The following is a 111,445-nucleotide window of genomic DNA, read 5'->3' as shown; positions in this document are numbered from 1 at the left end:
GGCGGCGCGCCACGCGGCCGCAGGTGCTCGGCATGATCGTGAGCTACGCCGGCGTGCTGCTCGTGTTCGGGCACGAGCTCTGGATCGGCGGCGGCGGCAAGGGCGGCGGGGCGGCGGCCTGGGGCACCTTCCTCGTGTTCCTGAGCGCCGTGAGCTATGCGGCCTACCTTGTCTACAGCGGCGAATTCGTCAAGCGCCTCGGTTCGCTGCGTCTCGTGGGGCTGGCCACCACCGTGGCCTGCCTGCTGTGCATCCTGCAGTTCGTGCTGATGCGGCCGATGAGCGCCGCGCTGCAGGTGGCGCCCGAGGTCATCTGGCTGTCGGTGCTCAACGCCACGCTGTGCACGGCGGTGCCTGTCCTCATGGTCATGATGGCCATCGAGCGCATCGGCCCGGCCATGGCCGCGCAAACCGGCATGATCGGGCCGCTGTCGACCATCCTCATGGGCGTGGTCATACTCGGCGAGCCGTTCACCGCGTGGATCGCGGCCGGCACGGTGCTCGTGATTGCGGGCATCTTCGTTTTCACACGCACGGGGCGCTAGTGCCCCTGCAGTTCAGGAGCAAACAACATGGATTTGGGCATTGCAGGCAAGACCGCGCTGGTGTGCGGCGCGAGCAAGGGACTCGGCTACGGCTGCGCCGAGGCGCTGGTGCGCGAGGGCGTGAACGTGGTGATCGTGGCACGCGGCGCCGAGGCGCTCGAAGCGGCGGCTGCGAAGCTGGCTGCGGCGGCAGCCGGTTCGCCGGCGCCTTTCGTCAAGCACGTGGCCGCCGACATCACCACCGAGGCCGGCCGCGCGGCGGTGTTCGCGCTCGGCCACGACTTCGACATCGTCGTCACCAACGCCGGCGGCCCGCCCCCGGGCGATTTCCGCAACTGGGACCGCGAGGCATGGATCAAGGCGGTCGACGCCAACATGCTGACGCCCATCGAGCTCATCAAGGCCACGGTCGACGGCATGGCAAAGCGCGGTTTCGGGCGCATCGTCAACATCACCTCGAGCTCGGTGAAGTCGCCCATCGACATCCTCGGCCTCTCCAACGGCGCGCGCAGCGGCCTCACGGGCTTCGTGGCCGGCGTGGCACGCACGCCCATTGCCGCACAGGGCGTGACCATCAACAATCTGTTGCCCGGTTCCTTCGACACCGACCGCCTGAAGGGCACGATGGCCGGCGCGGCGCAGAAGTCGGGGCAGGACTTCGACACCGTGTGGGAAGCCCGCAAGAAGAACATTCCGGCCAGGCGCTTCGGCACGCCCGCCGAGTTCGGCGCCATCTGCGCCTTTCTCTGCAGCATGCAGGCCGGCTACATGACGGGGCAGAACATCCTCGCCGACGGCGGCGCCTACCCCGGCACTTACTGAGCTCGCCCCAGGGTTTGCGCACTTCGTGTCGCGCGCCTATGGGCGCCGTGAGGACACCACGATCCCGCCCACGATCAGCGCAAAGGCCGCGCCGTGGTACCAGTGCGGCGGCTCGCGCAGGAAGGCCGCGGACAGCAGCGCGGCGAACAGCGGCGTGAGGTTCATGAAGAAGCTCGCGGCCTGCGGTCCCGCATGCTGCACGCCGCTGCCCCAGCAGCGGTAGGCCACCACGGCCGGGCCGATGCCGATGAATGCCAATGCCGCCAGCAGCGGCCATCCAAGTTCCATGCGGGCGTCGGTCAGCGTCCATTCCCCGGCCGCGAACAGGCCCGACCATGCGAGGCCGAACACCAGCTGCGCCATCAGGAACGCGGCCCAGTCCTGCCGCACGCCCTGCGGCTCCCGCGTGCGCGCGAGGAACCAGCTGTAGAACGCCCAGGCGATGGTGCCCAGGATCATGTAGAGATCGCCCGGCACCAGCCGCAGCGCGAGCAGCTGCCGCCATTCGCCCCGGCTCAGCACCAGCAGCACGCCCAGCATCGAGAGCAGCGAACCGCCGATCTCGCGTCCGCCGACACGCGCGCCGAAGAAAATGGCGCCCACCGCCAGCATCCACAGCGGCAGGCTGGAGCCCACCAGCGTGACGTTGATCGGCGCGGAGGTCTGCAGCGCCAGGTACTGGAATGCGTTGTAGCAACCGATGCCCAGCAGCCCCAGCACCGAATAGCGCTTCCAGTGCGCCCACATCGGACTGCCGCGGCACAGCACCGGCCATGCGAGCGGCAGCAGCAGCACGAACGCGATGATCCAGCGCACGAAGTTCAGCGTGAGCGGCGACACCAGGTCGCGCACCAGGCGGCCGACCACCGCATTGCTCGCCCACAGCAGCGGCGGCACGGTGAGCAGGAAGACGGTGGAAGGCGTGAGGCGCTGCTGGATCTGCATGGCCGCCGACTCTACCGGGCATTCCCCGCCCCCGCCGCGCAAAGGCCAAACGTGGCACCATGCGCCTCTTCTTTTCTGTGCGACTGGAGACTGCAAAGATGATGAGCAAAGCCGTCCGTATCGACCGCCATGGCGGCCCCGAGGAACTGAAGATCGTCGACGTCGAGGTGGGCGAGCCCGGCCCCGGCGAGATCCGCATCCGCCACAAGGCCGTGGGCCTGAATTTCATCGACACCTACCAGCGCAGCGGGCTCTATCCGTTCCAGATGCCGCTGCAGCTGGGCATGGAAGCCTCGGGCGTGGTCGAGGCCGTGGGCGAAGGCGTGGCGCACCTGAAGGTCGGCGACCGCGCCGCCTATGCGAGCCAGCCGCCCGGTGCCTACAGCGAGCTGCGCGTGATGCCGGCCAAGAACGTCTGCAAGCTGCCCGATGCGATCTCCTTCGAGACCGGCGCGGCCATGATGCTCAAGGGCCTCACAACGCAATACCTGCTGAAGAAGACACTGCCCGCGGAAGGCCTGCAGCCCGGCGACTTCATTCTGTTCCACGCGGCGGCCGGCGGCGTCGGCCTGATCGCCTGCCAGTGGGCCAAGGCGCTCGGCCTGCAGCTGATCGGCACGGCCGGCAGCGATGCCAAGTGCAAGCTCGCGCTCGAATACGGCGCGGCGCATGCCATCAACTACAGCACCGAGAACTTCGCGGCCCGCGTGAAGGAGATCACCGGCGGCAAGGGCGTGAAGGTGGTGTACGACTCGGTGGGCAAGGACACCTGGGAAGGCTCCATCGACTGCCTGCGACCGTTCGGCCTGTTGGCCGTGTTCGGCAACGGTTCGGGCCCGGTGCCGCCGATCGGCCTGGGCACGCTCGCGTCCAAGGGCTCGCTCTATGTGACCCGGCCGACGCTGTTCACGCACATTGCCACGCGCGAGAGCACGCAGGCCATGGCGGACGACCTGTTCGCCGTGGTGCAGAGCGGCGCGGTGAAGATCCCGATCGACCAGCGCTATGCCCTGGCCGACGTGCAGCAGGCGCACCGCGACCTGGAAGCGCGCAAGACCACCGGCTGCACCATCCTCACGCTCTGAGGCTGGGGCCGCGGCTGGCTCGCTGGAGGGCCAGCCTTGTCCTACCCGGGGTGGGGTGTCATGCCTGCGTCTTGTGCAAGGTGCATTTTGTAGCCTTCAGCAAAGCCAGTGAAGGCCAGCGCCATGGACACCGTCAGAACCTTCATCGTCGAGGACAACCCCGCCATCCGCGAGAACCTGGCCGGCACGCTGCGCGAGGTGGCGCGGGTCGATCCGGTGGGCCAGGCCGAAACCGAGAGCGAGGGCACGCGCTGGCTCGCGGGCAATCTATCGCAGTGGGACCTGGCCATCGTCGACCTGTTCCTCAAGGACGGCACCGGCTTCGGCGTGCTCGAGGCCTGCCGCAACCGCGAGCCGAATCAGAAGATGGTGGTGCTCAGCAACTACCTGACCCCGGAGATGCGCCGCAAGTGCATACAGCTGGGCGCCGACGCGGTGTTCGACAAGGCCACGGAGCTCGATGACCTGATCGATTTCTGCCAGCGCCGCCGGCAGGAGCAGTTCGTGGCCCCGCCGTTTCCTGCGGCGCACTGACCGAACCCGCGCGCGATCAGCCCTCGATCTTCCCCAGCCGCGATTCGCGCAGCCGGCTCGGCGCCAGCGCGCCCGCCGATTCGAGGATCGGATAGGCAATGGAACAGATGTGCGAGTTGATCCGCTTCAGGTCGCTGATCAGGTCGATGTGCAGCGAGCTGGTCTCCATGCTCAGCGTGGTGCGGTCGGAGAGCCGGTCGAGGTGGGTGGTGGCATAGGCCCGCTCGAGGTCGCGAAAGCGCGCCTTTTCCTCCAGCAGCCGCTGCGCATCGCGCACGTTGCCGTTCAGGAAGACGCTCATGCTCAGCCGCAGGTTGGCGACCAGCCGTCCGTGCAGCTCCACGATTTCCGCCATGCCCGCCTCGGAGAAATTGCGCTGCGGCTTGATCTTCTTGTCTTCGATGTCGATGATCACGCGCTCGATGATGTCGCCGATCTGCTCCATGTTGATGGTGAAGCTGATGATGTCGGTCCAGCGCCGGCTTTCTTCCTCGCCAAGGGCCTCGCGCGAGATGCGCGTCATGTAGTACTTGATGGCCGAGTAGAGCTCGTCCACCGTGTCGTCGAGCTGCCGCAGTTCCTGCGCCAGGCGCAGGTCGTTGTGGCGGATCACGTCGAGCGTGCCGATGAGCATGGTCTCCACCACGTCGGCCTGGTGCAGCGCCTCGCGCGCCGCGTTGGAAATGGCGAGCGAGGGCGTCGAGAGCGCGGAGGGGTCGAGGTGATGCGGCCGCGTGGAGGAGGCCGGCAGCGGCGGCACCGGCAGCATCTTCGTGACCAGCGTGGCGACCCGCTGCGTGAGGCCGATGAAGCCCACGCTGATGATCACGTTGAACGCCAGGTGGAACAGCACCACGCCGTGGGTCGCGTTCGGCACGTGCGGCTGCACATGGCGCAGCCAGAGCCCGACGAAAGGCGCGAGGATGGCCACGCCCAGCGCCTTGAACAGCAGGTTGCCCATCGTGACCTGCCGCACCGGCACGGCGGACTTGGCCGTGGTCAGCACCGCCAGCAGGCCGCTGCCGAGGTTGGCGCCCAGCACCAGCCCGAGCGCTACATCCAGCGGAACCACGTTGGAGCTGGCCATGGCCGCCACCAGAAGCACGACGGCCAGGCTCGAATAGGCCACGATCGCCAGCACCGCGCCGATGGTGATCTCGAGCAGCACGTCGCTGTTGAGCGAGGCCAGCAGCACCCGGACGGCCGGCGCTGAAAAGAGAGGTTCGGTCGCTTCCACCACCAGCTGCAGCGCCAGCAGCATCAGCCCCAGGCCGATGAGCACCCGGCCCACGCGGCCCGCCATGCTGGCCGAGCGCGAAATGAACAGCACCACCCCCACGAAGATGAACATCGGCGACAGCCACGAGAGGTCGGCCGAGAACAGCACCGAAATGAGCGCCGTGCCCACGTCCGCCCCGCGCATCACCGCCAGCGCCGCCGGCAGCGTGACCAGGCCTTGCCCCACGAAGGAGGAGGTCATCAGCGAGGTGGCGGTGCTCGACTGCACCAGGGCCGTGACGCCGATGCCCGACAGCGCGGCCGTGAAGCGGTTGCGCATGCTCTGCACCAGGATCTTGCGCAGGTTGGCGCCGAACACGCGCAGCACGCCCGTGCGCACGAGGTGCGTGCCCCACACCAGCAGGGCGACGGCGGCGAGCAGGTTCAGGAGGTGCTTCATGGATGCCGGTTTCTATCCTTTTCGTTTTTGTTCGTTTGCGGCCCCATTTTCCACATGTATGGCTCAGTCGATCAACGCTCCGTTGTCATGGAAGGGAAAAGGCCCTTCGAAGGTGCCGGAAGCCGCCAGATGGGTCACGAGCCGGCCGTCCCGGGCGGACCAGGCATGGACCCTGAAGCCCGGCGGCTCCAGCGTCCAGGCCGACGGTGCATCGGGCGACAGATCCAGGCAGACCTGGTGCGCCGGCGCCGGTGAAGTCGATGCGATGGTGCCGCCGAAGCGCACGTCGATGGCGCGGTGCAGGTGGCCGCAGATCACGCGCTCCACGTTGCGGTGCCGCGCGACCAGCGCCTCGAGCGCCTCGGCACCCTGCAACAGGCCGATCTCGTCCATGTGGCCGATCAGCGTGCGAAAAGGCGGGTGGTGCATGGCAATCACCACCGGCTCGCCGCGGCATGCATCGAGCTGCTCCTCGAGCCAGGCCAGCCGTTCGCCGCACAGTTCGCCGTGGCTTGCGCCCGGCACGCAGGTGTCCAGCGTGAGCAGGCGCAGCGCGCCAACGCGCACCGAATACTGCACGAAGCCGGCCGAGCCGACGCCCGCCGCCAGGTAGGCATGGCCGGGAAAACTGCGGCGCAGCTGGTCGCGCTCGTCATGGTTGCCCGGCATCAGGTAAACAGGCATGGTGAGCGGCGCCAGCAGGCGCGCCAGATGCTCGTATTCGGCCGCGCGGCCGAAGTCGCTGAGGTCGCCCGTGATCACGACGGCGTCGGGCTGCTGCGGCAGCCGCAGCACCGACTGCACTGCGCGCTCCAGGTAGGGCGCGGTGTCGATGCGGCCATAGGCCAGGCGTCCCGGCTCGCGGATGTGCAGGTCGGTCAGCTGGACCAGGAAAGTGGTGTCTTCTGTCGTCGTCATGCGATGGTCTCCTGCGACGTCATCAGGCGATCGGGCTGGATGCGCAGGCCCACAGGATCGCCGGGGCCGAAAGGCGTGTCGCGGCCCACGTCGGCCACGAGCAGGGGCTGGTCCTGCACGCGCAATTGCAGCTGCACGCGGTCGCCGAGGAAGGTGCGGCGTTCGACCGTGGCGGCGCCCCAGTCGGGCCGCGGCGCGCTCACTTCGACGTCTTCGGGGCGCACCAGCAGCATCGCATGGCTGCGCCAGGCGGGTGGGCAAGGCAGGGTGCTTCCGCCGAGTCGGACAACGCCTTGCGCAACGGCGTCGGCTTCGCGCGCGAGACGGTTGACGCGGCCCAGGAACTCCGCAACGAAGGGATGCGCCGGCGCGCGGTACAGCTCTTCGCCGCGGCCGATCTGCACGATGCGCCCGGCGCTCATCACCGCCAGGCGGTCGGCAATGGCCAGGGCCTCCTGCTGGTCGTGCGTGACGTGGATGGCCGTGATGTGCAGCCGGCGCAGCAGCTCGGCGAGTTCGTCGCGCAGCGACTCCTTGAGCTTGGCGTCGAGCGCTGCCAGCGGCTCGTCGAGCAGCAGCACGCGCGGGCGCACGGCCACGGCACGCGCCAGCGCCACGCGCTGCCGCTGGCCGCCCGAGAGCTCGGCGGGGCGCTTGTTCTCCAGGCCGCGCAGGCGCGTCAGGTCGACCAGCTCGCCCACCGCGCGCCTTTCCTCTTCCGGCGCCACGCCGCGGATGCGCAGCCCATAGCCGATGTTGGCCGCCACCGTCATCTGCGGAAAAAGCGCATAGCTCTGGAACACCATGCCCACGCCGCGATGCTCCACCGGCCGATCGGTGACGTCCTGCCCGCCGAACACGATGCGGCTGCCCTCGTCGGGTGCTTCGAGCCCCGCGATCAGCCGCAAGAGCGTGGTCTTGCCGCAGCCCGAGGGCCCGAGCAGCGCAAGCACCTCGCCGGCCTCCACGTGCAGGTGGGTGGGCAGCAGGCCGCGCGTGCCGTCGGCGTAGGTTTTCGCGCAGTTCGCGATGTCGATGGGAATGCGTTCAAGTTCCATGGCGTTTCTGCATCAGGTTGGCAAGGTACTGCAGGCCCCACAGCACCGGAAGAATGACCGCGAAGAAGACCAGCGTATAGGCCGATCCGATCTCGATGCGCATCGAGGCATAGCTGTCGGCCAGGCCCACGGGCAGGGTGCGCGTGAGCGGCGTGTGCAGCATCCACGTGAGGTTGAACTCGCCCACCGAGAGCGTGAACACCATCAGGCTGCCGGCGACGATGGCGGGGAACACGGCCGGCACGAGGATGCCCATGAAGCGCTGGCGGAAGTTCGCGCCCAGCGAGCGGGCCGCTTCCTCGAGCGCGAGCAGGTCGTCGCGCTGGAAGGCCGAACTCACAGTGCGCACCATGAACGGCAGCGTGAACACCATGTGACCGACGAGAATGAAGGCGAAGCTCTGGCGGAAGGCCGTGAGCTGGCCGTAGGCGAGGATCAGCGCCAGCGCCGTGGCCAGTCCCGGCACCGCCACCGGCAGCGTGAGCAGCTCCTCGAAGATGTGCGCGGCGCGTGAGCGGCTGCGTGCCAGCGCATAGGCGCAGGGCACGCCCAGCAGCACGGTGCCGGCCACGCAGGCCAGCGCCAGCGCGAGCGACCAGCCGACGGTGCCGCCGTAGTTCTCCCACACCTCGCCGAGCCAGCGCAGCGTGAGGCCGCTCTTCAGGCCCGCGCTGTAGTTGTTGACGAGGCCCGCCATCACCGACAGCAGCATCGGCGCGATCATGAAGAGGCTCACGAGCACGGTGATGGCCAGCAGGAAGGGCGCGCGGGGTTGCGTGTTCTTGCGCATGAAGGAGTTCCTTGATTCAGCGCGCGACCGGGTTGGCGCCGAAGCGCCGCGCGGCGAACAGCACCAGCCAGGTCACGAGGCCCAGCGCAATCGACAGCGACGCGGCGAGCGCGAAGTTGGCGTAGTTGGTGAACTCGTTGTAGATGGTGATGGGGATCACTTCGAACTTGCTGGCCAGCGTGAAGGCGGTGCCGAAGGCGCCCATCGAGGTGGCGAACAGGATTGCGCCGCATGCGAGCGTGGTGGGCGCGAGCTCGGGCAGCCACACGTCGCGCGCCACGCAGAGGCGCGAGGCGCCGAGCGAGCGCGCGGCTTCTTCGAGCTGCATGTTCATGGCCTCGGCCGCGGCGGCATAGGTGGCAATGGCGCGCGGCAACGAGAAGTAGAGGTACGCGAGGAACAATCCGAGCAGGCCGTAGGCGAAGGTGATGCGTTCGCCGAACAGGCTGTCGCCGATGTCGGCCACCAGCCCTTGCCGCCCGCCGAGCAGGATCACGAAGAAGCCGATGATCACGCCCGGAAAGGACAGCGGCAGCGTGAGCAGCGACAGCAGCATGCGCTTGCCCGCGAAGGCGTGCCGCGCAAGATAGATGCCGACGGCGGCGCCGAGCACCAGTGTTGCCAGTGTCACTGCCACCGACAGCGCCACCGTGTTGGCCATGCTCTGCAGGTAGCGCGAGTCGGTCAGCACTGCGAAATAGGTGGACCAGCCCTTGCCCGCCGGCAGCGTGAGCAGGCGCACCACGGGCAGCAGCCAGAAGGCCGCGAAGAACACCGCGGCGGGTGCTGCGCAGGCCAGCAGGCGCCAGCGGGGGTTCCAGGCATTGGCCGGCGATGACTTCATGGCACGGGCTTCTTCAGCGCACTTCCTTCAGATAGCGGTCGGAGAACGCACGCTGCGCCTCGGCCATGCGGGCGTAGTCGACGCTCTTCGCGCGGGCGTATTCGCTGGCAGGCAGGAACTGCGCCTCGATGTCCTTGGGCATTGCGCTCGCGCGCACCGGCCGCAGGTAGGCCTTGGCCCAGATCGCCTGGCCCTCGTCGGACAGCACGAAGTCGAGCACCTTCTTGCCCTCGGCCGCATGCGGCGCCTTGGCGACCAGGCTCATCACGTAGGGCACGGCCAGCGTGCCTTCGCTCGGAATGACGAAGGCGACGTTGGCCTTGTCCTTGTACTTGGCGCGGTAGGCGTTGAAGTCGTAGTCGAGCAGGATCGCGATCTCGCCCGACAGCACGCGTGCATAGGACGTCTGCTTGGGCACGATGGGCTCGTTCTTCTGCAGCGCCTTGAAGTAGTCGATCGCCGGCGCGAAGTTGTCAAGCGTGCCGCCGCGCGCCTCGTTCACCGCCACCGCGCCGACATAGCCCACGAAGGCCGAGGCCGGATCGAGGTACCCGATCAGGCCCTTGTATTCGGGCTTGAGCAGGTCGGCCCACGACTTCGGAATCGGCTTGCCCTTGAGCGCATCGACATTGACCATGAAGCCGAGCGTGCCCGAGTGGATGGTGAACCAGTTGCCGGCCGGGTCCTTCAGGCCATCGGGAATGTCTTTCCACGCGGCCGGCTTGTAGGGCTCGACCACGCCGTCCTTCTGGGCCTGCACCGCGAAGGTCACGCCCAGGTAGGTGACGTCGGCCACGGGGCTGGCCTTCTCGGCCACCAGCTGTGCGAGCGACTGGCCCGAGTTCTTGTTGTCGGCCGGCACGGTGATGCCGGTCTTGGCCTTGATGGCCTTGAGCTGCGAGCCCCAGTCGGCCCATTCGGTGGGGCAGTTGTAGCAAATGGCGGTCTGGGCCATGGCCGCGGTGCTGCCGGCGGCAATCGCGGCGGCGAGCAGGCCCAGGCGGGCCATGCGGGAGAAACGGAAAGACAACATGAAAGAGCTCCTTGGATGGTGAGGGGCGGTGGTAGCGGGGTGATCGATCAGCGGGTGGCGGTGGTGTCGCGCGCGGCCGCGCACGACTCGCCGTCCCGGAAGAAGTACGGCAGCAGCAGGCTCGCATCGGCCTGCAGCGTGGTGCCGCCGGCCATCGCCTGGATCAGCAGTTCGACGCTGCGGCGGCCGATGTCGTCGTTGGGCTGTGCGATGGTGGTGAGCGCCGGCGTCAGGTCTTCGCCGAGCGCGATGCCGTCGAAGCCGATGACACTGAGGTCGTCCGGCACGCCGAGGCCGCCCAGGTGCGCGGCGCGGATGCTGCGGATGGCGAGCAGGTCGTTCGAGCAAATCAATGCGGTGGGTCGGCCGGGCGCCTGCAGCACGCCGGCGAGCGCATCGACCGCGCTTTCGACAAACGGCACCTCGATCAGCGGCGGCGCCTTGAGCCCGGCATCGGCCATGCCCTTGCGGTAGCCGCGATAGCGCTGCTGCGCGCGGTCGGAGGCGGCGAGCGTGCCGCTGACCATCGCGATGCGGCGATGCCCGTGCAGCACCAGCCGCGCTACCGCATCGGCCACGGCCGCTTCGCCGTCGACGGTCACGCAGGGATGGTCGGGGTGCCTGTTGTAGGCCAGCACGTAGGGCGTGGCGGTGCTGCGCAGCCGGGCCAGCGCGGCCGACGTGGAAGGATTGGAGACCACGAGGATCAGCCCGTCGACATTGCCGGCCAGAAGCAGGTGGACCGCACGCTCTTCCTCGTCGAGCTGGTAGCCCGTGGTGACCGGAATGATCGCGTAGCCGCCGGCGATGGCCGCGCGCGCGATGCCCTGCAGGCATTCGGCAAAGGTCGGATTCAGCAGCGTCGGCAGCACCACGCCCAGCGCACGGCTGCGCTGGGTGCGCAAGGTGCGCGCGCTGGCATTCGGCACGTAGTCGAGTTCACGCGCGACGCGCTCTACCAGCTCCCGCGTGGAGCGGGTCACCTTGTCGGGGAAATTGAAGGCCCGCGACACGGTGGCCACGGAAACTCCGGCTTTGGCTGCAACGGCTTGGATGCTCATCGTGCGGTGTCATGTAATCGATTACATTTCACCGCGGCAGTATGACCCCGCTATGACAGCCGATGAAGTGGGGAGAAACCCTCGCGTGCGTCGAGGCCCGTCTTGCTCCCGCTCCCTCCGGGAGAGGGCCGGGGTGAGGGCAGCGGCAGCAACGTCACGACCAGTGCCCGGCAGGCGGTACGGTGGGGCCGACCGCGCCGCCTGCCGGGCGCGCTCCCAAAAGCCGCCCGCGCGCGCCTAGATAAAGGCGCTACTTCCCCCGCCGAACCCGCCGTATCTCATCCAGGACCAGGCAAATCGCCCCCAGCGTGATCGCACTGTCCGCCGCATTGAACGCCGGGAAGTACCAGTCGCCGGCGTGGAAGCTCAGAAAGTCCACCACGTAGCCGTGCATCATCCGGTCGATCACATTGCCGATCGCCCCGCCCAGGATGCAGGCCATCGAGAACGAAAACAGCTTCTGCCCCGCGTGCGACTTGAGCATCCACACGATGAAGATCGCAGCCGCCACGCCAATGGCCGTGAAGAACCAGCGCTGCCAGCCCGAGTGGTCGGCCAGGAACGAGAACGCGGCGCCCGTGTTGTGCGCCCGCACCACGTTGAAGAAGCTCGTCACGTAGGTTGCGTCTCCGAGCTTGTAGTAGCCCAGGATCAGCGTCTTGGTGAACTGGTCGATGATCAGGATGATCGCCGCCAGCCCGAGCCATGGCCAGATGCTGCCGCTGCGCGAGCGCGATGCCGACATGGTGCGTGCGGCCGCCATCAGGCAAAGCTCCGCGGCTCGCCGGCGCCGAACAGGTTGCTCGTGCAACGGCCGCAGATCGTCGGATGCGCCGGGTCGTGGCCCACGTCGTCGCGGTAGTGCCAGCAGCGCTCGCACTTCTGCGCGCTGCTCGGCGTCACCACCGAAGACAGCGCATCGCCCGCCGCCAATTCGATGGCGGAGGTGATGAAGACGAACTTCAGGTCGTTGCCCAGCGACTCCAGCAGCGCGAAGTCGTCGGCCGCTGCGCTGAGCTGCAGCTTGGCCTGCAGCGACGAGCCGACCTTGCCTTCGGCGCGCACGGCTTCGATGTCCTTGTTGACCACGTCGCGGATCTCGCGGATGCGGCTCCACTTGGCGAGCAAGGCCTCGTCGGGCGCGGCGAACTTGCTGTAGGTCTGCGCAAAGATCGACTCGCCCGGCTTGCCGGTGCCCACGATCTTCCAGGCCTCTTCGGCCGTGAAGCTCAGGAACGGCGCCATCCAGCGCAGCATGGCTTGCGAGATGTGCCACAGCGCCGTCTGCGCACTGCGGCGCGCGAGCGAGCCCGGGGCCGTCGTGTAGAGGCGGTCTTTCAGGATGTCGAGGTAGAAGCCGCCCAAGTCTTCCGAGCAGTAGATCTGCAGCTTGGCCACCACCGGATGGAACTCGTACACCTTGTAGTGCGCGAGGATCTCGGCCTGGAACTGCGCCGCGCGCGCGAGCGCATAGCGGTCGATCTCGAACAGCTGGTCGAGCGGCACCGCGTCCTTGGCGATGTCGAAGTCGCTGGTGTTCGCCAGCAGGAAGCGCAGCGTGTTGCGGATGCGGCGATAGGCATCGACCACGCGCGCGAGGATCTTGTCGTCGCCCGCGATGTCGCCCGAATAGTCGCTCGCGGCCACCCACAGGCGGATGATTTCCGAGCCCAGCTTGTTGCTGATTTCCTGCGGGTCGATGCCGTTCTTGAGCGACTTGCTCATCTTGATGCCCTTGGCATCCACCGTGAAGCCGTGCGTGAGCAGGCCCTTGTACGGCGCGCGGTCTTCCAGCGCGCACGCGATCAGCAGCGACGAATGGAACCAGCCGCGGTGCTGGTCGTGGCCTTCCAGGTACAGGTCGGCTTCGGGGCCGCTCTCGTGGTGCACGTTGGGGTGCGTGCCGCGCAGCACGTGATAGAAGGTCGAGCCCGAGTCGAACCACACCTCGAGGATGTCGGTGCTCTTGGTGTAGTGCGGCGCGTCTTCGGCGCCCAGGATCTCCAGGGCCGTGACGCGGCTCCAGGCCTCGATGCCGCCCTTCTCGACGATGTCGGCGGCCTGGTCGAGGATTTCCATCGTGCGCGGATGCAGTTCGCCCGAATCCTTGTGCAGGAAGAACGGGATCGGCACCCCCCAGCTGCGCTGGCGGCTGATGCACCAGTCGGGCCGCCCGGCGATCATGTCGTGCAGGCGGGCCTTGCCGTTCTCCGGATAGAAGCTGGTCTGTTCGATTGCGTCGAGCGCGGTCTGGCGCAGCGTCTTGGGCGCCTTGTCCTTGGTGAACACGCCTTCGCCCTCGTCCATGCGGATGAACCACTGCGCCGCGGCGCGGTAGATCACCGGCGTCTTGTGGCGCCAGCAGTGCGGGTAGCTGTGGGTGATGGTCTCGGTGGTGAGCAGCCGGTTGGCGTCGCGCAGCGCGGCAATGATGACCGGCACGGCCTTCCAGATGTTCTGCCCGCCGAAGAGCGGGAAGTCGGGCGCGTAGCTGCCGTTGCCCTGCACCGGGTTCAGGATGTCGTCGTAGGCCACGCCGTGGGCGATGCAGGAGTTGAAGTCGTCCACGCCGTAGGCGGGCGAGGAGTGGACCAGGCCGGTGCCGTCGGTGGCGGTGGCGTAGTCGGCCAGGTACACCGGCGACAGGCGCTGGTAGCCGGCGTCCACGTCGTACAGCGGATGCTCGAATTCGAGCCCGCCGAGTTTCTCGCCCTTGACCGTGGCCAGCACCTTGCCGTCGAGCGCATAGCGCGTCATGCACATCTCGACCAGCGAGTTGGCGAGGATCAGCAGGCCGCGCTCGGTGTCGACCAGCGAGTATTCGATCTCCGGGTTCAGGTTGATCGCCTGGTTGGCCGGGATGGTCCACGCGGTGGTGGTCCAGATCACGGCAAAGATGTCGCCGAGGATCGTGTGGTCGGTCTCGAAGGCCTTGAGCACCTTCTCGCGCTCGTGCGCCTTGAAGGCCACGTCGAGGGTCTGGCTCTTCTTGTCGGCGTATTCGATTTCGAACTCGGCCAGCGACGAGCCGCAGTCGAAGCACCAGTAAACCGGCTTGAGGCCGCGGTAGACGAAGCCGCGCTCGATCACGCGCTTGAACGCGCGCAGTTCGCCGGCTTCGTTCGCGAAATCCATCGTCTTGTAGGGATGGTCCCATTCGCCCAGCACGCCCAGGCGCTGGAAGTCGGCCATCTGCTGCGCGATCTGCTCCGTGGCGTAGGCGCGGCTCTTGGCCTGCATCTCGTCGCGGCTCAGGTTGCGGCCGTACTGCTTTTCGATGGCGTTCTCGATCGGCAGTCCGTGGCAGTCCCAGCCGGGCACATAGAGCGCGTCGTAGCCTTCGAGCTGGCGCGCCTTGGTGATCATGTCCTTCAGGATCTTGTTCACCGCGTGGCCCATGTGGATCTGGCCGTTGGCGTAGGGCGGGCCGTCGTGCAGGATGAACTTGGGCGCGCCGTGGCGGGCGTCGCGCAGGCGGTGGTAGCGGCCTTCGTCGTTCCATTCCTTGACCCAGCCCGGCTCGCGCTTGGGCAGGTCGCCGCGCATCGGGAAGGGGGTGTCGGGCAGGTTCAGCGTGGAACGGTAGTCGGTGGGGGAAGCGGCGTCAGACATGTTGGGGTGCGAAACAGAGGGGCTTCGACAGGCTCAGCCCGAACTGCATTGAGCGGTCGGTGCGGAAGAAAAGCCGTTCGCCCTGAGCTTGTCGAAGGGCGGCAGCACGGTGCGTGCAGGGCTAAATTCGATCGCGCGTGGTCTGGCGGTGGGTTTCGGCGTGGGTCGACGCAAAGAACGCGCGCGCGTCGCGCCCATCCTTCGCGATGCCCGCAGTCAGGGCCTCGAGGCTGGTGTAGCGCAATTCGTCGTGCAGTTTGTGCAGGAGTTCCACGCGGACGATTTTACCGTAGGCCCCTTCGGCTCCCAGATGCGAGGGCCACTCCAGGCAATGCGTCTCCAGCAGCACGCGGCCCGCGTTGACGTCGTTGGCATCGAGCGAGGGGCGCACGCCGAGGTTCGCCACGCCCGGCAGCGGCTGGTCGGCCAGCCCGTGCACCAGCACCGCGAAGATGCCGCTGGCCGCCGGTTTCCAGTGCTTGAAGCGCAGGTTGAGGGTGCGGAAACCGTCGTCCTTGCCCGGTGCCGAGGCGCCCAGCGCGCGGCCGAGCTTGCGGCCATGGACCACGTGGCCCGAGATCGTGTAGGGCCGGCCGAGCAGATGCTGGGCGTCGGCCATGCGGCCCTCGGCCAGCGCCTCGCGCACGGCCGAGCTGGAAACGCGCAGGCCATGGACCTCGTAGCTGTTCATGCGCGCCACATCGAAGCCGTGCGCATCGCCGGCCGCGTCGAGCATGGCGTAGTCGCCGGCCCGCCTGGCGCCAAAGCGGAAGTCGTCGCCCACCAGCACGTAGCGCGCGCCCAGGCCGTCGATCAGCACGTTCTGGATGAATTGCTCGGGCGATTGGGACGCCAGCCGGCCGTCGAAGGGCAGCACGATCGTCTGCGCGACGCCGCAGGCCGCGAGCTCGGTCAGCTTGTCGCGCAGCGTGCCGATGCGCGCCGGTGCCAGGTCGGGTTTCTTGGTGACGGCGGCGAAATAGTCGCGCGGATGCGGCTCGAAGGTGAGCACGCAACTGGGCAGCCCGCGATGGCGCGCCTCGGTCTGCAACAGCGCCAGCATGGCCTGGTGGCCACGGTGCACGCCGTCGAAATTGCCGATGGTGAGGGCGCAGGCCGGAGCCACGCCCGGGTGCCGGAAGCCGCGGAAAACCTGCATGGGTGGGTATCTTTTTGATAGCGCCTTTTGCCCGTCGAATGGGCACATCAGGCCGTTTTGTCACAAAGCCGGTATATTGTGACTCAGTGCGTCGCTTGAAGTGGTCTCCGGCGCGCTCCGTGTCCCTGGTCTTTCCGTGATTCTTCCCTTTTTGAGGAGGCGTGTGGTGAAGGTCTTGAAGCTGTCGGCCCAAGGGCTGCCCCAGTCATGGATATCGCTCGAACAGGCGGTCATCCACTATGCAGCGGACGAAGTCCGCTGGGAGGTGGGCGCGCAGGTGGCCGTGTTCCGTGGCGGCCACAATGCCATCACCGGACAGCAGTCGCAGATCGCGATCAACAGCATCATCGGCACCAAGGGCGTGCCGCGCATCAACCCCTTCACCCAGCGCCCGGGGCTCACCAACAGCAAGCTGTTCTCGCGCGACCGCAACATTTGTGCTTACTGCGGCGGGCATTTCCACGAAGACGAGCTCACGCGCGAGCACATCATTCCGTTCGCGCAAAAGGGCATCGACACCTGGATGAACGTGGTCACGGCCTGCAGGCCCTGCAACCACCGCAAGAGCAGCCGCACGCCCGAGCAGGCCAACATGCCGCTGCTGTATGCACCCTACGTGCCCAGCCTCTGGGAAGATTTCATTTTGCGAAACCGCCGCATCCTGGCGGACCAGATGGAGTTCCTGATGGCGCACCTGCCGCAGAGTTCGCGGCTGCACGACACCTAGCGCTTCCAGTCGGGCGGGCGCTTCTCGATGAAGGCCTGAACGCCTTCGAGCGCGCTCTCGTCCATCATGTTGCAGGCCATGGTCTGGCTGGCATCGGCCAGCGCGGCCTCGATGCCGGTTTCAAGCTGGCGGTAGAACAGCGCCTTGCCGAGCGCGAGCGCCTGGCGCGGCTTGGCGACGATGCTCGCCACCAGCGCCTCCACCGCGGCGTCGAGTTTGCCGGATCGCGCCACCCGGTTGACCAGGCCCTTCTCGCGGGCTTCCTCCGCGCCGATGAATTCGCCGGTCACCAGCATCTCGAAGGCCTCCTTGCGGCCGAGGTTGCGCGACAGCGTGACACTGGGCGTGGCGCAGAACAGACCCACGTTCACGCCGCTGACCGCGAAGCGCGCCTCGCTCGAGGCCACCGCCAGGTCGCACACCGCGACCAGCTGGCAGCCCGCGGCTGTCGCGATGCCGTGCACGCGCGCGATCACCGGCACGGGCAGGCGCTGGATCGACAGCATCATGGCGCCGCAGCGCTCGAACAGCCGCTGGTAGTAGCCGAGCGAGGGTTCGGCGCGCATTTCCTTCAGGTCGTGGCCCGCGCAGAAGGCCTTGCCCGCTGCCGCGATGACGACGGCGCGCACGGTGTCGTCGGCCGCAATATCAGCGAGCGCCTGTTCGAGCGCGCCGAGCATGCCCTCGGAGAGGGCGTTGAACGAGGCCGGGCGGTTCAGCGTCAGCGTGGCCACGCCGCGCGCATCGCGTGTCGCCAGCACGAAGGGAGAAGTCGTGTCGTTCATGTCCTTGGCCCTCGTCGATCCATCAATACGTCAATTCGAGCACCGTCACGTGCTGCTGCGCCGCAGGCCAGGCCAGGCCGGTGATGCGCTCCGCGTTGAACTCACCGGTCACGGCGCGCTGCGGTTGCGCGGCGGCCAGGCGCAGCCGCGAGCTCGACACGCCGGAGCCCCTGGGCGGCACGCCGGGCGGCGGGCTCTGGCCGTCGAAGCGCATGCTGTCGCGCTGCGCATCGAAGTAGCCGCGCGGCCGCGTGAAGACGACCACCGCCTGGGCGCTGCCATCGGCCGGCGTGAGGCGTTCGGGCCGCAGGTTCACGACGCGGCTGCTGCGCGGAAACGGGCTGCGGTAGATGTGCGTGATGCCGTAGCCGGGTGCGCTGAGCACGAACTCGTAGGCCGTGTCCCCGCGCGCATTGAACGGACCCCAGCGGCCATCGGCGCCGATGCTTTTGCTGTGCACCGCATCGCCGCGTCGTGCGCCCGTGGCCGGATCCACGGCGTACACGGTGACCTGCCCGCCATTGAGCGAAAGGTTCTCCGCACCCACCGCCCGGCCGTCGAGCACGACCTTCGCTTCGGGCGCCACCGCCGTGCTGCGCGGCGCTTCGCCGGTCAGGAACTGCCAGGTCGCCGCGAACGCCGCGGGCGAGAACGAAGTTTCCCGGTGGTCCACGCGCGGCAGCACCACGTTGGTCGCGCCCTTGAGCGCGGGGCCGTCGAAGCCGATGTTTGTCGGCTGGCCCGGCACCCCGATCCACACGCCGTCGGGCTGGGCGTACTTGTCGTTGTTGTCCGAGCGCAGCGTGAGCCACTTCACGCCCGGCGTGACCTCGTCGCCGTTCGGCCCCTTCGGTGCGTTGAGCTGCTGCATGAAGCCCGAGAGCCCCGAGAACTCGTTGTTCTCGCGGAAGCCCTTCACGGCCCAGATGCCGTGCGCCGGATTGCCGCCCAGCACCACATGGCTCACGACGGCCGCGCCGCCGCCGTTCTGCACGTAGTTGCGGATCGTGTTGCCGCCGCGCGAATTGCCGATCAGCACCACCTTGCCGGCGCCCGTGGCCTTCAGCACCTTGTCGACCTCGGCCTTCAGGAAGAGGGCCGAATCGGAGGTCGAGCTGCGGCCCGGCTGGGCCACGGCATCGTCGTCGCGCGCCAGCGGGTAGGGCTGGTCGAGCGCGAAGAGCCGGTCGCGCGGCCAGCCGTTCGATTCGAAGCGCCAGATCGTGGCCAGCCAGAGCGCGGCCGAATCGCCGTTGCCGTGCATGAAGACGATCGGCGGGCGTTCGGTGTACGAAGGCGAGGGGGCGGTGGCGCAGGCGGTCAGCATGGCGGTCGATGCGAGCCCGAGGGCCAGCAGGGTGCGGCGTGATGGCATGTGATGTGTGTTCCTGGCAGGGTTCCAGTAAGAACGCCCGCCGGCGTGAGGCGGGCGGGCGTTGGATGCTATGGGAAAAACAGCGTCAGGCGAAGACGCCGGCCGTGTCCTGCATGCGCGCAGACACTTCGCCCAGGTGGTGCAGCGTGTCGCCGAAGGTCATTTCGAGCTGCGTGAGCTTGCGGAAATAGTGGCTGCCGATGTACTCGTCGGTCACGCCGATGCCGCCATGCAACTGTACCGAGTTCGCGGCGACAAAACGCATCGATATGCCGAGCTGGTACTTGGCGCGCGCGAGCGCCTGGCGCCGCTCCTCGGCGGGCGCATTGAGCTTGAGCGTCGCGTAGTAGCTCATCGAGCGCGCGAGCTCGAGCTGCATCTTCATGTCGGCCACGCGATGGCGTAGCGCCTGGAAGGTGGAGATGGTCACGCCGAACTGCTTGCGCTGGTTCATGTAGTCGACGGTGAGGGCCACGGTCTTGTCCATCACGCCGACCGCTTCGGCGCAGGTGGCTGCAATGCCGACGTCCACCGCATATTCGAGCGCGGCCAGGCCGTCGGCCGTGACCAGCATGGCGTCGGCCTTGTCGAACACCACCTCGGCCGCGCGCCCGCCGTCCTGCGTGCCGTAGCCGCGGGCCTCGACGCCGCTTGCGCTGCGTTCGACCAGGAAGAGGGCGATCCTGCCGTCGACCTTGGCCGGCACCAGGTAGGCGTCGGCCTCGTCGCCCACCGGCACCACGCTCTTGGCGCCGGTCAGCGACCAGCCGTCGCCGGCCTTGGCCGCATGGGCCTCGCACACGTCGAGGCGATAGCGCGACTTGCGCTCCTGATGAGCCAGCACCACGATGGCCTGGCCGCCGGCGATGCGCGGCAGCCAGCCGTCCTTGGTGTCGGCGTTGGCATAGCCGCTGAGCACGGCACCGGCAATCAGCGTCTGTGCAAAGGGCTCCAGCACGATGCCGCGGCCCAGCTCTTCCATCACCACCATGCCGGCCACCGGGCCCATGCCCAGGCCGCCATCGTCTTCGGCGATGTAGAGGCCGCCCAGGCCGAGCTCGGCCAGTTCGTCCCATGCTTCGCGCGAGAAGCCGCCCTTGGCCTCGATGCCGCGGCGGCGTTCGAAGTCGTAGCCCTTGTCGACCCACTTGCGAACGGCATCGCGCAGCTGTTCCTGGTCGTCGGAGAAATTGAAGTCCATTTTTCGTTCCTAGCGAAGCTCTTACTGGAGCCCCCTCATGGAGGGGGTGTGGGGGAGCAGTCCTGTCGCGCGACGCGCGGACCGTTCTACGGCGTCAGCCGAGAACGGTCTGCGCGACGATGTTGCGTTGCACTTCGTTCGAGCCGCCGTAGATGGTGGTCTTGCGCATGTTGAAGAAGGTCGATGCGAGCGGCGCGAGCGCCGGGTTGCTGCCCGGGAAGTCGCCCTGCCAGCCGGCTTCCATCGCTTCGCGGATGAGCGGCAGCGAATAGGCGCCGCCGGCCAGCATCATCAGTTCGCTGTAGCGCTGCTGGATCTCGCTGCCGCGGATCTTGAGCAGGCCCGCGACGTCGAGCGAGTTCTTGCCCGAGGTGGCGGCCGAGAGCACGCGCAGCACCATCATCTCGAGCGCGACGATGTCGACCTCGAGCTTGGCGATCTCGTCGCGGAAGCGCTGGTCGTCGTACACGCCTTCGCTCTTGGCGATGCGCTTGAGGCGCTCGAGCTCTCGCTTGGCGCGGTTCACGTCGGCGATGTTGGTGCGCTCGTGCGAGAGCAGGTGCTTGGCGTAGGTCCAGCCCTTGTTCTCCTCGCCGATCAGGTTCTCGGCCGGCACCTCGACGTTGTCGAAGAACACCTCGTTCACTTCATGGCTGCCGTCCAGCAGCTTGATCGGCCGCACCGTGACGCCGGGCGACTTCATGTCGAGCAGCAAAAAGCTGATGCCGGTCTGGGGCTTGCCCTCGTTGCTGGTGCGCACGAGATTGAACATCCAGTCGCCGTGCTGGCCGAGCGTGGTCCAGGTCTTCTGGCCGTTGACGATGTACTTGTCGCCCTTGCGCTCGGCCTTGGTCTTGACCGAAGCCAGGTCGGAGCCCGAGCCGGGCTCGCTGTAGCCCTGGCTCCACCAGACCTCGCCGCTCGCGATGCCGGGGAGGAAGCGCTTTTGCTGCTCGGCATTGCCGAAGGCCATGATCACCGGGGCGACCATCACGGGGCCGAACGGGACGATGCGCGGCGCGCCGGCCAGCGCGGTTTCTTCCTCGAACAGGTGGCGCTGGATGGCGGTCCAGCCGGGGCCGCCGAATTCCTTCGGCCAGCCATAGCCGAGCCAGCCCTTCTTGCCGAGGATCCTGGCCCAGCCCTGCAAATCATCGCGCGTCAGCTCGAGCGCGTTGTGCACCTTGTGCGAAATCTCTTGGGGAAGGTTTTCTCTGACCCAGGCGCGAATTTCTTCGCGGAACTTCTGTTCTTCGGGCGTGAAGCTCAAATCCATGCGTGCCTCGCTGTGTTGATCGGTCCGCCGCCGTCGCGGCTGCGGCGGCGTGTCTCCGGAACTCCGAGTTTTAGCACGGTCGTGCTGTGAATCGGTGTCCGCGCGGCGACAAGCTGCGCGGAGCACAGATAATTCCGGCCTCCCATGAAGAACATCGTGATCCTGATCTCCGGCGGCGGCTCCAACATGGCGGCCATCGTGCATGCCGCCGAGCGCGACCGCTGGCCCGAGCGTTTCGGCGCCCGCGTTGCCGCGGTCCTCAGCAACAAGGCCGAAGCAGGGGGGCTTGCGATCGCCAGGACCCACGGCATCGAAACCGCCGTGGTCCCGCACAAGGAGTTTGCGACGCGCGAGGCCTTCGACGAGGCGCTGGCGAAGGCAGTCGATGCCCATTCGCCGGCGCTGGTGGTGCTGGCGGGCTTCATGCGCATCCTGACGCCAGGCTTCGTCGGGCGCTATGCCGGCCGCCTGGTCAACATCCACCCTTCCTTGCTGCCGGCGTTTCCGGGGCTGCACACGCACCAGCGGGCGATCGACGCCGGCTGCAAGGTGGCGGGCGTCACGGTGCACCAGGTCACCACGGAACTCGACCATGGCCCGATCCTCGCGCAGGCGGTGGTGCCGGTGCTGCCGGACGATACGGCCGCCACGCTGGCCGGCCGGGTGCTCGCGCAGGAGCATCAGTTGTATCCACGCGCCATTGCCGAATGGCTTGAAGATACATCAAGTCACACGTCTTAAATTTGTTTATATTCGCGGGTTTTCGGGAGCACGAATTGAAAACCCAATCGCTACTGTCCGCGGTCGCCGGCGCTGTCCTGTTGTCGGCCTGCGCCGCGCCAGCCCCCGCACCAGCCCCCGCATCCGCTGCCCCGCCCGAGCCGGTGTTCCAGTGCAATGCGGACGGCGCGCGCTTCGCTGTCGGGCAGCCGCTGTCGCCTCAGCTCGAGGCCGCAGCCCGCGTGCGCGCCGGTGCGGGCACGGTGCGCGCACTGAAGCCCGGCGAGGCGGTGACGATGGAACTCAATGGCGGGCGCCTGAACCTCGATGTGGATGCGCGCGGCCGCGTGACGGACGTTCGCTGCGGCTGAGGCGCGTTGGGGCTGGCGCTATGGAATACGTAGCGTTCTAGGCCGGCGCGAAGCGTCGTTGGGGGACGCCATCGATCTCCACGGTGCCCTCGAACATCGCGGCCGGGCGGACCCACAGCCCCTTCGCGCCATAGAGCGCGCGGTACAGCGTCATCGGTTCCAGCGTTTCGCTGTGGCGCACGGTGCCCAGCACCTCGTACTCGCCGCCCTTGTAGTGCCGATAGCGGCCGGGAGGCGTCTCTATCAGGGGTGGCAGGTCGTTGTTGTTGTCGTTCATGTTCTTGCTGGCCTTTCAATGTGAGGCTGGTGGAGGAAAGTCGGATGGATCGCGCTGATTTTGTTCACCTCGTCAGGCTGAGCGAGCATGCCAGCGCGGACGACAGCGCGCGCTACCGGCGCGGCGTCGCGGCCTTTGCCGCGCTCGGCTATCTCTGGGTGCTGGCCTGCCTCGCGCTTTCCGTCGGCATCATCGCCTGGGTCGCGCTGGCTGCCGGACGCGGGCGTTTCAGCTTCACGCGCGGCTGGCTGCTGCTGTTCGCCCTGGGCCTGCTGTGGGCCACGCTGCGCGCGCTGTGGGTTCGGTTCGACGAACCTGAAGGGCGCGAGCTTTCGCGCGCGGATGCGCCGGCGCTGTTCGAGGCGCTCGAGCGCATCCGCAAGAAGATCAAGGGGCCGCCGGTCCACCGCGTCTATCTCGACGACGAGTTCAACGCCAGCATCCGGCAGGTGCCGCGCTTCGGGCTGTTCGGCGGGGCGGTCAATTCCCTGAGCATCGGGCTGCCGCTGCTCATGATGCTGGACCGGCGGCGGCTGCTGTCGGTGCTCGCGCATGAATATGGGCATTTGCGCGGCAACCACGGCCAGCTCAGTGCCTGGATCTACCGCACGCGGCTCTCGTGGCTGAAGCTGGACGCCAGCCTGCAGCGCGACGAAGGCATGATGGCGCTGGTGTCGCAGGCCTTTTTTCGCTGGTACTTTCCGCGCTTCGCGGCCCGCACCTTCGCGCTGGCGCGGCAGGACGAATACGAAGCCGACCGCATCTCCGGCCGCCTGCTGGGCACGCCCGTTGCCGCGGCCGCCTTGACCGAAATCGCCATCAAGGGCAGCTGGTATGCCGACGAGTTCTGGGCCTCGCACTGGGCGCGCGCCGAACGGGAGCCACAGCCGCCCGGTCCCTTCGAGGCCCTGAGGGCGCGCGCCGCCACGCCGCCGGATGCCGAATTCGCGCGCCAGGCCCTGCGCGAAGCCATGCGGCGCGTGAGCGACCTGGAAGACACCCATCCGGTGCTGCGGGACCGGCTCGAGGCGCTCGGCCAGAAGGCCGTGGTGCCGCCCTGGTCGACCGAACCCGCGCTGGGCATGCTGGCCGACAGCGCCAAGTGGATCGCGCATTTCGACAACCAATGGCGCCGCGCCCACGCCGGCGACTGGACGCAGCACCACGCGCATCGCTCGCGCATCCGCGAACGCGTCGACCTGCTTGCGGCTCGGGGCGAGCGCAACACACCCGACGAACTGGTGGAGTGGGCGGATTCCGAACGGCGGCTCGATCCGGCCGCCCCGGTGCGTGCCCGCTATGAACGCGCGCTCCAGATCGCGCCCGAGCACTCCGGCGCGCTGCGCGGACTGGCCCAGATGCTGCCTCTGCGCGACCGCGCGGCGCGCCTGGCCGTGCTCGAGCGCCTGTACGGCTCCAGCGCGGCCAGCCGGTGGTGGGCCGCGAAAAGTGCAGTGGGCGCGCTCGAGGATCCCGATGCAGGAATCCATGACGAGGAAGCGCTCAAGCTTTGGCGCGGCCGACTCAAGGAGGCCGAGGAAGCCGAGGCCCGCGCCTGGGAGGAGATCACCGAGACGCCTTTCTTCAGCCAGATCGCCCGGCATGACCTGAACGACCACGAACTGGGCGAACTGCAGGCCGACCTCGCGCGCTGCCTGCCCATTTCGCGGGCCTGGGTGGTTCGCAAGATCCTGCGCGAATTCCCGTGGCGCCGGGCCTACGTCGTGTTCATCGAACTGCCGGGGCTGGACGACGACGACCGCTGGCAGCTTTGCCGCCAGCTCGAGCAGACGCTGAGCCTGCCGGGCGCCGCGCTGGTGCTCTGGGCCGGCCATTCGCCCACCCTGGCCGAAATCGAGCGGCAGGCTTTCGGGGCGATCTGGACGCGCACGGCGTAGCAGGCCGCCCGGCTGAGACAATCGGGGCATGCACCCCAAAGCCCTGTTGGAGGCCACCGCCGATCTGGTCGGCCTTGTCCTGAAATTCGATCACCCGGCCGACCAGGTCGTTTCGCGCTTTTTCCGCGACCACCGCGAGTTCGGCCCGCGCGAGCGCGCCACGCTCGCCGAGACCGTCTACACCGTGCTGCGCAAGAAGCTCCTGTTCGACCACCTCTCGCCCTCGGGCAGCGGTTCGAAGGAGCGCCGCATGGCGATCCTGGGCTTTCATGGCCCGCGCGACTTCCTGAAGAGCGCCCTCAACGACACCGAAAAGCGCTGGCTCGACAATTGCGACGCCGTCAAGCCGGACGATCTGCTCGAACGCCATCGCCACAACCTGCCCGAATGGCTGGCGGGGCCGCTCAAGGCCCAGTTGGGCGACGGTTTCTGGGCCCTGGTCGAAAGCCTGCAGCAGCCCGCGCCGCTCGATCTTCGCGTCAATGCTCTGACCGACAAGCGGGCGGAGGTCAAGGCCGAGCTTGCGAAGGCTGCTATCAAATCGGAAGCAACACCGTTCTCGCCCTGGGGCCTGCGCATCGACGGCAAGCCCGCGCTGACCAAGCTGGACGCCTTCGCCCGCGGCGCCGTCGAGGTGCAGGACGAGGGTTCCCAACTGCTCGCGCTGCTGCTGGACGCCAAGCGGGGCGAGATGGTGGTCGATTTTTGTGCGGGCGCCGGCGGCAAGACGCTGGCCATCGGCGCGACCATGCGCAACACCGGCCGGCTCTATGCCTTCGACACCTCGGCCCACCGGCTCGATGCGCTCAAGCCGCGGCTCGCGCGCAGCAAGCTGTCGAACGTGCATCCGGCCGCCATTGCGCATGAGCGGGACGACCGCATCAAGCGCCTGGCCGGCAAGATCGACCGCGTGCTGGTGGACGCGCCCTGCTCGGGCCTGGGCACGCTGCGCCGCAATCCGGACCTGAAATGGCGCCAGTCGCCCAAATCGGTCGAGGAATTGACGGTCAAGCAGGCCGCCATCCTGCAAAGCGCGGCACGCCTGCTGAAATCGGGTGGCCGGCTGGTCTATGCCACCTGCAGCGTGCTGCCCGAGGAAAACGAGGCCATTGCCGAGGCTTTCAGCGCCGCCAACCCCGATTTCGTGCCCCAGGACGCCGCGGAGCTGCTGCAGGGCCTCAAGGTGGAGGGGGCCGAGGCGCTCTGCGCAGGCGGAGCGGACGGCCGCCGCTATCTGCGGCTGTGGACTCACCGCCACGCAACAGACGGTTTCTTTGCAGCGGTGTGGAACCGCAAATAGGCACGGCACTCCAAACTAGGGTAAATCTGCGCATTTGTGAAAGGACAAAAGGCCTCTTTTTGGCCCTGCCACCTTAAAATCGCGGGTTAACTGAAAGGCTGCACCTTCGCGTGGCCATGGAGCACTTAATTCAATGTTGATTCCTGACTCTGCCGTTTTGAGCGCGGCCATCGACTGGCTCGGACACGGCTTGTGGGACCTCACATGGTGGCAAGTCGTGCTGTACACGCTCGTCACCACGCACATCACGATCGCTGCGGTCACGATCTTCCTGCACCGCACGCAGACGCACCGGGCCATGGATCTGGGCCCGATCCCCTCGCATTTCTTCCGCTTCTGGCTGTGGCTCGGCACCGGCATGGTGACCAAGGAATGGGTGGCCATCCACCGCAAGCACCACGCCAAGTGCGAAACCGAAGAAGACCCGCACAGCCCGCAGGTCAAGGGCATCGACGAAGTCCTGTGGCGCGGCGCCGAGCTGTATCGCGCCGAGTCGAAGAACAAGGAAACGATGGACCGCTACGGTCACGGCACGCCCGACGACTGGCTCGAACGCAACCTGTACACCCGCTACAGCTGGCAAGGCGTGGGCCTCATGCTGGTCATCAACCTGGCGCTGTTCGGCGTGCTCGGCCTCACGGTCTGGGCCGTCCAGATGCTGTGGATCCCGATCACGGCGGCCGGCATCATCAACGGCATCGGCCACTACTGGGGCTACCGCAACTTCGAGGCGCCGGACGCCAGCCGCAATGTCTCGCCCTGGGGCTTGATCATCGGTGGCGAAGAGCTGCACAACAACCACCACACGTATCCCACCTCGGCCAAGTTCTCGGTCAAGAAGTACGAATTCGACATCGGCTGGGTCTACATCCAGATGATGCAGAAGATCGGCTGGGCCAAGGTCAAGAAGGTGCCGCCGAAGATGCTGATGGGCGACATCCAGCCCGTGGCCAACGAGAAGACGCTCGAGGCCGTGATTGCCAACCGCTATGAGGTCATGGCCGGCTATGCCCGCGAGATGCGCCGCGTCACCAAGGCCGAACTGGCTGCGCTCAAGACCAAGGGCGGCGACATCTCGGTGCTCAAGGCGGCCAAGAACTGGCTGCATCGCGACGACGACAAGGTGCCGGCATCGGCCCGCACGCACCTCGTGCAGGCGCGCGCCGCCCACCCGGTGATCGACAAGATGGTCACCATGCGCGAAGAGCTGCGCCAGCTCTGGCTCAACACCTCGCAGTCGCGCGAGCAGCTGGCGGCCGATCTGGCGGCCTGGTGCCACCGCGCTGAGGCCAGCGGCATCGCCGGCCTGCGTGAGTTCTCGACCCGCCTGCGCGCCGCACGCGCCTGATCAGGCAGGCCTCTGCGCCTATCAAAAAGCCGGCTCTTGGGCCGGCTTTTTTGCGCCTGTCGCATTGCGCTCTGCTTGGCCGGGCAGGGAGCTGCCCATGGCCATTCGACAGGCAACAAAAAACCCGCTGGAATGAGCAGCGGGTTTTTTGCGGGGGAAACCGGGCCGAATTACTTCAGCTTGATTTCCTTGTATTCGACGTGCTTGCGTGCCTTGGGGTCGAACTTCATGATCGACATCTTTTCAGGCATCGTCTTCTTGTTCTTGCTGGTCGTGTAGAAGTGGCCGGTACCCGCGGTGGATTCCAGCTTGATCTTTTCGCGTCCGCCTTTGCTCGTTGCCATGATTCAGCTCCTTAAGCTTGGCCGCGTGCACGCAGGTCTGCGAGCACGGCGTCGATGCCGTTCTTGTCGATCAGGCGCAGTGCGGCGCTCGAAACACGCAGGCGAACCCAGCGGTTTTCAGTCTCGACCCAGAAACGGCGGTATTGCAGGTTCGGCAGGAACCGGCGCTTGGTTTTGTTGTTGGCGTGGGAAACGTTGTTTCCGACCATCGGGCCTTTGCCCGTTACGTCGCATACGCGTGCCATGAGGACACTCTTTCTTGAACAGCTGGCACCGGCGCAATCGTGGCGATTGCAGGTGTTTTGCAGCTTGACCTCGCCAGAAAACGGGTGGCGGTACCCCGGCTTTGCCTGGATTCTCGGCCCCTCGTGAAAAGGGGCTATTTCGGCAAAGCCTCGGATTATAGCCCTTTTGGGGCCGCTCGCTTAAAGCGTGCCGTCCTGCTCGAGGAAGCGCTGGGCGTCCAGCGCGGCCATGCAGCCGGTGCCGGCGCTCGTGATGGCCTGGCGGTACACGTTGTCCTGCACGTCGCCGGCGGCAAAGACGCCCGGAATGCTGGTCATCGTGGCAAAGCCCTGCAGGCCCGAGCGGGTCAGGATGTAGTTGTCCTTCATCTCCAGCTGGCCCTGGAAGATGTCGGTGTTGGGGTGGTGCCCGATGGCGATGAAGCAGCCCTTGAGGTCGATCTGCTCGGTGGCGCCGGTCTGCGTGTTCTTGACCCGGATACCCGTCACGCCCGTGTCGTCGCCCAGCACCTGGTCGAGTTCGTTGTGCAGCTTCAGGACGATCTTGCCCTCGGCGACCTTCTCCATGAGCTTGTCGATCAGGATGGGCTCGGCGCGGAACTTGTCGCGGCGATGCACCAGCGTGACCTTGTTCGCGATGTTGGCCAGGTACAGGGCTTCCTCCACGGCGGTGTTGCCGCCGCCGATCACGCACACTTCCTGTTCGCGGTAGAAGAAGCCGTCGCAGGTGGCGCAGGCCGAGACGCCGCGGCCCATGAACTTCTGCTCCGAGTCGAGCCCCAGGTACTTGGCGGAAGCGCCGGTGGCGATGATCAGCGAATCGCAGGTGTAGGTGCCGCTGTCGCCGGTCAGCGTGAACGGGCGCTTGCCGAGGTCGACCTTGTTGATGTGGTCGAAGACGATCTGCGTCTTGAAGCGCTCCGCATGCTCGAGAAAGCGCTGCATCAGGTCAGGGCCCTGCACGCCGTGCACGTCCGCCGGCCAGTTGTCGACCTCGGTGGTCGTCATCAATTGGCCGCCCTGGGCGATGCCCGTGATGAGCAGGGGCTGGAGGTTTGCGCGTGCTGCATAGACGGCGGCGGTGTAGCCGGCCGGGCCGGAGCCCAGAATCAGGACCTTGGCGTGTTGGGGAGCGGACATGAGTGGAAAACCTAGGATTTGCGCTGCTTCAGCGTGTACATTTTCAGGGTGGTAGCGATATATGTGGAGTATCACCGCTCGGTTCAACACCGGGTGCACGGTGTTTTCAATGCGCGCGATTGTAGTAATCCATCGGGCCGACGATGGACGAGCTTGCGCACGCCGTATCAGGGATTGATAAATGTCGATGCTGTCCAATCTTGAGTTGCTGCGGCGCGTTCCGCTGTTTGCCTCGCTCACGTCCTCGCAGTCTGCAAGCATTGCGGATGCGATCATCAAGAAGCGCTTCAAGCGGGCCGAAGTCGTTGTCGAGCAGGGCAAGAAGTCGGACGCGCTCTACATCATCCTGACCGGACGCGCGCGTGTGACGAGCGCCGACAACCGCGGTCGCGAGGTGATCCTTGCCACCCTGCATCCCGGCGACTACATCGGCGAGATGAGCCTGATCGACGACGAGCCCCATTCGGCCACGGTGCGCACCGAGATCCAGTGCGACGTCCTCATGCTGGACCGGGACGCGTTCGCGCGCTGCTTGCCCGAGAACTCCTCGATGGCCTACAACATCATGCGCGGCCTGGTGCAGCGCCTGCGCCATGCCGACCGCAAGATCGAATCGCTCGCGCTGATGGACGTCTATGGGCGCGTGGCGCGCTCGCTGCTCGAGTTCGCGATCGACGATGGGGCTGGCAACCTGAAGGTGCGCGACAAGATCTCGCGCCAGGATCTCGCGAAAATGGTGGGCGCCTCGCGCGAAATGGTGAGCCGCGTGATGAAGGATCTCGAGGAGCGCGGATTTGTCCAGACCCAGGACGACGGCTCCATGATCGTCAAGGACCGGCTCTTGTCCCTGGCTTGAGCCGCCGGGTCCGGCGTTTCAGGCGGCCGCGCCCTTTTGTTGTAGTGTTCAGGCGCCCAGCCGCCGTTTCGAAGGATTGGGTGCCGCGTTTTTCATGACCTATTCGCTCAATACACTTCAATCTTCTTCTGCCGCCGAGGGGCAGCCGGTGCGCATGCGCGCCATGCGCTTCGCCCACGAGATCACGCTGGTGGCGGGCTTTGCGGGGCTCCTGTTCTGGCTGCTGGCCATGCTGAGCTTCACGCCCTCCGATGCGGCCTGGTCGACCTCCGGCACCGGCGGCGAGATCAAGAACTGGGGCGGCCGCATCGGCGCCTGGCTGGCCGACGGCAGCTATTTTTTGGTGGGCTATTCGGTGTGGTGGTGCCTCGCGGCGGGCCTGCGGGCATGGCTCTCGTCGCTGGCCAACTGGCTGCGCGGCGGCGAGGCTGCGCCGGCCGAGCAGCCAGTGCGCGGGCGCTTCAACCGCAGCCGCCTGGCGTTCTGGTTCGGGCTGGTGCTGCTGCTGTGCGCGAGCGCGGTGCTCGAGTGGTCGCGCCTCTACCGGCTCGAGTCCCACCTGCCGGGTTCGGGCGGCGGCGCGCTGGGCTACCTGGTGGGGCCCGCAAGCGTGCGCTGGATGGGCTTTACCGGATCGGCGCTGGTGGCCATTGCGGCCGGCGTGATCGGCTCGGCGCTGGTGTTTCGTTTCTCCTGGAGCCAGATCGCCGAACGCATTGGCGCACGGGCCTATTCGCTGTTCGAGTCGCGCCGCGAAAAGCGCGAGATGGCGGCCGACATCGCCATGGGCAAGCAGGCCGCCCGCGAGCGTGCCGAGGCCGAAGACCTGCCGTTCTCGCGCTCGGCGGCCGGCGGCGAGCCGATGGATGCCGACGGCGACGAAGAACTGCGCATCGAGCCGCGTCCGAAGCGCCGCGCGGCGTCGCCGCCGGTGCAGATCGAGCCCGCGATGACCGAGGTGCCCCGCAGCGACCGCGTCGTCAAGGAGCGCCAGAAGCCGCTCTTCAAGGAACTGCCCGACAGCAAGCTGCCGCAGGTCGACCTGCTCGACGCCGCACAGGCGCGCCAGGAAACGGTCTCGGCCGACACGCTCGAGATGACCTCGCGCATGATCGAGAAAAAGCTCAAGGACTTCGGCGTGGAGGTGCACGTGGTGCTGGCTTCGCCGGGGCCGGTGATCACGCGCTACGAGATCGAGCCGGCCACCGGCGTCAAGGGCTCGCAGATCGTCGGCCTGGCCAAGGACCTGGCGCGCTCGCTCTCGCTGGTGTCGATCCGCGTGGTGGAAACCATTCCGGGCAAGAACTACATGGCGCTCGAGCTGCCGAACGCCAAGCGCCAGTCGATCAAGCTCAGCGAGATCCTCGGCTCGCAGGTCTACAACGAAGGCAAGTCCTTCCTGACGATGGGCCTGGGCAAGGACATCATCGGCAACCCCGTGGTGGCCGACCTTGCAAAGATGCCGCACGTGCTGGTGGCCGGTACCACCGGTTCGGGCAAGTCGGTGGGCATCAACGCGATGATCCTTTCGCTGCTCTACAAGGCCGAGGCACGCGACGTCCGCCTGCTCATGATCGACCCGAAGATGCTCGAAATGTCGGTCTATGAAGGCATTCCGCACCTGCTGGCGCCGGTGGTCACCGACATGCGCCAGGCCGCGCACGGCCTGAACTGGTGCGTGGCCGAGATGGAGCGACGCTACAAGCTCATGAGCAAGCTGGGCGTGCGCAACCTGGCCGGCTACAACACCAAGATCGACGAAGCCAAGGCGCGCGAGGAGTTCATCTACAACCCCTTCAGTCTCACGCCCGACGATCCCGAGCCGCTCAAGCGCGAGCCGCACATCGTGGTGGTGATCGACGAGCTGGCCGACCTGATGATGGTGGTCGGCAAGAAGATCGAAGAACTCATCGCCCGCCTTGCGCAGAAGGCGCGCGCCGCCGGCATCCACCTGATTCTTGCCACGCAGCGGCCCAGCGTCGACGTGATCACCGGTCTCATCAAGGCCAACATTCCCACGCGCATCGCGTTCCAGGTGTCGAGCAAGATCGACAGCCGCACCATCCTCGACCAGATGGGCGCCGAGGCGCTGCTGGGCATGGGCGACATGCTCTACATGCCCAGCGGCACGGGCCTTCCGATTCGCGTGCACGGCGCATTCGTGAGCGACGAGGAAGTGCACCGCGTGGTGGCCTACCTCAAGAGCCAGGGCGAGCCCGACTACATCGAAGGCGTGCTCGAAGGCGGCACGGTCGACGGCGACGGCGACATGCTGGGCGAGGGCGGCGATGCCGAGAAGGACCCGATGTACGACCAGGCGGTCGAGGTGGTGCTGAAGAACCGCAAGGCCAGCATCTCGCTGGTGCAGCGCCACCTGAAGATCGGCTACAACCGCGCGGCGCGGCTGGTGGAAGACATGGAGAAGGCGGGCCTCGTCAGCGCCATGAGCGGCAGCGGCCAGCGCGAGATCCTGGTGCCGGCGCGCGCCGAATAGCCGGCAAATGCCTGCGGACCGCGGCGTTACGCACTGACAGCCACTTTGCAAAAGCTGCAATAACGTTGCAAAACTTCATGAAGCCCCGCACATGGCGCAGCGCGCAGCGGGGTATGGTCATGTCAACGTCATCGCTTTCCGAGGAACTCCAATTGAAAATTCGCCATTGGCTGTTGATCGGCCTCCTGTGTTCCGCCAACGCCTGGGCCGGCGGCCTTGAAAGCCTCGAGACCTTCGTGAAGACGGTCAAGTCGGGCCGTGCCGAGTTCACGCAGACCGTGACGGCGCCGCCGCGCGAAGGGCAGCCCGGCCGCACCAAGACCTCCACCGGCACCTTCGAGTTCCAGCGGCCCGGCAAATTCAAGTTCGACTACCAGAAGCCCTTCGCCCAGAGCATCGTGGCCGACGGCAAGACGCTGTGGCTCTACGACGCCGACCTGAACCAGGTCACGCAGCGCGCCCAGTCGCAGGCGCTGGGCTCGACGCCCGCCGCGCTGATTGCCGCGGCACCCGACCTGCGGGCGCTGCAGGCCGACTTCACGCTCGAGGCCGCGCCCGAGCGCGACGGCCTGCAGTGGGTCAAGGCCACGCCCAAGAACAAGGACGGCCAGCTGCAGAATGTGCAGGTCGGCTTCCAGGGCGACGCTCTGGCCGCGCTCGAGATCCTCGACAGCTTCGGGCAGCGTTCGGTGCTCAAGTTCAGCAAGGTCGAAGTGAATCCGGCACTCCCCGCCAGCGCGTTCGAGTTCAAGGCGCCTGCCGGCGCCGACGTCATCAAGCAATAGCCACCAGACGCACAGCAGGTTTGGCCACCAGTTCGCATCAACCCCTTGCCGAGCGCCTGCGTCCGAAGACGCTCGGCGAGGTCATCGGCCAGCAGCACCTGCTGGGGCCGGGCATGCCGCTGCGCATTGCCTTCGAATCGGGCCAGCCGCATTCCTGCATCCTCTGGGGGCCGCCCGGCACCGGCAAGACGACCATTGCGCGGCTGATGGCCGATGCCTTCGATGCGCAGTTCCTCAGCATCAGCGCCGTGCTTGGCGGGGTCAAGGACATCCGCGAGGCGGTCGAGCGCGCCACCGCGGAGCGCGACGGCCTGGAGCAGCGGCGCACGATCGTCTTCGTCGACGAGGTGCACCGGTTCAACAAGAGCCAGCAGGACGCGTTCCTGCCGCATGTGGAATCGGGTCTGTTCACTTTTATCGGCGCCACCACCGAGAACCCGTCGTTCGAGGTCAACTCGGCGCTGCTTTCGCGCGCGGCCGTGTACGTGCTGCAACCGCTCACCGAGGCCGACCTCAAGCAGATCGTGGCCAAGGCGCAGGCCATCCAGGCGGTGCCGGGCATCGAGGACGCGGCCATCGACCGGCTCGTCGCCTATGCCGACGGCGATGCGCGGCGCCTGCTCAACACGCTCGAGACGCTGGCCGTCGCGGCCCGCGCCGAGAAGCTCGGCCACATCACCGACGAATGGCTGCTGCGCGTGCTCGGCGAACGCATGCGGCGCTACGACAAGGGCGGCGAGCAGTTCTACGACACCATCAGCGCCCTGCACAAATCGGTGCGCGGCAGCGACCCCGACGCCTCGCTCTACTGGTTCGTGCGCATGCTCGACGGCGGTGCCGATCCGCGCTACATGGCGCGCCGGCTGGTGCGCATGGCCAGCGAGGACATCGGACTGGCCGATCCGCGCGCGCTGCGGCTCGCGCTCGACGCCGCCGAGGTGTATGAGCGCCTGGGCACGCCCGAGGGCGAACTCGCGCTGGCCGAGTGCGTGGTCTACCTGGCGATGGCGCCCAAGTCGAACGCCGTCTACGCCGCCTACAACGCCGTGCGCGCGCTCATCAAGAAGGACAGCACGCGTCCCGTGCCGATGCACTTGCGCAACGCACCCACCAAGCTCATGAAGGATCTTGACTATGGCAAGGGGTACCGGTACGCGCACGACGAGGAGGGCGGCTTTGCCGCGGGCGAGCGCTACCTGCCCGATGGCCTGGAGGGCCAGGTTTTCTACCAGCCCGTCGAACGCGGGCTCGAGATCCGCATCGCGGAAAAACTGCGCGAACTGCGCCGCCTGAACGGCCAGCGCGAGGAGTGATACGCCTTTTCACCATGCGCGTACGCCATGCATGACTTCACTCGCATACAGCATGGCGTGAGCGGGTAAACCCCGGGCAAGGCGCACCAAATCGGCGCTGGTGGGTGCTTACAATCCCGCCCACAAATCAGCCAGCGGCACATGTTGGCTGGTTTTTTGCTTATCAAGCCAAGGTGCCAAACCGGTGCCAAGGTGGGTGAACGGCACCCCGCAACGGTGCAACAAATAGGGAACGCGTTATGGAAATATTGCTGCAGCAGATCATCAACGGTCTGGTCCTGGGCAGCATGTATGCCTTGATAGCCTTGGGCTACACCATGGTGTACGGCATCATCAATCTGATCAATTTTGCGCACGGCGAAGTGCTGATGGTGGGGGCGCTCACGAGCTGGACCATCATCGGACTCATGAAGGAATCCATGCCCGGCACGCCCGGCTGGCTGATCCTCATCATCGCGCTGATCATCGCCTGCATCGTTGCAGCCACGCTCAACTTCGTGATCGAGAAGGTCGCCTACCGACCGCTTCGCAACAGCCCCAAGCTCGCACCGCTCATCACGGCCATCGGCATGTCGATCCTGCTGCAGACGCTGGCCATGATCATCTGGAAGCCCACCAACAAGGCCTATCCCAACCTGCTGTCGACCACGCCCATCGAGGTGGGCGGCGCGGTGATCTCGCCCACGCAGGTCATGATCCTGAGCGTCACGGCGTTCTCGCTCGTGGTGCTGATGTGGCTGGTCAACTACACCAAGCTCGGCCGCGCGATGCGCGCCACCGCCGAGAACCCGCGCGTCGCGGCGCTGATGGGCATCCGGCCCGACATGGTCATCTCGGCCACCTTCATCATCGGTGCCGTGCTCGCGGCCATCGCGGGCGTCATGTACGCCTCCAACTACGGCATCGCGCAGCACGCGATGGGCTTCCTGCCCGGCCTCAAGGCCTTCACCGCGGCAGTGTTCGGCGGCATCGGCAACCTGGCCGGCGCGGTGGTCGGCGGCATCCTGCTCGGGCTGATCGAGGCCATCGGCTCCGGCTACATCGGTTCGATCACGGGCGGCGTGCTCGGCAGCAACTACAGCGACATCTTCGCTTTCATCGTGTTGATCGTCATGCTCACGCTGCGGCCTTCGGGCCTGCTCGGCGAGCGCGTGGCGGATCGGGCCTGAGGAGCAGCACACCATGAAAAACAGCAAGAACCTCGCTCTCTACGTTCTCGGGGTCGTCGCCGTGCTCGCGCTGCCGATCTTCCTGCAGAGCCAGGGCAACGCCTGGGTGCGCATCGCCGACATCGCATTGCTCTACGTGATGCTCTCGCTCGGCCTGAACATCGTCGTCGGCTACGCCGGCCTGCTCGACCTGGGCTATGTCGCCTTCTTTGCCGTGGGGGCCTACCTCTTCGCGCTGATGGGCTCGTCGCACCTGTCCGACACCTTCCCGTGGTTCAAGGCCATGTTCCCGAACGGGCTGCACACCTCGCTGCTCATCGTGATACCGCTGGCGCTGGTGGTGGCAGGGGTGCTGGGCGTGATGCTCGGGGCGCCCACGCTCAAGCTGCGCGGCGACTACCTGGCCATCGTGACGCTCGGCTTCGGCGAGATCATCCGGGTGTTCCTGAACAACCTCGACCAGCCGATCAACATCACCAACGGGCCGAAGGGCATCACCGCCATCGACTCCATCAAGTTCTGGGGGCTCGACCTCGGCAAGGCGTGGAAGTTCGACGGCTTCACGATCTCGTCGGTCACGCTCTACTACTACCTGTTCCTTGCGCTGGTCGTCGCCACGATCATCATTTCGCACCGCCTGCAGATGTCGCGCATCGGGCGCGCCTGGATGGCCATCCGCGAAGACGAGATCGCCGCCAAGGCCATGGGCATCAACACCCGCAACATGAAGCTGCTGGCCTTCGGCATGGGCGCGAGCTTCGGCGGCGTGTCGGGCGCCATGTTCGCGGCCTTCCAGGGCTTCGTCTCGCCCGAGTCGTTCAGCCTCATGGAGTCGGTGATGATCGTCGCCATGGTGGTGCTGGGCGGCATCGGCCACCTGCCGGGCGTGATCCTGGGCGCCGTGCTGCTGGCCGCGCTGCCCGAGGTGCTGCGCTACGTGGCTGGTCCGCTGCAGGCCATGACCGACGGCCGTCTCGACGCGTCCATCCTGCGCCAGCTCTTCATCGCGCTGGCCATGATCGTGATCATGCTGGTGCGTCCGCGCGGCCTCTGGCCTTCGCCCGAGCATGGCAAGACATTGCAGCGCAAGGGCGGAGTCGCCCCCGACGCGCCGGTGGCGCCAGGCTCGCTGCAGACCCACGCGCCGGGCATCGAGACGCCCGCCGACGAGCTGCCGGGTGCGGCCTCGCGTCCCATGTCGATCAATCCGTGAGCCGAAGGAAGCCATCAACATGACGACAGACACCATCCTCGACGTCCGCGGAATCTCCAAGCGCTTCGGCGGCCTGCAGGCGCTTTCCGACGTCGGCATCACCATCAAGCGCGGCCAGGTCTATGGCCTCATCGGCCCCAACGGCGCCGGCAAGACCACGTTCTTCAATGTGATCACCGGGCTCTACACGCCCGACAGCGGCAGCTTCGAGCTCGCCGGCAAGCCCTACCAGCCCACGGCCGTGCACGAAGTGGCCAAGGCCGGCATTGCGCGCACCTTCCAGAACATCCGCCTGTTCTCAGAAATGACGGCGCTGGAGAACGTCATGGTGGGGCGCCACATCCGCACCCATTCGGGCGTGTTCGGCGCCATGCTGCGCACCCGTTCGTTCAAGGCCGAGGAAAAGGCCATTGCCGACCGCGCGCAGGAACTGCTCGACTACGTGGGCATTGGCAAGTTCGCCGACTACAAGGCGCGCACGCTGTCGTACGGCGACCAGCGCCGGCTCGAGATTGCGCGCGCGCTGGCCACCGACCCGCAGCTCATCGCGCTCGACGAGCCCGCCGCCGGCATGAACTCGACCGAGAAGGTGCTGCTGCGCGAGCTGATCGACCGCATCCGCAAGGACGACCGGACCATCCTCATCATCGAACACGACGTCAAGCTCATCATGGGCCTGTGCGACCGCGTCACCGTGCTCGACTACGGCAAGCAGATCGCCGAAGGCACGCCCTACGACGTGCAGAAGAACGAGAAGGTGATCGAGGCCTACCTCGGCACCGGAGGACACTGAAATGGCGACGACGACAATGACGAGCGCAGAAGAAACAACGACAGCAACGGCAACTGCAACCCCGCCGAAGACCGCGGCCAATGCCCCCGGCAAGACGCTGCTCAAGGTCAGCGGCCTCAAGGTCGGCTACGGCGGCATCCAGGCGGTGAAAGGCGTGGACTTCGAGGTTCACGAAGGCGAACTGGTGTCGCTGATCGGCTCCAACGGCGCCGGCAAGACGACCACCATGAAGGCAATCACCGGCACGCTGCCGGCGGGTGCCGGCACCATCGAATTCCTGGGCCGCAACATCAAGGGCCGCGGTGCCTGGGACCTGGTGGGCGAGGGCCTCGTGATGGTGCCCGAAGGCCGCGGCGTGTTCACGCGCATGACGATCACCGAGAACCTGCAGATCGGTGCCTACATCCGCAACGACAAGGCCGAGATCGCCAGCGACATGGAGCGCGTGTTCGTGACCTTCCCGCGCCTGCGCGAGCGCAAGGACCAGCTCGCGGGCACCATGTCGGGCGGCGAGCAGCAGATGCTGGCCATGGGCCGTGCGCTCATGGCGCGCCCCAAGGTGCTGCTGCTCGACGAGCCCACCATGGGCCTGTCGCCGATCATGTGCGACAAGATCTTCGAGGTGGTGCAGACCGTGGCCGCGCAAGGCGTGACCATCCTGCTGGTGGAGCAGAACGCCAACCGCGCGCTGCAGCTGGCCGACCGCGGCTACGTGATGGAGTCGGGCCTCATCACGATGACGGGCGACGCCAAGGATCTGCTGAGCGACCCGCGCGTGCGGGCCGCGTACCTGGGCGAATAATCCCCTGGGTCAGTCGACCCTGGCGCCGGTTGCCTTCACGACGGCTTCGTACTTGGAGAGCTCGCTCTTCATGAACGCGCCGAACTGCTCGGGCGAACTGGCGACCGGCTCGGCCAGCAGCGTGGCGAAACGGGTCTTCGTTTCCGGTGCATTCAGCGCCGCCACGAAGGCCTGATTGAGCTTCACGACCACGTCGTGCGGCGTACCGGCCGGTGCCACCAGGCCCCACCAGGTGTCGATCGAGAAGCCCTTGAGCGTGTCGGCCACTGGCGGCAGCTCGGGCATGGCGCTGCTGCGCTGCAAGGTCGTGACCGCAATGGCCTTGAGCTTGCCCGAGCGGATGTTCGGTGCCGCCGTGGCAAGGTTGTCGAAGTTGAAGTCGACCTGGCCCGAGAGCAGCGCCAGCTGCGCCGGATTGCCGCCGTTGTACGGAATGTGCAGCGCGAAGATGCCGGCCTGCTTCTTGAACAGCTCGCCTGCCAGATGGCCGGCACTGCCGTTGCCGCCGCTGCCGTAGTTGAGCTTGGCGGGGTTGGCCTTGGCGTAGCGGATCAGGTCGGGCACGGTGTTGATCTTCAGGCGCTGCGCCGTTTCCGCATTCATCACCAGCACGTTCGGCACGCGCACCATCTGCGTGATGGGCGCGAAGTCGGTCGCCGCGCTGAACGGGATCTTGCTGTAGAGCCACGGATTCACCGCATGGGTGGCGGTGGCCGCAATGCCGATGGTGAGGCCGTCGGGCGCCGCCTTGGCCACGATGTCGGCGCCGATGTTGCCGCCCGCACCCGGCTTGTTGTCGATGATGACAGTGCCCAGGGTGTCCTTCACGCGTTCGGCCAGCATGCGGGCAGTGACGTCGATGGGGCCGCCCGCGGCGTAGGGCACCACGAGGCGGATCGGGCGCTGCTGCTGCGCCGCCGCCTGGCCGGTGGCCAGCAGCGTGACGCTGGCGAGCAGCGCGAGGAGGAAGTGTCTCGTCTTCATTCTTTGATGTCTCGTCTCGGGGGAAGGGGAATCGGGGTCAGGGAAGCGCCTTGTCGGCCTCGGTGGTGAACGCGTCGGCGAAGAATTCTTCGTCGGGCAGGCCGGCCAGCGCCACGTAGTCGTGCCGGGCCGAGTCGACCACGATCGGCGCGCCGCAGGCATACACCTGGTGGCCTGAAAGGTCGGCAAAGTCTTCCAGCACCGCGCGATGCACGAAGCCCGTGCGGCCGGTCCAGTTGTCTTCCGGCGTGGCGTTGGAGATGACCGGCACATAGCGCAGGTTCGGCATCTCCTTCAGCTGCTCGCGCACCCAGGCGTCCATGTAGAGGTCTTCGGGTCGGCGGCCGCCCCAGTAGAGCGTGGCGGCCCGCTCGATGCCCTTGAACTTCATGTGCTCGAGCAGCGCCTTGATGGGCGCAAAGCCGGTGCCCGAGGCCAGCAGGATCATCGGCTTGGCCGAATCCTCGCGCAGGAAGAAGCTGCCGTAGGGGCCTTCGATGCGAAGGATTTCCTTTTCCTTCATGGCGCCGAACACGTGGTCGGTGAACTTGCCGCCCGGCAGATGCCGCAGGTGCAGCTCGATGCCCGTGCCCGGCTCGGCCAGCGTGTGCGGCGCATTGGCCATCGAGTAGCTGCGGCGCGCGCCGTCGCGCAGGATGAATTCCACATACTGGCCTGCATGGAACTGCAGCGGCTCACCGGCCGGCAACTGCAGGCGCACTTTCATCACGTCGTGCGACAGCCGCGTGAGCGCCAGCACCCGCACCGGCATCTTGCGGATCGGCAGGGCGCCGGCCTCGGTGACCTGGCGCGACTCGAGCACCACGTCGCTCTTGGCATGGGCGCAGCAGGTCAGCACGAAGCCCGCCAGCTGCTCTTCGGCGCTCAGCGCCTTGCTCTGGTGCGGACCGAGCTCGACCTCGCCCGAGAGCTTCCTGCACTTGCACGAGCCGCAGGCGCCGTCCTTGCAGCCATAGGGAAGGCCGATGCCCTGGCGGATGCCGGCCGCGAGAATGGTTTCGTCGCCATGCACCACGAAATGACGCCCGCTGGGCTCGACGGTGATGGAAAAGCCCGCTTCATGCGGCGCTGCAACAGTCATCGGTATTCTTCGGCTTGTTTCAGCCTGGGTCTGAAAAGGGAAAGGAACTCGGATTTTGCCTTCAATCAATAGCCCTTCCGGCGCGCTGCCGGCGCGCTTTCGCCGCGAACGCCTGCTGATCGTGGGCTGCGGGGACGTCGGCCAGCGCGTGGCGCGCAGCCTGCGCGGCCGCGTGCAGCTGGTGGCGCTCACTTCATCGAGCGAACGGGTGCCGGCCCTGCGGGCGGCGGGCATCCGCCCGCTCGCGGGCAATCTGGACGATCCGGCCACGCTGCGCCGCCTGGCCGGCGTGGCCACCCGCGTGTTGCATCTGGCGCCACCGGCGCGCGAAGGTGGCGCCGCCTGGTGGCGCGACCAGCGCACCACCGCGCTGGCGCGTGCGCTGCGGCTGCGTTCCGTGCCGCTGGCGTTCGTCTATGGCTCCACCAGCGGCGTCTATGGCGACTGCGGCGGCGCGCGGGTGAGCGAAACGCGCCCCGTGCGGCCCGACACGCCGCGCGCCCACCGCCGCGTGGACGCCGAGCGCGCGGTGCGCTGGCTCGGCCGCAGCGCGGGCGTGCGCGCCAGCATCCTGCGCATCCCGGGCATCTACGCGCCCGACCGCGAAGGCGGCACGCCGCGCCAGCGGCTCGCGCGCGGCACGCCGGTGCTGCGGCGCGAAGACGATGTGTTCACCAGCCACATCCATGCCGACGATCTCGCGCGGGCCTGCGTGGCGGCGCTGTTCAGGGGCCGACCGCAGCGCATCGTGCATGCCTCGGACGACACCGAGCTGCGCATGGGCGACTACATCGATCTGGCGGCCGACCTGTACGGCATGCCGCGCCCCCCGCGCGTGGCGCGCGAGGAAGCCCAGCGCCAGCTGCCGTTGCAGCTGCTGAGCTTCATGGGCGAATCGCGCCGGCTCGACAACACGCGGCTCAAGCGCGAACTGCGCGTGCGGCTCGCGCACCCGACGGTGCACACCGGTTTGCGCGAAGAAGCCGCAGCCTGAAGCCGTGCCGAACCTGCCCGCGAAGGCTTTTCATTTCGTCGACGCCGCCAACTGGCCGGCGGTGCAGCAGCAAGGGCTGTGCAGCACCGAGGAGTTGCTGCGGCGCGGCGCCTTCGGCACCGAAATCGAAGCCGTGGTGCGCGCGCACGCCCCGAGGGCATCACGCTGCCCGACGGCCGCTACATCCGCGACCAGCGTCCCATGCCGCCCTGCGCGGCCGGCCGCAGGTGCTGCTGACTTTCGATGCGCGCGCGCTGGCTGCAGCCCATCAGGCTGTCGCGCACGTTACGCCGTTCAACATCGGAAGTGCCCTGCGCAAGGCCGCACCGCGCGGGCTGCGAACGCTGGTGCCCCTTGCGCAATGGCAGGCGAAGGGATGGGCGTCGGAGGCGCTGCCACAGCAGGCGGTGCGGGCTGCGAGCCATCGGCCGGCCGAGCTGGTGCTGCGTGAGGACAGGCAAGAAAAAAGGGGGAGGGGTGGTGCCCGGGGCCGGAATCGAACCGGCACACCTTTCGGTGGGGGATTTTGAGTCCCCTGCGTCTACCAATTTCACCACCCGGGCACATCCGGAAGGAAGCCCAAAATTATGGCACAGTGGGAAGATGACTTGCCCCCACGCTCATTACCTATGAATTATCCGACGATCGAAGACGCCATCGGCAGGACCCCCCTGGTGGCACTGCAACGCATCGATGCGGCCGAAAACGCCAGGCGCGGCAACGTCATTCTCGGCAAGCTGGAAGGCAACAATCCCGCGGGCTCGGTGAAGGATCGTCCCGCGCTTTCGATGATCAAGCGCGCCGAGGAGCGCGGCGAAATCAAGCCTGGCGACACGCTGATCGAAGCCACCTCGGGCAACACCGGCATCGCGCTGGCCATGGCCGCGGCCATCAAGGGCTACCGCATGGTGCTGATCATGCCCGAGGACCTGTCCGTCGAGCGCGCGCAGACCATGAAGGCCTTCGGCGCCGAGCTGGTGCTCACGCCCAAGAGCGGCGGCATGGAATACGCGCGCGACCTGGCCGAGCAGATGGTGGCGCAGGGCAAGGGCCGGGTGCTCGACCAGTTCGCCAACGCCGACAACCCGCGCATCCACTACGAGACCACCGGCCCCGAGATCTGGGCCGATACCAAGGGCAAGATCACGCATTTCGTGAGCGCCATGGGCACTACCGGCACCATCACCGGCGTCTCGCGCTTCCTGAAGGAAAAGAACCCCGCGGTGCGCATCATCGGCGCGCAGCCGGCCGAAGGCTCGCGCATCCCGGGCATCCGCAAGTGGCCGGCCGAATACCTGCCCAAGATCTACGACCCGAGCCGGGTCGACGAAGAAATCAGCGTGAGCCAGGACAACGCCGAGGAGATGTGCCGGCGCCTTGCGCGCGAAGAAGGCATCTTCGGCGGCATCTCCGCGGCCGGCGCGCTCTGGGTGGCGCTCGAGGTTGCCAAGACCGTCGAGAACGCGACCATCGTGTTCGTGGTGTGCGACCGCGGCGATCGGTATCTCTCGACCGGCGTGTTTCCCGCCTGACAGAAGCCATGGCCCACCCCAAGTTCTGCCAGGCCTGCGCCACGCCGCTCGAATGGATCGCGCTGATGGAAGACGGCGGTCCCAAGGAGCGCCTGCGCTGCCCGTCCTGCGGCCATACGCACTGGAACAACCCCACGCCCGTGCTCGCGGCCATCGTCGAGTACCGCGGGCAGGTGCTGCTGGCGCGAAACGCCGCCTGGCCGGTGAAGATGTACGCGCTGATCACCGGCTTCATGGAAGCCGGCGAAACGCCCGAGGAAGGCATTGCGCGCGAGGTCAAGGAAGAAACCAACCTCGACGTGAGCGCGGCCAAGCTCGTCGGCGCGTACGACTTCCAGCGCATGAACCAGATCATCATCGCCTACCACGTGGTGGCCGATGGCGAGATCAAGCTTTCGCCCGAGCTGCTGGACTACCGCCTCTACGACCTGCCTGACCTCAAGTGCTGGCCCGCGGGCACCGGCTATGCGCTGGCCGACTGGCTGCGCACCCGGGGGCACGAGCCGGTGTTCTTTACCGCGGCTGAGAACGAGGAGCGTCGGCGCGGCTTGAACCTGCCACCCGAGGAGCCGAAGAATGCAGGTTGATCGCGAACTCGACACGCGGGGCCTGAACTGCCCGCTGCCCATTCTCAAGGCAAAGAAATCGCTCAACGACATGGCGAGCGGCCAGCTGCTGAAGGTGGTGTCGACCGACCCGGGTTCGCTGCGCGACTTCCAGGCCTTTGCGCGGCAGACCGGCAACGAACTGGTCGAGCAGCAGACGATCGGCAGCGACTTCGTCCATGTGCTGAAGAGGCGCTGAGCGCCAGAAAAGAGAAAGGCCCCGTCGGGGCCCTTTTTCTTCAGAGCTCCAGGCTCTTGAGGTATTCGCGGAACTGCGCACCGACTTCGGGGTGCGCCAGCGCAAGTTCCACCGTCGCTTGCAGGAAGCCTTCCTTGCTGCCGCAGTCGTAGCGCGTGCCCTTGTAGGCATAGGCGTAGACCGATTCCTTCTTCATCAGCGCCGCGATGCCGTCGGTGAGCTGGATCTCGCCGCCCGCGCCCTTGGGCTGGTTGCGGATCTCGTCGAACACGCCGGGCGTGAGGATGTAGCGGCCCGCCACGCCAAGGCGCGAGGGTGCGACTTCGGGCTTGGGCTTTTCGACCATGCGATCGACCTTCACGAGATCGTCGCCGATGGATTCGCCCGCCACGATGCCGTAGCGCTTGACGTGTTCGAGCGGCACTTCCTGCACCGCGAGCACTGAAGCACCGAGCTTGCCGAAGGCGGCCGTCATCTGCGCGAGCACAGGTGCACCGCCAACGGGGCCGACCATCAGGTCGTCGGCCAGGAGCACGGCGAAGGGTTCGTTGCCCACCAGGTGTTCGGCGCACAGCACCGCATGGCCGAGCCCCAGCATGCGCGGCTGGCGCACATAGGAACAGGTCATGTCGTCGGGCATGACCGAGCGCGCGATGTTGAGCAGTTCGAGCTTGCCGCTGGCCTCGAGCTGGCTCTCGAGTTCGTAGGCGGTGTCGTAGTGGTCTTCGATGGCACGTTTGTTTCGGCCAGTTACGAAAATCATGTCGCGAATGCCCGCCGCGTAGGCTTCCTCAACCGCGTACTGGATGAGTGGCTTGTCGACAACCGGCAGCATTTCCTTGGGCTGCGCCTTGGTGGCGGGCAGAAAGCGGGTGCCGAAACCTGCAACAGGAAATACGGCCTTGCGGATGCGTGTCGAGGGAGTGGGCATGGACAATTTGGGCGTCTGTTCGTTCAGTTGAAGAAGAAGGTTCGATGGATCAACGGCGGCACGGAAATGCCGTCGTTGCCATGCTAAACCTTGCCCAGGCCGGCGTGTGTCAGCCGAGACGCACAAGCTGGTCGCGAAGACGCTCCAGCGTGGTGCTGAAATCGGCCAGGCGCTTGCGCTCCTGTTCGATCACGGCCGGCGGTGCCTTAGCCACAAAGGCTTCATTTCCGAGCTTGCCATTCACCTTGAGGATCTCGCCCTCGATGCGGGCAATTTCCTTGCCGATGCGCGCGCGTTCGGCGGCCTTGTCGATCTCCATGTGCAGGCACAGGCGCGCCGTACCGACCACGGCCACGGGCGCCGCTTCGGCCGCCGCCGACCACGAAGCCTCGTCGTCGAAGACCTTCACTTCCTTCAGCTTGGCCAGTGCCTGCAGCACCGGCGCCGCATCGCGCAGGAAGGCCGCGCCTTCGGCATCGTCGGCCACTGCATAGAGCGGCAGGCGCACCGCGGGCGACACGTTCATTTCGCCGCGCAGCGTGCGGCAGGCATCGACCAGCGCCTTCAGGCGCGCCACATGCGCTTCGGCCGCTTCGTCGATCTTCTCGGGCTGGCTCTTCGGGTAGGCCGCGACCATGATCGATTCGCCCTCGCGTCCGGCGACGGGCGCCACCTTCTGCCAGAGCTCCTCGGTGATGAACGGAATCACCGGATGCGCGAGGCGCAGCAACGCCTCGAGCGTGCGGATCAGCGTGCGGCGCGTGGCGCGCTTCTGTGCATCGTCGCCGGTCTGGATCTGCACCTTGGCGATCTCCAGGTACCAGTCGCAGAACTCGTCCCAGGCGAACTGGTAGATGGCGTTGGCCACGTTGTCGAGCCGGTACTCCTCGAAGCCCTTGGCCACTTCGGCCTCGGCGCGCTGCAGCCGCGATGCGATCCAGAAATCGGCGCGGCTGAACTTCAGGTAGCCGTGCGCCGGGCCGCCGACCTTGCACTCTTCCTTCGTGTGCTCGCGCAGGCCGCAGTCCTGCCCTTCGCAGTTCATCAGCACGAAGCGCGTGGCGTTCCAGAGCTTGTTGCAGAAGTTGCGATAGCCCTCGCAGCGCTTGCTGTCGAAGTTGATGCTGCGGCCGAGCGAGGCGAGCGACGCGAAGGTGAAGCGCAGCGCATCGGCGCCGAAGGCCGGAATGCCTTCGGGAAATTCCTTCTGCGTGTTCTTGCGCACCGCGGGCGCGGTCTCGGGCTTGCGCAGGCCCTGGGTGCGCTTGTCGAGCAGCTCGGGCAGCGCGATGCCGTCGATCAGGTCGACCGGGTCGAGCACGTTGCCTTCGGACTTGCTCATCTTCTTGCCTTGCGCATCGCGCACCAGGCCATGGATGTAGACGTCCTTGAACGGCACCTTGCCGGTGAAGTGCTTGGTCATCATGATCATCCGGGCGACCCAGAAGAAGATGATGTCGTAGCCCGTCACGAGCACGCTCGAGGGCAGGTACAGCTCGAGTTCCTTGGTCTTCTCGGGCCAGCCGAGCGAAGAGAAGGGCACCAGCGCGGACGAATACCAGGTGTCGAGCACGTCTTCGTCGCGGCGAAGCGTCTTGCCCGGCGCCTTGGCCTGTGCCTCGGCCTCGTCGTGCGCCACGTACACCTTGCCGTCTTCGTCGTACCAGGCCGGGATCTGGTGGCCCCACCAGAGCTGGCGCGAGATGGTCCAGTCCTGGATGTTCTCCATCCAGTGGTTGTAGGTGTTGACCCAGTTCTCGGGCACGAAGCGCACCTCGCCCGACTTCACCACGTCGATGGCCTTCTGCGCGATCGACTGGCCGTCGGCGCCGGGCCGTGACATGGCCACGTACCACTGGTCGGTGAGCATCGGCTCGACGATGGCGCCCGAGCGCGCGCAGCGCGGCACCATGAGCTTGTGCTTCTTCACCTCGACCAAAAGGCCGAGCGCATCGAGGTCGGCCACGATGGCCTTGCGCGCCACGAAGCGGTCCATGCCGCGGTACTTCTCGGGCGCGTTGTCGTTGATGGTGGCGTCGAGCGCCAGGATGCCGATCAGCTCGAGCTTGTGGCGCTGGCCGACCGCATAGTCGTTGTAGTCGTGCGCGGGCGTGACCTTGACCACGCCGGTGCCGAATTCCTTGTCGACGTAGTCGTCGGCAATGATGGGAATCAGCCGGTCCACGAGCGGCAGCCGCACCTGCTTGCCGATCAGCTGCCGGTAGCGCTCGTCCTCGGGGTGGACCATCACGGCCGTGTCGCCGAGCATGGTCTCGGGCCGCGTGGTGGCCACCGTGAGCGTGCCGCTGCCGTCTGCCAGCGGGTAGGCGATGTGCCAGAGCGAGCCGTCTTCCTCTTCGCTTTCCACTTCGAGATCGCTCACCGAGGTCTTGAGCACCGGGTCCCAGTTGCCCAGGCGCTTGCCGCGGTAGATCAGGCCTTCCTCGTAGAGCGAGACGAAGGTCTGCGTGACCACCTTCGACAGGTCGTCGTCCATCGTGAAGTATTCGCGGCTCCAGTCGACCGTGTCGCCCATGCGGCGCATCTGGCTGGTGATGGTGTTGCCCGACTTTTCCTTCCATTCCCACACGCGTGCCACGAAGTTCTTGCGGCCCAGGTCATGGCGGCTGATCTTCTGCTCCTGCAGCTGCCGCTCCACCACGATCTGCGTCGCGATGCCCGCATGGTCGGTGCCCGGCACCCAGAGCGTGTTGTCGCCCTTCATGCGGTGGTAGCGCGCGAGGCTGTCCATGATGGTCTGGTTGAACGCATGGCCCATGTGCAGCGTGCCCGTCACATTGGGCGGCGGCAGCTGGATGGCGAACGAATCGGCGCCTTCCTTGGGCTGCTGCGTGCCGCGGAAGCCGGCCTTGGCGTAGCCGCGCTTCTCCCACTCGGGGCCCCAGTGCGCCTCGATGGCGGCGGGTTCGAACGACTTGGAGAGGCTCTCCAGTCCAGGCTGGGCGGAAGGGGTGGTGGGTTCGCTCATGGGAAATGCAGAAGCGGCGCCTTCGGGGGTGCCGTGGGGACAAGATGGGATGGCCGGCGATTTTACCGGGGCCGCCCCGGGGCAGCCCCACCCCACATAATTCCGGGATGCTCTTCCTGCTCTCCCCTGCGAAATCGCTCGACTACGACACCCCCGTTCCTACCGAAATCCCCGCCACCCAACCCTATTTCGAAGCCCCCCGCGGCCCCTCGGCCGAACTGATCAAGCTGCTGCGCGAGAAGTCGCCGCAGCAGATCTCCGAGCTCATGCACCTGTCGGACAAGCTCTCCGCGCTCAACGTGGCGCGCTACCAGGCCTGGTCCGGCAAGAGCACGCCGAAGAACGCCCGCCAGGCCGCCTTCGCGTTCGACGGCGACGTCTACGGCGGGCTCGATGCGCGCTCGCTCACGCCCGCGCAGCTGGACTGGGCGCAGGATCACGTGTGCATCCTGAGCGGCCTCTACGGCCTGCTGCGTCCGCTCGACCTGTTGCAGCCCTACCGGCTGGAGATGGGCACGCCGCTTGCCAATCGGCATGGCAAGGACCTGTATGCCTTCTGGGGCTCGCGCATCGCGGAGCACCTGAACCAGCGGCTGGCGGCGGACCGCACGCCCGTGGTGGTCAATGTGGCCTCGCAGGAGTACTTCCGCTCGGTGGACCGGAAGGCGCTCAAGGCGCGCGTGGTCGAATGCGTGTTCGAGGAATGGAAGGGCGACAAGTACAAGATCGTGAGCTTCTACGCCAAGCGCGCCCGCGGCCTGCTGGCGCGCTGGGCGGTGCTGCACAAGGCGGCCACGCCCAAGGCGCTGGAAAAATTCGATCTCGAAGGTTATGGTTTCGATGCCACGGTGTCGACGGCCGAAAGGCTGGTGTTCAGAAGGAAACTAGGATGACCCCCAGTCTTCGCGCACTTCGTGTCGCTGCGCCAACCCCCTTCCAGGGGGCAACACCGGCGGCCCGGCAAAGCCGGATCCGCGGTGTTCCTGGAAGGGGCCGTGGCGGTTTCATGCCTTGCGGGGCCCGCTTCAGCATGGAGGAGTACTGAAGAAATGTCTCAACCGATCAGTCCGGAGCTCCGGGAATGGCTGGTGTCGCAGCTTGCGGCAGGGCATTCGGTGCCCGCGCTGCGCGCCTCGATGCGCGCGGCCGGGTGGCAGGATGCGGCCACCGACCTTGCGCTGGCGCAGCTCGAGGCCGGCTTTCCCCACGTGGAAGTGGCCAGGCCGCGGCGCACCGAGATGCCCGGCCCCGACCTCGAAGGCGCGCCGCTCTACATCGACGCGGGCGACCGCCGCGTGCAGGTGCTGCAGACCATGCGGCATCCGCGCGTCGTCGTGTTCGGCAACCTGGTGTCGCCGGATGAGTGCGAAGGGCTGATCGCCGCGGCGCGGGTGCGGCTGGCGCGCTCGCTCACGGTCGAGACGCGCACCGGCGGCGAGGTGCTCAACGTCGACCGCACCAGCGAAGGCATGTTCTTCGAGCGCGGCGAGAACGACATCGTCGCGCGCCTCGAGCAACGCATTGCCGCGCTGCTGCGCTGGCCGGTGGAGTTTGGCGAAGGCCTGCAGATCCTGCGCTATGCGCCCGGCGCCCAGTACCGTCCGCACTACGACTACTTCGATCCCGGCGAGCCCGGCACGCCCACCATCCTCAAGCGCGGCGGCCAGCGCGTGGCCACGCTCGTGATGTACCTGCAGGAGCCCGGGCAGGGCGGCGCCACCACCTTCCCCGACGTGGGCCTGGAAGTGGCGCCCGTGCGCGGCACCGGCGTGTTCTTCAGCTACGAGGAACCCGACCCCGCCACCCGCACGCTGCATGGCGGCGCACCCGTGCTCGCAGGCGAGAAGTGGGTGGCCACCAAGTGGCTGCGCGAACGCGAATTCAAATAAACAAACAGACAGGAGCGCCATGAAGCTGCTGGCCAACGGATTGCAGATCGAGGTCGACGACACCGGCGGCGAAGGCCGCCCGGTGGCCCTGCTCATCATGGGCCTGGGCATGCAGCTGGTGGGCTGGCCGCAGGACTTCGTGCAGGCGCTGGTCGATGCGGGCTTTCGCGTGGTGCGCCACGACAACCGCGACATCGGCCTGAGCCAGGGCTTCGACCATGCGGGCACCGGCAACATCGTGTGGGAGAGCATCCGCCAGCGCCTAGGCCTGCAGGTGCGCTCGGCCTACACCTTGCAGGACATGGCGCGCGATTCGCTGGGCGTGCTCGACGCATTGGGCATCAAGCAGGCGCACGTCATCGGCGCCTCGATGGGCGGCATGATCGCGCAGCACCTGGCCGCCGAAGCGCCCGATCGCGTGGCCAGCCTCGTGAGCATCATGAGCTCCAGCGGCGCACGCGGCCTGCCCGGACCGCGCAGCGACGTGGCCGCCATGCTGCTGCGCCGGCCGCTGGGCGGCGGCGAGGCCGAGCTGGTGGCGCACAGCATCCGGCTGCTCAGGATCATCCAGAGCCCTGCCTATCCGCAGAGCACCGAGGCGCTGGCCGAGCGCCTCCGCTTCAGCATGCGCCGCGCCTACCGCCCGGCCGGCATGTTCCGCCAGATGCTCGCCATTGGCGCCGACGCGCGCCGCCCCGAGGTGCTGCCGCGCATCAAGTGCCCGACGCTGGTGCTGCACGGTGAAGCCGATGCGCTGGTGCCGATGGCCTGCGGGCTGGACACCGCCAAGCGCATTCCGGGCGCGAAGTTCGTCAGCATTCCCGGCATGGGCCACGATTTGCCGCCCGAGATCTGCGCCATCCTCGCCCACCACATCGCGCCGTTCCTGCACGCGGCCGAAGAACATCACAAGCCATGAGCCTGGACAACATTCCCCCCACCAACCCCAACACGCCCGAGCAGTCGCAGCTGGGCCGCGCCTCGGCCTATGCCGACCGGTACGACCCGACCCTGCTCTTTCCGATTGCGCGCAGCACCCAGCGCGAAGCCATGGGCATCGCCGCCGGCGCGCTGCCCTTCTTCGGCGCCGATCTCTGGACCGCCTTCGAGGTGAGCTGGCTCAACCTGCGCGGCAAGCCGCAACTGGCCATCGCGCACTTCACCATCCCCTGCGAAACGCCCAACATCATCGAGAGCAAGTCGTTCAAGCTGTACCTCAACAGCTTCAACAGCAGCGCCTTCGCGAGCGCCGAGGCCGTGCGCGACCGCCTGCGCACCGACCTGTCCGAGGCGCTCTGGCGCGGCAGCGACCAATCGGCCGGCATCGGCGTGAAGCTGCTGGCACCCGACATGTTCGACCGCGAGCCGGTGCACGAGCTCGACGGCCTGGACCTCGACCGGCTCGACATCGAGTGCACCCACTACCAGCCCGCGCCCGAGCTGCTGTCGAGCGACAGCACCCAGCCGCCGGTGAACGAAACGCTCACCAGCCGCCTGCTCAAGAGCAACTGCCTCGTCACCGGCCAGCCCGACTGGGGCAGCGTGCAGATCCGCTACAGCGGCCCGGCCATCGACCAGGCCGGCCTGCTCGCGTACATCGTGAGTTTTCGCAACCACAACGAGTTCCACGAACCCTGCGTGGAGCGCATGTTCACCGACATCTGGCGCCGCTGCCAGCCCCACAAGCTCGCGGTGTATGCGCGCTACACGCGGCGCGGCGGACTCGACATCAATCCGTTCCGCACCAGCTGGCCGCAGGCGCTGCCGCCGAACGTCCGCACCGCGCGGCAATAAGGGAAGAGGGCGCCGCCGAAGCCCCTCTTCGGAAATCCGGAACCCGCAGCCCGGGCCCTGTGGCATTCTGGAACTGCCCGCGACACTGCGGGCGGCTATCCGGAGCAGACACACATGGTTGAAGGAAAAGTAGTCGTCGTCACCGGCGCGGGCGGCGGCATCGGGCGCGACATCGCGCTGGCCATGGCGAGCCATGGCGCGAAGGTGGTGGTGAACGACATCGGTGCGGCCCTTGATGGTGCGGGCGGCAGCGCCGGCCCCGCGCAGCAGGTGGTCGACGAGATCCGCGCCGCGGGCGGACAGGCCGTGCCCAATACCGACAGCGTGGCCGATGCGGCCAGCGCGGCGCGCATCGTCGAATGCGCGGTCGAGAGCTTCGGGCGCATCGATGCGGTGGTCAACAACGCCGGCATCCTGCGCGACCGGTTCTTCCACAAGATGTCGGTCGACGAGTGGGACGCCGTGCTCAAGGTGCACCTGTACGGCGCCTACTACGTGAGCCGCGCGGCCGCCACGCACTTCAAGGAGCAGAACTCGGGCGCGATGGTGCACATGACCTCGACCTCCGGCCTCATCGGCAACTACGGCCAGGCCAACTACGCAGCGGCCAAGCTCGGCATCGTGGCGCTGTCGAAGTCGATCGCGCTCGACATGCTCAAGTTCAACGTGCGCTCCAACTGCATTGCGCCCTTCGCGTGGAGCCGCATGATCGGCGCCATTCCCACCGACACCGACGAGCAGCGCGCCCGTGTCGACAAGATCAAGCAGATGACGCCGGCCAAGGTGGCGCCGCTCGCGGTGTACCTGGCGAGCGATGCGGCCGGCGCGGTCAACGGCCAGATCTTCTCGGTGCGCAACAACGAGATCTCGCTCATCAGCCAGCCGCGGCCGGTGCGCTCCATCCACCGCTCCGAAGGCTGGACCCCGCAGAGCATTGCCGAGCACGCGATGCCCGCCATGCACGCGAGCTTCCATCCGCTGGACCGCTCGGCCGACGTGTTCAGCTGGGACCCGGTCTGAGCGGGCCCGCTCCTGAGGTCAAACCCTGAGGCCGGCGCGCGCAGCGCCATTCGCCGGACAATGCACGCTTCTTTCCCTTCTGGCGCGCTTGTCCGGTGAACCTGCATTTCGACCTGTTCGACCTGAAACTGTTCGTCTACGTGGCGGACGCGCGCAGCCTCACGCGCGGCGCCGAGAAGGCCTGCATCTCGCTGGCAGCCGCGTCCACCCGCATCAAGCAGATGGAAGAGGCCGTGGGCGGCAAGCTCTTGCACCGCAGCGCGCAGGGCGTGAGCCTCACGGCGGCCGGGCAGGCGGTGCTCTACCACGCCAAGCGCGTGATGCAGCAGATGGAGCACCTGCGCTGCGACATGCAGGACTTCGGCAAGGGCATCAAGGGCCATGTGCGCGTGTTCGCCAACACCACCTCCATCACCGAATACCTGCCGCAGAAGCTGGCCGGCTTTCTCACCCAGCATCCCGCGGTGCAGGTGGACCTGCGCGAATACCTGAGCGAGGAGATCGTGCGCGCCGTGGCCGATGGCGAGGCCGACATCGGCATCCTGGCTGGCGACGTGCACACCGGCGAGCTCGACGCGCGCCCCTTCGGCCGCAACCAGCTGGTGCTGGTGGTGCCTGCCGCGCACCACCTGGCGGGTGCGCCCTCGGTGGCCTTTGCCGACACGCTCGACGAGCAGCACGTGGGCCTGCACCATGGCAGCGCCATCCACCGCTTTCTGCAGCGCCGCGCCGAGCTGGCCGGCCGCGGCTTCAACCCGCGCATCCAGGTCAGCAGCTTCGAGGCGATCTGCCTGATGATCGAGGCGGGCGTGGGGGTGGGCGTGCTGCCGGCCTCGTCGGCGCAGCGGCTGTCGATGGCGATGCGCATCGCGACCGTGGCGCTCAGCGATGCCTGGGCCGAGCGCGAGCTCAAGCTCATCGCGCGCAGCCGCGAGCAGCTGCCGGCCTCGGCGCGCGAGCTGTTCGACCACCTCGTTGCGCCCTGAAGAGGGCGCGCAGGCCATGTCCGCCGACCTGAAGTCGCTGCGCCTGTTCGTGGCCGTGGCCGACCACGGCAGCATCAGCGAAGGCGCCAAGCGCTGCCACATCGCGCTCGCGGCCGCGAGCAAGCGCATCTCCGATCTGGAAGCCCGCGCGCGACTGCCGCTGCTGGTGCGCCATGCGCGCGGCGTGACGCTCACTTCGGCGGGCCACGGCCTGCTGCTGCATGCACGCGCCGTGCTCTCCGCCATGGACCGGCTGGGCGCCGAGCTCGACGACTTCCAGAACGGCGTGGCGGGCGTGGTCAGCATCACGGCCAACGCGTCCACCATCGCGCAGTTCCTGCCCGCGCAGATCGGCTCCTTCCTGCGGCTGCATCCCGTGCTCAAGATCGACCTGCAGGAGCGCGCCAGCACCGAGGTGGTGAAGGCCGTGCAGGCCGGCCTGGCCGACATCGGCGTGATCGAGGGCAACACGCCGGCCGAAATGCTCGAATGCCTGCCCTACCGCAGCGACGAACTGGCCGTGGTGGTGGCGCGCGTCCATCCGCTGGCCAGGCGCAAGCGCATCGGCGTGGACGAGGTGCTGCGGCACGACCATATCGTGGTGCGCGAAGGCACGGCGCTGCACCGCGTACTTCTGAATGCGGCGCTGGAGGCGCAGCTGCCGCTCAAGGTGCGCATGCAGGTGGGCAGCTTCGACATGGTGTGCCGCATGGTGGAGCAGGGCGTGGGCATCGGCGTGCTGCCTTATGCGGCCATCCTGCCGCAGCTGCAGATACTGAAGCTGCGCTGCCTGAAGCTCGATGCGCCGTGGGCGGTGCGCCGCCACCTGCTGTGCGTGCGGCGGCAGCAGGACCTCACCGCGGCCGCGCGCTCGGTGCTGGAGCACCTCGGCCGGCCGGACTGAGCCCCGAGGCTTCGCGCGGCGCGAAGCCTCGCGCCCGCCAAAAACGAATTGTTCTCCACGGACTGCGCACCAAGAATCGTGCAGCCGAAGCAAGGCAAAAGGAGACATTCTTGAAGATCATCCGCGTCAGCGCCACGCCGCTGAACATTCCCGTCACCATCGATGTGCTGGGGCTCAACCAGCAGACCTCGCTCTCGCTCTGCCTGACCGAGATCGAGACCGACACCGGCCTCGTCGGCCATGGCATGACGGCCATCACCGAAGAAGAGATCATTGCCGCCGCCGTGCGCGAGGTGGCCGGCCCGGCATTGATCGGCGAAGACCCGATGGCCACCGAGCGCCTGTGGGAGAAGCTCTACTGGCTGCTCTCGCCGCGCGGCCAGACCGGCTATGCGAGCCACACCATCGCCGCGCTCGACATCGCGCTGTGGGACCTGAAGGCCAGGGCGCTCGGCCAGCCGCTGTGGCGCCTGCTGGGCGGTGCGCGCTCCAGGGTGCCGGTCTATGCGACCTTCGGCTTCGGCTTCTTCGAGCGCGACCAGCTCGCCGCCGCCGCCAGGCTCTGGGTCTCGCAGGGCTTCCGGCGCCTGAAGATGACCGTCGGCGGCCATGCGCTCGCGCGGCGCGACGAGCCGCGGCCCATCGACGAGGTCATTGCCGAGGATGTGCGCCGCGTGGCCGCCGTGCGCGAGGCGGTCGGGCCCGACGTGAAGCTGTACGTCGATGCCAACTGCGGCCTCGACCTGTTCCACGCCACCGAGCTCGCGCGCCGCATCGAGCCCTACGGCATCAGCTTCTTCGAGGAGCCGCTCACGCAGAACGACGTGCGGCAGATGGCCCAGCTGCGCGCGCGCACCAGCATCCCGCTGGCCTGCGGACAGAACGAAGGGCTGGCCTTCCGCTTCCGTGACCTGCTGGTGAACCAGGCGGCCGACGTGCTGCAGCCCAATGTGACCATCTCGGGCGGCTATTCGCAGTGCCTCAAGATCGCGGGCATGGCCGCAGCCTTCAACGTGCCGATCGACAACGGCGGCGCCTGGCCCTTCCACAACATGCACCTGCATGCGGGCGTGTCGAACGGCGGCATGGCCGAATACCACTACGTGGCCGTGCAGATGCTCAAGCAGGTCTTCGACGGCCTGCCGGTGCCGCAGGACGGCTGGCTGCAGCTGCCGGAGACACCGGGCCTGGGCTTCGTGCCCAACGCGGATCGCGTGCGCGAGCTCGCGAAATTGCCCACTTCGCGCGGCAAGGGCAAAGCATAAAGATGGACGCCCCCCGAAGCGCCTTTGGCGCTTCCCCCCACTGGGGGGCGCACCCGGCGGCCCGGCAAAGCCGGTTCCGCGGGTGCACTTGAAGGAGCCGCGCAGACGGCGACCGACCGATGACATTTGGAGACACGATGAAAAAAGCTGCAGATCTTGTTCACCCCGCGCGCCGGCAGGCCATGCGCGCGGCCATGGCCCTGGGCCTCGCGGGCCTGTTCGCCGCGCCCGCCGCCTGGGCCCAGAAGTACCCCGACAAGCCGATCCGCCTCGTGGTCGGCTATTCGGCCGGCGGCGGCGTCGATGCGGTCGCGCGCCTGCTCGGCACGCGGCTTTCGGCGGTGCTCGGCCAGCAGGTGATGGTCGACAACCGGACCGGTGCCACCGGCATGATCGCTGCCGAGTACGTCGCCAAGTCGGCGCCCGACGGCTACACGCTGATGATGGGCGACAGCGCGCTGCTGGCCGCCAGGCTGCTGCAGCCGAAGGCGCCGGTCGATCCGCTTACCAGCTTCAGGCCCGTCGCGGGCGCCTTCGTCTCGCCGCTGATGATCGTCACAGGCAACGACTTCCCGGCCAGGACGCCGGCCGAATTCGTGAAGGAGATCAAGGCCCGGCCGGGACACTATTCCTACGCCACCTCGGGCGTGGGCACGGTGCACCACCTGGGCTTCGAGATGCTCAAGCAGACCAGCGGCAGCAAGGTGGTGCACGTGCCCTACCGCGGCGCCGCGCAGATCGTGCCCGACGTGGTCGGCGGGCAGGTGCCCATCGGCGTGGTCAGCGCCACGGCCGGCATGGCGCAGGCCAAGGCCGGCAAGCTGCGCGCCATCGCGCTGATGAACACCGCGCGGCTCGAAGGCGCGGAAAGCGTACCGCCGCTGGCCGATGCGCTGCCGGGCTTCGACGTGGCGCCGCGCATCTTCGTGCTCGCACCCGCCGGCACGCCCGACGAGATCGTCGACAAGCTCTCGGCTGCGGTGAAGACGGTGCTCGACACGCCCGAGGCCGGCGCTGCGGCGGCCGCGCAAGGCACGCTGCGCGCCTACGCCACGCCGGCGCAGCTCGGCAAGGACATGGCCGAGGAGACGAAGCGCTGGCAACGCATCATCGCCGAGCAGAACATCGTGGCGGAGGGCAAGTAGATGGCGCTGCCGCACCTGGGCCTGATCGTGCCGCCGGCCGCCGGCGCGGTGCCGGTGGACGGCCCGCTGCTGTATGGCGAGCGCATCCGCTTCAGCGCGCTGGGCCTCGGCCTGGGCGAGATTTCCACGCGTGGGTACACGGAGGTGATCGACTCGGTGGTCGAGAAGGCGGTGGCGCTCAAGGCGCGGGGCGCTGTCGCGGTCTCGCTCATGGGCACCTCGCTGAGCTTCTTTCGCGGCGCCGCGTTCAACCGGCAGCTCGAAGTCGAGATGGCGCGCGCCACCGGCCTGCCCTGCACGACCATGAGCAACGCCATCGTCGGCGCGCTGCGCCAGCTGGGCGTACGCCGCGTGGCGGTGGCCACGGCCTACATCGACGAGGTCAACGCACATCTGCGGCGCTACCTCGAACAGAGCGACTTCGAGCCGCTGGCGCTCGAGGGGCTGGCCATCTCCGACGTGCAGGCCGTGGGCAGGGTGCCCACGCAGGTGCTGATCGAGCTGTGCCTGCGGGTGTTCGATGCGCAGCCCGGAGCGGACGGCATCCTCATTTCATGCGGCGGTCTGGTCACGCTCGATGCCGTGCGCGAAGTGGAAGCACGGCTGCAGCTGCCCGTGGTGTCGAGTTCGCCCGCGGGTTTCTGGGACCTCGTGCGCACTGCGGGCCTCGATGCGCGCTCGCCGGGGCAGGGGCGGCTGTTCGCCGAGGCCTGAGCGCCAAAGATACGAGGCGGCCCCTCAGCCGAGCCAGCGGCCCACGCGCGGCGTCGCCCCGAGCTGCCAGATGCGCTGGCACAGCGCCTTCGCCTCGTCGGCCGTGGCGCCCTCGCCGTAGTGCGCGAGGCGCTGCATCTTGTCCTCGATCTCGGCACGGCTCAGGCTGTTGCCCGGGTCGCCCTTGGGCTCATCGGCGCGGCCGGCCAGCGTGCGGCCGTCGCGGGTCTGCACGCTGACCTTGCCGATCCAGCGCGCGGGGTAGGCGGTGTCGACCTCGGCGTCGAGCTCCATCGCCACCTTGTCGCGGAACGCGGCCACCTCGGGCGCGAGAAAGTCGCGGTCGAACTCGCCCAGGCCGGCGCGCCCGTGCACCGCGATCAGGCCGAGAACCGTACCCATCGAGAACTTGCCCTGGTGCACGGTGGCCGGCACCGTGACGCGGCCCAGCACGTCGATGGCGCCCTGGTGCACGTGCGCGGTCACGCGGGCCACGTCGCCGTGCGCGAGCTGGTGCTCGCTCATCACCTGCAGCAGCGCGTCGGCCGCGGGATGCGTGTGGCGGCAGGAGGCGTGGTACTTGAACGAGGTCTCGGCCAGTGCCCAGCGTGTGCCGAGGCGGTCGGTGAGCCGTGCCGGATCGGCATCGCTCGACATGCCCACGCCGAGCCCCTGCGCGCCTTCGAGCACCTTCGCCGCGCCCGTGAAACCGTCCTGCGCCAGGTAGGCCGACATCAGTCCGCTCGCGGCCGCATGCGCGCAGTGCAGCTGCTTCGAGTCGGCCGCATCGCGCAGGAACTCCCAGACGCCGGCCGACTGCGTGCCGGCCGAGCCGAAGGCATGCAGCATCTGCTGCGGCGTGAGTTCGAGCAGTCGGCCCACGGCGGCGGCAGCCGCGAGCGTGCCCGCCGTCGCGGTGGTATGGAAGGTCTTGTAGTGCGAGCGTCCGAGGAACTCGCCCACGCGGATGCCGACCTCGTAGCCCGCCACCACCGCCGTCAGCAGCTGCGCACCGCTGGCCCCGATGCTCTGCGCCACGGCCAACGCGGGCGCGATGACCACGGCCGCGGGATGAAACACCGAGCCGTTGTGCACGTCGTCCTGCTCCACGTAGTGCGAGGCCGCGGCGTTGACGAGCGCGGCGAACACTGGCGAGGTGGTGCGGCGCGAGGTGAGCATCTCGCTCGGCCCGCCGGCCGGCCCCATCATCTGCGCGAAGCGCTCGATGCTGCGCACCGGCCGCGCCGTGCGCGCCGCGAGCACCGAGCCCAGCCAGTCGAGCATCAGGTCCTCGGTGCGGCGCAGCACGGGGGCGGGAATGTCTGAAAACTTCAGTTCGGTGGCGAAGGTGGCGAGGTCCCGGCTGGGATGATGCGATGAGGTCATGGCGCGCCTTCAGAACGAGCGTGGGAGGCCGAGCATGTGCTCCGCCACATAGCTGAGGATGAGGTTGGTCGAGATCGGCGCCACCTGGTAGAGCCGCGTCTCGCGGAACTTGCGCTCGATGTCGTATTCGCAGGCAAAGCCGAAGCCGCCATGGAACTGCAGGCAGGCATTGGCGGCCTCCCAGCTCGCCTTGGCCGCCAGGTACTTCGCCATGTTGGCCTGCGCGCCGCAGGGCTCGCGCGCATCGAACAGGCGGCAGGCTTCATAGCGCATGAGGTTGGCGGCTTCGATCTCGATGAAGGCCTCGGCAATCGGAAACTGCACGCCCTGGTTCTGCCCGATGGGCCGGCCGAACACCACGCGCTCCTTGGCGTAGGCCGTGACCTTGTCGATGAACCAGTAGCCGTCGCCGATGCATTCGGCCGCGATCAGCGTGCGCTCGGCATTGAGGCCGTCGAGGATGTACTTGAAGCCCTGGCCCTCTTCGCCGATCAGGTTCTCGGCAGGGATCTCGAGGTTCTCGAAGAACAGCTCGTTGGTCTCGTGGTTCACCATGTTCAGGATGGGCCGCACCGTCATGCCTTTGCCGATGGCCTCGCGCAGGTCGACGATGAAGATCGACATGCCTTCGGACTTCTTCTTGACCTCTGCAAGCGGCGTGGTGCGCGCCAGCAGGATCATCAGGTCCGAATGCTGGATGCGCGAGATCCACACCTTCTGGCCGTTGACGACGTAGCGGTCGCCCTTCCTCACGGCCGTGGTCTTGATCCTGGTGGTGTCGGTGCCGGTGCTGGGCTCGGTCACGCCCATCGACTGCAGGCGCAGCTCGCCGGTGGCGATGCGTGGCAGGTACCCGCGCTTCTGCGCCTCGCTGCCGTGGCGCAGCAGCGTGCCCATGTTGTACATCTGGCCGTGGCACGCGCCCGAGTTGCCGCCCGAGCGGTTGATCTCTTCCATGATCACCGAGGCTTCGGTGAGCCCGAGGCCGGAGCCGCCGTATTCCTGCGGAATGAGCGCGGCCATCCAGCCGGCCCTGGTGAGCGCGTCGACGAACTCGGCGGGGTAGCCGCGTGCCTCGTCGATCTTGCGGAAGTACTCATTGGGAAACTGCGCGCACAGGTCGCGCACGGCATCGCGGATGTCGGCAAAGCGGGTATCGTCGCTGTTGTTCATCTCGTTCAATCCTGGCGCTGGCCGCCGGCTTCCTTTTCTACGCGCTGCCAGATCTCGATGGCCATCGGGTCGTCGATCTCCTCGAGGAGGTGGCCCACGAGCCCGATGGCGCGCGCCATCACGCCGAGGCCGCGGATGATCTTCCACGGAAAGCCGAACTCCGCCGCAATCGCGCCGATCGCGCCCGTCGCATTGATGGGCAGCGACTTGCCCGAGACGCGCTCGGCCTCCTGCTGCACCGCCTGCATCAGCGCCACGTAGTGGCCCGAGAGGCCGTTCTCCTCGGCGATCTGGAACAGGCGCGGCGTGCGCGGGTCGATCGGCTTGTGCAGCGGATGCCCCAGGCCCGGCACGATCTGCTTGCGCGCGCGGTGGTCGGCCACGATGTCCCGCGCCATGTCGGCCAGCGGCCGGGCCGGCTTCTCGCCGAAGGGAATGGCCTCGTAGAGCATCTTCGCCGCGCCTTCGGTACTGCCGACGAACACCGTGCCCAGCCCGCACAGGCCCGCGGCCACGGCGGCCTGCAGCGCCTCGGGCGCGCCCGCATAGGTGAGGCGCGCAGCCAGCGCGCTGGGCGTGATGCCGTGCTCGACCAGCGTGACGACGATGGCGTTGAAGGTGACCGACTCCTGCGGCGTCGGGATGCGGCCCGTGAGCTCCAGGAAGGCCATGTCGCCGAGGTTCAGGTGGCCGAGGATCTCGGAGGGCAGGTCGCGCCCTCGCACGGTGATCCGGTCGGGCGTGCTGTGGCCGAGCTCGGTGTGCAGGGATTTCTTGATCTTTGTGGTGGTCATGCGCCGAATCTATGCCGCCCTCGCGCGAGGCGGGTCTGTGAATGCGAAACCCTCCCTTCGGCAAATGCAAATGCCGCGCGGCGGGCCGTTCTGTCACGCTGCGGCGATGGACACCGAATCACTTTCCGCCGTGCGCGAAGCCGCGCTCGACTACTTCGTTCGCAGCCGCTCCGTCCAGCGGCGGCGCGAGCGCATGGATCGGCCCGATGCCGACGAGGCGCAGGGCTGGGGCGCCATTGCCGAGCTGGGCTGGGCCGGCATGCTGGCACCCGAATCCGCGGGCGGCCTGGGGCTCGGGCTCGCGGGCGCGGCGCAGATCCTGCGGGCCGCTGGCGAGCATGTGGCGCCCGAGCCGCTGCTGGCGGTGGCGGGCTTGAGCGCCATGCTGCTCGCGCGGCTCGAGGCTCCGGCCGCGCAGTCGCTGCTGGCGGAGCTGGTCGCGGGCCGCAGCTTGCCTGCGCTGGCCTGGCAGGAGAGCGCTGGCGACCTGAGCGCCGTGCCGCTGGCCTGCGGCTGCGAGCCGCGCGCGGGCCATGCGGGCGGCGTGCTGCTGCAGGGCGAGAAGCTCATGGTGCTGCCCGGCGCGGCCGCCAGCGGCTGGCTGGTGTCGGCGCGCGGCAGCGACGACGCGGTGCTGCTGTGGGTGCCGCGCGGCACGGCCGGCGTGAGCGAAGCCCTGGTGCCGCTCGTGGACGGCAGCCAGGCCGCGAGCCTGCGCTTCGAGCAGGTGGCGCTGCCGGCGGACGCGGTGCTGGCCGAAGGCCCCACCGCGCAGGACGCGCTGCGCCATGCGCTCGCGGCCGGCCAGGTCTTGCAGGCGGCCGAGCTGCTGGGCGTGGGCCAGGCGATGCTCGCGCAGACGCTGGCCTACCTGCGCACCCGTTCGCAGTTCGGCAAGCCGATCGGCAGCTTCCAGGCGCTGCAGCACCGCTGCGTGGACATGTTCATTCATCTCGAAGTGGCGCAGGCCGCGCTCGCCGAGGTGCTGGCACTGGCAGACCAGGGGCTCCCGGCCGAACGGCTCGAGGCCGAAGCCAGCCGCGTGAATGCCCGCTGCACCGCCGCGGCGCTGCAGGCCTCCCGCACCGCGGTGCAACTGCATGGCGCCATCGGCTACACGCAGGAGTGCGACCTGAGCCTCTACTACAAGCGCACGCTGTGCCTTTCGGCGTGGCTGGGCAACGTGGCCGCGCACCAGCGCCGCCATGCCGCGCTGGCCGACGGCGGCGAAGCACGGGCGGGCGCCGCCGCATGGGAAGGCGAGTTTCCGCGCAGCGCCGACTGGCATGCGATGCCCGAGGCCGAGTTCCGTCGCATGGTGCGCGCCTTCCTGCAGCAGCGTTATCCGCAGCAGCTGCGCTACCTGTCGCACCGCGCGCGCTGGAGCGAGATCCGCGAGTGGTACCTCACGCTCTCGGCGCAGGGCTGGATCGCGCCGGCGTGGCCACAGGCGCATGGCGGCATGGGGCTGCCGGCCGGCAAGCTCATTGCATGGATCGAGGAACTCGAGCAGCACGGCGTGGCGCGTGCGCCGGACCAGGGCATCGTGATGATCGGCCCGCTGCTGATCCAGCATGGCACGCCGGAGCAGCAGCAGCGCTTCCTGCCGCGCATCCTGAGCGGCGAGCATGTGTGGTGCCAGGGCTATTCGGAGCCCAACGCCGGCTCCGACCTGGCGGGCCTTCGCACCGAGGCGGTGGCGGGGCGCGATGCCGAGGGCGATCACTTCATCGTCAACGGCCAGAAGATCTGGACCACGCTCGCGCAGGACGCCAACCACATCTTCATGCTGGTGCGCACCGACAAGGCCGCGCGCAAGCAGGAGGGCATCAGCTTCCTCTTGTGCGACCTGCGCACGCCGGGCATCACGGTGCGGCCGATCCACACGCTCTCGGGCGAGCCCGAGTTCTGCGAAGTGTTCTTCGACGGCGTGCGCGTGCCGGCCGAAAACCTCGTGGGCCGACTGCATGGCGGCTGGACGATTGCCAAGGCGCTGCTGGGCTTCGAGCGCATCTTCCTCGGCAGCCCCAAGCAGTCGCAGTACGCGCTGGGCCAGCTTGCGCGGTTGGCGCAGGCGCGGCGCCTTTTTGCCGACCCGGTGTTCGCGCAGCGCTTCGCTGCATTGCGGCTCGACGTGCTCGACCTGTCGGCCGCGTACACCGGTTTTGCCGACATCGTGCGCGCGGGCCAGCCGCTGCCTGCGTCGGTGTCCTTGCTCAAGATATGGGCCAGCGAAACCTACCACCGCATCGGCGCGCTGCTGGTCGAGGCCGGCGAAGAGCAGGGCGCCGTGGCCGGCGACCAGCTGCTCGACGGGCAGAGCTTCAACGTGCTGTCGCCGCTCATCGGTTCCACCGCCGCCATGATCTATGGCGGCACCAACGAGATACAGCGCAACATCCTTGCGCGGCAGGTGCTCGACCTGCCGGCCTGAGCGATGCGAGCCGCCGAAGAAATACACAACAGGAGACAACGCCCATGCAATCGATCGACACCGCACGGCGCCATGCCGTGGCCGCGCTGGCAGGCAGCGCGCTGCTGGCCGCACTGCCTTCGCGCGCCTTGGCGCAGCAGCAACAGCTGCCGCCGCTCGTCAAGCTGGTGGTCGGCTATTCGGCCGGCGGCCCGGTGGACGGCGCGGCGCGCCTGCTCGCGCCCGCGCTGAGCCAGGAGCTCGGCACGCAGGTCATCGTCGACAACCGCCCCGGCGCCAGCGGCTCGGTGGGCGGCGATGCGGTGGCCAAGGCCGCGCCCGACGGCGCGCTGCTGTTCTTCGGCGCGAGTCCGACCATCACCATCAATCCGAACATCCAGCGCAGGATGCCCTTCGATCCGATGAAGGACCTGACGCCCATCGCGCCGCTGGTCGACTACACCAACGTGCTCGTGGTCAACAAGGACCTGCCGGTGCACAGCGTGGCCGAGCTGCTGGCCTATGCGAAGGCGCGGCCGGGCAAGGTGTTCTACGGCTCGGCCGGCATCGGCGCGTCGAACCACCTGAGTGGCGCGCTGCTCGAGAAAATGACCGCTGTGCAGCTCACGCATGTGCCGTACAAGGGCAGCGCACCCGCATTGGCCGACGTGATGGGCGGCACCGTGACCATGATGTTCGACATCATCGCCACCTCGCGGCCCTTCATCCAGTCGGGAAAGATCCGCGCGCTGGCCGTCACCTCGCGCCAGCGCAACCGCATGCTGCCCGAGGTGCCGACCATGATCGAGTCGGGCGTGGCCGGCTACGACGTGGGCGGCTGGTTCGGCCTCTACGGCCCGGCGCGCATGGACCCGGTGCTGGTCGCGCGCCTGAATGCCGCCGCGCACAAGGCGCTCGCGCGCGAGGACATCGCCCATCGGCTGCGCGAGCAGGGCTACGAGGTCTGGAGCGGCGGCGCGGAGCTGCTCGCGGCCAAGGGCCAGGCCGACCGCAGGCTCTGGGCCACGGCGGCCCAGGGCATCGAGGCGGAATGAGCGAAATGCCGGCACCCACGCGGATCCACGAACTGCTCGAAGCGCGCGCATTGCAGTCGCCGGGCGCGGCGTTTCTCTTCGAGCCATCGGGCACCATGTCGTACGGCGCGCTGCAGGCCATGGCCGAGGCGGCCGCGCAGGACCTGCTGGCCGCCGGCGTGCGGCCGACCGACCGTGTGCTGCTGGTGGCCGAGAACTGCGCCGCGCACATCGCGCTGCTCATGGCGTGCAGCCGCATCGGTGCATGGTCGTGCGGAGTCAACGCACGCATGTCGCCTGGCGAGATCGCGGCCATTGCCGGGCGCGCCGATGCGCGGCTGTGCTGCTTCACGAGCGATGCCTCGGACGCCGCGCGCCAGCATGCGCAGCGTTCCGGCGCGGTGCCGTCGGCGCTGCCCGGCGTGATGCGCTCGGCCGTGCGCGCAGGGGCCCGGCCGGAGGCCGATCCTGCGCTGGCGGACACGGCGGCCATCATCTTCACTTCAGGGACCTCGGGCACGCCGAAGGGCGTGATGGTGTCGCACCGCGGCCTGCTGCATTTCGGCCGCGTGTCGGCCAGCGTGCGATCGCTGGGCGACCGCGACCGGGTCTACGCCTTCCTGCCGATGACGCACATCTTCGGCATCGGCACGGTGCTCATGGCCGCGCTCACTGGCGGCGCGGCGCTGGTGCTGCGCGCGAGCTTCTCTCCGGCCGACATGCTGCATGCGCTGGCGCATGAACAGGTGTCGAACCTGCTCGGGCCGCCCACGATGTACGCGCGCCTGCTGGCCCACATCGAGGCCGAGCACGGCGCGCCTCGCTTTCCGGCGCTTCGCTATGTCTACACCGGCTCGGCGCCGCTCGACCTCGGGCTCAAGCAGCGCGTCGAGGCACTGTTCGACCAGCCGCTGCACTATGGCTATGGCCTGTCGGAGTACGCGGGCTCGGTGTTCCTCACGCGCGTCGAGGCGCCGCGCGCGGACACGGCCGCGGGCCATGTGGTCGAGGGCGGCGAGGCGCGCATCGTCGGGTCCGATGGCCAGGACCTGGCGCCGGGCGAGGCGGGCGAGATCTGGCTGCGCGGGCCCGGCCTCATGCTGGGCTACTTCCGCGACGCGGCGGCCACGGCGCAGGTCATGCGACCGGGTGGCTGGTATGCGAGCGGCGACCTCGGGCGCTTCGATACGGACGGCGCGCTGTTCGTGGTCGGCCGGCTCAAGGAAATGATCATCCGCTCGGGCTTCAACGTGTATCCGGCTGAGATCGAGGCGGTGATCGGCCGCTTCGGCGGCGTGCACCTCTGTGCGGTGGTGGGCGTGCCCGAGGCCGAGGGCAACGAGCGGATCGTCGCCTTCGTCGAGATGAAGCCCGGCGCCATGCTCGATGAACCGGCGCTGCGCGCCTACCTGGCGGAGCACCTGTCGCCCTACAAGCGGCCCGCTCGCATCGAGACCATCGACGCCATGCCGACCACGGCCAACGGCAAGGTGCTCAAGCGCGAGCTGCAGGCGCGCGCCGCCAGGTCCGCCGGCTAGCTGCCAAGGCCGCGGGCGCGGCGCCCGCACGCCGGTTTCGGACATTTCCTGCAAGGAGCCGCGCCGCCGTCCGCCAGTGCCGCGCAGCAAGGGCGCGCATCGTCTTTTGCATCGACACACCCAACACAGGAAGCACGCCATGGCAGACGACCCGAACAAGCGCGGCCCGCAGGACCGGACCCGCATCAATGTCAACGAGGCGCACGAGGTGCGCTACTGGACCCAGACGCTGGGCGTGACCGAGGCGCAGCTGCGTTCGGCCGTGGCCGCCGCAGGCGTCGAGGTGAAGGACGTGCGGGTCTACCTCGGCAAACCCTAGCCGAAAGCGTAGGCACGCTCCTACACCCGCCACGGGGGGCGGGGCCGATACTTTGGCTTTCCTTCGCTTCAGGACGCGCAAAGTGAACGAGCCGATCGCCGAACCCCGCATCAGCAGCAGCCTGCAGGCCTGCCACCCCCTCACCGAGGCGAAGCCTTCGGCTCCCCGCGCGCAATGAAGGCCTCGCCCGGAGCCCGAAGCTGGATTGCCGCCGGCGTACGCCACGAACTGCTCACCCGCGCCTTGCCGGCATTGCGCCACGACATGGTGGCGCCGGTATCGGTGATCCGCATGGCGCTGCTCATGCTCAAGCGCCAGATCGGCGCACCTGTCATCGACGCACCGGTCTGCGAGGAGCGCGTGGCGCTGATCGACAACCAGGTGTCCGAACTCGTGGAAGGCATCCGCTCGCTGCGCGACTGGGAACTGGCCACGACGGATGACGGCATCACGCGCAGCGCGCTGGTGGCGCAATGCGTGGGCCTGATGCGCGCGGCCTTCGACATGCATGGCGTCGAGCTGGCTGTCGACGTCGCACTCGAGCCGCAGGCGGACGAAACGCGCTGGCCCCAGGGTGCGGCGCTGCGCTACCTGGTGCTTGGCGGCCTCGGGTACCTGCACGACGGCGCGCCCGAAGCCGGCACGATCCGCATCGAGGCCGACGGCGGCAACGCGCTTCGCCTCAGCGCCTTGCCGCGCGAATCCGCCGGTGCCAGCCCGGTGCTCGACGCGCACCGCGCACCGCGTGCGCTGGCCATCGACGCGATTGCACTCCAGAGCCTGGCGGAGGACCTGGGCTACACCGTGGCGCTCGAACGCGACAGCGTGCGCTTTTCGCTCGCGCCGGGCTGAGGCCTTCGTTCTTCTTCGGCCTTGCGCCTGCCGTTGGCCCTGCGCGCTTCGCGCTGCTGGCGCGCCTGGCCTTGCCGATGCATCCGCAGGAAGGCGAGCAACCGCTGTTCGGCGGCGTGGAGCCCGCGCGTCTTGCGGGCGGCGGTGCGGGCCGACATCTTTCGCAGCAGTTCGGCCGCGGGGTCTTCCTCGTTGCCCGCGAGCGCGCTGCCCAGCGCCAGCACGGCCGGGTGCACGTAGGCCTTCTTGCAGACGGCGGGCGTGTTGCCCAGGTGCTTCGCCACGGCGGCCAGTATTTCCTTGGCGCTGTAGCGCGTGCCGTCGGCGGCCGTACGGCCCGGTTCGCAGGCCAGCCGCGTGAGCTCCAGCGCCTGCACCGTGCCGTGCCAGGTCCGGAAGTCCTTCGCGGTGAAGCGTTCGCCGGGCGAGGCTTCGGCGATGTAGCCGTTGACGTCGGTGGACGACACGCTGCGCAGTTCGCCGTCTTCGTCCTGGTACTGGAACAGCGCCTGGCCGGGCAGCTGCTGGCATTGCCGCACCACCTTGGCCACGCGCGGATCGTCGAGCCGGGCTTCGTGCAACACGCCGCTCTTGCCCTTGAAGCGCAGTTGCAGCGCCGCACCCCGCACGGCCGCATGCCGGTTGCGCAGCGTAGTGAGGCCGAAGGAGCCGTTGCTGCTGGCGTATTCCTCATTGCCCACGCGCAGCAGCGTGGTGTCGAGCAGCCGCACCAGGGCCGCCAGCACTCGCTGGCGCCCGGGCGCCTTGGCCGTTGCCGCGCCTTCCTGCAGGTCGCGTGCGACGCGGGCGCGGATGCGCGGCAGCGCGAGCCCGAAGGCTTCGAGGCGCTCGAACTTGGTCTCGTCCTTGAAAAGCCGCCAGTCGGGGTGGTAGCGGTACTGCTTGCGCCCGCGGGCATCGATGCCGGTGGCCTGGAGGTGGCCCTTGGGCAGCGGGCAGATCCACACCTGCGTGTAGGCCGGCGGAATCGCGAGCATGCGGATGCGCGAGAGCTCGTCCGCATCGCGCACCCAGCGGCCCTGTGCATCGCGGTAGCGAAAGTGCCCGCCGTGCTTCAGGCGCTGGATGCCCGGCATGTCGGGGTTCACGTAGACCAGGCCGTTGGCAATGGGCGCGGCCGTCGGCGAGGGCCTGGAGGGCGGTGCGGTCGATCTGGAGCGGGCCGGCATGGGGTTTGCGTGGTGACGGTACCCAGCGCTTGTGCCTGCACCGACAATCGCCGCCTGTAGGACGCCGCAATCGCCGCTGGTGCGATGGAGGCGCTTTGTTCTTTCCTGGAGTCCCAAAGAAATGATGTTCTTCCCTCGGCCGTTCCCGTCTTCCTGCGTGCGCTGGCTCTCGGCCTGCGGCGCGGCGCTGCTTGTCGCGGCCTGCGCCTCGCCGACTTCGCCGGTATCGGCTGCGCGCCCTGCCGCCGCCGCTGCTGCCGCGCCCGTCAAGGTGAAGGTCTTCGTCGCGGCCATGTTCGAGATCGGCCAGAACACCGGCGACCGGGCCGGCGAGTTCCAGCACTGGTACGAGCGCTACTGGAAGGGCGCCGCGCCGATGGCCGTGCCCGGCGCATTGCAGCCGGTGTACTGCAATGCCGACGGCGTGTGCGGCGCGGTGCTCGGCATGGGCAAGGTCAACTCGTCGTCGTCGATGCAGGCCATCCTGCTGAACCCGCAGTTCGATTTCTCGCAGGCCTACTACGTGATTTCCGGCGTGGCCGGCACGCCGCCTGCGCGCGGCACCATCGGCGAAGTGAGCTGGGCCACCTGGCTCGTGGACTACGACCTCGGCCACCGCTGGGCGCCCGAGGAGAACAAGCCCGGAGAACCCACCTTCATGCCGCGCAAGGGCTACGAGGAATACCGCCGCTTCAAGCTCAACCCCGACCTCGTGGGCTGGGCCATGAAGCTCTCGTCCGACACGCCGCTCAAGGATTCGGACAGTGCGCGCAAGTACCGCCTGCGCTACCCCGATGCGGCGGCGCGGCGCGCGCCCTTCGTGGGCACCGGCACCCACATGACGGGCGACACCTTCTTCCATGGCCCCGGCATGTCGAAGCAGGCGCAGTACATCGCCAGGCTCTACGGCGCCGACGACTACGTGATCACCGAAATGGAAGCCGCCGCCATCACGCTCGTGATCAAGCGCACCCATGGCACCGACCGCGTGACGAGCCTGCGCGGCGCCGTCAACTTCGACCAGGGCAACCCGAAGGAAAGCACGCTGCAGCACCTGGACCCGGCCCCGGGCGAGACAGCGGGCGGCTTTGCCGAGACGGTGGAGAACATCGCGCTGGTGGGCACGCGCGTGGTGGACCACATCGTGGCCAACTGGCCGCAGTGGCAGGCCGGCGTGCCCAAGCCCTGAGCGGGGTCAGGGCCGCACCGGCTGCAGGTGCCACGTCACGTTGAAATCGAAGGGCGTCCACCGGCTCACCGTGACGCCCGCCTGCCGCAGGCCGCGGCCGGTCCAGGTGTTGCAGGTCTCGAAGAGGTGATAGCCGCCTTCGGCTTCGTAGAAGGCGTCGTCGTTGCCGTAGTGGGCGTCGGCAACGGGTGTCGCGCGGCCCGAGGCGAGCGTCGCCTGCACGTAACCTGCGAGCTGCGCGTACTGTGCCTGCGAGAGCGGCAGGTGGAAGGCGTTCCTGCGCAATGAGGCGCGCGTGAGATAGGTCACGTGCAGCAGCGCGCGGTTGCCGCCGAGCAGGGCGCCCAGGGCGCGCGAGGCCGTGAGGTCGGCCCAGGTGGGCGTGTGCAGGTAGAACTCGCGGTCGCCCCAGCCGATGGCGATGAACTCGGCGTCGGGCGGCACGGCCCTGAAGTGCGCGAACGGAAAGAGTTGCTGCCAGTCGATGGTGGCCGAGCGGATCGGAAACACCAGGTCGGTGTGGATGCCATTGCTCAGCACCCAGGCCTCGAGGGCGGGCGGCTGCGCGGGCGCCCCTGCTTTGGCCGGCCAGAGCATCAGCGCGCAGGCCGCGCCCACATACAGCCCTACCGCCAGCGTGAACCCCAGCAGCGTGAATGCGATGCGCCGGAGCCAGCGTTTGATCACGGCTTCGGACGCTTCAGAAGAGCGACGCGGTGGCCGAGACCGCCTCCGCGGAGGCGCGCGTGGCCGGGCCGCCCGCGGCCGGCGCCGTGGCCTCGGGGCTGCCGGCCTTCGCAAGCGCGCCGACGCGCACGCCCAGGAGGCGAAGCGGCCGCTCCAGCGGCACGCGCTTCAGGCACAGCCCGCCGACCTGGCGGATGGTCTTGCCGTCGGCGGTGTGGCGCTCGATGGTCTGGTCGCGCGTGGCGATCCTGAAATCGTCATAGCGCAGCTTGATGCCGATGGTCTTGCCCACGTAGCCCTTGCGCTGCAGGTCTTCGGCCACTTTCTCGCACAGGTGGGTGAAGATCGCGCCCAGCTCGGCGCGGTCGCGCACCGCATGCAGGTCGCGGTCGAAGGTGGTCTCGCGGCTCATCGACACGGGCTCGCTCTCGGTCACCACCGGCCGGTTGTCGCGCCCCCAGGCCACCTCGTGCATCCAGGCGCCCGTGGACTTGCCGAAATTCTGGATCAGCCAGTCGCGCTCGCGCGCCGCGAGCTGGCCCACCGTCTCGATGCCGAAGCGCTTGAGCTTCTCGTCGGCCTTGGGCCCGATGCCGTTCACCTTGCGGCAGGGCAGCGGCCAGATGCGCGTCTGCAGGTCGTCTTCGTAGACCACCGAGATGCCATTGGGCTTGTTGAACTCGCTCGCCATCTTGGCGATGAGCTTGTTGGGCGCCACGCCGATGGAGCAGGTGAGGCCGGTCGCGTCGAAGATGGCTTTCTGGATCAACCGGGCCAGCGAACGGCCGCCGTCGCGCTGGCCGCCCGGCACATCGGTGAAGTCGATGTACACCTCGTCCACGCCGCGGTCTTCCATCAGCGGCGCGACCTCCCTGATGACCTGCTTGAAGGTGCGCGAGTACCTGCGTATCTCGTCGAAGTCCACCGGCAGGATGATGGCCTGCGGGCACAGCTTGGCGGCCTTCATGAGCCCCATGGCCGAGCCCACGCCGAACTGCCGCGCCGGGTAGGTGGCAGTGGTGATCACGCCGCGGCCCACGTAGTCCTTCAGCCGGGGAAAGGCGTCGACTGGAATGTCGGCCAGCGTGCCGCCCTCGGGCACGTGGCGGATCGCCTCGTCCGCGCTGCGCCGCCCGCCGCCGATCACCACCGGCAGGCCCTTGAGCTGCGGATAGCGCAGCAGCTCGACCGACGCGTAGAAGGCGTCCATGTCGAGGTGGGCGATGCGGCGGATCGGGGGTGCTGGAACGGTCGGGGAGCTCACGGCACTGATTGTCTCGCGGCCGGGCGATGTTCGCCTGCCGGGCGGCTGCATGCAAGAATGCGGCCGGTTTGCAGGCTGGCCCTCCGATGGCATGGAAAGGGAAATGGCATGGATGACGAAGTCGAAGGCTTGAGCATTGCGCTGACGCCGGTGCAGATGGCAGCGGTGCTGGGCGGGCAGGACGTGCCCGAATCCGCGAGCCTGAGCAACCGGCTCTGGGGCACCCTGGGGCTGGTGGGTGGCGTGGTGGAACTGGTGGGTGCCGGCGTGCTGTGCCTGGCGCCCGAGCCCACGATGGTGACCAAGGCCGGGTGCGTGGTGCTCGGCGTTCATGGCAGCGACACGGTTTCCGCCTCCGCGCGCCAGATGTGGACCGGGCAACTGCAGCGCACCGCCACGGCCATCACGGCGGACGCCGCGGCGCAGTCGCTGGGCGCATCGCCCGAAACCGGCGCGCAGATCGGCTTGGCTGTCGACGTGGCGGTGCCGCTGTTCGTGGCTTCCGGGCTGGTCGCCGCGCGAGTGATCGCGGTGCGTGCCGGCAGGTTTCGCCTGGAGCCGGTCGACCTGTTGCGGCATGAAGGGCCGCTGAACACCAAGATCGGCGGCCACACGATCCGCGAGCATGTCGGCAAGACCGAGGTGGAGCTTTTCGAGCGGTTGGTGAACAAGCCGTCGCTGCCCAAGGCGTCGTCGTTCCACAACCTCGACATCGCGGAGCGCGCCATCAGCGCCACTGTTCGTGCCAACGCCAGAGCCATCAAGGCATGGTCGCGCTCGGCCGCCGTGGGCTCCAAGCCCATGGCGTTCGAGCACAACGCCGGCAGCGTGGTGGGCATCGGCGTTCAGCGGGGCAGCACCGCCGTCAGCCAGCTGAGCAACGTACGCCTGATCCTGAACATGAAGAGCTACAACGGCATGCCGTACTACATACTGACGGCGCACCCCTTCTGAAACCAGCAGCCGAATCACCATGAAGCGCTACGAACTCATCGAGAACCTCACCGAGGTCTACTTCGGCCAGGATTACGATTATTTCGGCGAGACCGGCGCCGAAATCATGGCGGAATACCGGAAGGCGTGTACGCCCGCCGAACTCGAGGCGCTGCGCGTCGAGATCGTCGATTTCATGCGCTCGCACCCGGATCTGGAAACCGACTTTCCGCGCCGGTTCGAGCGCCCCGCCCAGCCGGAAGACTTCGGATCCACCATCCGCGAATTCCTGGAGAGCGTGCTCGCCGCGCTGAAATAGCGGCGGGCGCCCCATCCGATTACCTTGGTGCGCGGCGCTGGCAATTTTCAGCGCAGATCGAGTGCCCCGGCCGGTTGCACCTCGCCGCCAAGCCACGCATCCGGTCCAAGTTCTTTCGCCAGATAGGCCACGAGCTTGGCGGTGCGCTCGCGCAACGGGGCAATGCAGGCCTGCAGGCCGGCCCTGGGCAGTGCAACGGCCTGGCCGGGTTCATCATCGAAATCGGGGTTGCTTTCGCGGATGTAGAGCGTGCCGTTGTGGGCCCAGGCCTGCACCGCCCAGCCCTGGTCCTGGTCGTCGTAGACCAGGCCCTCGCCGTGCCCTGCCACGGCGGCAAGGAAGTGGTCCATGGGAGAGAAAGTGTCGTACCAGGGGAAGGACAGGTGAATGCCCGCCTCCTCGTTGTCGAGCCGCAGCGCCATCCAGAAGTACTGGCGCACCTGGTGGAGTTTCAGCGCGTGCTGCCGGGCCAGTGCGGCTACCTGGCCGTAGTACGCCGCAAGCTCTGCCTCGTGCCCGAGGGCCTCCGAGGTGCGCGCCAGCAAGCGCGAGGCGCGAGGGAATTCCGGCAGGGCGAGCGGCTCGGGCGGATGGTCCGGTGCCGCATGGAATTCGTCCCGCAAATGAAATGCGATCTCGGGCTCGAGCGAGTCGATCGGCCGGGCATCGGCGAACCAGGATTCCACTTGCGTGCTCCTTCGAGTGGTGCCCCGCGGCGGAGGCGAATCTTCTTCACGATGCGGGGCATTGTGACAAGGCTTGCCTGTTGCGCCCGCTGGGGCCATCATCCGCGCCATGCAAACCGTCGCTTCCATCCTGTGGCGCAGGCTCGATGCACCGGGCCATGACGCTTGCCGGCTCGAGCGCAACGCAACCGCGTGGCAGCTCGACGGCGCCGCCGTGTTCCGCCTGGAGGACGGCCGCATCGGCCAGCTGCACTACCGCGTGCGCTGCGACCTGCACTGGCACACGCAGTGGGGCACGGTGCGCGGCTGGCTCGGCGGCAGCGCCATCGACCTGGCCATTGCCCGCGATGCGCGCGGCCACTGGAAACTCAACGACGAGGCGGTGCCCGACCTGTCGCATTGCACCGACCTCGACCTGGGCTTCACGCCCGCCACCAACCTGCTGCAATTGCGCCGGCTCAACCTGGCAAAGGGCGAGGGCGCCGACGCGCCGGCCGCCTGGGTCGACCTGGACGGCGGCGGCGTGCTCAGCGAGCTGATGCAGCGCTACGAGCGAACCGCGGACGACGCCTATGCCTACGAGGCCAAGCGCTTCGACTACGCGGCAACCCTGCGCGTCACGCAGGACGGCTTCGTGCGCGACTACCCGGGCCTCTGGAGCGCCGACGCGTAGCGCATCAGTCGAACTGCGAACGGTCCCCCGCCACCAGTTCGCGGTTGCGCCGCCGGTCGATGGCGATCTCGCGCGCAAAGTCTTCGCTGGGGCCGCCGGCCGGAATGTTGTGCGCGTCGCGCAGCCGGGTGTGCAGCGGCTCGGCGCGCAGCAGGCGGTTGATCTCCGCATTGAGGCGCTGAACCACGGCCGTTGGCGTACGCGCCGGCGCGAAGATGCCGAACAGCGAATCGCGGTTGGCCTTCTCGAAGCCCAGTTCCGCGAGCGTGGGTACCGAAGGCAGCGCCTCGATGCGCGCCGGCGCGCCCACGGCCAGCGCGCGCAGGCGGCCGCTTTCGATGTACTGCAGCTGCTGCGCCGCGACGTTGGTCGAGAGCACCTCGAACTGCCCGCTGAGCGCGTCGTTGAGCTGCGGACCGCCGCCCTGATACGGGATGTGCGTGATGTCGGTGCGGCTTTGCATGCGCACCTGCGCCAGCACCAGGTGCCCGATGGTGGCCACGCCCGAGCTGGCCCAGCGCAGCGCGCCCGGCCGGCTGCGCGCCATGGCGATCAGGTCGCCGAAGCTGCGGCCCGCGAAGGCCGGCGTGCCGACCACCAGCACCGGCGTTCGCATCACGCCGGCCACGGGCGCGAAGCCGCGCAGCGGGTCGTAGGCCACGCGCGCGAGCAGCGGCTGCAGCGTGAGCGGGCTGATGGCCGAGAAGGCCAGCGTGCAGCCGTCGGGCGCGGCGCGCGCGAGCGCATCCATGCCCACGCTCCCGCCGGCGCCCGCGCGGTTCTCGACCAGCACCGGCACGCCCAGCGCCTGCGCGAGCGGCTCGGCCAGCGCGCGCGCCATGCCGTCGCTCACGCCGCCGGGCGGATACACCACGATCAGCCGCACCGGCCGCTGCGGCCAGGGCGGCGCGGCGGCGTGCAGCAGGCGCGGCATCGCGCACGAGGCCGCGAGCAGCGTGCCCATGCGGCGCACGAAGCGGCGGCGCTGCAACAGCATGCTCATGACCCCGGGTGCTCGCTCGCGAGCCGGCGCAGCAGCGCGGCAAAGTGCTGCGCGGGCAGGTTGTCTTCCTCGGCGCGCAGCACCAGCGTGAGCGGCGCGTCGAGCTGTCCGCCATCGGCCAGCCGCACATAGGCGATGGCATGCGCATGCACGCCGCTCATCGAGGCCGGCACCACCGAGAGGCCGACCCCCGCCGCCACGAGGTTCAGGTTGGTCATCATGCGATCGACTTCGGCCACCACGCGCGGGCGCAGGCCCTTGGCGTGGCACAGCGCGAGCAGCTCGGCATAGAGGCCGGGCGCGCCGGGGCGCCGCACCAGGATGATGCCCTCCTCGCACAGCCTGGCGAGCGGCAGTGCACGCGAGGCCTTGCTGCGCGCGAGGGCAAGTCGATGGTCGATGGGCATGGCCACCAGCACCGGCTCGCGCAGCAGCGTTTCGAACACCAGGCCCTCGGGCCGCGCCACCGGCACGCGCAGCAGGCCGCAGTGCAGGCGGCCGGCGGCCAGCGCCTCGGTGAGCTCGGCGGCGTTGTCCTCGCGCAGCTGCAGTTCCACGTCCGGATGCGCGCGGCGAAAGGCGCGCAGGGCCTCGGGCATGAAGCGGTGCGCCGCGGCGGAACTCGTGAAGCCGACCGCCAGCGTGCCGGCCTGTCCCTTGGCGACACGGGCCATGCGCTGCTTCATGGCCTCCATGTCCTGCAGCATGCGCAGCGCCTCGGCCTGGAACAGCCGGCCCGCATCGGTGAGCGCCACGCCGCGCGGATGGCGCCTGAACAGCAGCACGCCGAGCTCGCGCTCCAGTGCCTTGATCTGCTGGCTCAGTGGCGGCTGCTGGATGCCCAACTGCTCGGCGGCACGCGTCATGTGGCCGGTGCCGGCCACGGCCGTGAAGTAGCGCAGCGCTCTGATGTCCATATGTTTTTTGTATTGAAAGTGCCTTGTTATTTTATTTGACCCCAGGTCACCCGTGCACCTATCGTCCGGCCGCCTGTTCAAAAAAAGCGGTCCTTCGAGGCCGCACGCCGGAGACAAATCCATGCGCGCACCGCGCCCCTCATCGATGTTTCGCGCCGCTTTCCGCGCCTGCCGTCCGCTCGGCACCGCGATCGGCTTTTCCCTGGTCCTGGCCGCATGCGGCGGTGGTGGTGGAGGAGGAGGCGGCGGCTTCTCCTTCCCGACGCAGCCTGCAGGCACCAGCCCGCCCGATGCCGACCCGCCGGACAACGCGCCGCCGCCGCCCGTGGTGCCGGTGCTCTCGTGCGCCGAGCTTGCCGGCAAGAGCCTGCCCGCCTCGGCGATCGGCCTGCCCACGCAGGGCGCCACCGTCACCAGCGCCACGCCCGTGGCGGCGGGCGACGCCAGCAACCCGATGGGCGACTACTGCCGCGTGCGCGGCACCATCCAGCCGGTCGATCCCGCTTCGCAGGCGATCAACTTCGCGCTCAACCTGCCCGAGAAGTGGAACCAGAAGACCATCCACTTCGGCGGCGGCGGTTTCGATGGCGTGCTCATCGACGGCACCGAGACCATCCGCTTCGGCCCCGCCGGCAAGCCCGCGCCGCTGGCGCTCGGCTATGCCACCTACGGCGACGATTCGGGCCACCAGGCGAGCAGCATCACCGACGGCCGCTTTGCGGCCAACGACGAGCAGCTGGCCAACTACGGCGGCCTGTCGCTCAAGAAGACCCGCGACGTGGCGCAGGCGCTGGTGCTCGCACGCTACGGCGTCAAGCCGAAGAAGGCGTACTTCCTCGGCACCTCCACCGGCGGGCGCGATGCGCTCGGCTACGTGCAGCGCTGGCCGCTCGACTACGACGGCATCATCGCCAACGAGCCCGCGCTCAACTACACCGGTACGCGGCTGTCGAACGTGGCGGTAGGACGCGCGCTCTACAGCAACGGCGGCGCCGGCTGGATGAACGTGGCCAAGACGCTGCGGGTGCAGAAGGCCGCGATGCAGGCCTGCGACAAGCTCGACGGCGCGGCCGACAACATCGTGAGCAACGTGGAAAGCTGCCGCCAGCTCAATGAGCCCATCCTTGCATCGCTGCGCTGCAGCGGCGGGCTGGACACCGGCGACACCTGTCTGTCGGACGCGCAGATCGCCACCGTGCGCACCATCGAGTCGCCGCTCGAATTCACCCGCTATGCGCTCGCCAACGGCGTGCGCCGCGCGGGCGGCTACAACCTGCTCGAGGGCGCATTGGTGGCCGGGCCGTACACCACGCGTGACCTCGGCACGCGCAGGGTGCCGGCCAATCCGGCCACCTCGGCCGATGCCAACATGTACGTCACGGGCGACCAGTGGGTGAAGTACTTCGTCACGCGCATCGACAGCTTCGACACGCTCGGCTTCGATCCGCTGGACCCGGCCGGCTACACGGCGCGCGTTGCGGAGGTGTCGAGGCTCACCGATGCCACCAACCCCGACCTCGCGCCCTTCTTCGCGCACGGCGGGCGCATCATCATGCTGCACGGCCTGGCCGACGAAGTGATCAGCCCCAACTCCACCATCGACTACTACCGGCAGCTCGTCGCCACGCTGGGCCAGGCCGCGGTGGACGAGAGCGTGCGCTTCTACACCGTGCCCGGCATGGGCCATGGCACGGGAGTGTTCATTCCCAACTGGGATTCGCTCGCGGCGCTCGAAGGCTGGGTCGAGGAGGGCCTCGCGCCCGCCACCGGCGTGGCGGTGGACGCCGTGGCCGGCACCTACGGCCGCACGCGTCCGCTGTGCCGCTTTCCGTCATGGCCCAAGTACCGCGGCAGCGGCAGCCTCGACGCGGCGGTCAACTACAGCTGCGTGACCGAGGTGGGCGATCCGCTCGTCTGCCCGAACCTGCCCGCGGCCGCCACGGCCTACAAGGGCGGCAACGGATTCGGTGAAGAGCTCAGCGTGCAAATCGACCCTGCCACCATGGCCTACACCGTGACCATCGATGCCAGCCTGCAGCGCGCCACCGGCGCGCAGCGCAGCGGCACGCTGGTGGCGCAGGGCCAGTGCAGCTACGCCAGCGCGGAGAGCGGCGCGGTCTTCAGCTTCGCGCCCGGCGGCGTGCTGCTCGGCGGCGTGAACGCGCCGGCCGGCGGCGGCTTCACGCCGCTGCTGGCCTTCCAGGCCACCTTCGAGAATGCGGCCACGCCCACGGTGTTCAACCCGGTGGCGAACATCTTCAATGCGGTGGGCGTGCAGCAGGGCAGCGGCGCCGCGGTGGCGCATGCCTCGTCGGTGCGGCTGCGCAACGCGGGCACCTTCCAGTACTGCCGCGACGCGATCACTGGCAGCTTCATGGCCTACGACCCGAGCTGCACGCAGACCGAGAAGGGCTACATCAGCTACAACGCCGCACGCAGCGCCTTCGACCTGCGCACCACCTCGCCGACGGGCGGTGCTGCCACCACGGGCGGCACGCTCACCGGCTCGATGGTGATCGGCCTGGTCAACGGCAGCGCGGTGCCGCTGCACCTGGTGCGCGAATCGGCCGCCAACACCGGCCTTCGGCTGCTGGCGCCGCAGCAGAGCCTGATGGCGGGCGCGGCCGACGGCAGCTACGCCATGGCCAGCGTGCAAGGCGAAAGCCGCGAGGCCACGGTGGCGGGCAGCGCCTTCAACCTGGGCGGCGCCGCCGCGGCGCTGAGCTACGACACGCCGGTGCCCGGCGTGGTGCAGGCCGACGCGGGCCGGCCCGGCAATTTCATCTTCACCCACGGCGTTCTCGGCTTCGTCTCCACATCGGGGACGGCCGCGGCGCTGGAACTCGGAGCACGGCATTGATGAACAACAACGGCAAACCACTTCTTCGCACCTTCGCTCTCGCGCTGCTTGGCACCATGGCCGCGCTGGCGGCCGAGGCCGCCGCCTGGGGCCCCAAGCCCGCGGCCTGCCCGGCGCCGGTGCCCGCGCAAACGCGCTGCTACACCGGCGACGATGGCGCCGGCGCGCTCTACTGGATCGCCATACCGCAGGCGTGGAACCGCGTGCTCGTGATGCATGCCCATGGCGGACCCGAGACCGGCCCGCCCCGGCTCGAGCGCAGCGAGGCAGACCTGAAGCGCTGGGCCGTCACCGTGAAGGCCGGCTACGCGTGGGCCGGCTCCACCTACCGCCGCGGCGGCTACGGCGTGACCATGGCAGCGGAAGACACCGAGCGCCTGCGCCGCATCTTCGTGCAGCGCTTCGGCCCGCCGCGACGCACGCTGCTGCATGGCCAGAGCTACGGCGCGGGCGTGGCCGCGAAGGCGGCCGAGCTCTATGCGCCGGCCGGCGATGCGAAGAGCCCGTACGACGGCCTGCTGCTGACCAGCGGCGTGCTCGGCGGCGGCAACAGCGCCTACGATTTCCGGCTCGACCTGCGCGTGGTCTACCAATACGTGTGCCGCAACCATCCGAAGCCCGACGAGCCGCAATACCCGCTGTGGCAGGGCCTGCCGATGGAGTCGAAGCTCACGCGCGCCGAGCTGGCCGCACGCGTCAAGGAATGCACCGGCGTCGGAATGCCCGCGGCGCAGCGCACGCCCGAGCAGGCCGCGCGGCTCAAGACCATCCTGTCGGTCGTGAAGATCCAGGAGCGCTCGCTGCTGGGGCACCTGAACTGGGCCACCTGGCTGTTCCAGGACCTGGTGCAGCAGCGCCTGGGCGGACGCAACCCGTTCGGCAACGTCGGCGTGGCCTACCAGGGCTCGGCCGACGATGCGGCGCTGAATGCCGGCGTGGCGCGCTATGCGGCCGACCCGCAGGCCAAGGGCGCGCTTGCCGCCGACAGCCAGCCCACCGGCCGCACCGCGCTGCCCACCGTGGCCCTGCATGCCATCGACGATCCCACGGCTTTCGTCGAGCTCGAAAACGCCTACCGGCGCATCCGCGATGCCGCGGGCACCGGCGGCACGCTGGTGCAGAGCTTCAGCGCCGAGCGCGAGCACAGCTACCTGAGCGATTCGGAGTACCCGGCGCTCTTCGCGGCGCTTGTCGACTGGATCGACAAGGGCGAGAAGCCCACGCCCGCGAGCCTGGCGCAGCGCTGTGCGGCGCTGATGCCGAGCTACGACACCGACGGCAAGAACGGCTGCCACATCAAGCCCGAATGGCAAGCGCCGGCGCTCGAAACCCGCGTGCCTGCGCGGGCGCCCTGATTTTCTTAACTCGATGGAGACCCCATGAAAAAACTGTTCGCCCTTGCGGCGATCGTCCTGGCCGCCGGTGCGCATGCGCAGGAGTTCCCCGCAGGCAAGCCCGTGACCATCGTCGTGCCCTTTGCCGCCGGCGGCCCGACCGACCGCGTGGCGCGCGACCTGGCCGAGGCATTGCGCAAACCCCTGGGCGGCGCGAGCGTGATCATCGACAACGTGCCCGGCGCCGGCAGCTCGATCGGCGCAGCCAAGGTGGCGCGCGCCGCGCCCGATGGCTACACGCTGCTCCTGAACCACATCGCGATGGCCACCGTGCCCACGCTGGTGCGCAACCTGCCGTTCAAGGTCGAGAGCGACTTCGAGTACCTCGGCATCGTCAACGACGTGCCGATGACGCTGATCGCCAAGCCCAGCCTTCCGGCCGGCAACTACGCGGAGCTTGCCGGCTGGATTGCCGCCAACAAGGGCAGGATCAACATCGGCAACGCGGGCATCGGCTCGGCCTCGCACCTGTGCGGGCTGCTCTTCCAGAGCGCGACGAAGACCGAGATGACGCCCGTGCCCTACAAGGGCACCGCACCGGCGATCACCGACCTGATCGGCGGGCAGATCGACCTCCTGTGCGACCAGACCACCAACACCTCGCCGCAGATCGAGGCGAAGAAGGTCAAGGCCTATGCGGTCACCACGCCCAGGCGCCTCGCGATGCCGCTGCTGAAAGACTTGCCCACGCTCGACGAAGCCGGGCTGAAGAACTTCCAGGTCACCATCTGGCACGGCCTGTATGCGCCCAAGGGCACGCCGGCTCCGGTGTTAAAGAGGCTCAACGATGCACTGAAGGTGGCGTTGAAGGACCCCGACTTCATCAAGCGCGAAGAAGCGCTCGGTGCCGTGGTGGCCACCGACGGCCGCATCGAGCCCGAGGGCCACAGGAAGTTCGTGGCGGCCGAGATCGCCAAGTGGAGCCCGGTCATCAAGGCCGCGGGGGTCTACGCGGATTGATGAGTTCGAGAAGCCCTAGAAGCTACCCGGCAGCAGGATCCCCGAATCCACGTTCTCGATATTCGTGTGCCCGCAAAAGGCCATGGTGATGTCGAGCTCCTTGTGGATGATCTGCAGCGCGCGCGTCACGCCCTCCTGCCCGTAGGCGCCAAGGCCATAGAGAAAGCTGCGGCCGATCAGCGTGCCGCGGGCGCCGAGCGCGCGCGCCTTGAGCACGTCCTGGCCGCTGCGGATGCCGCCGTCCATCCACACCTCGATCTCGCGTCCAACGGCATCGACGATGGCGGGCAGCGCCGCGATGGAAGAGGGCGCGCCGTCGAGCTGGCGCCCGCCGTGGTTGGAGACGATGAGGGCGTCGGCGCCGCTTGCGGCGGCCAGGCGCGCGTCTTCGACGTCCATGATGCCCTTGAGGATCAGCTTGCCGCCCCAGCGCTTCTTGATCCACTCCACGTCGGCCCAGCTGAGCGCCGGGTCGAACTGCTCGGCCGTCCATGACGACAGCGACGACAGGTCCTTCACGCCCTTGGCATGGCCCGCGATGTTGCCGAAGGTGCGGCGCTTCGTGCCGAGCATGCCCAGGCACCAGTGCGGCTTGGTCGCCAGGTTGATCATGTTGGCGATGGTCGGCTTGGGCGGCGTCGACAGGCCGTTCTTGATGTCCTTGTGGCGCTGGCCGAGGATCTGCAGGTCGAGCGTGAGCTGCAGCGCCGACACGTTCGCGGCGCGGGCGCGCTCGATCAGGCGCTCGATGAAGTCGCGGTCCTTCATCACGTAGAGCTGGAACCAGAACGGGTGCCGGCCGGTGTGCTCGGCAATGTCCTCGAGCGAGCAGATGCTCATGGTCGAGAGCGTGAACGGAATGCCGAAGGCCTTGGCCGCGCGCGCGCCCAGGATCTCGCCGTCGGCATGCTGCATGCCGGTGAGGCCGGTGGGCGCAATGGCCACCGGCATCGCAACGTCCTGCCCGATCATGGTGGAGCGCGTGGAGCGGCCCTCCATGTTCACGGCCACGCGCTGGCGCAGCTTGATCTTCTGGAAGTCGCTCTCGTTGGCGCGGTAGGTGCTTTCGGTCCACGCGCCGGAATCGGCGTAGTCGTAGAACATCTTCGGCACACGCCGCTTGGCGATCACCCTCAGGTCTTCGATGCAGGTGATCTTGGAAAGGTCGGGCACGGGGAGTCTCCTGGGTAGTCTCTGTTGTTCGATCGCGCGAGCGGGGATTATGGGCAAGCTCCGCCGCGGGCCGAGTGTGGCGTCCGAGACGGACCCCGATCTGAAAAATACCCAGGCCGGACCTGAAAAGAATTCAGTCAGTCCCGCAGCGCCCGCCGCAACCACTCGACGAAGGTCGCGCACTCCCAGCGCTCCATCGCCCCCGGCCGCCAGCACAGGAAGTAGGCGTTGGGCGAGGGCACGCTCTGCGCCGAAAGCCGCACGAGGCGCCCGTTCTCCAGCCAGGCGCTGCCGAGCTTCAGGTGCATCAGCACCACGCCGAAGTCTTCGGCCGCTGCATCGAGCGCCAGGCCCAGGTCGTTGAACTGGTGGCCCGTGGCCGGCTCCGGCAGGCCGATGCCGCGGGCCTTGAACCAGGTGCGCCACGACTCGAGCGGCGTGCGCAGCAGCTGCACGCGCGAGACCTCGGCATCGGTCGCAAAGCCGTCGAACGGCCCGTGGCGCTCCAGGTATGCCGGGCTGCAGGCGGGCGCCACGTCGTCGGCCAGCAATTGGCAGAACTCGCGGTCGTGAAAAGGCCCGGTGCCGAAGCGCAGTTCCAGGTCGGCCTCTTCGGCCGTCATGTTGCGCACCGGCATGGTCACCTGCAGCATCAGCTCGATGTTCGGATAGGCATCGCGAAACCGCGCGAGCCGGGGCAGCAGCATCTGGCGGGAGAACGTGGGCGTCACTGCCACCCGCAGCCGCCGCACCTGCGATGCGGACCCGCGGCCGGGCACCTGCTGCAGCGCCGCAATGGCCTCGCGCACGCGGGCCAGGTAGGCCACGCCGTCGGCGCTCAGGCCGAAGTCGTTGCCTGTGAAAAGCTTGAGTTCGAGCAGCGTCTCGAGCTGCCGGATGCGGTGGCTCACCGCGCTGGGCGTGACGCTGAGCTCTTCCGCCGCGAGGTTCACGCTGCGCAGGCGCGCCACGGCCTCGAAGGCCTGCAGGCCCTGCGTGGAGGGAAGTCGCGTCGAAGCCATGTGTTGTTGGATCTTATCGGGCCGCTGCGGAGCGCGACGTGGCGGCCAACGCCTCGAGCAGGCGCCGCAGATCGTCCACCGCTTCGCGCGCCAGTGCCGCGTCGCCCATCTGCGCCTTGACGATGGCGCCGTCCATGCCGAGCGCCGCGGCCTGGGCGAGCGCCACGCGTGCGGGCAAGGCCGCGGGAAGCAGGCCGGCGATGACCTCCACCATCTCGCGCTTGTGTTCGCGCGCGCGCCCGGCGGCGCCCTCCACGCTGCCGCCCACCTCGGCCACCGCGTTGATGAAGGCGCAGCCGCGAAAAGCCGGATCGGCGAACCATTCGGCGATCACGTCGGCAAGCAGCAGCAGGGCACCGGCATCGCCGGCGCGTTCGTGCGCGCCGCGGCGCCCCAGTGCATCGACGAACCACGCCATCCATCGCGCATGCCGGTGATCGAGAAAGGCGCGCACCAGGTCGTCCTTCGACGGGAAGTGCCGGTAGAAGGTGACCTTGGTGACGCCCGATGCGGCAATGACGCGGTCGATGCCGGTGGCGCGGATGCCATCGGCATAGAAGAGGTCGTGCGCCGTGAGCAGGATGCGTTCGCGCGCGGGCAGTGCGGAGATGTCCATGGCGCCATTGTAGGCATGTAGACAGGTCTGTCTACATGTGGCACATTGCGGGCCTTCGCCATTTCCTCCCTTCACCTTCACCTTCTACGAAAGACCGCCATGGAATCCCGCCCCCCGCTGCCTCCCTTCACCCTGGAAACCGCGACGAAGAAGGTGCAGGCCGCCGAAGACGCCTGGAACACGCGCGACCCGGTTCGCGTGAGCCTGGCCTACACGCCCGACACCGAATGGCGCAACCGCGCCGACTTCGTCAACGGCCGCGAGCAGGTGGTGCAATTCCTCACCCGCAAGTGGGAGCGCGAGCACGACTACCGCCTGAAGAAGTCGCTCTGGGCCTTTATGGACAACCGCATCGCGGTGCGCTTCGAGTACGAATGGCACGACGCGGCGGGGCAGTGGTTCCGCAGCCACGGCAACGAGAACTGGGAGTTCGCCGAGAACGGCCTGATGCAGCGGCGCTACGCGAGCATCAACGACCAGCCCATTGCCGAGTCGGAGCGCAAGTTCCGCTGGGAGCGCTGACCGGTCTCCGGGCACGGGTGTTGCTTGCTTTTGGTGCATGGAAACGCCCGTACTGAACCCCACCGCCAGCCATCCGCTCTGGCAGCACCAATTGGGGTTGCTGCTCGAGTCGACCGGCGAAGGCATCTTCGGCATCGACCTCGACGGCCATTGCATGTTCATCAACCGGGCCGGCGCGCAGATGCTGGGCCACGAGGCGCGCGACGTGATCGGCAGCAACATGCACGAGCTCACGCACCATTCGCACCCCGACGGCTCGCACTACGCCGACACGGACTGCCCCATCTTCAACGCCTTTCGCCGTGGGCTGCCGTGCCGCATCGACACCGAGGTCTTCTGGCGCCGCGACGGCAGTGCCTTCGCGGTGGAGTATTCGAGCCATCCCATCATGGATGGCGCGCAGGTGCGCGGCGCCGTCATCACCTTTGTCGACATCACCGAGCGCCGCCGCCAGGCCGAGGCGCTGCAGCAGGCCAAGGACGAACTCGGCCTGCGCGTGCAGGAGCGCACGCGCGAGCTGAGCGACGCGCTGGTGCAGCTGCGCGAACTCTCGGCCTGGCTCGACAAGGTGCGCGAAGACGAACGCACGCGCATCGCACGCGAGGTGCACGACGAGCTCGGCAGCCTGCTGGTGGCGCTCAAGATGGACGTCAACTGGATCGGCAAGCGCCTGGGCGAGCAGCAGGAGCGCACGCCCGATGCGGCAGAGGCCATGCGTGGCCAGATGCGCAGCAAGTGCAGCAACATGAGCCAGCTGATCGAGCGCGCGGTCGACAACGTGGGCCGCATCATCACCGACCTGCGCCCCAGCATCCTCGACCACCAGGGCCTGTGGGCGGCGCTCGAATGGCAGGCGCACGAGTTCGTGCAGTCGGCCGAACTGGCGCTGCAATGGCATTTCGACGTGCCCGCGGGCGTGGAGCTGCCCGAGCCCGCGGCCATTGCGGTGTTCCGGATCTTCCAGGAGATGCTCAGCAACGTGGGCCGCCACGCGAAGGCGCGCAGCCTCGACATCCGCATCGGCGTCGAAGACACGCAACTGAGCATCAGCGTGCGCGACGACGGCGTGGGCGCGCCGATGCAGGCCTTCGAGGCCGCCACCTCCTATGGGGTGCTCGGCATGCGGGAGCGTGCGCGCCACTTCGGCGGGCGCATCGATATCGACAGCCGCGTGGGCGAGGGCAGCATCTTTTGCCTGCATCTGCCGCTGTTGGTGGATGCATGAGCTTTCTTTGCGTCGCTTTGTGTTTGAGGCTATTTGTTCAGGGCGCGCTCCCGCCGCCGGGGGACATTCGCGGAGGGGAGTACCCGGTGGCCTGTGCACGCGCCCTGAACAAAAAGCGCCAAGAACACAGACAATCCGCCACCCACCCCTCATCGCGTCATTGAAATGAACGACGACATCCGCGTGCTCATCGCCGACGACCACCGAATCGTGCGCGAAGGCCTGAAGCAGATGCTCGGCGACCTCTCCAACGGCCTGCCCTCGATGACCGTGCGCGCCGAAGCCCAGACCGGCCCCGAGGTGCTCGCCGCTGTACAGGAGCTCGGCGGCCCCGATGGTCTCGACGTGGTGCTGCTCGACATCGCGCTGCCGGGACGCGACGGGCTCGACGTCTTGCAGGCGTTGCGAAAGGACTGGCCCACGCTCCCGGTGCTGATGCTCAGCACCTACCCCGAGAAGCAGTACGCCGTGCGCTGCATCAAGCTCGGCGCCTCGGGCTACCTCAACAAGAGCGCCGATGCCGACGACATGGTGGGTGCCGTGCGCAAGGTGGCCGCCGGCGGTCTCTATGTGTCGGCGGCCACGGCCGAAGCGCTGGCCGCCGCCGTGGGCCGAAACGTGGGACAGGGCCCCGAGCAGCTCTCGCATCGCGAGCACCAGGTGTACCGCCTGCTCAGTACCGGGCACAGCGTGAGCGAAATTGGTGCGCAGCTCGGCCTCGCATCCAACACCGTGAGCACTTATCGCGCGCGCATCCTCGAAAAGACCGGCACCAAGAACGACGTCGAGCTTGCGCTGTATGCCGAGCGCCACGGCAAGGCCGCCCCCGCGGCCTGAAAACTCAGGCGGTGGGCACCGCCTTGTAGTGCCAGCCCTACAAGGCCTCGACAAGCGCGGCACGATCTGCGGCCCCCGGGCCTTTGGGCCTCGCTTCCGGCCCGGGGCTTGCATCGTGGCAGGCATCTTTTCACCGAGGTGCATCCACCATGTCCAGCCCATCCGATTCGACCGCCTGCGATCTCTACGACGCCGACCGGCCACTGAACATGCGCTGCGCCTGCGGCCGCAACCATGGCCGTGGGGCAGAGATCGAAGTCAGCCCCGACGACAAGCTCGAAGCCAGCCTCATGAAAGCGCTGTTCCCGGTCGACAGCGTGCGCCGCGGCTTCCTGCGCGCCGTGGGCGCCAACACCGCGCGCGCCGCCATTGCCTCGGTGCTGCCACTGGGCACGTTGCAGGCCATGGCGCAGGACAAGGCCCCGCTCGAAAAGACCAATCTCAAGATCGGCTTCATTCCGATCACCTGCGCCACGCCGCTCATCATGGCGCACCCGCTGGGCTTCTATCAGAAGCAGGGGCTCAACGTCGAGGTGGTCAAGACTGCGGGATGGGCGCTCATCCGCGACAAGATGCTCAACAAGGAATACGACGCCACGCATTTCCTGTCGCCCATGCCGCTCGCCATTTCGATGGGCGCGGGCTCCAACCAGGTGGCGATGAACGTTGCCACCATCCAGAACACCAACGGCCAGGCCATCACGCTGGCCAACAAGCACAAGGACAAGCGCGACCCGAAGATGTGGAAGGGCATGAAGTTTGCCGTTCCCTTCGAGTACAGCATGCACAACTTCCTGCTGCGCTATTACGTGGCCGAGGCTGGCCTGAACCCCGACACCGACATCCAGATCCGCGTGGTGCCGCCGCCCGAGATGGTGGCCAACCTGCGCGCAGGCAACATCGACGGCTACCTGGGCCCCGACCCCTTCAACCAGCGCGCCGTGTTCGAGGAAATCGGCTTCCTGCACCTGCTGACGCGCGACCTGTGGAACGGCCATCCCTGCTGTGCGTTCGGCACCTCGGCCGAATTCATCGAGAAGAATCCCAACACCTTTGCCGCGCTGGTGCGCTCGGTGCTCACCGCATCGGCCATGGCGCGCGACCCGAAGAACCGCGAACTCGTCGCCAAGGTGATTGCGCCTGCACAGTACCTGAACCAGCCCGAGACCGTGATCAGCCAGGTGCTCACAGGCAAGTTTGCCGATGGCCTCGGCAACATCCGCACCGTGCCCGACCGCGCCGACTTCGATCCGATCCCGTGGCAGTCGATGGCCGTGTGGATGCTCACGCAGATGAAGCGCTGGGGCTATGTGAAGGGCGACGTCAACTACAGGCAGATTGCCGAGAAGGTGTTCCTGCTGACCGATGCGAAGAAGCGGATGAAGGAGCTTGGGCAGGCCGCGCCCGAAGGTGCATACCCCAAGTTCACCATCATGGGCAAGGTGTTCGACCCCGCGAAGCCCGACGACTACGTCAAGAGCTTTGCCATCAGCAAGATGGCCTGAACCATGCGCGGCAAGAAAACCGCCCTTTCACTGAAAGCGGCGCTGGTGTCGCTATTCGTGTTCCTGCTGCTGCTCGGCGCGTGGCAGCTGGCCACCCTGCCCACCGCGGGCACTGGTGCCGCCGCGGGGATGACCGCGGAGCAGATCGAATACCAGAAGATGCTCGGCAAGGATCCGGGCGGGCAGGTCAAGAGCTCGGGCTTTCCCACGCCGGCGGAAATGGCCGTGACGGCCTGGAAGCATCTCTCGAACCCTTTCTACGACAACGGGCCCAACGACAAGGGCATTGCCATCCAGCTGGCGTATTCGCTCGCCCGCGTGGGGTTGGGCTTTCTGCTGGCCTGCGTGGTGGCGGTGCCGCTCGGCTTCGTGATCGGCATGTCGCCGCTGCTGCAAAAGGCCTTCGATCCGTTCATCCAGGTGCTCAAGCCCATTTCTCCGCTGGCGTGGATGCCGCTTGCGCTCTACACCATCAAGGATTCGTCGGTCAGCGGCATCTTCGTGATCTTCATCTGCTCGGTGTGGCCGATGCTGCTGAACACCGCCTTTGGCGTGGCCTCGGTCAAGCGCGAATGGCTCAACGTGGCCAGCACGCTCGAAGTGAAGCCGCTGCGCCGCGCGTTCCGCGTGGTCCTGCCGGCAGCCGCGCCCACCATTCTCACGGGCATGCGCATCAGCATGAGCATCGCGTGGCTGGTCATCGTGGCGGCCGAGATGCTGGTGGGCGGCACGGGCATCGGCTACTTCGTCTGGAACGAATGGAACAACCTCTCGCTCACCAACGTGATCTTCGCGATCCTGGTGATCGGCATCGTCGGCATGCTGCTCGACCAGGCCTTCGCGGGCCTGCAGCGGAAGGTGACCTATGTGGAGTGATCGATCGGCACGAGGCGCCCCCATGACAACTGCTCCCGCCCCGCGGACCGCCACCAGCGGCTTCCTGCGCATCGAGGGCCTGGCCAAGGCCTTCGTGCCGGCGCGGCCGGTGTTCGCGGACGTGTCGTTCACGCTCGACCGCGGCGAGTTCGTCTGCATCATCGGCCACTCGGGCTGCGGCAAGACCACCATTCTCAACGTGCTGGCGGGCCTGGACCAGGCGAGCGCCGGCCATGTGTTCATGGACGGCCGCGAAGTGGCCGGCCCGAGCCTGGAGCGCGGCGTGGTGTTCCAGAGCCATGCGTTGATGCCATGGCTCACGGTGCGCAGGAACATCGCCTTCGCGGTGGCCTCGCGCTGGCCCGACTGGCCGGCCACGCAGGTCAACACGCAGGTGGAGCGCTTCGTGGCCATGGTGGGCCTCGAGGCCGCCATCGACAAGAAGCCCGCGCAGCTCTCGGGCGGCATGAAGCAGCGCGTGGGCATTGCGCGCGCCTTTGCCATCCAGCCCAAGATGCTGCTGCTCGACGAGCCCTTCGGCGCGCTTGATGCGCTCACGCGCGGCACCATCCAGGACGAGCTCATGGCCATCGTGCGCCAGACGCAGCAGACCGTCTTCATGATCACGCACGACGTGGACGAGGCGATTCTGCTGGCCGACCGCATCCTGCTGATGACCAACGGCACCGACCAGCCTGGTGGAAGCTGGCGCCCCGGCAATATCGTCGAGACCGTGGTCAACCCGCTGCCGCGCGAACGCACGCGCGCCTCGCTGCACCACCAGGGTGGCTACTACGCGCTGCGCAACCACATCGTCGATTTCCTCGTCACGCGCGCCAAGGCGTCGTGACTCTTTCTTCATTTTTCTTCTTCATCATCATTTCAATCAGGAGCAAACCCGCATGAACCGCAACGACGTCACCGAGAAGATCATCACCGTGAAGGTGTCCAAGGGCATCCAATGGGCCGACGTGGCGAAGAAGGTCGGCCTCTCGAAGGAGTGGACGACCGCTGCCTGTCTTGGCCAGATGACGCTCGACGACAAGCAGGCCAAGGTCATCGGAAAGATCTTCGGCCTGACCGTGGAAGAGCAGAAGTGGCTCCAGGTGGTGCCCTACAAGGGCTCGCTGCCCACGCCTGTGCCGACCGATCCGCTCATCTACCGCTGGTACGAGGTGGTGAGCGTGTACGGCACCACCATCAAGGAACTGATCCACGAAGAGTTCGGCGACGGCATCATGAGCGCCATCGACTTCAGCATGGACATCCAGCGCCAGGCCGACCCCAAGGGCGACCGTGTCAACGTGGTGCTCTCGGGCAAGTTCCTGCCCTACAAGACCTACTGACGCTGCGCCTCAGAACGCCGCGTGCTCGGCCGGTCTCGGCCGCCGTGCCGGGCGCCGCGGGGCCGAGATGCTGCCGCCCTCGATGGCGCCCGCAATCGAGCGGGCCACGGCTTCCGCGGGCACCACGATGCGCCGCCGCGTGACCATGCGCTCGAAGCTGCTGCAGGCTGCGATGCGATCGGCCAGCGTGCGGTCTGCCTCGCTCACGTCGGGGCGCACCACCGTCACGCGCACCTTGCCCGCATGCTCCTGCCGCAGGCCTTCGGAGATGGCGTCCACCGCGTACTGCGTGCCGCAATACACGGCCGAGTTCGGCGAAACGCCCTGCGCGGGCACCGGCGCCACGTTGACGATGTGGCCCCAGCCCTGTTCCTGCATCGTCGGCAGCACCGCCGCAATGCCCAGCAGCACGCCGCGCAGGTTGACGTCGAGCATCAGCTCCCATTCGTCGACCTTGCGTGCCCACAGCGGCGACAGCGGCATCACGCCCGCTGCGTTCACCAGCACGTCGATGCGGTCGTGCGTTTCGAGTGCGAATTCGGCAAATGCTTCCACGTCGGGCCGGTAGGTGACGTCGAGCCGCTGGAAGCTCGCGCTGCCGCCCGCGGCGGTGATTTCTTCGGCCAGCGCTTCGAGCCGGTCGGTGCGGCGCGCGCCGAGCACCACCTTGGCGCCGCGCCGCGCCAGGAGCCGCGCGGCCGCCGCGCCGATGCCACCACTTGCGCCCGTGATGAGGACGACTTTTTCCTGGATTGCGCTCATGAGACTCTCCTCGTGCGATGGGTGTGGACCATGGCGCAACGCTGCGCCGGGCATGGAGGCAAGTCTCTCGCGGATGGGGCTCCGGGCGTTATCCGGATCGAACAAGCTTCTTGCCTGATCCTGCAAGACCTGCGCCCCGGCCCGCCATGGCGCCGAGCGTGCGCAGGCCCTTCTCGATGCGCGCGTCCCAGCCGTGGCCACCGCTCAGGCGCAGGCAGTGGGCGTACTTGCCGCTGGCCGAGAACACAACGCCGGGCGCAAAGCAGATGCCTTTTTCGAGCGCCTGCGAAAACAGGAGCCGCGTGTCCGCAGGCTCGGGCAGCTCGACCCACAGCACGAAGTTGCCCGCCGGCCTCGACACCTTGGTGCCCGGCGGGAACGCCTGCTCGATCACGTGCGTCATGCGGGCCAGCGTGTCGGCGAACTCGCGCCGGACGCGGCGCAGGTGGCGGTCGTAGTCGCCGTTCGACAGGAAGGTGGCGAGCGCCACCTGCGTCAGCACCGGCGTCGCAAGGCTGGTGGCGAACTTGGTTTCGAGCACCCGGGCCATGTGGCGGCGCGTCGCGATCCAGCCGATGCGGTAGCCGGGCGCGAGCGTCTTGGAGAAGGAGCCGCAATAGATGACGTTGTCGTGCGTGTCGAGCGCGCTGAAGGGCGGGGGCCGCTCCTCGCCGAAATGGACGTCGCCGTACACGTCGTCCTCGATCAGCGGCACGCCGTGTTCGGCCAGCAGGCGCAGCACGGCGCGCTTGTTTTCTTCGGGCATGGTGCAGCCGAGCGGATTGCTGAAGCTCGACGCCAGCACGCAGGCGCGCACCTTGCCCGAGGCCACGACCTCGCGCAGCGCATCGACGGCGACGCCGGTGTCGGCATCGGTCGGCAGTTCGACCACCTTCAGCCTTTTTGCGCGCAGCACCTGCAGCAGTCCGAAGTAGGTCGGCGACTCGATGGCGACCGTGTCGCCCGGCTCCGTGACCGCGTCGAGCGCGAGCGCCAGCGCCTCGGTGCAGCCGCAGGTGATAGCGATGTCGTCCGGCGCCAGCACCTGCCCGAAGCGCAGCGCGCGGCGCGCGATCTCCAGCCGCAGCGGCATCTCGCCGTGCGGCGGCGAGTAGGTGTTGCACTGGCTGCCCTTCACGCGGGCCGTGCGGGCCAGCACGAGGTCGAGCCTGGAGGAAGACAGCAGGCGCTGGTTGGGAATGGCGCAGCCGAGCGGCACGAAGGCTTCGTCCGACGCGTGCTTCAGCAGGTCGAGCATGAGGCCCGACAGTTCCACCTTGGCGGGCCGGATCGAATGGCGCGCGGTCGTGGGCACGGGCAGGGCGGGCGGGGCCTTGGCAACGTAGTAGCCGGACTGCGGCCGCACTTCGAGAATGCCGCGGTCTTCGAGCAGGCGGTAGGCCTGCACCGCGGTGCTCAGACTGGTGCGCTGCAGCGTGCTGATCTCGCGCAGCGACGGCGCCCGGGCGCCCGGCTTCAGGGTGCCGCGGCCGGCCAGCGCGGCAACGAAATCGGCGACTTCTTCATAGCGGAACCGGGGAGATTGCGACACGGATCACTCCTGATTGCATGGATGGCACTGCATGCAACTGTACTGCACCTAATTTCAGGAAAGTGTGGCTGTTATCGTCGGTCATGAAACTGCAACATCGGTGTTATCGACAGCAACGAACCAAGCGGCAGTTCATGGCACGGTTTCCCGACAACGAAATCATTTCCCTCGTCAGCAAGGCGCCGCGCTTCGACCTTGCCGAAAGCGTGGGGCCGAGCGTGCGGCTGTCGGAGCTGGTCGACATGGCCTTCGGCGAGGATGCCGATTTTTCGCTGGACTACGGCACGGCGGCCGGCAGCCCCGCCCTGCGCCAGGAAATCGCGAACGAACATGGCGTCGATGCCGACGACGTGGTGGTCACGGTCGGCGGTGCCCACGCGCTGTTCCTGATCGCCTTCACGCTATGCCAGGCGGGCGACGAAGCCGTCGTGGCCGAGCCGGTGTTCCCGTTGGCGCGCAACGCGCTGGCCGCCGTCGGCGCCACCACGCGCGCGCTGCCGCTCGGTTTCGACACCGGCTACCGCATCGACCTGGATGCGCTGCGCAAGCTGCTCTCCCCGAAGACCAAGGTGCTGAGCCTGGCCTCGCCGCAGAATCCGTCGGGCGTCGCGATTCCGGCGCAGACCTTGCGCGAGATCGTGGCAATGCTGGCCGAACATGCGCCGAACGCCTGGCTCGTGATCGACGAGACTTACCGCGAGGCGGCCTACGGCGACGACGCCGCGGCGCCGGGCGCCGCCGGGCTGGGCGACAGGGTGATCTCGGTGTCCTCGCTGTCCAAGTGCCACGGTTCGGCGGGCCTGCGCATAGGCTGGGCCATCACGCGCGACGCGGCGCTGCGCCAGGCGCTGGTCACGGCGAAGTTCAGCACGGTGATCTCCTGCTCGCCGGTCGACGAGGCACTTGCGCTGGCGGTGTTCAGGCAGCGAGACCGGATCATCGGCGAGCGGCGAAAGCTCCTCGCGCAAAACCTGCAGCTCACAGAGAACTGGGTGTCGCGCCACGCCGGCCACATCGAGTGGGTGCGCCCGGATGCCGGGGCGCTGTGCTGCATGCGGCTCAGGCGCGAGCTCTTCGACGCCCCGGCCGTCGAGCGCTTCTATGCCGCGCTGGCCAGGTACAGCACCCGCGTCGCGCCCGGCCCGTGGTTCGGAGACGATCCGCTGGTGTTCCGGCTGGGATTCGGCTTGCCGACGCTCACGCAGCTGGCGATCGCGCTGGAGTGCGTGTCGGTGGCGCTGATGGAGGCTGCGAAGGCCACCGACGCTTTGCTCATTCGCTGACGCCGTCCGCCAGCCAGCGAATCGCTGCATGCGGGGCAGGCAAGGCTTCGCGCGCGAGATCCTCCATCAGGCGCAGCCCGGTGTTGCTGTTGGTGAAAAGAACGACGCCGGACTCCTGCTCGGCGCTGCCCATCACGAATGCCCGGATGCCGGTCATCTTTCCCCACTGAAAGAAGGTGCCGCGGCTGGGCTCGACGCCCCAACCCAGCCCCCAGCCTATGTCTGGCTCGGTGGCTGCGGGTTCGCGGTCCAGGTGAACGATGGCGCCATCCGGCACCATGATGCTCGCGGTGAGCCACTGCTTCCAGGTCGATGGCCTCAACCCCTCGCCCCTGAACACGGCTGCGACAAAGGCGCCGTAGTCGCCAGCCGTGGTCTGGAGCGAGTAGGAGGCGTTCGCGGTCGGTGGCCGATGCGTCTCGAGCCGCTCCTGAGCTTCATGCGGAAAGGCCACGTTGTCGCTGAACCGATCCTGCCACTCGAGGCTCGATGAACGCATCCCGAGCGGCTCGAACACCAGGCGCCGCATCGTCGTCTCCAGTGTTTCGCCAGTTCTTGCTTCGACGGCAGACTGGAGAAAAGTGAATCCCACGCTCGAGTAGCTGAACCGCGAACCAGGATGAAAGTGCATCCGCAGCGGATTCTTGTCGCGCAGGTTCTGCAGGCCGCAGGTATGCGTGAGCACATGGCGAAAGGTGATGAGAGCCGAGGTCGCGTCTCCCGGCACGATCGACCGTTCCGGGGCAAAAAGCGGTTCATCAAGATCGAGCACACCGGCGTCGGCAAGCTGCAGCACAGCGTACGAAACGATCGGTTTGGTGAGGGACGCCGCGCCGAACACGGTCTCGGCATCGACCGGCTCGGCGGCTTCCTTGTCGCGCAGGCCGGCCGCCGCCAGCTCTATCGAGTTCTTCCGCACGTGCGCCATCGAGGCGCCGGTGACGGATCGATCGGCCAACAGGCCTTCAAGCCGCCTTTCCAGCGATGGGTTCGTACGTCGCATGTTCTTTGCTCACTCCGATTCAAGTCAATACGGCGGCGCCTTGCGCGCCCGCTGCGCGCGCGCCGCCTCGGTCCACCAGGACAGGTCGTCGGCGAACCGTCCGAAGGAGCGATCGAGCGATTCGCCTGCGCTGCCGGTGGGCTTGCCGCCGGCATCGAGCGTCTGCGAGATGGGGCCGACCGCCAATGTGCTCGACACGACGACCATGCCCATCTCCGACAGGATCGAATGCCACACGGTGCCGGAGCGAACGCCGGAGAACCGGCCGGCCGAATAGCTCGCGATGGCGGCGGGGCGCCAGAACCATTCCTCGAGGAAGTGGTCGGTCAGGTTCTTCAGGCCGGGCTGCGGGCCCCAGTTGTATTCGCCGGTCACGAAGACGAAGGCATCCGCGCCGCGTATCTTCTGCGCCAGCGCTTCCATGGCCGGGGGCGCGGTGCCTTCGGGGTATTCCTTGTACATGCGGTCGAGGATCGGCAGGCCGACGGCCTTGGCGTCGATCAGCTCGGCCTCGGCACCTCGCGCATTGAGGCCCGCCACCAGGTAGTCCGCCAGCCGAATGCCCATGCGGTCCGACCGGTACGAGCCATAGAACACCAGGATCCTGTCAGCCATCTTTGCTCCGTTCGAGGCCGGGATGGCCGTGGGGCGAAGGCTACAACATCGGCCCGCCCGCGCCGCAATTGGTTGCAGAAACTTCCGTGCGGGCTGGCTACCATGCCGGTCCATGAACCCGCTGCCCATTCTTCGCGCCGCCGCCTCGATGCTCGTCCTGCTGCTCGCCGGGCATGTGGCTGCCGCGCCGTCGGCGCAGCTCTTCGATGCGGTGAAGAAGCCGGAAGCGCTGGATGCGGACTGGCGCGCGCGCTTGTGTGCGCTGTTGCCGCAGCCCTGCGATCCGCAGGCGCTGGGCCTGTACCGGCCGCGCGGCGCCGTGCCGGGCGACTATGCGGTGTTCTCGAGCGAGCCGCTGGCCATGGCGCGCATCAGGCGCGTCGCCGCCACTGGCACCTGGCAGCTGAACCGCTTGCATGACTTCAGCGGCTATGCGGCCGCATCGATGAAGAAGGCGGCGGCCACCGGCATGGCGGGCTCGCGCATTTCCCTCGCGCCGGCGCTCTATCCGCTGGCCGAAGGGCGGTGGGCCGCGGCTGTGCTCCAGACGGTGTCGGAGATGTACTCGGGCGGCGGCGCTTCGTTCAGCAAGGCCGACTTCGTGCCGCTCGAGGACGCGAGCCGGGCCGTGTACGAAGGCATTCCTTTTTCGTGCTCGAAGATGATCCGTGCCTGCTTCAGCGAAAAGGAATACAAGCAATCGAAGCACTGCCACGACGAGAGCAGCGGCAGCCTTCGCATCAGCTACGGCGAAGCTGCGAGTCCGGGTGAAGCCTACAGCTGGCAGTACACCTGGCTGCAGAGCGAATGGCCGCAGAACACGCCCGCCAGCGACATCACCACCACGCGCCTTCACTTCACCGCCAGGACCACCGAAAGGGCGAGCTTCTGCGGCGGGCCGCAGTAGCGCAAGCATTCGAGTGGCACGCATTCTGCTTGGAAGAATGCATCCAGGAGAAATGCCGGCTCGATGCTTCGAGTTAGTGCATTACCGAAGGCGACAGCCCATAACGCTCAGGTCCCAAGACTGGATATCTCGATCAACGCTGGAGAGCGCTGCCCGGAGCCCTGAATAAAAAAGGACTCCGAGGGCAGCCGCCGAAGGGGCAAGCCATGCGCGATGAGCGTGCATGGTGAATCTCTCAGGCCAAAGGACAGCAGGGGCATCTCGCGCAATGCGCGGGGTGGCCTTTGCGCGCTTCCGGAGCCTTCTTCTTCATGACTTCTGTTCGAGCGCACCGCGCGATTTTTCTTCTCCTTCTTCCATCGGAGCTTCCGATGGCGGCCGCGCCGGCACGCCTGATCCGAAGTCCCGTTCCTCACGATTTTTTCAACCGGAGAACCGAAGATGCTGTCGAAAAGAAACCTGAAAGCCGTTGTTGCGGGTGCCATGCTGGCCGCCGCCCTCGCAACAACCAGCGCGTTCGCGCAGGATGCGGGCAAGGTGCTGCGCCTGGTGCCGCAGTCCGACCTCAAGATCCTCGACCCGATCTGGACCACCGCGTTCGTCACGCGCAACCACGGCTATGCCGTGTACGACACGCTCTTCGGCGTGGACGAGCAGGGCAAGGTCAAGCCGCAGATGGTCGACAAGTACGCCACCAGCGCCGATGGCAAGACATGGACCTTCACGCTGCGCAAGAGCCTCGAATTCCATGACGGCAAGCCGGTCACTTCCGACGACGTGCTGGCGTCGCTCAAGCGCTGGGGCCAGCGCGACGGGCTGGGCCAGAAAATGTACGCCGCGCTCGACAAGGCCGAGGCGGTCGACGCCAACAGCTTCAGGCTGGTGTTCAAGGACGGCTTCGGCATGGTGCTCGATGCACTGAGCAAGCCTTCGTCGAATCCGCCGTTCATCATGCCGGCGCGCGTGGCCGCCACGCCGTCCGACAAGCAGATCGACGACGCCACCGGTTCGGGCCCCTACATCTTCAAGAAAGAGGAGTACCGCCCTGGCGAGAAGGTGGTCTACCTGAAGAACACCAGGTACGTGCCGCGCGCCGAGGCGCCTTCGGGCACCGCGGGCGGCAAGAACGTGTACGTCGACCGGATGGAATGGATCATCCTGAAAGACGCGCAGACACAGGCCAATGCGCTCGCGAATGGCGAGGTCGACATGATCGAATGGCTGCCGCCGGAGCAGTACACGGCGCTCAAGAACAACGCCGCCATCACCGTCGACAACCCGATCCCGAAGGGCTCGTTCGCACTGCACCTGAACCACGTCATTCCTCCCTTCGACAACCCGAAGATCGCGCAGGCCGCCATCATGGCCATCAACCAGGAGGCGCTGATGCGCGCCCAGATGGTGCACAAGGAGCTCTACAACAGCTGCGCCTCGGTCTACCCGTGCGGCACGGCGTTCTCCAACGACAAGACCAGCTACTTCACCGGCAAGCCGCAGTTCGAGAAAGCCAAGGCGCTGCTCAAGGAAGCGGGCTATGACGGCAAGCCGGTCGTGCTCATGTATCCGGCCGACTTTGCGCTGCTCAACAAGTTTCCGCCGGTGATGTCGCAGCTGCTGAAGCAGGCCGGCTTCAACGTCGACATGCAGTCGATGGACTGGCCCACGCTGGTCACGCGCCGCGCCAGGAAGGATCCCGTCGACAAGGGCGGCTGGAACCTCTTCATCACCGGCTGGGGCATTGCCGACAACATGAACCCGATGTTCTACGCGCCGCTCACGGGCAACGGCGAGAAGGGCTGGTTCGGCTGGGCCACCGATGACAAGCTCGAGCAGCTGAAGTCCGAATTCCTCGCGAGCGCGGACGAGCCCAAGCGCAAGGACCTGGCCACGGCCATCCAGCAACGCGTGTACGACACCGGCATCTACGCGCCGATCGGCGAATACAAGCCGCTCACGGCCTACCGCAAGGGCGTGGTGAGCGGCGTGGTGCGCTCGCCGGTCAACGTGTTCTGGAACATCAAGAAGAGCTGAGCGCGCTCCTTCGCAAAATCCATGCTGATCTTTCTTGCGCGCCGCATCCTGACGACCGTGCCGGTGCTCGTCATCGTCGCGTTGATCGTGTTCCTGATGCTCCGGCTGGCGCCCGGCGATCCGGCCGCCGCCATCGTGGGCGACAGCGGCACCAGCGAGAACATCGCCAAGGTGCGGGGCCAGCTGGGGCTGAACGATTCGCTGCCCACGCAGTTCCTGCGCTGGAGCGGGCAGTTGCTGCAGGGCAACCTGGGCGAGTCCTACTTCATGAAGAAGACGGTGGTGGAACTCATCGGGCAGCGCATCGAGCCGACGGTTTCGCTGGCGGCAGTGACGCTGGTGGTCACCATCCTCATCGCGGTGCCGCTGGGTGTGGTGGCCGCCTGGCGCCATGGCGGCTGGCTCGACCGCATGCTCATGGGCTTCTCGGTCATGGGTTTTTCGATACCGGCCTTCGTGATCGGCTACGTGCTCATCTGGATCTTCGCGCTGCACCTGCAGCTGCTGCCGGTGCAGGGCTACTCGCGGCTCGGCCAGGGGCCGTGGCTCTGGATCAAGCACCTGATCCTGCCGTCGATCACGCTGTCGATCATCTACGTGGCGCTGATTGCACGCGTCACGCGCGCGGCCGTGGCCGAGGCCATGACCGAAGACTACATCCGCACCGCGCGCGCCAAGGGCATGTCGGAGAAGCGGGTGCTGATGCGGCATGCGCTGGCCAATGCGGCGATTCCGATCGTCACGGTGATCGGCATCGGCATTGCGCTGCTGATCGGCGGTGTGGTCGTCACAGAAACCGTGTTCGCGATTCCGGGCCTCGGGCAGCTCACGGTCGATGCGGTGCTGTCGCGCGACTTTCCGCTGATACAGGGCATCACGCTGTTCTTTTCCGTCGTCTACGTGCTCATCAACCTGCTGATCGACCTGAGCTACCTGGTGTTCGATCCCCGCATCCGCTATTGAGGCGCAAGAAGAAAGAAGAAAACACGATGACCGATTCGCTCGCCCCGGCGATGATTCCTGTCGAAGCCATCGCCGAGCCGCTGCCGCCGCCCCGGCGGCGCTCGCTGCTCAAGCGCATCCTGGCCGACTGGTCGGTGCGCGCGGGCGGCGGCGTGCTGCTGCTGCTGGTGTTCGTGTCGCTGGCGGCGCCATGGCTCGGCACCATCGACCCCACGGCCATCGACCCCGGCAGCGGCAACCTCATGCCGGGCACGCGCGGCGAGTTCAACAGCCTCGCGGGCGACACCTTCGAGCACCTGTTCGTCATGGGCACCGACAGCCTGGGACGCGACATCTGGAGCCGTACGCTCTACGGCGCGCGCGTTTCGCTGACCGTGGGCGTGGCGGTGGCCGCGCTGGCGGTGGTGTTCGGCATGCTCGTCGGCCTCCTGGGCGGCTACTTCCGCCGGCTCGACAGCGCCATCATGCGGCTGATGGACGGCGTGATGGCCATCCCCGGCATCCTGTTCGCGATCAGCCTGGTGGCGCTGTTCGGCGGCAAGCTGCTCACCGTGGTGGTGGCCATTGCGGTGCCGGAGATCCCGCGCGTGGCGCGCCTCGTGCGCTCGGTGGTGCTCACGGTGCGCGAGGAGCCTTATGTGGAAGCCGCCATTGCGCTCGACACGCCGACATGGAAGATCCTCGTGCGCCACATCCTGCCGAATGCGATTGCGCCGCTGATCATCCAGGCGACCTACGTGTGCGCCTCGGCCATCCTGGTGGAGGCCATCCTGTCGTTCCTCGGCGTGGGGCTGCCGGCCGACATGGCGACCTGGGGCAACATCATGGCCGAGGGCAGGGCGCAGTTCAACCAGTTCCCGCACAACGTGCTGTTCCCCGGCATCTTCCTGGCGCTGACGGTGCTCGCAGTGAACATCCTCGGCGACGGGCTGCGCGACACGCTCGATCCCAAGTTCAACAAGCGCGGGGGCTGAACATGGCGCAGGCACCTGTTCTTTCCGTTCGCGACCTGGCCATTGCGCTGCCGCGCGGCGGCGACCGGCCGCATGCGGTCGACAAGATCTCCTTCGACGTGCCGCCCGGCAGGATCGTCTGCCTGCTCGGCGAGTCGGGTTCGGGCAAGTCGGTCATCGCCAATGCGGTGATGGGGCTGCTGCCTTCGGGCCTCGTGCCGGTGCGCGGCGCCATCGAACTGCAGGGCGAGAACCTGCTGGCCGCAACGCCTTCCCGCCTGCGCCAGCTGCGCGGGCCATCGATGGCCATGGTGTTCCAGGAACCGATGACCGCGCTCAACCCCGTGATGACCTGCGGCGCGCAGGTCGACGAAATGCTGGCCCAGCATGTGCAGATGGGCGCGGCCGAGCGGCGCGCAAAGATCATCGCCATCATGGAACGCGTGCGGCTGCCCGAGCCCGAGCGCATCTACGCTTCCTATCCGCACCAGCTGTCGGGTGGGCAGCGCCAGCGCATCGTGATTGCGATGGCGCTCATCCTGAAGCCCGTGCTGCTGATCTGCGACGAGCCGACCACCGCGCTCGACGTGACCACGCAGGCCGAGATACTGCGGCTCATCCTCGAGCTGCAGACCGAGAACGGCACGGCCGTGCTCTTCATCACGCACGACTTCGGCGTGGTGGCCGAGATCGCCGACGAAGTGGTGGTGCTGGAGCTGGGCGCCATGATCGAGAAGGGCGGCAAGATGGCGGTGCTCACGGCGCCGCGCGAGCCCTACACCAGGATGCTGCTCGACGCGGTGCCCGAGCTTTCGCCGCCCCGGCGCCCGCCGGTGCCCGACGCCTATCCGCTGCTCAATGCGGTGAACATCTGCAAGACCTACATCACGGGCAGCTGGCCCGGCAAGCGCCGCACGGTGGATGCGGCGCGCAATGTGTCGCTCGAAGTGCGGCCCGGTGAAACCGTGGGCATCGTCGGCGAGTCGGGTTCGGGCAAGTCGACGGTGGCGCGCTGCATCGCGCGGTTGATCGACCCGAGCTCGGGCGACATCTTTGCCGACGGCCGTTCGGTGGCGCATGCGAGGGGTCGCGCTCTCTCGCCGTTCCGGCGCACGGTGCAGGTGATTTTCCAGGACCCGTACCGCTCGCTGAATCCGCGCCAGACGGTGGGCGCCTCGATCATCGAGGGCCCGGTCAACTTCGGCATGCCGCACGACCAGGCCTGGGCGCGCGCCGAAGAACTGATGCGGCTGGTGCGCCTGTCGCCCGATGCGCTGCGCCGCTACCCCAGCGAGTTCTCGGGCGGGCAGCGCCAGCGCATCTCGATTGCGCGCGCGCTGGCCTGCGATCCCAAGGTGCTGATTGCCGACGAGGCCGTGTCTGCGCTCGACGTCTCGGTGCAGGCGCAGATCCTTCGCCTGCTCGACGAAATCCAGCAGCGGCTGAAGATCGGCATTCTCTTCATCACGCACGACCTGCGCGTGGCCAGCCAGATCTGCGACAGCGTGCTGGTCATGAGCCAGGGCGAGATCGTGGAGCGCGGTTCGGTGCGCGATGTGTTCTTCGCCCCCCGCCACGACTACACGCGCAAACTGCTGGCTGCGGCGCCCGGGCGCGACTTTGCCTTTGCGCGCAGCTGAAAGCTCTTCGTTCCCGCGTTCAAGAGAAAAGAAAAGGATTCCATGAAAGTCTTCATCGCCGGTTTCCAGCACGAGACCAACACCTTCGCGCCGAGCAAGGCGGACTGGGCCGCGTTCAATGCGGGTTCGACCTTCCCGCCGTACCGGCGCGGCGCCGCGATCGTCGAGGCCTACGCGGGCAGGAACATTCCCGTGGGCGGCTTCATCGACGCGGCGCGCGAGAAGGGCTGGTCGCTCGTGCCGTCGGCCTGGGCCGGCGCCACGCCCTCGGCCCATGTGACCGAGGACGCGTTCGAGCGCATCTCGGCCGCCATCACCGAAGACCTGGCTGCCGCGCTGGCCGAGGGCGGCATCGACGCGGTCTATCTCGACCTGCACGGCGCAGCCGTGACCGAGCACCTCGAAGACCCCGAAGGCGAACTGATCGCGCGCATCCGCATGCTCGTGGGGCCGGACGTGCCGATCGTCGCGAGCCTGGACCTGCACGGCAACATCACGGGCCGGATGCTGGCCGAGGCCGATGCGCTGGCCACCTACCGCACCTATCCGCACGTCGACATGGCCGACACGGGCCGGCTCGCCGCCAGGCTGCTGGAACGCCGCATCGCGCGCGGCTCGCGCGAGCCGCTGCATGCGCGGCGGCTCGGCTTCCTGCTGCCGCTCAACGTGCAGTCGACCATGATCGAGCCGGCCGCATCCGTGTACCGGCTGCTCGGCGAACTCGACGCCAGGCACGATGCGGTGCTGAGCTTTGCCACCGGCTTCCCGGCCGCCGACATCGCCGAGTGCGGCCCGGTCGTGTGGGGCTATGGCGACGATGCCGGCGCGGCCGTGGCCACGCTGTACGAGCGCATCGACCAGCCGCGCGCGCAATGGCGGCTCGACGTGCTGGAGCCGCGCGCGGCGGTTGCGCAGGCCATGGCGCTGGCCGCGGACGCGAGCAAGCCGGTGGTCATCGCCGACACGCAGGACAACCCCGGCGCGGGCGCCGACAGCAACACCACCGGCATGCTGCATGCGCTGCTGGCCGAGGGCGCGGGCAAGCGCTACCCGGGTCAGGTCGCGCTGGGGCTGATGTTCGATCCTGGCGCGGCCGCGGCGGCGCACGAGGCCGGCGTGGGCGCGCAGATCCGCATCGCGCTCGGCACCTCGGTGCCGACGTGGGGCGGCCGGTTCAGCGATGCGCCCGTGCAAGGCCTTTTCACCGTGCGCGCGCTCAGCGACGGGCAGGTCCACGGCAAGGGGCCGATGTCGCGCGGCGGCGTGGTGTCGCTCGGCCAGAGCGCCTGTCTGGAGATCGACGGCGTGCGCATTGCCGTGGCCAGCGGCAAGAGCCAGATGCTCGACCGCGAGTTCTTCCGCTACCTGGGCATCGAGCCCGAGGCGATGAAGCTGCTGGTCAACAAGAGCTCGGTGCACTTTCGCGCCGACTTCGCACCCATTGCGAGCCACATCCTCGTGGCCAAGGCGCCCGGTCCGATGGCCGCCGACCCGGCCGACCTGCCGTGGACCCGCTTGCCTGCCACCATGGCGCTGCAGCCCTGAGCGAACCGATTCCTCCTCATCCTCATTCATCCATCCGGAACACGAGACCACGATGCCGCAAAGCGCCCAGCACTACCTCGAGTACATGAGAAGGCACGCCGCCGAATTCGTCACGGTGCGCCAGCAGATCCACCAGAACCCCGAGCTCGGCTTCGAGGAATTCGGCACCAGCGACCTGGTGGCCGAGCGCCTCGCCGCCTGGGGCTACGAGGTGGAGCGCGGCCTGGGCGTGACCGGCCTCGTGGGCCGGCTCAGGCGCGGCAGCGGAACGCGCGCCATCGGCATCCGCGCCGACATGGACGCGCTGCCCATCGAGGAGAAGACAGGCCTTGCCTACCGCAGCGGCCGGCCCGGGATCATGCACGCCTGCGGCCATGACGGCCACACCGCGATGCTGCTCGGCGCGGCCAAGTACCTGGCGCAGCACGGCGAGTTCTCGGGCACGCTGAACCTCATCTTCCAGCCAGCCGAAGAGGGCATGGGCGGCGCCGTGAAGATGATGGAGGACGGCCTGTTCGAAAGATTCCCCTGCGATGCGGTCTACGCCATGCACAACTCGCCGGGCCGCCGGCAGGGCACCCTGATGTTCCGCGAAGGCGCGGCCATGGCTTCGTCGGACTACGCCACCGTGACGCTCACCGGCGTGGGCGGCCACGGCGCCATGCCGCACCGCACGGCCGATCCGATCGTTGCCGCGTCCAGCATCGTGATGGCGCTGCAGACCATCGTCTCGCGCAACGCCGATCCGCAGGAGATGTCGATCGTCACCGTGGGCGCCATCCACTCGGGCAAGGCCAACAACGTGATCCCCGAGACCGCGGTGCTGGAGATCAGCGTGCGCTCGCTCGACCGCGAGGTGCGCGCGCTGCTCGAAAAGCGCCTGAAGGCCATCGTCACGGCGCAGGCCGAGAGCTTCGGCGTGAAGGCGCACATCGACTACCGCAAGGGCTACGCCGTGCTGGTGAACACGACCGAGGAAACCGAGTTTGCGCGCCGCATCGGCTATGAACTGGTGGGCGCCGCGCATGTCGAGCCGCAGGGCCCGGCCGTGACCGGCAGCGAAGATTTCGCGTTCATGCTCGAGAAGAAGCCCGGCTGCTACCTGTTCATCGGCAACGGCGCGCACGGCGAACACGGCGGCTGCATGGTGCACAACCCGGGCTACGACTTCAACGACGGCAACCTGCCGATCGGCGCGGCCTATTGGGCGCTGCTGGCCGAGAGCTACCTGCAGTAGCAGGCAGGCAGTTGGGCCCGTTCCCTCAGCGCCGGGGAACCGTCACCGCGCCCACGTGCATCGAGCGTCCCGCACCGAGGCCCGCCATCACCAGCGCAATGCCCAGCCCGATGAAAAGCCATGACGACGCGCGGAAGCTGCCGGTCCAGCCGTGCAGCAGGCCCGCCATCAGCGGCCCGCAGGCGGCCACGAGGTAGCCCACGCCCTGCGCCATGCCCGAGAGGTGCGCCGCCACGTGCGAATCGGGCGAGCGCAGAACCATGAACGTGAGCGCCAGGGCAAAGGTGCCGCCCTGCGCAATGCCCAGCAGCACGGCCCACAGCCACACGCCGCCGAGCGGCGCGAACAGCATCGCCAGCATGGCGGCCACGGTGACGATGGCCAGCACCACCGCCAGCCCGCGCTGGTTGCGCAGCCTCACGGCCACCGCGGGAACGACCAGGCAGGTCACCACCTGCGTCATGACCGCCAGCGACACCACGTAGCCGGCCGTTTCGCCGCCGAGCCCGCGTTCGCGCAGGATGGGCGCGAGCCAGCCCATCACGGTGTAGGCCAGTGCCGATTGCAGGCCCATGAAGAAAGTGACCTGCCAGGCCAGCCGGTCGCGCCACAGCCCGCGCACGGTGAAGCCCGATTCGCTGGCCACCGGCTTCAGCGGCAGGGCCTGCGGCGCCCAGATCAGCGTGACCAGCAGGGCCGGGACCGCCCACATCGCGAGCGCATAGGTCCAGCCGCCGCCCAGCGCATGCTCGAGCGGCACCGTGAGGCCCGCGGCACTGGCCGCGCCGCCGCACACCGCCATGGTGTAGAGGCCCATCATCAGCGCCGCCTGCTTGGCGAAGTCGCGCTTCACGAGGCCCGAGAGCAGCACGTTCGACACCGCGATGCCGCTGCCCGCGATGGCCGAGGCCACGAACAGCAGCGGGATGCTGCCGGTGCCGCGCAGCAGCGTGCCCAGCAGGATGAGCACCATGCAGGCAAGCAGCGTGCGCTCGGTGCCGAAGCGCCGGCCCAGTCCCGGTGCCAGCGGCGCGAACAGGCCCAGGCAGACGATGGGCAGCGTGGTCAGCAGGCTCGCGGCGGTGGCCGAGAGTCCGGTGGCCGCGATGATCTCCGGCAGCACCACCGACAGGCTGGCGAACACCGGGCGCAGGTTGAAGGCAATCAGCACCACGCTCGCGCCCAGCAGGATGCGGCGGCCCAGGCTGCCCGCGGGCGTGGGGCGCGGCGCGGGCGTGCTGTCGGCCTCGGGGTCGATCAGCAGCTCGTCGGCGGCGCGGGCCGCCCGGAACGCCACCGCGCTCATAAGGCGACCTCCGTGCTGCGCACTGCGATATTCGCCGCGGGAGCGGCCCGGCGGCTCATCGGACAAGCTCTGCGTCTTGCGCCAGCGCATCGATCATGGGCGACATGAAGGCGCGCACCGCCTCCGCGGCGCGGTCGGGGTCGCGGCTTGCAATGGCCTCGACGATGGTGACGTGCGCGGCCGTGTCGGGTTCCGGCAGGCTGGAGCCCATCGTGCTCGCGATGGTTTCCTTGATGTAGCCTGCGATGAAGCGGCAGGTTTCGGCCAGCGCCAGGTTGCCCGAGATGTCGACGATGGCCAGGTGAAAGGCCAGGTCGCGTTCGATGAAGCTCGCGCCGCCGTCGCTCGGGTCGGGCACGCCGCGTTTCTCGAGCAGGGTCTTCAGGTTGCGCAGGTCCTTGGCGGTGTGGCGCACGGCAGCCAGCCGCGCGGCCTCGACCTCGAGCGCGCGGCGCACCTCGAACTGGTCGCGCAAACTTGCGCGCCGCATCTTCTGCAGGCTGGCCGAAGGGTCGAAGCCCGAACGCACATAGGTGCCCGAACCTTGCCGCACCTCGAGCAGGCCGCGCGAGACCAGCGTCTTCACGGCTTCGCGCACCGTGCCGCGGCTGACGCCGAGCAACTGCGCGAGCTGAGGCTCGATGGGAATGCGCGATCCCACGGCCCAGCGGCCCGCCGCGATTTCGGCACGGATGCTGTCGGCTGCACTGTCGGCCAGGGAGGTTCGGGGGGCTTGGAGGAGCATATGAATAAGAAAGGCCTAATTCATTGAATCATTGGATGAATTCTCGCTCGGCTTCAATGCCGCAGTCGAAGGCAGGGGGATTGGGGGGGCTTCCCGGCCGGCGCAGCCGCCGGCAGCCGCGTTCATCGGCGCGCGCTTTTCGCGACCACGCCCGCGCCGCGCACTTCGAGCTTGCGCTGGTCGACCACCTTGCCGGTGGCGTCGACGAGTTCGATCACGTGGCGCCCCGGCCACGGCAGCCACTGTGCGCTGTTGCCGCGCGCAAAGTGCTTGCCGTCGATGCGCCATTGCACGCCGCGGCCTTCGGCCTCGAAGCGCACGCGCTGGTGCAGCGGCGGAATGTCGGGGTCCAGCGCGATGATGGTGCCATCGGCCGGCGCGGTGATGCGCGGCGCGGCGCCGGCGCCTGCCGGCGTGCCGGCGCCGGCGTTGTCGAGCGCGAAGAGCGGCTGCTCCGTGCCCTGCAGGAACCATTCGCTGCGCGCCGCCTCGAGCGGATTGCCGTCGGCGCCGGGGCCGAACGTCACTTGCGCCTCGACCAGGCCGGCTGGCGGCCGGGGTGCGCGGCTCGGCTCGCGCGCGTGCAGAAAGCGCATCACCTCGGCCCACACCGGGGCCGCGCCGCTGGTGCCGCTCACGTCCCACATCGATGCCCCGCTTGCGTTGCCGACCCATACGCCGACCGTGTAGCGCTGCGACCAGCCCACGGCCCAGTTGTCGCGCATGTCCTTGCTGGTGCCGGTCTTCACTGCGGTCCAGAAGCGCGTGGAAAGAATGCTGTCGAGACCGAAGGTGCGCGTGCGGGCGTTCGCGTCGGACAGGATGTCGCCGACGATGAAGGCGGCGCGCGGGTCGAGGATGGTGGCGGCCTTGTCACTGGCCTTGTCCTTGGCAGCTGGAGCCGGCGCAGCGGCCAGCATGGGCGGCCCGTAGCGCCCGCCGTTGGCCAGCGTGCGATAGGCGTTGGTGAGCGACAGCAGCGACACCTCGGCGCTGCCCAGCGCAAGGCTGTAGCCGTAGTAGTCGCCGCTTTCGCGCAGCGGCAGGCCGGCCGCGCGCAGCTGGCGCGCGAACGATTCGGGCGACACCATCACCAGCGTGCGCACGGCCGGCACGTTGAGCGAGGCGGCCAGCGCGGTGCGCGCCGACACCGCTCCCTTGAACTGGCGGTCGTAGTTCTGCGGAATGTAGAGACCGCTCGCGGTGCTGATCTGCGCCGACGAATCGTCGATCAGCGAGGCAGCGGTGAGCCGCCGCTCGGCGATGGCCTGCGCATAGAGCAGCGGCTTGAGCGTGGAGCCGGGCTGGCGCAGCGCGGTGACCGCATCGACCTCGGCGGCCTGGCTCAGCGGCCCCGACGAACCGACCCACGCGAGCACCTCGCCGCTCGCGTTGTCGAGCACCACGAGCGCGCCATCCTCCACGTGGCGGCCGCGCAGTTCCTTCAGGTGGCGCTGCAGCGTGGCCAGCGCAAAGCGCTGCAGCGGTGCGCGCAGCGTGGTCCGCACGGCGGCCTGCCTGCCGGCGGCCTGGCGGGCAGGCGGCGCGGCCGTTTCGCCGGCCTCGCGCAGTTCCTTCAGCACACGCCGCGCCGCGTGCGGTGCAATGCCTTCGGTCGCATCGAAGGCCCGCCGCTGCAATGCCGCGCTCGTGAACATGTCGAGCGCATCGCAATCGATCTTCTGCCCTGGCTCCATCGCGCGCATCACCTCGCAGGCGCGCTGCGCCACCAGTGCGGGCCTGGCATTGGGCGCGCGCACCAGCGCCGCGGCCACGCTGGCCTCGCGCGCGTCGAGGCCGCTGGGCGCCTTGCCGAACAGCGTGCGCGAGAGCGCATCGATGCCCACGATCTCGCCGCGGAAGGGCACGGTGTTGAGGTAGGCCTCCAGGATCTGGTCCTTGCGCCAGCTGCGCTCCAGCTGCGTGGCCGCGACGGTCTGGCCGATCTTCTGCGTGAAGGTGCGCCCGCTGTTGGCGCGGCGCAGGTCTTCGTCGAGCAGGCCCGACAGCTGCATCGTGATGGTCGATGCGCCGCGCGTGCGGGTGTTCCACAGGTTGCCCCAGGCGGCGGACGACACCGCGCGCCAGTCGATGCCGCTGTGTTCGTAGAAGCGCCGGTCTTCGCTCAGCACCATGGTCATGCGCAGCGCGGGTGAGACATCGGACAGCGCCACCCACTGGCCGCGCCGCACGCTGGCATCGGTGCGCACGCGCTGCAGCAGCTCGCCGTTGCGGTCGAGCACCGCGGTGTCGGAAGGGCGGAACTCGCGCTTCACCTCATCGAAGCTCACGGCGCCGGCCAGCGCCGGCAGCGCGCAGGCGATGGCCGCCAGCACTGCGGCAAGGCAGCTGCGGCAGGCGGGGAAGGGCAGGCGGGACATGGCGGTGGGAAGCGGGAATTGGCGGCGTGGCGGCGCCATTCTCGGCGAAGCGGCCACGGGAACTGCACCTACTTGCGGACGGGTGCGCCGCCGCCTGTGGCCGCAGGAACTTGGCGCCAAAGTCTGCAGCACGTTCCACATCCTGTAACGAACTTCACCTTCCGGCCTCATGACGGATACGCAGCCGAGACGGAGGTGGCCTTCAATGCAGGTGCCGGCTTGCGCAGGCAAGCCGTCTTTCCAGAACTCCAAGGAGAAACCGAATGATGATGAAGACATTGGCCGTTCTGCTTGCCGCATCGGCCGCGCTGGCCGGCTGCGTCGTGGCACCTTACGACCGTCCGGCGCCGCGACCGAACTATGGCTACGGAGACCGCGACCGCGACGGCGTGCCCAACCGCTATGACCGCGATCGCGACGGCGACGGCGTGCCGAACCGCTACGACCGCAACCCGAACAACCGGTACTACCGCTGAGGGCGGCGGGCGCGCGCCTCAGGCAGGCCGGCGCGCGAGCAGCGCCCATACGCCCGCTGCGCTCAGCAGCGAGCCGCCCGCAAGATTGAAGCGCCGCTGCGCGCGCGGCGAGGAAAGCAGCTTGCGGGCCGATCCGGCGAACACGGCGTAGAGCGTGGCATTGAGCGCCGCCATCGCCACGAAGGTGGCCGCCAGCACCCAGAGCTGGCGCGTCACGTCGGCCGCGGGGCTCAGGAACTGCGGCAGGAACGCCACGAAGAACACGATGCCCTTGGGGTTCAGCGCCGTCACCAGGTAGGTGTTGGCGAACAGCCGCCAGCGCGAATCGGGCGCGGCGGGCGCGGCGATTTCGGCGCCGCCGATGCCCGCGCGCAGCAGCTTGATGCCGAGGTAGAGCAGATACAGCCCCCCCGCCCACTTCACCACCGTGAACCAGAACGCCGATGCGGCCAGCAGCGCGCCGAGGCCGAGCAGCGACACCACCAGCGCGGTGGAATCGCCGAGCGCCACCGCGGCCACCAGCGGCAGGTTGGCGCGCCGGCCGTGCGACATGGAATAGCTGATCACCGTGAGGATGGTCGGTCCGGGAATGACCAGCAGCACGGACGATGCGGCGACGAAGGCGAGCCAGAGTTCGAGGGGCATGGGTTCTCCAGAAGATGACGGATTTGCTGTCAGGTGCCGAAGCGCGCGGCGGACCTGGCCTTCGCGCGTGCGGCCTCGATGGCGCGGTCGCGCGGCTCGGCGGTGGTGACCAGCGAGCCGATCAGCCGTGCGGCGCTCGCGGCCACCTCGTCGACCGCACGCTCAAAGGCTTCCTGGTTGGCCTTGGACGGCACGCTGAAGCCGCTGAGCTTGCGCACGAACTGCAGCGAGGCGGCGCGGATCTCCTGCTCGGTGGCGGGAGGCTCGAAGTTGTAGAGGGTCTTGATGCTTCTGCACATGGCAACTCCTTCTGCCAGGGAATGCGCCAGTCTAGCGAAGCAGCGCCATCGCGTGGGCATCGTGGTAGATGCCGTCGACGAGGCTGGCGCGGCGCAGGAGGCCTTCGTGCTCGAAGCCGAATCGCTCGTACAGCGCCTTCGCATTCAGGTTGTCCGCGCGAACGGAAAGCTCGATGCGGGTCAGTCCGCGCTCCCATGACTTGCCGATGGCCGCCTGCAGCAGCTGCGCGCCGAGTCCGCGCCCGCGTGCCTCGGGCAGCAATGCGATGCCAAGCACGCCGATGTGGGCCCTCGAGTGGCCGAAGACCGGCGATACGTCGCACCAGCCCGCGACCTTGCCGCTGCCATCGCACGCCACGAAATGGGGAAAGCCCGCCGCCAGCACGCTGCGGTAGAAGGCCAGCGATTGTTCCCAGGGCGGCGCCTGCGTCAGCGCGAGGTACTTCTGTTCGCGCGCCACCGTGTCGAGCGCCTTGTGCAGGCTTTCGAAGTGATGCTCTTCGGTGGAGACGACGAAGTGCTTCATGCGCGCGGGACGTGGCGCGTGCTCATTCGATCAGCCCGCGCTCGAAGGCCTGCGGCTGGTTCTCGAAGATCGCCATCGCGGTCTTCATGCGCCTGAAGCCGAGCTTCTCGTAGAAGGGCTCCTTGCCGGCCACCGCATAGAGAATGATCTTGCGATGCCCGTGCGAGAGTTCCACCAGCCGCGAGACGATCTGCTTGCCAAGGCCGATGCCCTGGTGGCTGGGATGCACCGCCACGTCGCAGATGTAGGAGCAGTCGAGCCCATCGGCCATGGCGCGGCCCGCGCCGACGAGGCGGCCCGC

At 68.0% G+C, this 111,445-nt stretch carries 106 protein-coding genes, 1 tRNA gene, 2 pseudogenes and 1 riboswitch (2 of these 110 running past the window's edge); of the genes and pseudogenes, 62 read left to right on the top strand and 47 right to left on the bottom strand.

All coding sequences use genetic code 11. The annotated features are described in order from the left end of the window. Both EJO66_RS02435 and EJO66_RS02430 read left to right on the top strand, forming a co-directional pair. Window positions 1–545, top strand: the 3' portion of a protein-coding gene (locus EJO66_RS02435) for a DMT family transporter (protein WP_124957334.1). 406 nt of this gene lie to the left of the window's left edge; 545 of the gene's 951 nt are visible here — the last part of the coding sequence; its start codon lies off the left edge, out of view; it ends in the stop codon at window positions 543–545. A 27-nt stretch (window positions 546–572) separates the two neighbouring features. After that, complete coding sequence (locus EJO66_RS02430) at window positions 573–1,367, top strand: SDR family oxidoreductase (protein ID WP_124957333.1); 795 nt, start codon at window positions 573–575, stop codon at window positions 1,365–1,367. 36 nt (window positions 1,368–1,403) lie between these two features. Here EJO66_RS02430 and EJO66_RS02425 read toward each other — a convergent pair whose 3' ends face one another. Further along, window positions 1,404–2,312 (bottom strand): DMT family transporter, encoded by a 909-nt coding sequence (locus EJO66_RS02425; RefSeq protein WP_125964561.1) that lies wholly within the window; start codon window positions 2,310–2,312, stop codon window positions 1,404–1,406. Between the two features lie 101 nt (window positions 2,313–2,413). On the opposite strand from EJO66_RS02425, the gene EJO66_RS02420 reads away from it, so the two are divergent. Both EJO66_RS02420 and EJO66_RS02415 read left to right on the top strand, forming a co-directional pair. Beyond that, the gene (locus tag EJO66_RS02420; protein WP_124957499.1) at window positions 2,414–3,397 is read left to right on the top strand and encodes a quinone oxidoreductase family protein; all 984 of its coding nucleotides are present in this window, start codon (window positions 2,414–2,416) and stop codon (window positions 3,395–3,397) included. A 123-nt stretch (window positions 3,398–3,520) separates the two neighbouring features. Further along, the gene (locus EJO66_RS02415) at window positions 3,521–3,931 is read left to right on the top strand and encodes a response regulator (protein WP_125964560.1); all 411 of its coding nucleotides are present in this window, start codon (window positions 3,521–3,523) and stop codon (window positions 3,929–3,931) included. Between the two features lie 16 nt (window positions 3,932–3,947). Here EJO66_RS02415 and EJO66_RS02410 read toward each other — a convergent pair whose 3' ends face one another. The 10 genes from EJO66_RS02410 to EJO66_RS02365 all read right to left on the bottom strand — a co-directional run bounded on the left by EJO66_RS02410 (window position 3,948) and on the right by EJO66_RS02365 (window position 16,084). Next, window positions 3,948–5,609, bottom strand: a complete 1,662-nt coding sequence (locus EJO66_RS02410; RefSeq protein WP_125964559.1) for a Na/Pi cotransporter family protein — start codon at window positions 5,607–5,609, stop codon at window positions 3,948–3,950. 63 nt (window positions 5,610–5,672) lie between these two features. After that, window positions 5,673–6,527, bottom strand: a complete 855-nt coding sequence (locus EJO66_RS02405) for a phosphodiesterase (protein WP_124957329.1) — start codon at window positions 6,525–6,527, stop codon at window positions 5,673–5,675. Continuing rightward, window positions 6,524–7,585 carry an ABC transporter ATP-binding protein gene (locus tag EJO66_RS02400; RefSeq protein ID WP_124957328.1) on the bottom strand — a complete coding sequence of 354 codons (1,062 nt, stop codon included), beginning with the start codon at window positions 7,583–7,585 and terminating at the stop codon, window positions 6,524–6,526. The genes EJO66_RS02405 and EJO66_RS02400 overlap by 4 nt, the downstream gene beginning before the upstream one ends. After that, window positions 7,575–8,375 carry an ABC transporter permease gene (locus EJO66_RS02395; protein ID WP_124957327.1) on the bottom strand — a complete coding sequence of 267 codons (801 nt, stop codon included), beginning with the start codon at window positions 8,373–8,375 and terminating at the stop codon, window positions 7,575–7,577. Before EJO66_RS02395 ends, EJO66_RS02400 begins: the two co-directional genes overlap by 11 nt. Window positions 8,376–8,391: 16 nt before the next feature. Beyond that, the gene (locus EJO66_RS02390) at window positions 8,392–9,219 is read right to left on the bottom strand and encodes an ABC transporter permease (RefSeq protein ID WP_124957326.1); all 828 of its coding nucleotides are present in this window, start codon (window positions 9,217–9,219) and stop codon (window positions 8,392–8,394) included. Between the two features lie 13 nt (window positions 9,220–9,232). Next, a complete protein-coding gene (locus EJO66_RS02385) occupies window positions 9,233–10,252 on the bottom strand; it encodes an ABC transporter substrate-binding protein (RefSeq protein WP_420856667.1) in 1,020 nt (339 codons plus the stop codon). A gap of 47 nt (window positions 10,253–10,299) precedes the next feature. After that, entirely contained in the window at window positions 10,300–11,313 is a 1,014-nt protein-coding gene (locus EJO66_RS02380) for a LacI family DNA-binding transcriptional regulator (RefSeq protein ID WP_124957325.1), read from the bottom strand. Window positions 11,314–11,563: 250 nt separating this feature from the next. Then, a complete protein-coding gene (gene lspA, locus EJO66_RS02375) occupies window positions 11,564–12,076 on the bottom strand; it encodes a signal peptidase II (protein WP_124957324.1) in 513 nt (170 codons plus the stop codon). Continuing rightward, a complete protein-coding gene (gene ileS / locus EJO66_RS02370) occupies window positions 12,076–14,925 on the bottom strand; it encodes an isoleucine--tRNA ligase (RefSeq protein ID WP_124957323.1) in 2,850 nt (949 codons plus the stop codon). The genes lspA and ileS overlap by 1 nt, the downstream gene beginning before the upstream one ends. 121 nt (window positions 14,926–15,046) lie before the next feature. After that, the gene (locus EJO66_RS02365) at window positions 15,047–16,084 is read right to left on the bottom strand and encodes a bifunctional riboflavin kinase/FAD synthetase (RefSeq protein WP_124957322.1); all 1,038 of its coding nucleotides are present in this window, start codon (window positions 16,082–16,084) and stop codon (window positions 15,047–15,049) included. 166 nt (window positions 16,085–16,250) lie between these two features. On the opposite strand from EJO66_RS02365, the gene EJO66_RS02360 reads away from it, so the two are divergent. Further along, window positions 16,251–16,811, top strand: a complete 561-nt coding sequence (locus EJO66_RS02360) for an HNH endonuclease (RefSeq protein ID WP_124957321.1) — start codon at window positions 16,251–16,253, stop codon at window positions 16,809–16,811. Here EJO66_RS02360 and EJO66_RS02355 read toward each other — a convergent pair. The 4 genes from EJO66_RS02355 to EJO66_RS02340 form a co-directional block, all read right to left on the bottom strand. Next, a complete protein-coding gene (locus EJO66_RS02355) occupies window positions 16,808–17,596 on the bottom strand; it encodes an enoyl-CoA hydratase (protein WP_124957320.1) in 789 nt (262 codons plus the stop codon). The genes EJO66_RS02360 and EJO66_RS02355 overlap by 4 nt on opposite strands. Window positions 17,597–17,618: 22 nt before the next feature. Continuing rightward, the gene (locus EJO66_RS02350) at window positions 17,619–18,971 is read right to left on the bottom strand and encodes an alpha/beta fold hydrolase (protein ID WP_125964558.1); all 1,353 of its coding nucleotides are present in this window, start codon (window positions 18,969–18,971) and stop codon (window positions 17,619–17,621) included. An 85-nt stretch (window positions 18,972–19,056) separates the two neighbouring features. Further along, complete coding sequence (locus EJO66_RS02345) at window positions 19,057–20,172, bottom strand: acyl-CoA dehydrogenase family protein (RefSeq protein WP_125964557.1); 1,116 nt, start codon at window positions 20,170–20,172, stop codon at window positions 19,057–19,059. Window positions 20,173–20,266: 94 nt separating this feature from the next. Further along, entirely contained in the window at window positions 20,267–21,448 is a 1,182-nt protein-coding gene (locus EJO66_RS02340; RefSeq protein ID WP_125964556.1) for an acyl-CoA dehydrogenase family protein, read from the bottom strand. 144 nt (window positions 21,449–21,592) lie between these two features. On the opposite strand from EJO66_RS02340, the gene purN reads away from it, so the two are divergent. Beyond that, complete coding sequence (purN, locus tag EJO66_RS02335) at window positions 21,593–22,189, top strand: phosphoribosylglycinamide formyltransferase (protein WP_124957316.1); 597 nt, start codon at window positions 21,593–21,595, stop codon at window positions 22,187–22,189. 35 nt (window positions 22,190–22,224) lie between these two features. Next, window positions 22,225–22,539, top strand: coding sequence for an I78 family peptidase inhibitor (locus EJO66_RS02330; RefSeq protein ID WP_124957315.1), 315 nt, complete (start codon window positions 22,225–22,227; stop codon window positions 22,537–22,539). 37 nt (window positions 22,540–22,576) lie between these two features. On the opposite strand, the gene EJO66_RS02325 is transcribed toward EJO66_RS02330, so the two are convergent. After that, on the bottom strand, window positions 22,577–22,816 hold the full coding sequence (locus tag EJO66_RS02325; RefSeq protein ID WP_124957314.1) for a DUF1653 domain-containing protein: 240 nt from the start codon (window positions 22,814–22,816) through the stop codon (window positions 22,577–22,579). 44 nt (window positions 22,817–22,860) lie between these two features. Between EJO66_RS02325 and EJO66_RS02320 the strand changes: the two genes are divergently transcribed. From EJO66_RS02320 to EJO66_RS02310, 3 genes are all read left to right on the top strand, one after another. Beyond that, a complete protein-coding gene (locus EJO66_RS02320) occupies window positions 22,861–24,714 on the top strand; it encodes a M48 family metalloprotease (protein ID WP_125964555.1) in 1,854 nt (617 codons plus the stop codon). 28 nt (window positions 24,715–24,742) lie between these two features. Next, window positions 24,743–26,014 carry an RsmB/NOP family class I SAM-dependent RNA methyltransferase gene (locus EJO66_RS02315; protein WP_124957312.1) on the top strand — a complete coding sequence of 424 codons (1,272 nt, stop codon included), beginning with the start codon at window positions 24,743–24,745 and terminating at the stop codon, window positions 26,012–26,014. Window positions 26,015–26,147: 133 nt separating this feature from the next. Beyond that, complete coding sequence (locus tag EJO66_RS02310; RefSeq protein ID WP_124957311.1) at window positions 26,148–27,362, top strand: DesA family fatty acid desaturase; 1,215 nt, start codon at window positions 26,148–26,150, stop codon at window positions 27,360–27,362. A 170-nt stretch (window positions 27,363–27,532) separates the two neighbouring features. Here the strand turns inward: EJO66_RS02310 and rpmG are convergent, their stop codons facing one another. The 3 genes from rpmG to trxB form a co-directional block, all read right to left on the bottom strand. After that, window positions 27,533–27,706, bottom strand: a complete 174-nt coding sequence (rpmG, locus tag EJO66_RS02305) for a 50S ribosomal protein L33 (protein WP_007830291.1) — start codon at window positions 27,704–27,706, stop codon at window positions 27,533–27,535. A gap of 11 nt (window positions 27,707–27,717) precedes the next feature. Continuing rightward, on the bottom strand, window positions 27,718–27,951 hold the full coding sequence (gene rpmB / locus EJO66_RS02300) for a 50S ribosomal protein L28 (protein WP_007830293.1): 234 nt from the start codon (window positions 27,949–27,951) through the stop codon (window positions 27,718–27,720). Between the two features lie 180 nt (window positions 27,952–28,131). Next, the gene (gene trxB / locus EJO66_RS02295) at window positions 28,132–29,091 is read right to left on the bottom strand and encodes a thioredoxin-disulfide reductase (RefSeq protein ID WP_124957310.1); all 960 of its coding nucleotides are present in this window, start codon (window positions 29,089–29,091) and stop codon (window positions 28,132–28,134) included. Between the two features lie 181 nt (window positions 29,092–29,272). On the opposite strand from trxB, the gene EJO66_RS02290 reads away from it, so the two are divergent. The 8 genes from EJO66_RS02290 to EJO66_RS02255 all read left to right on the top strand — a co-directional run bounded on the left by EJO66_RS02290 (window position 29,273) and on the right by EJO66_RS02255 (window position 38,516). Further along, window positions 29,273–29,947 carry a Crp/Fnr family transcriptional regulator gene (locus tag EJO66_RS02290; RefSeq protein WP_018903175.1) on the top strand — a complete coding sequence of 225 codons (675 nt, stop codon included), beginning with the start codon at window positions 29,273–29,275 and terminating at the stop codon, window positions 29,945–29,947. 94 nt (window positions 29,948–30,041) lie between these two features. Next, a complete protein-coding gene (locus EJO66_RS02285; protein ID WP_124957309.1) occupies window positions 30,042–32,441 on the top strand; it encodes a DNA translocase FtsK in 2,400 nt (799 codons plus the stop codon). A gap of 152 nt (window positions 32,442–32,593) precedes the next feature. Further along, window positions 32,594–33,226, top strand: a complete 633-nt coding sequence (lolA, locus tag EJO66_RS02280) for an outer membrane lipoprotein periplasmic chaperone LolA (protein WP_125964554.1) — start codon at window positions 32,594–32,596, stop codon at window positions 33,224–33,226. A 20-nt stretch (window positions 33,227–33,246) separates the two neighbouring features. After that, a complete protein-coding gene (locus EJO66_RS02275) occupies window positions 33,247–34,539 on the top strand; it encodes a replication-associated recombination protein A (RefSeq protein WP_124957307.1) in 1,293 nt (430 codons plus the stop codon). Window positions 34,540–34,778: 239 nt separating this feature from the next. Beyond that, the gene (locus tag EJO66_RS02270; RefSeq protein ID WP_124957306.1) at window positions 34,779–35,708 is read left to right on the top strand and encodes a branched-chain amino acid ABC transporter permease; all 930 of its coding nucleotides are present in this window, start codon (window positions 34,779–34,781) and stop codon (window positions 35,706–35,708) included. Window positions 35,709–35,721: 13 nt separating this feature from the next. Continuing rightward, window positions 35,722–36,921 (top strand): ABC transporter permease subunit, encoded by a 1,200-nt coding sequence (locus EJO66_RS02265; RefSeq protein ID WP_124957305.1) that lies wholly within the window; start codon window positions 35,722–35,724, stop codon window positions 36,919–36,921. A gap of 19 nt (window positions 36,922–36,940) precedes the next feature. Then, window positions 36,941–37,714, top strand: a complete 774-nt coding sequence (locus EJO66_RS02260; RefSeq protein ID WP_124957304.1) for an ABC transporter ATP-binding protein — start codon at window positions 36,941–36,943, stop codon at window positions 37,712–37,714. A gap of 16 nt (window positions 37,715–37,730) precedes the next feature. Next, entirely contained in the window at window positions 37,731–38,516 is a 786-nt protein-coding gene (locus EJO66_RS02255; RefSeq protein ID WP_124957497.1) for an ABC transporter ATP-binding protein, read from the top strand. Between the two features lie 9 nt (window positions 38,517–38,525). Here the strand turns inward: EJO66_RS02255 and EJO66_RS02250 are convergent, their stop codons facing one another. Together EJO66_RS02250 and EJO66_RS02245 are read right to left on the bottom strand one after the other, a co-directional pair. Then, entirely contained in the window at window positions 38,526–39,500 is a 975-nt protein-coding gene (locus EJO66_RS02250) for a Bug family tripartite tricarboxylate transporter substrate binding protein (RefSeq protein WP_125964553.1), read from the bottom strand. A 37-nt stretch (window positions 39,501–39,537) separates the two neighbouring features. Continuing rightward, the gene (locus tag EJO66_RS02245) at window positions 39,538–40,602 is read right to left on the bottom strand and encodes a CDP-6-deoxy-delta-3,4-glucoseen reductase (protein WP_124957302.1); all 1,065 of its coding nucleotides are present in this window, start codon (window positions 40,600–40,602) and stop codon (window positions 39,538–39,540) included. A 55-nt stretch (window positions 40,603–40,657) separates the two neighbouring features. On the opposite strand from EJO66_RS02245, the gene EJO66_RS02240 reads away from it, so the two are divergent. The 3 genes and pseudogenes from EJO66_RS02240 to EJO66_RS33350 form a co-directional block, all read left to right on the top strand. After that, the gene (locus EJO66_RS02240) at window positions 40,658–41,596 is read left to right on the top strand and encodes an SDR family oxidoreductase (protein ID WP_125964552.1); all 939 of its coding nucleotides are present in this window, start codon (window positions 40,658–40,660) and stop codon (window positions 41,594–41,596) included. Between the two features lie 4 nt (window positions 41,597–41,600). Continuing rightward, window positions 41,601–41,705: pseudogene (locus EJO66_RS33445) on the top strand (DUF7002 family protein); the annotation flags it as partial. Between the two features lie 118 nt (window positions 41,706–41,823). After that, window positions 41,824–41,988, top strand: a pseudogene (locus tag EJO66_RS33350) (DUF7002 family protein); the annotation flags it as partial. 86 nt (window positions 41,989–42,074) lie between these two features. On the opposite strand, the gene EJO66_RS02230 reads toward EJO66_RS33350, so the two are convergent. Continuing rightward, window positions 42,075–42,159: transfer RNA gene (locus EJO66_RS02230), tRNA-Leu, on the bottom strand. A gap of 66 nt (window positions 42,160–42,225) precedes the next feature. Between EJO66_RS02230 and cysM the strand changes: the two genes are divergently transcribed. From cysM to EJO66_RS02215, 3 genes are read left to right on the top strand one after another with little or no spacing between them, the layout of a single operon-like run. Next, window positions 42,226–43,128 carry a cysteine synthase CysM gene (cysM, locus tag EJO66_RS02225; protein ID WP_124957300.1) on the top strand — a complete coding sequence of 301 codons (903 nt, stop codon included), beginning with the start codon at window positions 42,226–42,228 and terminating at the stop codon, window positions 43,126–43,128. Window positions 43,129–43,136: 8 nt separating this feature from the next. Further along, window positions 43,137–43,715, top strand: a complete 579-nt coding sequence (locus tag EJO66_RS02220; protein ID WP_124957299.1) for an NUDIX hydrolase — start codon at window positions 43,137–43,139, stop codon at window positions 43,713–43,715. Next, complete coding sequence (locus EJO66_RS02215; RefSeq protein ID WP_124957298.1) at window positions 43,705–43,932, top strand: sulfurtransferase TusA family protein; 228 nt, start codon at window positions 43,705–43,707, stop codon at window positions 43,930–43,932. The genes EJO66_RS02220 and EJO66_RS02215 overlap by 11 nt, the downstream gene beginning before the upstream one ends. Window positions 43,933–43,972: 40 nt before the next feature. On the opposite strand, the gene galU is transcribed toward EJO66_RS02215, so the two are convergent. Both galU and EJO66_RS02205 read right to left on the bottom strand, forming a co-directional pair. Beyond that, complete coding sequence (gene galU / locus EJO66_RS02210) at window positions 43,973–44,863, bottom strand: UTP--glucose-1-phosphate uridylyltransferase GalU (RefSeq protein WP_021006023.1); 891 nt, start codon at window positions 44,861–44,863, stop codon at window positions 43,973–43,975. 109 nt (window positions 44,864–44,972) lie between these two features. Continuing rightward, entirely contained in the window at window positions 44,973–47,852 is a 2,880-nt protein-coding gene (locus EJO66_RS02205; protein ID WP_125964551.1) for a valine--tRNA ligase, read from the bottom strand. Window positions 47,853–47,959: 107 nt separating this feature from the next. Here EJO66_RS02205 and yaaA point away from each other — a divergent pair, with 107 nt between their 5' ends. The 10 genes from yaaA (at window position 47,960) to EJO66_RS02150 (ending at window position 57,569) form a co-directional block, all read left to right on the top strand. Then, window positions 47,960–48,745 carry a peroxide stress protein YaaA gene (yaaA, locus tag EJO66_RS02200; RefSeq protein WP_125964550.1) on the top strand — a complete coding sequence of 262 codons (786 nt, stop codon included), beginning with the start codon at window positions 47,960–47,962 and terminating at the stop codon, window positions 48,743–48,745. A gap of 156 nt (window positions 48,746–48,901) precedes the next feature. Continuing rightward, entirely contained in the window at window positions 48,902–49,741 is an 840-nt protein-coding gene (locus EJO66_RS02190; RefSeq protein ID WP_124957295.1) for a 2OG-Fe(II) oxygenase, read from the top strand. Window positions 49,742–49,760: 19 nt separating this feature from the next. Beyond that, the gene (locus EJO66_RS02185) at window positions 49,761–50,660 is read left to right on the top strand and encodes an alpha/beta fold hydrolase (protein WP_124957294.1); all 900 of its coding nucleotides are present in this window, start codon (window positions 49,761–49,763) and stop codon (window positions 50,658–50,660) included. After that, window positions 50,657–51,535, top strand: coding sequence for an NADPH-dependent 7-cyano-7-deazaguanine reductase QueF (gene queF / locus EJO66_RS02180; RefSeq protein WP_124957293.1), 879 nt, complete (start codon window positions 50,657–50,659; stop codon window positions 51,533–51,535). The genes EJO66_RS02185 and queF overlap by 4 nt, the downstream gene beginning before the upstream one ends. Before the next feature lie 114 nt (window positions 51,536–51,649). Beyond that, window positions 51,650–52,555 carry an SDR family NAD(P)-dependent oxidoreductase gene (locus EJO66_RS02175; RefSeq protein WP_125964549.1) on the top strand — a complete coding sequence of 302 codons (906 nt, stop codon included), beginning with the start codon at window positions 51,650–51,652 and terminating at the stop codon, window positions 52,553–52,555. Between the two features lie 95 nt (window positions 52,556–52,650). Further along, window positions 52,651–53,541, top strand: coding sequence for a LysR family transcriptional regulator (locus tag EJO66_RS02170; protein ID WP_124957291.1), 891 nt, complete (start codon window positions 52,651–52,653; stop codon window positions 53,539–53,541). Between the two features lie 16 nt (window positions 53,542–53,557). Beyond that, the gene (locus EJO66_RS02165) at window positions 53,558–54,445 is read left to right on the top strand and encodes a LysR family transcriptional regulator (RefSeq protein WP_125964548.1); all 888 of its coding nucleotides are present in this window, start codon (window positions 53,558–53,560) and stop codon (window positions 54,443–54,445) included. A gap of 110 nt (window positions 54,446–54,555) precedes the next feature. Then, entirely contained in the window at window positions 54,556–55,710 is a 1,155-nt protein-coding gene (locus EJO66_RS02160) for a mandelate racemase/muconate lactonizing enzyme family protein (RefSeq protein ID WP_125964547.1), read from the top strand. Between the two features lie 137 nt (window positions 55,711–55,847). Next, entirely contained in the window at window positions 55,848–56,855 is a 1,008-nt protein-coding gene (locus EJO66_RS02155; RefSeq protein WP_223262180.1) for a Bug family tripartite tricarboxylate transporter substrate binding protein, read from the top strand. Next, window positions 56,856–57,569: an arylmalonate decarboxylase gene (locus tag EJO66_RS02150; RefSeq protein ID WP_124957288.1), complete on the top strand. Its 714-nt coding sequence runs from the start codon at window positions 56,856–56,858 to the stop codon at window positions 57,567–57,569. Window positions 57,570–57,593: 24 nt separating this feature from the next. On the opposite strand, the gene EJO66_RS02145 is transcribed toward EJO66_RS02150, so the two are convergent. From EJO66_RS02145 to EJO66_RS02135, 3 genes are read right to left on the bottom strand one after another with little or no spacing between them, the layout of a single operon-like run. Beyond that, complete coding sequence (locus tag EJO66_RS02145) at window positions 57,594–58,955, bottom strand: MmgE/PrpD family protein (RefSeq protein ID WP_124957287.1); 1,362 nt, start codon at window positions 58,953–58,955, stop codon at window positions 57,594–57,596. 9 nt (window positions 58,956–58,964) lie between these two features. Next, window positions 58,965–60,128, bottom strand: coding sequence for an acyl-CoA dehydrogenase family protein (locus EJO66_RS02140; RefSeq protein WP_124957286.1), 1,164 nt, complete (start codon window positions 60,126–60,128; stop codon window positions 58,965–58,967). Window positions 60,129–60,133: 5 nt separating this feature from the next. Next, window positions 60,134–60,922 carry a citryl-CoA lyase gene (locus EJO66_RS02135; protein ID WP_124957285.1) on the bottom strand — a complete coding sequence of 263 codons (789 nt, stop codon included), beginning with the start codon at window positions 60,920–60,922 and terminating at the stop codon, window positions 60,134–60,136. Between the two features lie 106 nt (window positions 60,923–61,028). On the opposite strand from EJO66_RS02135, the gene EJO66_RS02130 reads away from it, so the two are divergent. The 5 genes from EJO66_RS02130 to EJO66_RS02110 all read left to right on the top strand — a co-directional run bounded on the left by EJO66_RS02130 (window position 61,029) and on the right by EJO66_RS02110 (window position 67,078). Continuing rightward, window positions 61,029–63,356: an acyl-CoA dehydrogenase family protein gene (locus tag EJO66_RS02130; protein WP_125964546.1), complete on the top strand. Its 2,328-nt coding sequence runs from the start codon at window positions 61,029–61,031 to the stop codon at window positions 63,354–63,356. A gap of 44 nt (window positions 63,357–63,400) precedes the next feature. Continuing rightward, window positions 63,401–64,390: a Bug family tripartite tricarboxylate transporter substrate binding protein gene (locus tag EJO66_RS02125; protein WP_124957283.1), complete on the top strand. Its 990-nt coding sequence runs from the start codon at window positions 63,401–63,403 to the stop codon at window positions 64,388–64,390. A gap of 5 nt (window positions 64,391–64,395) precedes the next feature. After that, window positions 64,396–65,907: a class I adenylate-forming enzyme family protein gene (locus tag EJO66_RS02120; protein WP_124957282.1), complete on the top strand. Its 1,512-nt coding sequence runs from the start codon at window positions 64,396–64,398 to the stop codon at window positions 65,905–65,907. A gap of 139 nt (window positions 65,908–66,046) precedes the next feature. Next, window positions 66,047–66,226, top strand: a complete 180-nt coding sequence (locus EJO66_RS02115; protein ID WP_124957281.1) for a DUF3606 domain-containing protein — start codon at window positions 66,047–66,049, stop codon at window positions 66,224–66,226. A gap of 174 nt (window positions 66,227–66,400) precedes the next feature. Further along, entirely contained in the window at window positions 66,401–67,078 is a 678-nt protein-coding gene (locus EJO66_RS02110) for a hypothetical protein (protein ID WP_124957280.1), read from the top strand. On the opposite strand, the gene EJO66_RS02105 is transcribed toward EJO66_RS02110, so the two are convergent. After that, window positions 67,024–68,268, bottom strand: coding sequence for a DNA topoisomerase IB (locus EJO66_RS02105; protein ID WP_125964545.1), 1,245 nt, complete (start codon window positions 68,266–68,268; stop codon window positions 67,024–67,026). The genes EJO66_RS02110 and EJO66_RS02105 overlap by 55 nt on opposite strands. A 121-nt stretch (window positions 68,269–68,389) precedes the next feature. On the opposite strand from EJO66_RS02105, the gene EJO66_RS02100 reads away from it, so the two are divergent. After that, window positions 68,390–69,457, top strand: coding sequence for a purine-nucleoside phosphorylase (locus EJO66_RS02100; RefSeq protein WP_124957278.1), 1,068 nt, complete (start codon window positions 68,390–68,392; stop codon window positions 69,455–69,457). 6 nt (window positions 69,458–69,463) lie between these two features. On the opposite strand, the gene EJO66_RS02095 is transcribed toward EJO66_RS02100, so the two are convergent. Further along, window positions 69,464–70,144 carry a TIGR02117 family protein gene (locus EJO66_RS02095; RefSeq protein ID WP_124957277.1) on the bottom strand — a complete coding sequence of 227 codons (681 nt, stop codon included), beginning with the start codon at window positions 70,142–70,144 and terminating at the stop codon, window positions 69,464–69,466. Between the two features lie 13 nt (window positions 70,145–70,157). Further along, complete coding sequence (locus EJO66_RS02090; protein WP_125964544.1) at window positions 70,158–71,408, bottom strand: Y-family DNA polymerase; 1,251 nt, start codon at window positions 71,406–71,408, stop codon at window positions 70,158–70,160. Between the two features lie 108 nt (window positions 71,409–71,516). On the opposite strand from EJO66_RS02090, the gene EJO66_RS02085 reads away from it, so the two are divergent. Together EJO66_RS02085 and EJO66_RS02080 are read left to right on the top strand one after the other, a co-directional pair. Continuing rightward, window positions 71,517–72,362 carry an RNase A-like domain-containing protein gene (locus EJO66_RS02085; protein ID WP_124957275.1) on the top strand — a complete coding sequence of 282 codons (846 nt, stop codon included), beginning with the start codon at window positions 71,517–71,519 and terminating at the stop codon, window positions 72,360–72,362. Between the two features lie 19 nt (window positions 72,363–72,381). Then, a complete protein-coding gene (locus tag EJO66_RS02080; protein WP_021006048.1) occupies window positions 72,382–72,660 on the top strand; it encodes a contact-dependent growth inhibition system immunity protein in 279 nt (92 codons plus the stop codon). Between the two features lie 47 nt (window positions 72,661–72,707). Here EJO66_RS02080 and EJO66_RS02075 read toward each other — a convergent pair whose 3' ends face one another. Continuing rightward, a complete protein-coding gene (locus tag EJO66_RS02075; RefSeq protein WP_124957274.1) occupies window positions 72,708–73,346 on the bottom strand; it encodes a hypothetical protein in 639 nt (212 codons plus the stop codon). A gap of 109 nt (window positions 73,347–73,455) precedes the next feature. On the opposite strand from EJO66_RS02075, the gene EJO66_RS02070 reads away from it, so the two are divergent. Continuing rightward, window positions 73,456–74,019 (top strand): putative glycolipid-binding domain-containing protein, encoded by a 564-nt coding sequence (locus EJO66_RS02070; protein WP_124957273.1) that lies wholly within the window; start codon window positions 73,456–73,458, stop codon window positions 74,017–74,019. Window positions 74,020–74,023: 4 nt separating this feature from the next. On the opposite strand, the gene EJO66_RS02065 is transcribed toward EJO66_RS02070, so the two are convergent. Next, window positions 74,024–75,022 (bottom strand): Bug family tripartite tricarboxylate transporter substrate binding protein, encoded by a 999-nt coding sequence (locus EJO66_RS02065; protein ID WP_124957272.1) that lies wholly within the window; start codon window positions 75,020–75,022, stop codon window positions 74,024–74,026. Next, window positions 75,019–75,939, bottom strand: a complete 921-nt coding sequence (locus tag EJO66_RS02060; protein WP_125964543.1) for a LysR substrate-binding domain-containing protein — start codon at window positions 75,937–75,939, stop codon at window positions 75,019–75,021. Before EJO66_RS02060 ends, EJO66_RS02065 begins: the two co-directional genes overlap by 4 nt. A gap of 121 nt (window positions 75,940–76,060) precedes the next feature. On the opposite strand from EJO66_RS02060, the gene EJO66_RS02055 reads away from it, so the two are divergent. From EJO66_RS02055 to EJO66_RS02045, 3 genes are read left to right on the top strand one after another with little or no spacing between them, the layout of a single operon-like run. Then, window positions 76,061–78,799 carry a tannase/feruloyl esterase family alpha/beta hydrolase gene (locus tag EJO66_RS02055; RefSeq protein WP_125964542.1) on the top strand — a complete coding sequence of 913 codons (2,739 nt, stop codon included), beginning with the start codon at window positions 76,061–76,063 and terminating at the stop codon, window positions 78,797–78,799. Continuing rightward, complete coding sequence (locus EJO66_RS02050) at window positions 78,799–80,154, top strand: alpha/beta hydrolase (protein ID WP_124957269.1); 1,356 nt, start codon at window positions 78,799–78,801, stop codon at window positions 80,152–80,154. The genes EJO66_RS02055 and EJO66_RS02050 overlap by 1 nt, the downstream gene beginning before the upstream one ends. Window positions 80,155–80,178: 24 nt before the next feature. Next, a complete protein-coding gene (locus EJO66_RS02045) occupies window positions 80,179–81,153 on the top strand; it encodes a tripartite tricarboxylate transporter substrate-binding protein (RefSeq protein ID WP_124957268.1) in 975 nt (324 codons plus the stop codon). 15 nt (window positions 81,154–81,168) lie between these two features. Here EJO66_RS02045 and EJO66_RS02040 read toward each other — a convergent pair whose 3' ends face one another. The 3 genes from EJO66_RS02040 to EJO66_RS02030 all read right to left on the bottom strand — a co-directional run bounded on the left by EJO66_RS02040 (window position 81,169) and on the right by EJO66_RS02030 (window position 83,964). Next, window positions 81,169–82,326 (bottom strand): alpha-hydroxy acid oxidase, encoded by a 1,158-nt coding sequence (locus EJO66_RS02040; protein ID WP_124957267.1) that lies wholly within the window; start codon window positions 82,324–82,326, stop codon window positions 81,169–81,171. 137 nt (window positions 82,327–82,463) lie between these two features. Further along, window positions 82,464–83,348, bottom strand: coding sequence for a LysR substrate-binding domain-containing protein (locus EJO66_RS02035; protein ID WP_124957266.1), 885 nt, complete (start codon window positions 83,346–83,348; stop codon window positions 82,464–82,466). A 13-nt stretch (window positions 83,349–83,361) separates the two neighbouring features. Beyond that, a complete protein-coding gene (locus EJO66_RS02030) occupies window positions 83,362–83,964 on the bottom strand; it encodes a TetR/AcrR family transcriptional regulator (protein ID WP_124957265.1) in 603 nt (200 codons plus the stop codon). Window positions 83,965–84,063: 99 nt separating this feature from the next. Between EJO66_RS02030 and EJO66_RS02025 the strand changes: the two genes are divergently transcribed. From EJO66_RS02025 to cynS, 7 genes are all read left to right on the top strand, one after another. After that, the gene (locus EJO66_RS02025; RefSeq protein ID WP_124957264.1) at window positions 84,064–84,486 is read left to right on the top strand and encodes a nuclear transport factor 2 family protein; all 423 of its coding nucleotides are present in this window, start codon (window positions 84,064–84,066) and stop codon (window positions 84,484–84,486) included. A gap of 37 nt (window positions 84,487–84,523) precedes the next feature. Beyond that, a complete protein-coding gene (locus EJO66_RS02020) occupies window positions 84,524–85,711 on the top strand; it encodes a sensor histidine kinase (protein ID WP_124957263.1) in 1,188 nt (395 codons plus the stop codon). 165 nt (window positions 85,712–85,876) lie between these two features. Further along, on the top strand, window positions 85,877–86,548 hold the full coding sequence (locus EJO66_RS02015; RefSeq protein ID WP_124957262.1) for a response regulator transcription factor: 672 nt from the start codon (window positions 85,877–85,879) through the stop codon (window positions 86,546–86,548). Between the two features lie 149 nt (window positions 86,549–86,697). Next, on the top strand, window positions 86,698–88,053 hold the full coding sequence (locus tag EJO66_RS02010; protein ID WP_124957261.1) for a CmpA/NrtA family ABC transporter substrate-binding protein: 1,356 nt from the start codon (window positions 86,698–86,700) through the stop codon (window positions 88,051–88,053). Between the two features lie 3 nt (window positions 88,054–88,056). Continuing rightward, window positions 88,057–88,929: a nitrate ABC transporter permease gene (gene ntrB, locus EJO66_RS02005; RefSeq protein ID WP_125964541.1), complete on the top strand. Its 873-nt coding sequence runs from the start codon at window positions 88,057–88,059 to the stop codon at window positions 88,927–88,929. A gap of 22 nt (window positions 88,930–88,951) precedes the next feature. After that, window positions 88,952–89,779, top strand: a complete 828-nt coding sequence (locus tag EJO66_RS02000) for an ABC transporter ATP-binding protein (protein WP_124957259.1) — start codon at window positions 88,952–88,954, stop codon at window positions 89,777–89,779. Between the two features lie 52 nt (window positions 89,780–89,831). Next, a complete protein-coding gene (cynS, locus tag EJO66_RS01995; protein WP_047784436.1) occupies window positions 89,832–90,275 on the top strand; it encodes a cyanase in 444 nt (147 codons plus the stop codon). Window positions 90,276–90,284: 9 nt separating this feature from the next. Here cynS and EJO66_RS01990 read toward each other — a convergent pair whose 3' ends face one another. Next, window positions 90,285–91,037, bottom strand: a complete 753-nt coding sequence (locus EJO66_RS01990) for an SDR family oxidoreductase (RefSeq protein ID WP_125964540.1) — start codon at window positions 91,035–91,037, stop codon at window positions 90,285–90,287. Between the two features lie 88 nt (window positions 91,038–91,125). Next, window positions 91,126–92,589, bottom strand: a complete 1,464-nt coding sequence (locus tag EJO66_RS01985) for an aminotransferase-like domain-containing protein (protein WP_124957257.1) — start codon at window positions 92,587–92,589, stop codon at window positions 91,126–91,128. Between the two features lie 134 nt (window positions 92,590–92,723). Between EJO66_RS01985 and EJO66_RS01980 the strand changes: the two genes are divergently transcribed. Next, window positions 92,724–93,872, top strand: coding sequence for a pyridoxal phosphate-dependent aminotransferase (locus tag EJO66_RS01980; RefSeq protein ID WP_124957256.1), 1,149 nt, complete (start codon window positions 92,724–92,726; stop codon window positions 93,870–93,872). Here EJO66_RS01980 and EJO66_RS01975 read toward each other — a convergent pair. Together EJO66_RS01975 and EJO66_RS01970 are read right to left on the bottom strand one after the other, a co-directional pair. Further along, window positions 93,862–94,875, bottom strand: coding sequence for a serine hydrolase domain-containing protein (locus EJO66_RS01975; protein WP_124957255.1), 1,014 nt, complete (start codon window positions 94,873–94,875; stop codon window positions 93,862–93,864). The genes EJO66_RS01980 and EJO66_RS01975 overlap by 11 nt on opposite strands. A gap of 24 nt (window positions 94,876–94,899) precedes the next feature. After that, window positions 94,900–95,490, bottom strand: coding sequence for an NADPH-dependent FMN reductase (locus EJO66_RS01970; protein WP_124957254.1), 591 nt, complete (start codon window positions 95,488–95,490; stop codon window positions 94,900–94,902). Window positions 95,491–95,602: 112 nt separating this feature from the next. Between EJO66_RS01970 and EJO66_RS01965 the strand changes: the two genes are divergently transcribed. The 7 genes from EJO66_RS01965 to EJO66_RS01935 all read left to right on the top strand — a co-directional run bounded on the left by EJO66_RS01965 (window position 95,603) and on the right by EJO66_RS01935 (window position 104,766). Beyond that, window positions 95,603–96,397, top strand: a complete 795-nt coding sequence (locus tag EJO66_RS01965) for a hypothetical protein (protein ID WP_125964539.1) — start codon at window positions 95,603–95,605, stop codon at window positions 96,395–96,397. 129 nt (window positions 96,398–96,526) lie between these two features. Continuing rightward, window positions 96,527–96,658: riboswitch (glycine riboswitch) on the top strand. A gap of 180 nt (window positions 96,659–96,838) precedes the next feature. Then, on the top strand, window positions 96,839–98,428 hold the full coding sequence (locus EJO66_RS01960) for an ABC transporter substrate-binding protein (RefSeq protein WP_124957252.1): 1,590 nt from the start codon (window positions 96,839–96,841) through the stop codon (window positions 98,426–98,428). 21 nt (window positions 98,429–98,449) lie between these two features. After that, window positions 98,450–99,391, top strand: a complete 942-nt coding sequence (locus EJO66_RS01955; protein ID WP_125964538.1) for an ABC transporter permease — start codon at window positions 98,450–98,452, stop codon at window positions 99,389–99,391. A gap of 26 nt (window positions 99,392–99,417) precedes the next feature. Next, entirely contained in the window at window positions 99,418–100,365 is a 948-nt protein-coding gene (locus tag EJO66_RS01950; protein ID WP_206168822.1) for an ABC transporter permease, read from the top strand. 2 nt (window positions 100,366–100,367) lie between these two features. Further along, entirely contained in the window at window positions 100,368–101,984 is a 1,617-nt protein-coding gene (locus EJO66_RS01945; RefSeq protein ID WP_164547760.1) for a dipeptide ABC transporter ATP-binding protein, read from the top strand. Between the two features lie 42 nt (window positions 101,985–102,026). Further along, window positions 102,027–103,529 carry a M81 family metallopeptidase gene (locus EJO66_RS01940; RefSeq protein ID WP_125964537.1) on the top strand — a complete coding sequence of 501 codons (1,503 nt, stop codon included), beginning with the start codon at window positions 102,027–102,029 and terminating at the stop codon, window positions 103,527–103,529. 52 nt (window positions 103,530–103,581) lie between these two features. Then, window positions 103,582–104,766, top strand: coding sequence for a M20 aminoacylase family protein (locus tag EJO66_RS01935; protein ID WP_125964536.1), 1,185 nt, complete (start codon window positions 103,582–103,584; stop codon window positions 104,764–104,766). Between the two features lie 25 nt (window positions 104,767–104,791). Here the strand turns inward: EJO66_RS01935 and EJO66_RS01930 are convergent, their stop codons facing one another. The 3 genes from EJO66_RS01930 to pbpC form a co-directional block, all read right to left on the bottom strand. After that, complete coding sequence (locus EJO66_RS01930; protein WP_125964535.1) at window positions 104,792–106,072, bottom strand: CynX/NimT family MFS transporter; 1,281 nt, start codon at window positions 106,070–106,072, stop codon at window positions 104,792–104,794. A 55-nt stretch (window positions 106,073–106,127) separates the two neighbouring features. Then, a complete protein-coding gene (locus EJO66_RS01925) occupies window positions 106,128–106,817 on the bottom strand; it encodes a FadR/GntR family transcriptional regulator (RefSeq protein WP_124957246.1) in 690 nt (229 codons plus the stop codon). A 122-nt stretch (window positions 106,818–106,939) separates the two neighbouring features. After that, window positions 106,940–109,198 carry a penicillin-binding protein 1C gene (gene pbpC, locus EJO66_RS01920; RefSeq protein WP_124957245.1) on the bottom strand — a complete coding sequence of 753 codons (2,259 nt, stop codon included), beginning with the start codon at window positions 109,196–109,198 and terminating at the stop codon, window positions 106,940–106,942. Between the two features lie 263 nt (window positions 109,199–109,461). Here pbpC and EJO66_RS01915 point away from each other — a divergent pair, with 263 nt between their 5' ends. Beyond that, entirely contained in the window at window positions 109,462–109,674 is a 213-nt protein-coding gene (locus tag EJO66_RS01915; RefSeq protein WP_124957244.1) for a hypothetical protein, read from the top strand. 18 nt (window positions 109,675–109,692) lie between these two features. Here the strand turns inward: EJO66_RS01915 and EJO66_RS01910 are convergent, their stop codons facing one another. The 4 genes in view from EJO66_RS01910 to EJO66_RS01895 are tightly spaced (at most 31 nt apart) and all read right to left on the bottom strand, a layout consistent with a single transcriptional unit that may run on beyond the window. After that, window positions 109,693–110,319, bottom strand: coding sequence for a LysE family translocator (locus EJO66_RS01910; RefSeq protein ID WP_124957243.1), 627 nt, complete (start codon window positions 110,317–110,319; stop codon window positions 109,693–109,695). A 29-nt stretch (window positions 110,320–110,348) separates the two neighbouring features. Beyond that, window positions 110,349–110,618, bottom strand: a complete 270-nt coding sequence (locus tag EJO66_RS01905; protein WP_124957242.1) for a DUF2277 domain-containing protein — start codon at window positions 110,616–110,618, stop codon at window positions 110,349–110,351. A gap of 31 nt (window positions 110,619–110,649) precedes the next feature. Beyond that, the gene (locus tag EJO66_RS01900) at window positions 110,650–111,144 is read right to left on the bottom strand and encodes a GNAT family N-acetyltransferase (RefSeq protein ID WP_124957241.1); all 495 of its coding nucleotides are present in this window, start codon (window positions 111,142–111,144) and stop codon (window positions 110,650–110,652) included. Between the two features lie 22 nt (window positions 111,145–111,166). After that, window positions 111,167–111,445: the 3' portion of a GNAT family N-acetyltransferase gene (locus EJO66_RS01895; RefSeq protein ID WP_124957240.1), read on the bottom strand. Its footprint extends 147 nt past the window's final position; 279 of the gene's 426 nt are visible here — the last part of the coding sequence; the start codon falls outside the window, past its right edge; its stop codon occupies window positions 111,167–111,169.

It is taken from the genome of Variovorax beijingensis, assembly GCF_003951285.1.
GTDB lineage: Bacteria > Pseudomonadota > Gammaproteobacteria > Burkholderiales > Burkholderiaceae_C > Variovorax > Variovorax beijingensis.
The sequence above is the reverse complement of the archived record's forward strand: the minus strand, read 5'-3'. Positions and strand labels throughout refer to the sequence as shown.

Bases quoted from the DNA above. Each gene is read 5' to 3' on its own strand.
- EJO66_RS02430 (WP_124957333.1), top strand. From the start codon at position 573: ATGGATTTGGGCATTGCAGGCAAGACCGCGCTGGTGTGCGGCGCGAGC.
- EJO66_RS02425 (WP_125964561.1), bottom strand. From the start codon at position 2,312: ATGCAGATCCAGCAGCGCCTCACGCCTTCCACCGTCTTCCTGCTCACC.
- EJO66_RS02420 (WP_124957499.1), top strand. From the start codon at position 2,414: ATGAGCAAAGCCGTCCGTATCGACCGCCATGGCGGCCCCGAGGAACTG.
- EJO66_RS02415 (WP_125964560.1), top strand. From the start codon at position 3,521: ATGGACACCGTCAGAACCTTCATCGTCGAGGACAACCCCGCCATCCGC.
- EJO66_RS02410 (WP_125964559.1), bottom strand. From the start codon at position 5,609: ATGAAGCACCTCCTGAACCTGCTCGCCGCCGTCGCCCTGCTGGTGTGG.
- EJO66_RS02405 (WP_124957329.1), bottom strand. From the start codon at position 6,527: ATGACGACGACAGAAGACACCACTTTCCTGGTCCAGCTGACCGACCTG.
- EJO66_RS02400 (WP_124957328.1), bottom strand. From the start codon at position 7,585: ATGGAACTTGAACGCATTCCCATCGACATCGCGAACTGCGCGAAAACC.
- EJO66_RS02395 (WP_124957327.1), bottom strand. From the start codon at position 8,375: ATGCGCAAGAACACGCAACCCCGCGCGCCCTTCCTGCTGGCCATCACC.
- EJO66_RS02390 (WP_124957326.1), bottom strand. From the start codon at position 9,219: ATGAAGTCATCGCCGGCCAATGCCTGGAACCCCCGCTGGCGCCTGCTG.
- EJO66_RS02385 (WP_420856667.1), bottom strand. From the start codon at position 10,252: ATGTTGTCTTTCCGTTTCTCCCGCATGGCCCGCCTGGGCCTGCTCGCC.
- EJO66_RS02380 (WP_124957325.1), bottom strand. From the start codon at position 11,313: ATGAGCATCCAAGCCGTTGCAGCCAAAGCCGGAGTTTCCGTGGCCACC.
- lspA (WP_124957324.1), bottom strand. From the start codon at position 12,076: ATGGCGGCCGCACGCACCATGTCGGCATCGCGCTCGCGCAGCGGCAGC.
- ileS (WP_124957323.1), bottom strand. From the start codon at position 14,925: ATGTCTGACGCCGCTTCCCCCACCGACTACCGTTCCACGCTGAACCTG.
- EJO66_RS02365 (WP_124957322.1), bottom strand. From the start codon at position 16,084: ATGCAGGTTTTCCGCGGCTTCCGGCACCCGGGCGTGGCTCCGGCCTGC.
- EJO66_RS02355 (WP_124957320.1), bottom strand. From the start codon at position 17,596: ATGAACGACACGACTTCTCCCTTCGTGCTGGCGACACGCGATGCGCGC.
- EJO66_RS02350 (WP_125964558.1), bottom strand. From the start codon at position 18,971: ATGCCATCACGCCGCACCCTGCTGGCCCTCGGGCTCGCATCGACCGCC.
- EJO66_RS02345 (WP_125964557.1), bottom strand. From the start codon at position 20,172: ATGGACTTCAATTTCTCCGACGACCAGGAACAGCTGCGCGATGCCGTT.
- EJO66_RS02340 (WP_125964556.1), bottom strand. From the start codon at position 21,448: ATGGATTTGAGCTTCACGCCCGAAGAACAGAAGTTCCGCGAAGAAATT.
- purN (WP_124957316.1), top strand. From the start codon at position 21,593: ATGAAGAACATCGTGATCCTGATCTCCGGCGGCGGCTCCAACATGGCG.
- EJO66_RS02325 (WP_124957314.1), bottom strand. From the start codon at position 22,816: ATGAACGACAACAACAACGACCTGCCACCCCTGATAGAGACGCCTCCC.
- EJO66_RS02320 (WP_125964555.1), top strand. From the start codon at position 22,861: ATGGATCGCGCTGATTTTGTTCACCTCGTCAGGCTGAGCGAGCATGCC.
- EJO66_RS02315 (WP_124957312.1), top strand. From the start codon at position 24,743: ATGCACCCCAAAGCCCTGTTGGAGGCCACCGCCGATCTGGTCGGCCTT.
- EJO66_RS02310 (WP_124957311.1), top strand. From the start codon at position 26,148: ATGTTGATTCCTGACTCTGCCGTTTTGAGCGCGGCCATCGACTGGCTC.
- rpmG (WP_007830291.1), bottom strand. From the start codon at position 27,706: ATGGCAACGAGCAAAGGCGGACGCGAAAAGATCAAGCTGGAATCCACC.
- rpmB (WP_007830293.1), bottom strand. From the start codon at position 27,951: ATGGCACGCGTATGCGACGTAACGGGCAAAGGCCCGATGGTCGGAAAC.
- trxB (WP_124957310.1), bottom strand. From the start codon at position 29,091: ATGTCCGCTCCCCAACACGCCAAGGTCCTGATTCTGGGCTCCGGCCCG.
- EJO66_RS02290 (WP_018903175.1), top strand. From the start codon at position 29,273: ATGTCGATGCTGTCCAATCTTGAGTTGCTGCGGCGCGTTCCGCTGTTT.
- EJO66_RS02285 (WP_124957309.1), top strand. From the start codon at position 30,042: ATGACCTATTCGCTCAATACACTTCAATCTTCTTCTGCCGCCGAGGGG.
- EJO66_RS02270 (WP_124957306.1), top strand. From the start codon at position 34,779: ATGGAAATATTGCTGCAGCAGATCATCAACGGTCTGGTCCTGGGCAGC.
- EJO66_RS02265 (WP_124957305.1), top strand. From the start codon at position 35,722: ATGAAAAACAGCAAGAACCTCGCTCTCTACGTTCTCGGGGTCGTCGCC.
- EJO66_RS02260 (WP_124957304.1), top strand. From the start codon at position 36,941: ATGACGACAGACACCATCCTCGACGTCCGCGGAATCTCCAAGCGCTTC.
- EJO66_RS02255 (WP_124957497.1), top strand. From the start codon at position 37,731: ATGACGAGCGCAGAAGAAACAACGACAGCAACGGCAACTGCAACCCCG.
- EJO66_RS02250 (WP_125964553.1), bottom strand. From the start codon at position 39,500: ATGAAGACGAGACACTTCCTCCTCGCGCTGCTCGCCAGCGTCACGCTG.
- EJO66_RS02245 (WP_124957302.1), bottom strand. From the start codon at position 40,602: ATGACTGTTGCAGCGCCGCATGAAGCGGGCTTTTCCATCACCGTCGAG.
- cysM (WP_124957300.1), top strand. From the start codon at position 42,226: ATGAATTATCCGACGATCGAAGACGCCATCGGCAGGACCCCCCTGGTG.
- EJO66_RS02220 (WP_124957299.1), top strand. From the start codon at position 43,137: ATGGCCCACCCCAAGTTCTGCCAGGCCTGCGCCACGCCGCTCGAATGG.
- EJO66_RS02215 (WP_124957298.1), top strand. From the start codon at position 43,705: ATGCAGGTTGATCGCGAACTCGACACGCGGGGCCTGAACTGCCCGCTG.
- galU (WP_021006023.1), bottom strand. From the start codon at position 44,863: ATGCCCACTCCCTCGACACGCATCCGCAAGGCCGTATTTCCTGTTGCA.
- EJO66_RS02205 (WP_125964551.1), bottom strand. From the start codon at position 47,852: ATGAGCGAACCCACCACCCCTTCCGCCCAGCCTGGACTGGAGAGCCTC.
- yaaA (WP_125964550.1), top strand. From the start codon at position 47,960: ATGCTCTTCCTGCTCTCCCCTGCGAAATCGCTCGACTACGACACCCCC.
- EJO66_RS02190 (WP_124957295.1), top strand. From the start codon at position 48,902: ATGTCTCAACCGATCAGTCCGGAGCTCCGGGAATGGCTGGTGTCGCAG.
- EJO66_RS02185 (WP_124957294.1), top strand. From the start codon at position 49,761: ATGAAGCTGCTGGCCAACGGATTGCAGATCGAGGTCGACGACACCGGC.
- queF (WP_124957293.1), top strand. From the start codon at position 50,657: ATGAGCCTGGACAACATTCCCCCCACCAACCCCAACACGCCCGAGCAG.
- EJO66_RS02175 (WP_125964549.1), top strand. From the start codon at position 51,650: ATGGTTGAAGGAAAAGTAGTCGTCGTCACCGGCGCGGGCGGCGGCATC.
- EJO66_RS02165 (WP_125964548.1), top strand. From the start codon at position 53,558: ATGTCCGCCGACCTGAAGTCGCTGCGCCTGTTCGTGGCCGTGGCCGAC.
- EJO66_RS02155 (WP_223262180.1), top strand. From the start codon at position 55,848: ATGAAAAAAGCTGCAGATCTTGTTCACCCCGCGCGCCGGCAGGCCATG.
- EJO66_RS02150 (WP_124957288.1), top strand. From the start codon at position 56,856: ATGGCGCTGCCGCACCTGGGCCTGATCGTGCCGCCGGCCGCCGGCGCG.
- EJO66_RS02145 (WP_124957287.1), bottom strand. From the start codon at position 58,955: ATGACCTCATCGCATCATCCCAGCCGGGACCTCGCCACCTTCGCCACC.
- EJO66_RS02140 (WP_124957286.1), bottom strand. From the start codon at position 60,128: ATGAACAACAGCGACGATACCCGCTTTGCCGACATCCGCGATGCCGTG.
- EJO66_RS02135 (WP_124957285.1), bottom strand. From the start codon at position 60,922: ATGACCACCACAAAGATCAAGAAATCCCTGCACACCGAGCTCGGCCAC.
- EJO66_RS02130 (WP_125964546.1), top strand. From the start codon at position 61,029: ATGGACACCGAATCACTTTCCGCCGTGCGCGAAGCCGCGCTCGACTAC.
- EJO66_RS02125 (WP_124957283.1), top strand. From the start codon at position 63,401: ATGCAATCGATCGACACCGCACGGCGCCATGCCGTGGCCGCGCTGGCA.
- EJO66_RS02120 (WP_124957282.1), top strand. From the start codon at position 64,396: ATGCCGGCACCCACGCGGATCCACGAACTGCTCGAAGCGCGCGCATTG.
- EJO66_RS02115 (WP_124957281.1), top strand. From the start codon at position 66,047: ATGGCAGACGACCCGAACAAGCGCGGCCCGCAGGACCGGACCCGCATC.
- EJO66_RS02110 (WP_124957280.1), top strand. From the start codon at position 66,401: ATGAAGGCCTCGCCCGGAGCCCGAAGCTGGATTGCCGCCGGCGTACGC.
- EJO66_RS02105 (WP_125964545.1), bottom strand. From the start codon at position 68,268: ATGCCGGCCCGCTCCAGATCGACCGCACCGCCCTCCAGGCCCTCGCCG.
- EJO66_RS02100 (WP_124957278.1), top strand. From the start codon at position 68,390: ATGATGTTCTTCCCTCGGCCGTTCCCGTCTTCCTGCGTGCGCTGGCTC.
- EJO66_RS02085 (WP_124957275.1), top strand. From the start codon at position 71,517: ATGGATGACGAAGTCGAAGGCTTGAGCATTGCGCTGACGCCGGTGCAG.
- EJO66_RS02080 (WP_021006048.1), top strand. From the start codon at position 72,382: ATGAAGCGCTACGAACTCATCGAGAACCTCACCGAGGTCTACTTCGGC.
- EJO66_RS02070 (WP_124957273.1), top strand. From the start codon at position 73,456: ATGCAAACCGTCGCTTCCATCCTGTGGCGCAGGCTCGATGCACCGGGC.
- EJO66_RS02065 (WP_124957272.1), bottom strand. From the start codon at position 75,022: ATGAGCATGCTGTTGCAGCGCCGCCGCTTCGTGCGCCGCATGGGCACG.
- EJO66_RS02060 (WP_125964543.1), bottom strand. From the start codon at position 75,939: ATGGACATCAGAGCGCTGCGCTACTTCACGGCCGTGGCCGGCACCGGC.
- EJO66_RS02055 (WP_125964542.1), top strand. From the start codon at position 76,061: ATGCGCGCACCGCGCCCCTCATCGATGTTTCGCGCCGCTTTCCGCGCC.
- EJO66_RS02050 (WP_124957269.1), top strand. From the start codon at position 78,799: ATGAACAACAACGGCAAACCACTTCTTCGCACCTTCGCTCTCGCGCTG.
- EJO66_RS02045 (WP_124957268.1), top strand. From the start codon at position 80,179: ATGAAAAAACTGTTCGCCCTTGCGGCGATCGTCCTGGCCGCCGGTGCG.
- EJO66_RS02035 (WP_124957266.1), bottom strand. From the start codon at position 83,348: ATGGCTTCGACGCGACTTCCCTCCACGCAGGGCCTGCAGGCCTTCGAG.
- EJO66_RS02030 (WP_124957265.1), bottom strand. From the start codon at position 83,964: ATGGACATCTCCGCACTGCCCGCGCGCGAACGCATCCTGCTCACGGCG.
- EJO66_RS02025 (WP_124957264.1), top strand. From the start codon at position 84,064: ATGGAATCCCGCCCCCCGCTGCCTCCCTTCACCCTGGAAACCGCGACG.
- EJO66_RS02020 (WP_124957263.1), top strand. From the start codon at position 84,524: ATGGAAACGCCCGTACTGAACCCCACCGCCAGCCATCCGCTCTGGCAG.
- EJO66_RS02015 (WP_124957262.1), top strand. From the start codon at position 85,877: ATGAACGACGACATCCGCGTGCTCATCGCCGACGACCACCGAATCGTG.
- EJO66_RS02010 (WP_124957261.1), top strand. From the start codon at position 86,698: ATGTCCAGCCCATCCGATTCGACCGCCTGCGATCTCTACGACGCCGAC.
- ntrB (WP_125964541.1), top strand. From the start codon at position 88,057: ATGCGCGGCAAGAAAACCGCCCTTTCACTGAAAGCGGCGCTGGTGTCG.
- EJO66_RS02000 (WP_124957259.1), top strand. From the start codon at position 88,952: ATGACAACTGCTCCCGCCCCGCGGACCGCCACCAGCGGCTTCCTGCGC.
- cynS (WP_047784436.1), top strand. From the start codon at position 89,832: ATGAACCGCAACGACGTCACCGAGAAGATCATCACCGTGAAGGTGTCC.
- EJO66_RS01990 (WP_125964540.1), bottom strand. From the start codon at position 91,037: ATGAGCGCAATCCAGGAAAAAGTCGTCCTCATCACGGGCGCAAGTGGT.
- EJO66_RS01980 (WP_124957256.1), top strand. From the start codon at position 92,724: ATGGCACGGTTTCCCGACAACGAAATCATTTCCCTCGTCAGCAAGGCG.
- EJO66_RS01975 (WP_124957255.1), bottom strand. From the start codon at position 94,875: ATGCGACGTACGAACCCATCGCTGGAAAGGCGGCTTGAAGGCCTGTTG.
- EJO66_RS01970 (WP_124957254.1), bottom strand. From the start codon at position 95,490: ATGGCTGACAGGATCCTGGTGTTCTATGGCTCGTACCGGTCGGACCGC.
- EJO66_RS01965 (WP_125964539.1), top strand. From the start codon at position 95,603: ATGAACCCGCTGCCCATTCTTCGCGCCGCCGCCTCGATGCTCGTCCTG.
- EJO66_RS01960 (WP_124957252.1), top strand. From the start codon at position 96,839: ATGCTGTCGAAAAGAAACCTGAAAGCCGTTGTTGCGGGTGCCATGCTG.
- EJO66_RS01955 (WP_125964538.1), top strand. From the start codon at position 98,450: ATGCTGATCTTTCTTGCGCGCCGCATCCTGACGACCGTGCCGGTGCTC.
- EJO66_RS01950 (WP_206168822.1), top strand. From the start codon at position 99,418: ATGACCGATTCGCTCGCCCCGGCGATGATTCCTGTCGAAGCCATCGCC.
- EJO66_RS01945 (WP_164547760.1), top strand. From the start codon at position 100,368: ATGGCGCAGGCACCTGTTCTTTCCGTTCGCGACCTGGCCATTGCGCTG.
- EJO66_RS01940 (WP_125964537.1), top strand. From the start codon at position 102,027: ATGAAAGTCTTCATCGCCGGTTTCCAGCACGAGACCAACACCTTCGCG.
- EJO66_RS01935 (WP_125964536.1), top strand. From the start codon at position 103,582: ATGCCGCAAAGCGCCCAGCACTACCTCGAGTACATGAGAAGGCACGCC.
- EJO66_RS01930 (WP_125964535.1), bottom strand. From the start codon at position 106,072: ATGAGCGCGGTGGCGTTCCGGGCGGCCCGCGCCGCCGACGAGCTGCTG.
- EJO66_RS01925 (WP_124957246.1), bottom strand. From the start codon at position 106,817: ATGCTCCTCCAAGCCCCCCGAACCTCCCTGGCCGACAGTGCAGCCGAC.
- pbpC (WP_124957245.1), bottom strand. From the start codon at position 109,198: ATGTCCCGCCTGCCCTTCCCCGCCTGCCGCAGCTGCCTTGCCGCAGTG.
- EJO66_RS01915 (WP_124957244.1), top strand. From the start codon at position 109,462: ATGATGATGAAGACATTGGCCGTTCTGCTTGCCGCATCGGCCGCGCTG.
- EJO66_RS01910 (WP_124957243.1), bottom strand. From the start codon at position 110,319: ATGCCCCTCGAACTCTGGCTCGCCTTCGTCGCCGCATCGTCCGTGCTG.
- EJO66_RS01905 (WP_124957242.1), bottom strand. From the start codon at position 110,618: ATGTGCAGAAGCATCAAGACCCTCTACAACTTCGAGCCTCCCGCCACC.
- EJO66_RS01900 (WP_124957241.1), bottom strand. From the start codon at position 111,144: ATGAAGCACTTCGTCGTCTCCACCGAAGAGCATCACTTCGAAAGCCTG.